The following is a 115,343-nucleotide window of genomic DNA, read 5'->3' on the forward strand; positions in this document are numbered from 1 at the left end:
TGAGAATCATCAAAAATAATTATACCAAAGCTCTGAAAGTAGATGACCGCCAGATCATCAATAAACTATCCGAAAAAATCAAAAGCATTCTGAAACTGGAAATAGATCCTACGAAAATGACGGAAAGGCAGTTTATCAATGTGATTATCAAAGACTACAACTATTATACGGGGAAAGATAATTAGGTAGATCTATGGTCAATTTTGCTTCGCAAGTGAATGGTTATCAATTTGAAAACATTTATTGCTTATTGCTTATTGCTTATTGCTTATTGCTTATTGCTTATTGCTTATGCAAAGCTCGGTGTAATTTTTGTATATAGAAGAATAAAGTCCTGAATCATGAAATTTGAAAACAATAAATCCGGAAATGGCGGTGTTCTTACTTTAAATAATGAAACAAAAGAAGTAGGAAGACTTACCTATACTATTTTCCCGGAAGACCATAAATTCATTATCTCTTTCGTATTGGTACATCCCGAATTTGAAGGCAGAGGAATGGGAAAATTTTTAGTGGAAGAAGCCATCAAATTTGCCAGAGAAAATAACTGGAAAGTATATCCGCACTGTTCCTATGCAAGATCTGTAATGATGAGAATGAGTGATGTGGATGATATCTTTTTAAAGAATTAAAACTTCATTAAGAAGGATGTCTTCAATATCATCCGGATAATCTACTCTGAGATGATGATCTGACGCTACCCACTCCATAATTTCCTGAAGATTTAAAACCTTGGAATTACGGATTCCCATTTTGTCAAGGGCACATGCATTGCATTCCTGCTCATATTGATTGTGGATGGGAATCACAAATAGTTTCTTATCCATAAATAATGCTTCTGCCGGAGTTTCAAAACCTGCATTGCACAAAATTCCGTCGCAGCCTTCAAAGTATTTCAGATACAGGCTTTCATCAATAGGAAATACTTCCACATTTTTTACCTTGACCTGTACTTTACTGTATTTTGAAAACACTTTCCACTCCACGGGAATTTTTCTTAAAACCTTAATGATATTCTCATCTGCAAAACTGGGAAGATAGACCAGATAATATCCCTGTTTATAAGGGTTCAGATTTCTGATCTTTCTCCTGATTACAGGTTTTTTGATCTGCGGATGATAATTTTCAAAATGAAAACCGATTTTTCTTTGGCTGGGAACGTAATATTTTAAAATCATTTCTCCCAGAAAATCTTTTTTTTCTGGTTTGGGTGTTTCCACAAAACTCATGGAAGCCTGATGGCTGAGTTCTATCATGGGAAATTTTTTCAGTTTGGAAGCCCAACCTGTCAAAGGTTCATAATCATTGATAATCAAATCATATTGTGACAGCTCCAGCTCTCTGATGGTTTTAACAGCTTCAAAGAATTTATTTTCTGTAAATGTTTTTCGGTAGGATAAACCGCCTGTTTTATTATAAAGAAGAGAAATACCTCTATGTTGAAAATTAATATTAAAATCAGCCTTTAATTGCGACTGGTGCCCACTGATCAAGGTATCAACAGACACATGTTTTTTGAGAAGAGGAATAATTTCCTGTGCTCGGGCAACATGTCCGTTTCCAGTACCCTGGAATGCATACAAAACCTTCATTTAGGAAAAGTTGGTTACAATTTTTAAAAGAGCAGAATTATCCATTTCCGGAATTTCTTCAGCTTCATCATCTTTCAGCAAATGCTTATGCTCATCGTAATAAAAAATCTTCCATTCTTTATCATGATATTCTAAAGCGGACAGATTTTCAATCCAGTCACCGGAATTCAGGTAAGTACAGGATCCTTTTTTATTAACAACCTCACGGATCTGCGGTTGGTGGATATGTCCGCAAACGACATAATCATAATGATTGTCAATGGCCAGCTCAGAAGCAGTAAGTTCAAAATCACCGATATATTTTACTGCTTTTTTCACATTGTTTTTGATCTTTTTGGAAAACGAGTATTTTTCTTTACCCATTTTTTCTAAGAACCAATTTACAACATTATTGATAATAATAAGGAGGTCGTAACCTTTTCCGCCGAGTTTGGCGATCCATTTGGAATGCTGGACGGATGCATCGAAAACATCACCGTGAAATATCCAGGTTTTTTTCTGATCTATGTTCAGACAGATTTTATTACAGACTTTAAGTTTTCCCAGCTCAAAATCTGTGAACTTACGGAACATTTCATCATGATTGCCTGTAATGTAATAAACATCTGTGTTTTTGGTAGCCAGTGAAATAATCTTTCTGATTACCTTCAAATGAGGTTTAGGGAAGTAAGACTTTTTAAACTGCCAGATATCAATAATATCACCGTTTAAAACTAATGTTTTAGGGTGGATAGAATTGAGGTATCTCAACAATTCTTTAGCCTTACATCCATAAGTTCCCAAATGAACATCCGATATAACAACTAATTCAACGTTTCTTTTCATAGTTTTGTACAAAGAAACTAATTGAAAATTAACTGTATATGAATGCTATGTTATTTTTTATAAAGAGTTCATCAGCTCTTCTGTGATTTCCATATTGTGGTAAACGTTTTGCACGTCATCATCTTCTTCGAAACGCTCAAGCATTTTCATATTAGCCTTGAACTGTTCTGCATTTACTTCTTTTGTATTGTTTGGAATTCTCTGAAGTTCTGCACTTTTTGCTTCAATTCCAAGCGCATCCAATTTGTGAGATAGAGAACCGAAATCTTCAAAAGCTGTAGTGATCATTACTTCCTCCTCATCCTTTTCCACATCTTCTGCACCTCCATCAATCATTTCCATTTCGAAATCATCCCAATCCATTTTAATCTGGGCTAAATCTATTGTGAAAATACCTTTTCTGTCGAAGATAAATGCCAGCTCACCATTTTTCCCAAGGTTACCATCAAACTTATTGAAAACAGCTCTTACATTAGCTACAGTTCTTGTAGTGTTGTTCGTAGTGCATTCTACAAAAAAAGCAACACCACCTTGCCCATAACCTTCATAAGTGATTTCTTCATAGTTTTCTGCATCTGCACCACTTGCTTTCTTAATTGCTCTTTCAACATTATCCTTAGGCATATTCGCCCCTTTTGCGTTTTGGATACATCTTCTCAATGCAGGATTGGATTCCGGATCTGTTCCGCCAGCTTTCACTGCTAAAGCAATATCTTTTCCAATTTTAGAGAATGTTTTGGCCATCTTGTCCCATCTGGCCATTTTAGAAGCTTTTCTATATTCAAATGCTCTTCCCATTTTAATTTTTATATTTCCAACAAAATTACTCAAAAGTCCACAAAAAAAAATACCCCCAATCAAATTGGAGGTATTCATTATTTAGAAAAATTAATTATTTTTTCTTTTTAGCAGCAGCTTTTTTCTTAGCTGGAGCTTTTTTAGTAGCTTTCTTAGTAGCTTTTTTCGCTGGAGCTACAACATCAGATTTCTGATATTTGTTCCACTCACTGTCATCACCAATGTATCTAACAGTTACTTTTCTATCAGCTTGTCTTTCAGCATCAGAAGCAGATTCTGCAACTTTAGCATTTTGCTCTCCAATACCTACTGATTTTAATGCGTTGATATCTACACCTCTCGCATCTAAAGCAGCAACTACAGAAGCAGCTCTTTCTTTAGATAATTTCAAGTTGTAAGCATCACTTCCTTTTTTGTCAGTTTCACCAACTAATAGGAATCTACCTCCATCTTTCTTAATGATTTCAGCAGCAGTATCTAAAGCTCCTTTAGATTCAGGCTTGATTGTAGCTTTGTTGAAATCGAAGTATACGCTCTTAAGGTTCTTTTCAACATCAGTAGCTGTTACTTCTTTCGGCTTAGGACATCCGTTGTATTCAGGAAGACCTGGAACAGTAGGACAAGCATCATCTTTATCTAAGATACCATCACCGTCAGTATCTGGCCAAGGACAACCGTTGTTTTCAGCAGGACCTGCTACTGTAGGACAAGCGTCATCTTTATCGATTACACCGTCACCGTCAGTATCTGGCCAAGGGCATCCGTTGTTTTCAACTGGACCAGCCACTTCTGGACATTGATCGTCTTTATCTGGAACTCCGTCACCGTCAGTATCAGGACATCCTTGGAATTCTGGTAAACCTGGAGTATCTGGACAAAGGTCATCTTTATCTAGGATACCATCCTTATCTCTATCTCTGTTTCCAAATCTGAATAAGATAGAAGCAGAAGCTTGCCAGAAGTTAGCAACAGTAGATTTATCACCTGGAGTTGATACATAATCTCCCTGAATACCAAGACCGAAGTTCTTAGTTACCCAGAAGTTAGCACCAGCACCTGTAGCTACAGTAAAGTGATTAGCTTTACCATTTTCGTTACCATCCTTACCGTTTGTTACAGTTTCGATTGCGTTACCGTTAGCGTCAACAGATGTTCTAGGGAAAGTAAGAGCTGTATAATCATGTCTTAAGTAGTTAGCACCAACTCTTAAATATGGATCAAACCAAGATTCTTCGTTCCATAAAAGACCTGCAGCGTGAGCCTGGAAACCAAGACCTGTCATTAGGAAAAATTCTTTCCCCATGTTGAATCTTTTGTTTTCAACATTTCCAACAGAAGTTTGCCAGTCAATTACTAAACCTTTTCCAACGTTTCTAGCAACTGTTAACTTAGATAGTGGAGGTGTAATAGAAAAGTTGTTCACATTGAACATACTTTTTGTCAAATTGTTAGCAGAGAACGTATTACTGAAGTTACCTCTTGCTGCTACGTGGTTTTCAGCATGAGCACCAACTCCGATTAACCACGGATTGTTGGTAGTCTGTGCGAAAACAGTAGAGGCAACAGTAAGCGCCAATGCTGAAATTCCTAATTTTAGATTTTTCATAGAATTAAATGATTAAATAATTGATAATGCAAAATAAATATAATTTTTCTTTATATACAAAGTTTTTCAAATGATTTTTAACTTTTCTTTAATATTCTGTCGAGGTTCCGTTTATTTTCTCTATCTTTTATCGCCTCTCTTTTATCGAAAAGTTTTTTCCCTCTACCAAGCGCTATCAGCACCTTTGCTTTCCCTCGGTCAGTGATATATAATTTTAAAGGTATTATGGTGTTCCCGGCATCCTTCAACTTTTTTTCAAGTTTTTGTAATTCTTTTTTGTGCAAGAGCAATTTCCGTTCCCTTTTTGTTTTATGATTGTAAAAAGTTCCCAATTTATACTCATCAATCATCATGTTGATGATGTACAATTCCCCATCAATAAACTGACAGAAGGATTCTGTAATGGATGCTTTGGATGAACGTAAAGATTTTATTTCCGTACCCGTCAAAACCATTCCGGCTTCGTATTCTTCGAGAATTTCATATTCAAAACGGGCTCTCTTATTTAATATGCTAACTGTTTTCTCAATCTTCATCATTTTAAAATTTCGTTAATGAAATATATAAAAAATACCATACATTTAAAAACTTGACTATTATATTATTACAAAATACCCAAATTCTTTTCGTATTTTTGCGCCAAATTTACAAAACTATATGTTAACAGTATCTAACTTATCTTTACAATTCGGGAAAAGAGTTCTTTTTGACGAGGTAAATATTATGTTTACCAAAGGAAACTGCTACGGGATCATCGGAGCAAACGGTGCGGGAAAGTCTACATTCCTGAAAATACTAACAGGAAAGCAGGATCCTACAACAGGGCATGTATCTCTGGAACCAGGGAAAAGAATGTCAGTTTTGGAGCAGGATCACTTTGCATACGATCAATTTACGGTTCTTGAAGCTGTTTTAAGAGGTAATAAGAAATTATTTGAGATAAAAGAGGAAATGGATGCGTTATACGCAAAGGAAGATTTCTCTGACGAAGACGGTATTAAAGCCGGAGAATTAGGTGTAATTTATGATGAGATGGGTGGCTGGACTGCCGAATCTGATGCTCAGACTATGCTTTCTAACGTAGGAATTACGGATGATATGCACTGGCAGCTGATGAGTGAACTTGAGAACAAAGACAAAGTAAAAGTACTTTTGGCTCAGGCACTTTTTGGAAACCCTGATGTATTGATTCTGGATGAGCCTACCAACGACCTTGACATTGACACCATCTCATGGCTGGAAGACTTCCTTGCTGATTATGAAAACACGGTAATTGTTGTATCTCACGACCGTCACTTCCTTGATACGGTTTGTACCCATATTGGTGACCTTGATTATTCTAAGCTTAACCTATATACAGGTAACTATTCTTTCTGGTACCAGGCTTCTCAATTGGCAACAAGACAAAGAGCTCAGGCCAACAAGAAAGCTGAAGAGAAGAAAAAAGAACTTCAGGATTTCATTGCACGTTTCAGCTCTAACGTTGCTAAGGCAAAACAGGCAACTGCAAGAAAGAAAATGATCGACAAATTAAATATTGACGATATTAAACCTTCTTCAAGAAGATATCCTGCTATTATTTTCGAAATGGAGAGAGAAGCAGGAGATCAGATCCTTGATGTAAAAGGTCTTGAGAAAACAAAAGACGGAGAATTATTATTCTCTAATGTTGATTTAAATCTTAAAAAAGGAGATAAAGTAGCTGTACTTTCCAAAAACTCTTTAGCCATTACAGAATTTTTCGAAATTCTGGCTGGAAATGTTGAAGCGGACAAAGGTACGGTTGCATGGGGAGTTACTACCAATCAGTCTCACATGCCTTTGGACAACACCAACTTCTTCCAGGAAGACCTAAGCCTGGTTGACTGGTTGAGACAGTTTACAAAGAACGATGAAGAGCGTCACGAAGAATTCGTAAGAGGATTCTTAGGAAGAATGCTGTTCTCAGGAGATGAGGCTTTGAAATCTTGTAAAGTACTTTCCGGAGGTGAAAAAATGAGATGTATGTTCAGTAGAATGATGCTTCAGAAAGCTAATGTTCTTTTATTGGATGAACCTACCAACCACTTAGACCTTGAGAGTATCACAACTTTGAACAACTCTTTATCTAACTTCAAAGGAAATCTTTTACTGGCATCTCATGACCACGAAATGCTTTCAACAGTCTGTAACAGAATCATTGAACTGACTCCTACCGGAATCATTGACAGAGAAATGACTTATGACGAATACCTTGCTGATAAAAAGGTAAAAGAATTAAGAGAAAAAATGTATTCTTAATCAGAACAACATTAAAATTTATATAAAAATACCTCAAAGCAATGCTTTGAGGTATTTTCGTTTAAACAATAAATAAAATAATTATTTCGTCAATTTAGCTGTGGGTAACGCTACAGTTCCCGGATCTTTCCATAAACCTTCTTTCTCTGCTTTCTTTTTGATAGATTCTGCTCTTTTGTTGCTGTCGGGGTGAGAGTTGAACATTTTTTCAAAATTAGTCTGTGTACTTCCTTCTGAAAGTAAAGCTAATTTTTTAAAAGCCGTATAAGCACTTACTACATCATATTTATTAGCTTTCATAAAGTCATATGAATAAGTATCTGCTTCAGACTCCTGCTTTTTACTATGCGAAGCATCTAAAAAGGCATTCGCCATCTTTCCTATCTGGCTTTCATTAAGGGTAGATACAGCTGACGAAGCTGATGATGCAGCATCTAATGCAGCCGCCTTCAGATAGGCTGATTTCATAGCATCTTTGGTATCCTGATTCTTTACATGGCCGATTTCGTGTCCGATTACAGCAAGCAATTCATTATCAGTCATAATATCCATTAATGAAGAGAATACGCGTACACTTCCGTCAGCACAGGCAAACGCATTGATATCTTTTACTTTATAAACTTTATAATTCAGGTTCAGAACATCCTGAGATTTATGTTTTCCAAACAGCTTGTTCAGTCTCACAGTATATGGATCTTTAGGTCCTGCTACAGGATTGTTTTTATCCATCCAGTCTACTGATTCTTTGGATAATTTAATAGCATCTTCGTTGGTAAATGTTAAGGCTTTTGCGCCATTTGAAACCATCCCGGCAGCTTTTCCAAGGTTAATCTTCTGTGCATTGATCGAATACATAGCCCCAAATGACATAAGGCTTAGCATAATTTTTTTCATAGTCATTTAAAATTTGGAGCACGAAGATAACATTTTTTAACAATTACTAAGTCAAAAATTCTCCTAATATCCGCATTGAATGTTATTTTTTTATTATTAGAAAGAAACCCGAAAGTTCTTACCGTTTATTTTAAACAAAACAATCATAGAAACGTGTGATACATATATTTTGAATGAATATAATTTTCCTACAGAGATCATTTTTAAAATGAATAAAAATATAATTATTCTGATCAATTTAACTAACAAGTATCAATTTTCTCATCCTTATGCCACCTATTTTAAAATCTAATTTGCTGATTTTTAAAGACGCTTTTAGAACTTTTTTCCTTATTTTTGTGAAATGAGTCAAAAATGGATTTACAAGCCTGAACCCGATGAGGAAGTTGTTGACAGACTAAGTTCGTCACTTGGTTTTGGTACTTTTGAATCTAAAATCCTCGTTCTAAGGGGAATTGACAATTATCAAAAGGCCAGAGAATTCTTCAAACCCAACCTTAACGATATACACAATCCGTTTTTAATGGCAGACATGCAAAAGGCTGTAGAGCGTATTGCCACCGCCATTGAAAATGGAGAAAAATATTGGTATATGGTGACTATGATGTGGACGGAACCACAGCTGTTGCTTTGATGTACCTTTATCTCAGCAAAATTGTTGAGAAAAAATATCTGGATTATTATATTCCGGATAGAAATTCTGAAGGATATGGAATTTCCACCGAAGGAATTGATTTTGCCAAAGAAAATGGTTTTTCATTAATCATTGCTCTGGACTGTGGAATCAAAGCCCTTGATATGATCAACTATGCCCGTAATCTGGACATCGATTTTATTATCTGTGACCATCACCTTCCGGGTGAAGAGATTCCTAATGCTGCGGCTGTACTTGATCCTAAAAGAAGTGACTGCAGATATCCTTTCAAGGAATTGTCAGGATGTGGCGTTGGTTTTAAACTTTGTCAGGGACTTAATACCATTTATAAATTACCGGAAGCAGAATTATTTGAGCTGACAGATCTTCTGGCAATCTCCATTGCTGCAGATATTGTTTCAATGACAGGAGAAAACAGGGTTCTGGCTAAAATGGGATTAAAAACCCTCAGAAAGACCAGAAATCTTGGTTTAAGATTATTGATTCCTGAGGATAAGCTTTCTCATTTTGAAATTTCCAATATTGTTTTTGAAATCGCTCCTAAAATTAATGCTGCCGGAAGAATTTCCCATGGTAAAGCAGCTGTAGAGCTTATGGTTTCTGATAATCTGAAACATGCCAATCAGATTGTGAATGATATCATGAACCTCAACGATGAAAGGCGTGAACTGGATATGAATTCCACTCTTTCTGCCCTGAATCAGATCATAGAATCCCAGCAGGAAACCAAGCATACTACTATTGTTTATCATCCGGAATGGAATAAAGGAGTGATTGGTATTGTAGCGTCAAGACTTATTGAAACGTATTATAAACCGACACTCGTATTTACCGATGGTAATAACGGAGAAATGGTAGCTTCCGCAAGATCTGTTTCTGATTTTGACGTACACGAAGCTCTTGATATGTGTTCTGAATATTTCCTTAAATTCGGGGGACACCATGCTGCGGCCGGACTTTCGATGGAGAAAGAGAAGTTTGCTGCCTTCAAAGAAAAATTTGAAAGAATTGTTTCGGAAAAAATCAAAGATCATCAGAAAGAACCTTCTATTACGATTGATACAGAGATTAAAGTAGATGAAATCAACAGAGAGTTTATCAATTTCCACCGAAAACTGGCTCCATTTGGACCGCATAATATGAAACCTATTTTTACACTAACGAATCAGAAACTTTCCGGCTATGTAAAAACAATGGGAAAAGATAATAATCATCTGAAGTTTTATATCAAACAGGAATCTACAGGACGAAATATTGAATGTGTCGGGTTCAAGCTGGGACAGTTTGTTGATGATTTTAAAAATAAAAACTTTGATCTTGCTTTTACCCTGGAAGAAAATCACTGGAAAGGCAATGTCACTCATTATCTTAATATCAAGGATGTAAAATTTAGAGAGTAAGAAATAGGGATTAGGATTTAGTAATCAACGAATAGGGAAATACATATGGGAAATTATATGGAATTAATTGTCTGGAACAAATCTGTAGATCTCGTTACTGAAATCTATTCAGTGACCACTATTTTTCCAAAAGAAGAACTATATGGACTTACTAGCCAGATTCGAAGAGCGTCAATTTCAGTTCCGTCCAATATTGCTGAAGGACATTCCAGAAGATCTACCAGCGATTATCTTCAGTTTTTGAAAATTGCAAGAGGTAGCTGTGCTGAGCTGGAAACCCAATTGATTATTTCAAAAAATTTAAGTTACCTTAGTTCTGAAAAATTTAAAATTCTAATTGAAAAAACCTCCGAAATATCAAAAATGTTGAATGCTATAATCACAAAACTTCAAACTCCCTAACCCCTAATTCCTACGACCTAGCTTCTTAATAGCACATGAAAAAAATCGGTTTATTTTTCGGATCATTCAATCCTATTCATATCGGGCATCTTATTCTGGCTAATTATATTCTGGAAAATTCTGATATGGATGAACTTTGGTTTGTAGTAAGTCCTCAAAATCCTTTTAAAGACAAAAAATCTTTACTCAATGACCATAACAGACTTGATATGGTACAGCTTGCGGTAAAGAATTATCCTAATATGAGAGCTTCCAATGTGGAGTTTTCTCTTCCGAAACCAAGTTATACTATTGATACCTTAACGTATCTGCATGAGAAATATCCTGATTATTCTTTCAGTCTGATCATGGGAGAAGATAATCTGAAAAGCCTTCACAAATGGAAAAATGCTGATATCCTGATCAAAAATCATCATATTATTGTTTACCCAAGAGTATTTGAAGGTGAGAAAAAAGATTCCGAATATTTACAGCATGAAAATATCTCTCTGGTAAAAGCACCCATAATAGAGCTTTCAGCTACAGAAATCCGTAATATGATAAAGGATGGTAAAAATGTAAGACCTATGCTGCCACCAGAAGTTTTTGACTATTTGGATGGTAGTAGTTTTTATCAATAAGCAATGAAGCTATATTTATTTTTATTCTTTGTTTTTTTGCAAAGTTGTTTATATGCCCAGGAATCAACAACTTTAAAAAGTGACTCTCTTAAAGAATTACAGAAAATTGCTATTGCTGAAAGAAAAAGCTATAATAAAAAGCATTGCAGCGAAGATTCAGTCAGGGCTGTAAAAAGTTCGGAAATTCAAAACAAATATTTTATCAATATTGCAGCTCCCGATGGTGATAAGTTTTTACCCGGAGAAGAGCTCAAAACAATTTTAAAAAAGCATAATATCATTTGGGGCGGAGAATGGATGGGCAGTGATATAGGTTGGTATTTTGATGAATGTTATTACTCGGTAATGACTAAATTGACTGAAAAAAAATTTGGTAAAGATTTTATGGATGGTCTCGTTAAAGAATCTGTAGCCATGTATGTAAAAAAACATCCTGGTAAAATCTTTGATAACGACGAACATTGTGAATGGACCTATAAAGGAGGCTATCTCAGGTATAGTGATGATAATGATCAGTTAAATAAAGATTTCTTCCGTAATTTTATTTATCCGGAAGGTTATGAAAATTACAATCCTTCTTTTCAAAAATACCGTTCAAGTACTGTGGTTACGCTCACATTAGATCAAAATGGAAAGGTTTTGAAGGATCAATTTAGTCATGATATTTATAATGATCACAATTTGAAATACATTCCATATTTTGAAAAAGAGATCAAAAAGTTTATAAAATACACTAAATTTGAGCCTGTAAAATACAGAGGATATCCCGTAAAAAGCAAAACATCCTTTTTTATCTATTATAAATAATTATTCATGGACTTCATCGAAAAAATATTCTCAAAATATTCTCAGGAAAAAATCATCAGATGGTTTAAGCAGATTTGTCTTGCAGAGGCCATTTCATGTCTTTTGTTGTATGGTGTTGCGATGATCTGGATCCGGTATGATGAAAATTTGTACTCTATCATCTTCATCAGTGTTATTGGTAGTTTACATGGTTTATTTTTTACCCTTTACCTTTTACTCTGCCTTCCTGCCAGAAAAATTTATAATTGGGATGATGAAGATTTTGTTTTTGCCTTATTATCTGCATTCTTCCCCTTTGCAACGGTTTGGGTAGATAAAAAGCTTGCCCGATTCGACAGAGAATAAACAATATAATGAAAGGACCTTTTCGGTCCTTTTTTATTTTTACAGTTATTACAACCCCGATTCACATATGTCTTTGTGTGAAGCATAACTCCGGAGCTAATGGGAATAAATTCCAGGTATTAATTAAAAATTTCTCATAATTTCTTTCATTGATGTAACATTTTGCATCATTTATTTGTCTTATTATACAGAAAGGGCAAGAAATCAATATTTTAATGTAAATTTTTATTAATTGATAATCAATTGATTATAATCGTTAAAAAATATTTTTAAGTACTTTGTATTGCATAATACTAAATTTATTATATATCTTTGTAATGTTAAATAACAAACCATACAAGCTATTAATTAAAAAAGAATAATCATGAAGACTCAAATTCTTATTGCAGCACTATTTTTCGGTGGACTTATCACTGCCCAGCAGAAAAAAGATAGTTTGAAAGTCAATGCTATTGATGCAGTGAATCTCAAGAAGCAGGTTTTCAAAAAGCAGGGTGACCGTTTGGTATACGATGTAGCTTCTTCATCTATCGCTAAAGGAACCAACACCTTTAATCTTTTGAAACAAACACCGATGATTTCCAGCATAGACGGAAAAACGCTGAAGATTTTGGGAAAAAATGATGCAGTCATTTATATCAACAATAAAAAAACCAATATGGATTCTGAGGCATTGATTGAAATGCTGAAGTCTACTCCGTCTGAAGATATCCAGAAAATTGAAGTCATTACAGTTCCGGGAAGTGAATTTCAGGTTGAATCCAAAGAAGGGGTCATCAATATTGTGATGAAAAAAAACAAAAACAACGGCTATAACGGAACGTTGAAAATGCAGAACGAGCAGGCTTATTACAATAATCCTAATGCGGGAGCTTCTTTTAATTTCAGACAGGGAAAATGGTCCGGTAATTCTAATTTCAGAATGGGAAGCTGGACAGACAGACAAAGATATACGCTGTCCAACGGTGATCCTACTTTCAGAAATGAGTCTTTTGGGTTTAATGATGATCCTAACAAAAATTTTGGTGGAGGATTCAATGTTGATTATGAAATCAATAAAAAACACAGTCTTGGATTTTCCTACAACATGAGATACAATAAAAGTTTCAATTCTGTACTGGATATTACCAACTGGCAAAACGGAGTATTAAATAACAGAACTGTCAACAACGAGGATGCACAAACAAGAAATCATTCTTTCAATTTGAATTATGAGATGAAAACAGATTCTCTGGGAAGTAAGCTTACATCCAACATTTCTTACTTATGGTTCAACAGGGATAAAGTAAGTTTCAATGAAAGTTTTCCTTTAACGAATGATACAATCAACAAATATTCAGCATTACATCAGGCAGTACCCCAAATCATCAACAACTACGCTGCCAATATTGATTATCTGAAAAAAACGGCTAAAGGAGCAACATGGTTAATGGGAATCAGTTATAACCACACCAATACAGATAACGACACCAAACAGGATAAATTAAAAAACGGACAATTTATCATCGATCCCAACCAGACCAATCACTTCATTTATAAAGAAAATATACTTGGGATTTACCTGAATTATGAAAGAAAATTAACGGAGAAGATATCCGGAAAAATAGGAGCCCGTTACGAAATGACCAGAAGTACAGGCGATATTGTGGATAAAACAGGATTTGAAAGAAATTACAACAACCTTCTGCCTTATCTGAATTTAAATTACGCCATCAATTCCGATCATAATCTGAGCTATACTTTCTCCAGCAGAATCAGAAGACCCAGATTCTGGGAACTGAATCCTTCAAGAACCTACTTTACTCCAACCAATTATACGCAGAACAATCCATTTATACTGGCTTCCAAATACTATAATCAGGAAATCAATTATATGTACAAAAATGCATTCTATGCCAATCTTAGTTTTAATATGGTGGAGGATGCAGCAGCCTCAGACCTGATTCCATTGCAAGGAACTGTAACAGCTCCTAAAAAAGATTCAGAGGGGAAAATCATAAAGGACATCAAAGGAAATCCTATTATGGAAACTACCAGATTCTTAAGATATATCAGAACCAATTATGGAAAAAACAGGGAGATTGCTCTAACTCTTGGAATGAACAAATCCTGGTTTAAAGATATATGGACAACCAACTATTCTGTCAATTTAGGTTATGTTACCTACAAAGGCGGAGTATTTGAAGACCCAACTTCTATGCCCGTTCCGGGAGAAACTGAAGTAGTAGATCCTTACATCATTGATATCAAAAACTACAATATGTCTGCAACCCTCAATAATATCATCAGACTTTCTTCTAAAAAAGACTGGTTCCTGGGAGTGAATTACTTCTTTGCCAGCCAGACTGCAATGGAAGGAGGAATGATAGGTGCAAGACAAAGCTTCGATCTCAGTCTGAAAAAAATCGCTGGAGACTGGACGATTGTAGCGGAAGTGAGTGACTTATTCAATCAAAGCTTCTACAGTATTAAAGGAGTACAGCCTAACGGAAAATATAATAATATCACCAACTTCAATTATCCAAGGTTAATGAGCATCGGAGTTACTTATAATTTCGGAAATCAGAAACTGAAAAAAGCAAGGGAAATGAAATCAGCTAACGATGCTGTGAAATCCAGAACCTAATTTATAAAACTTATACACTAAATCCACTCTTAAATAAAAACAACATGAAACGTATAATTTTGTCAATGGCCATTGTATTCAGTACTTGTGCATTTGCGCAGGAAAAGAAAGCTGATACGGCAAAAACAAAAAACATAGAAGGAGTTACCATCACAAAACAGGTTTTCAAAAAGCAAAGCGATCGTTTTGTATATGATGTAGCAGCATCTCCTGTTGCAAAAGGAAATACCACTTTTGATCTTTTGAAGCAGACCCCATTATTATCTTCAACGGATGATAAAACATTGAAAATAGCAGGGAAAAATAATGCCCTGATCTATATCAACGGAAGAAAAAGCAATATGGACGCTGAATCTTTAGTTCAGTTTCTGAAAAATACTCCAGCAGAAAATATCCAGAAAATTGAAGTGATTACCGTTCCGGGAAGTGAGTATCAGGTAGAATCATCTGATGGAATCATCAATATCGTTTTAAAGAAAAAAATGAGTGATGGTCTCAATGGAAATATGAGAATGTCTAACACTACCAATAAGTATAATGGGAGCCAGGCGAGTTTCTCGGCTAACTACAGAAAAAATAAACTGGGAGTAAGTGCCAGTCTTAGCGGGGGTGAAAATATTGAACCACAGACCTATACTTTAAGAAATGGTACTGCCAAAACTTCTAATGAATCCGTAGGAGATGTTGATGATCCGAATAAAAACATCGGTGGCTATCTGAATATTGATTATCAACTGAATGATAAAAGCAATCTCGCATTATCATGGAATACATGGGCTAATAAAAGTTATAATTCAACGGTAGATTTATTTAATACCATAAAAAAAACAAATACGGAATATACGTGGTCTAAAAACCGGGAAGATTCAAGATCTTATAACAATTCTGTGAATTTAAATTATGAATTAAAAACAGATTCATTGGGAAGTAAACTGAATGTAAATGCAGCCTACCTCAACTACAGAAGATTCCAGTCCACAGATAACCAGACCTTTGCTTCGGATATCAACAGAAAAGTAGGAAAAATAAAAACACAGGTATTCCAGGATCTTCCTCAGATTATTAATAATTTCTCCGGAATGGTGGATTATAATCAAAAGTTTAAAAATGATCTGACTGTATCTATAGGCGGAAATTATAATAAGACTAATACAGATAACGATTCTAAAAACATAACTTATTCTTTTAATCCTGTAAAAGCTCCGGATTCAAGACCTAACCATTTTATCTATGATGAAAACATCTACGGAATGTATCTTACCGTTGAGAAAAAGATTTCCGACAAACTTTCCGGAAAAATAGGTGCCCGATATGAGATCACCAACAGTCTTGGAACTTCTGACAACGCTCCCACAGAAGCTGTTAGAAGAATTGAAAGAAATTATAAAAACCTTCTTCCCTATCTAAGTCTGAATTATGCAATTAATGATAAAAACAATATCTCTTATTCCTTCTCCAGCAGAATGAGAAGACCTAGTTTCTGGGAACTTAATCCCGTAAGGAACATTCTTACAGATGATAATTATACTCAGAATGACCCGTTCGTAAAGGCATCTTCTACTTATAATCAGGAGCTTACTTATATGTTCAAAAATTCCTATTTCCTGATTTTAAACCATTCCTACATTCAGGATGTAATTACGCAGGTACCACTTCAGGGATATCCGGTATCACCGGCTGGAAAGGAAGGCGAAAACCCGGCATTAAGATATATCAGAACCAATTTTGGGAATAAACAGGAAATGTCCGCAATGGTAGGTGTTCAAAAGTCATTTTTCAAGCAATACTGGACAACCAATTTCAATATCGGTGTACAGCATAATATTAACAATGGAAGCCTTGATACTGATCCTACAACAGGAGACAGATTCAAAGATGAAAAAGGGCCCAGTGGAAAATTTATTACATACACCAATAAAACCAATTCTACCAGTCTTTTGATCCAAACCAACAACACCGTTCGTCTTGATAAAAAGAAAACATGGTTCTTCGGACTTAATTACTTCTTCGTAGATAAGCAACAGATTGAGCTTGGTTCATTGAAAAACCTGATGAGTCTAGATCTTAGCCTTAAGAAAATGTGGAACGACTGGACGTTTGCAGTGAATGTAAATGATGTATTGAATACCAACATTGTTAAAATTGAGGACTTTCAGGAAAACGGAAATTATAATTATGTCCACCAAAACCGCTACAACAGAAGCTTAATCGTAAGTCTTACCTATAATTTCGGAAATCAGAAAATCAAAAAGGTAAGAGATATCGAGGGTGCTTCAGATGCTATTAAAAGCAGAACCAGATAAAGAATTATCTTTCTTCATATTCAATTATTCTTACGATATCCGCGGATTTTTTTCAGCGGATTTTTTTATATTTAATAGCTATGAAAAAACACATACGAGTTATTTTAATTTGCCTTAGTTTTCTTTTTCTTTGGATAAGGTGTACAGAAAAAAAGATAAATCTGGGAAAAGATATCAGCTTTGATAAAGAAGAAAATGTTTACTATGGAAAGAGTTCTGAACAAATAATGGATCTTTATATTCCAAATATAGAAACGACAAAAGAAAAAAATGTTTTCATCATTATTCATGGAGGAGGATGGTGTAGTGGAAATAAATCCCAGCTTACTTTTTTCACTCTTTCTATGATGGAAAGATTTCCTGATCATATTTTTGTCAATATGAATTACAGACTGACATCAGAAACTCATTATGGCTTACCCAATCAAATAAATGATATTAAATATGTTTCCGCCTTCCTAGAAAAAAAGCTTGGGTACAGTCCCAAGCTGATATTATTGGGAAACAGTGCCGGAGCCCATTTATCCATGCTGTATGCTTATAAATTGGATACAGATAAAAAAATAAAGGCTGTAATTAATATTGTCGGTCCTGCAGACCTTTCAGATCCGGGTTTTAAAAACTATCAGGAATATTCCTTTGTGGAAAGAAGACTTGTAGATCCTCGTGTAGTGGATGCTGAAACTTCCAGAATAGATTTCGCAAGCCCTGTGAAATGGATCAATGAAAACTCTCCTCCTACTTTATCTTACTATGGAAATTCGGATCGTGTTATCCCGTCTTCACAAGAGAAAATCTTAGATTCTGTTTTAAATAAAAAACATATCTTCCATGAGTCTTATTCATTCAATGGCGGACATCTGGACTGGGATAAACACCCAAATGATCAATTTCTTATCAATAAAATAGAAACATTTCTCAAGAAAACAGACAAAAAATAACACGTCCTGATTTTTCAAAACGTGTCATTTTTTATATTTTACTTTGATCTATTCTGATTTTACAACAGTCGTTCTTTCAGAAACGCCATTCGCATTAAAAGCTTCAATCTGGAAATAGTATGCATCTGTTCTGTCTGCCCCTGTAAAGAAATACTCATTCTTTCCGTAGACCATAATACTTCCATACAATTTATCGGGAGTCTTTCCAAAATAGATTACATAGCCATCCGCTTCAGGGTTTTGCTGCCATTTCATCCAGATACTTCTTCTTTCACCGTATTTTTTAGGATCAGCTCTTAAAGGCACAAAACCTTCTACTTTTGCAGGCTGTTTCCCTGCTCCTTTTCCAAACACTCTGAAGCCGCTTAATGCAAATTTTCCTGTTGGCATCTTCAGATTTTCCATTTTAAGGAAACGGGCTTTTGCAGGTTGTTCAAGTTCTATATAATCGTGAGGAACATCTTTAGTGTTTTTGCTTTTATCCACAATCACACTCCATTTTTTCCCGTCATTGGAACCATAGATTTTGTACTGATGCATTTTCCCAAAGGTTTTCCCCATAAACTCGGCATCCTGATCTGCATAATTGATCTGAATGGCATTGATGGTAGAAACTTCTCCCAGGTCTGTCTGAAACCATTCTCCGGAATTTCCGGTTTTGGCACTCCAATACGTTTTGATATCTTCATCTACAGCATAGTTGGGCTGATACCCTCCCAAAGTAGATGAAACCTGAACCGGTTTATTATAATTCAACAGCATCCATCCAGCAAAAAGACCTTTCGTAAAATCTTTGCCCTGTGCATATTGCGGAAGGTAAGTAGGATAATCGCCATATGCCGTATTACAGTACATCACATCATCTTTATCAAAGCCGGCCGGCCATATTCCCAGCCTTCTTTCAAAATTATTTTTAGTAGAAATAAAAATTGTGGAAACGTGCCACCAGTTCTTGTAATTGTCCTCAAACGTAGCTCCATGGCCTGCTCCTCTGGCAAAACCTCCCGGTTTATAAGAGAATGGATTATGTTGTTGATACTCGAACCCTTCCAAAGGACTTTTGCTCACATACACTCCATCCGAGTATCCACTGAATTCTGTTGCCGGAGCGCCATACTGCATATAATATTTTCCGTTGTGTTTTGTCATCCATGCCCCTTCTACAAAAGGCTGAAGAAAAACGTTGTCATTGTATTCTCCGAAGCGTTCCCAGCCGTGATCTTCAGGTTTTAGTTTAATAATGGGCTTAACGAAACCTTCAGACTGAAGATTTTTTACTTTCACCTCTGTTCCAAGCAATGGCCATTCATTACTTGAACCCCAGTACAGATAGAGTTTATTTTTATCTTCATCATAATGGAACGCCGGATCCCAAGCTCCCACTTTTAAAGTATCCACTGCAATTTTCCAATCATCCTTGGTGGGGTTTGTACTTTTCCAAATCGGAAAATCCTGTTCCCAGGTGGAACCATATACATATAGAGTGTCTTTCATTGCCCATACCGCAGGAGCATTAAGGTCATGAATGTATTTATTATCTCTTAAAAATTTCCTTTTCACAAACTTCCAGTCCAGCATATCATCACTATACCAGTATCCTTCCTGGTTGGTAGAAAAAAGAAACAGTTTATTTTTAAAATTAACAATCACCGGATCTGCTGTAGCACGATGTTTCCCTTGTTTTGAAAAAACTTCAAACGGAGTATACCCATAATCAATATTGATGGGATTGCAGAATGTTTTCTGCTGAGCACCCACAATCATTCCTAGAAAAATTGCCAGTGACAGAAAATATTGTCTCATTTTTAGATTTTAAAGATTAAGACAAAGTTAGGCAACTTTTTTGGGTTTTCTCCAAATAAAGCCATCCAGAAGATAATGGGTAAGCTGCGGAACAACTAACAACGGAACAAGGAACTGTAATAATTTTTCTGAAATAATCACATTCAAGGAAAAATGTTCATTCCATACCAGAGTTTCCCACAAAAATTCTTCCATGAAAGCAAAGCTTAAAAGAACTCCTATAAACAAAAAGATTCCTGAAAAAGATTTAAAAATCTGCATCCTGTTCAGCTGATGATTTTCTTTTTGTTGTATTTCCCGGATGTAGATCAATGCGATATAGGGAATTCCGTGAGAAATCACATTCAGAAAAGTAAACAAAAGATCATTGTTAAAATAGACAATCCCAAAATACCAGGAAAGAAAAGTTCCGGTGATCAGTGCTGTTTTCGGAACGTTAATATTCTTTGTTTTAAAAGCTTCAATTACAGTTTTAATAATCCAGATGATCAGAATGGCAAAATAGGTTATTGTAATGAACGGAATATAATCCGGAAGATTTTGAAACCAGTCAAATTCGTTATCGACAAACCACGTAAAGGCACGAGGAGTTTTAAACCAGTACAACATCGGATAAATGGTAGCAGAATAAACAGCCACCTCATCTATTCTTTTACTCCAGTTATTCGGTTCAAAGCGGGCGTAAATTCTCATAAAACCATATTGCTGGCGTATAAAATGAAAAACGGCTACCAATGCCAGTACCGACCAGAATGTAAGACTTCCAAATTGAAAAAGGATAATCCCTAAAATCCAGCTTACCGCAGGAATTCCGAGATAAAGCCATTTATTTTTCTGTATTTCTCCCTTTACGAAATACGTTTTGAACAGCGTAGAATATACGTGAGCTACATCCACAAAAACGATCAGAAAAAGCCATGTGTAAAAGGAATAATGGTTTTCCAGCCCCTGAATCTGTTTCTGAAAAAGAAAAATAACAAGCAATACAAGGAAAGGTGGTGATAGAATAAACCACCAGTCTGTTTTTACATTATGTATCCACGGCTGTTTCATTGTATCATTGTATCATTTGTCCTGCAGTCCGGATTCCCTGATAAAAGGCTTCTTCAAAAATGGATATTCCGGAAAGATCAGAGTGGGCAAAGAAAATTTTCCCTTCTATGGACTCTTTCGCTTTTTGAGTTTCTTCACCAAAAATCTGATTGGGAACCGGAGCAATCATTGCATGTCCTATTTTATGAAACTGCATTTCCAGAATGAAATCTTCTATCAATGGATGGGCTTTCTTCAAATTATCCAAAACTAAAGTTTTAAGTTCAGATTCTTTCATGGCATACAGCTTTTTCCTCGCTTTTTTGCAATCTGCAGTTGAAAAACTCTTATAGTGGGTAATTACTTTTTCACCAATAATCTGGTTCAGATTCTGATGCTGGTCAAAAATATACCCCAATCCGGAAGTCCCGTAGATCACATTATCCCAGGCCAGCTCTTCATCTCCTCCAAATTCATTCTTTAACGTAATCGTTGTTAAAAGCCACGGAACATAATGAAATGATGATGCTCTTTTTTGATTAAAAATTCTTTCATTCACAAATTGCGGGGTTGCAAACAGTACTTTATCTGCAATGATCTTTTTAGTTTTCTTTTGAGCATTATCAAAACTCAATACTTCAACTCTATCATTGATTTTCACATCAAAAACTAAGTTTTCCGGCATGTGTTTTCCCTCTGTATATTTTGAAAAATGGTTTGCCAGTCTTGCATTTCCTTCCGGCCATGTGAATACCTGATCTTTATATTTCGTGCTCCAGTTGTTTTTTCTTCCGGCAAAGTAATGGATGCCTGCCCATGCTGAAACATAGTCAATTCCCAATCCGAAATCGTCTCTGCAGGAATAATCCAACAGCCAGAGAAGTTCCTCTGAATGATAGTTATTTTCTTTGAGCCAATCTTTGAATATTACTTTTTCAAGTTTTACCACCTCATCATCTCTACTGGAATCATGTACGGGAATGGCGAACCAATATCTTCCTTCAGTGTCTTTCTTTACACGAAGCTCATCCATCAGCTTAAAAAAACGGGTAAGCTCTTGTTGTGTTGTTTCTGAAATACCTCTCTGAGGCACAATATCATTCTGCCATGAGTTTTTATAGAAAAGTCTTTCCTGCTGTGGAAAAGTCATTTGGTATTCATCAAGAATGGGTTCTCCGTTTTGTTCTATTCCCAGACAGATTTTACATTCTTTCAGGAAATCTATTATTTCTACGTTTTCCTTATTAGGTAAAGGTAAATAATGGGCACCTAAAGGAAATTTTGAAAATGAATTCTGTCCGTTGGAAGAATTTCCTCCCAGATGGTTTTCCATTTCAAGGAGAAGATAATCCTGTTCATTATTCTGGTTAAAAAATCTACATGCAGAAAGTCCGGAAATCCCACCACCCACGATAAGATATTTTGTGTGGATAACTTCTGAAAACTGTGGAAAATTTTTTGCCCATAACTTGTGACCAAGAACATGGTTTGTCCCGGTAATTTTCAACAGCAAAACTTTTACTTTCTTTCCGCAATACTGCAAAAAGGGAAGCATAAGGCTACCTAAAAATATAGTTGTAAGAAAATCCTTTCTACTGTACTTTCCCCCACTCTTCATCGAAATAACGGACTAATATCTGGTTGTCCAGACGGTTAACTTCTACATCTTTCACTTTCATATCTTTATTAAAATAAGACATCTGTGAAAAGTTATAATCATAGTATTTTAAGCCGGGAAGCTTTCTGTAAACTCTGTTGTTGACGGGCTCAAATGAAGCCATCGAAAATCCCCATTCTCCAAAAGACGGAACATAGGTATGATACGCTGCTGTGAAAGGAAAAATCTGATTGATTGTTTTCTCAATACACCAGAAAGATTTCGGAGCAAAATATGGAGATGTGGTCTGAACCACAATTTTCGTATCAAGCGTTGTCAGCTTCTCCAGTTCTTTATAAAACTGCAGGGAATAGAGTTTTCCTAAGCTATAATTGGACGGATCAGGAAAGTCTATGATGATAACGTCAAATTTCTTTTTACTGTCTTTTACCCATATGTAAGCGTCTTTATTGATGATTTCTACTTTTGGATTGGAAAAAGAATTCTGGTTCAGCCTGCGCATGGTTTCATTGGTCTTGAAAAACTGAGTCATTTCACCATCAAGATCCACCAGGGTTACTTTTTTAACGTCTTTGTATTTCAATACTTCTCTGGCTGCGAAGCCGTCACCTCCTCCCAAAATCAGGACATTATCAATGTTTTTTGCCATCGACATAGCAGGATGTACTAAAGCTTCATGGTAACGGTATTCATCCGTTGAAGAAAACTGTAAGTTATTATTTAAATATAAACGGAATTCGTGTGTATTCCTCGTTAAAACGATTCTTTGATAAGGTGAACTTTTAGTATAAACCACATTTTCGCCATATAGTTTTTCTTCAGAATAAGACAGAATCGTATCTGAAAAAAAGAAAAGTCCCAGCAAGAATGCAAATGCCACGATAGATTTTACTTTGAGGGAAAGGGGTTTTGATAATTCCTTTGTAAGATAATAGCACAGGAATATCGCAATAGAGATATTGATCAATCCAAAAAACAAAGGTGTCTTTACAATTCCTAATTTCGGAATCAAAACCAATGGAAAAAGAATCGATGCCAATAAAGCTCCGATATAATCGAACGCAAAGACATTTGAAACTAAATCTTTAAACTGAACTCTGTCTTTCAAAATGTTCATCAAAAGCGGAATTTCTACTCCGACGAGACATCCCGTGAAAAAGACGAAAAGATATAAAACGCTTTCAAAGTGTGCGAGTGTATTAAATAAAATAAATAGCACTACAGAGCTGATTCCCCCTACGATTCCCACCAGGATTTCGATCTCAATGAATTTATCAATAAGATTTCCTTTGATGAATTTCGCAAGATAGGAACCTACTCCCATTGAAAAGAGATACACTCCGATAATGAAAGAAAACTGCTTTACAGAGTCTCCTAAAAGATAGCTCGCCAGGGCTCCGGCCACCAGCTCATAAATCAATCCACATGTAGCAATGACGAATACTGAAAACAATAAAAGCAGCTCAAGAGGAATCCTCTTCTTATCCATGAATTGCCGCGCTTATAATCATTGAAATTCCGATGATAAATGCTCCGAAAACAATAGCCAGTGCTATATTTTTATTCTGAGCGATCTCATGCCATGTTTTTTCCGGGGTAAGCTTTTCAATAACGAAATAGCACACCAGCAGAATAGCGATTCCTAAAAATGAGTAAAGAACCGAGTTTAGTATGGGTAAGAAATTGATGTTGTCCATAGTTTTTATATTTTTATTTGTGATAGTATCTGTAGAATCCTACTCTGGAATGACTTCTTGTAGTTCCGTCGCGGTATGTTTCTGTTTTGGCACAGTCGCAGACCTGATTTCCCTGATAGGTAAGGTATACAAACCAGGTCATGAAAAACCCTCCGATCAAGCAGAGTATCCAGTTTTGTCTTATGTAATTGGTAATATTAGTTATCATTTGCAGGATAAGGGGTGTTTGAACTATTCTTCCATTTATTCACATTAAAGAAATGTTTTCCTATCCACATGGCGACAAAGAGTGCAATCATTATGAATAAAATGAATCCGAAGTTCCAGAATGAAACAGGAAGCCAGGTCGCTTTGAGCTGTATATAGGTATTGTTTGAAATAGGATCTGTAGTGAGTCTTAACCCTTCTGTATTGATAAGAGAATCTATTTTTGAAGTTCCAAAGGAAGCTTTCACCAGTTTACCTAATTCTGTTGTATCTTTTTCTAAAGTCTTTCCGTCTATGAAAGTGATAGGTTGCCCTTTATAGATATCGGTTACCTCTACTGTTCCTGATTTATCCCTGGAGATTAATATCCTTGAATCCGGTGACTGAAGACCGGAAAATGCAGGTAATAAAGATCCTTCCTTTTCTGCTGAAATAAGAAAGTGATATTGTCCCGAGCTTACTCCACAAAGGTTAAATTCTTCAGACTGACTTCCTTCTGACCAGCTTTCTCCATCTTCGTACCCATGATATTGTTCGATATCTTTTGAGGTATAGACAATTTCATTAGTCTTTTCATTCACAAGACTCAACTGAACATTAGCCCAGGAATTATCAACACCTGAAAATGCATTCACTTTTAATGGTGCAGAACCTCCTGAAAGGGTAAAACTTTTGCTGACCATTTCTTTGTCTTTTACATCAGCAAAATTGATGGTCTCCGCAAAAACAGTTTCGTTAGTTCGTGAGATATACACGTAGAGCTGAAGCAGACATATCATTAATGCGCCCACGCAAAAAATGTTCACCGCCTGTTTCATATCAAAATAATAAGGCTGGACAATTCCGACTCCTGTATAATACGGCATGTGAGCTATTTTAAAAGCTCTTTTAACATCATGTTTTGAAATGTGAACTCCATAATAATACTGGCTTTTCTTAGCGGTCTTTTCCTGAGAGATCATACGGGTTCCGTTGACATATTCTTTGTAGGTCGCAACGCTGAAATCAATGTGTTCATCAAAAAAGCCGGCAGCAGCATAAATAGTGCATGGAGTATTTTCGTACCAGCGATAAGTTCGCCCGGCATAGGTAGGTAATTTAGAATCTTTGCCTTTAAAATCATCAGGATGCATAGAGATCAGGAAAACCCAATGTCCATCACTCTCACTCAGGAAAGCATCATTTCCTTTGCTGTCTTTTAAAGAATACTCCCGCCAGAAAATACTGTTTCCGTATTTTTTGACAGTAATTGCAACGACTGTATACTCTACTCCATCAATATTTCCTTTCTGTCCTACATCCAAGACAACATTTTCTGTAGGTACTTTCAAATGTTTAATCTTTTTATTTCCTGCTACATCAATGAGGTGAGAGCAGGTTTTACAAACATATTCCTCGATAGGAAAATTGAGATCTAATGTATTTTCTGATTCGCATGCTGGGCAGACATAGTGCATTTTATCTGTAAATTTTGTGTTTCTGAATGGTATTAGCTTTAAAATACTGAACTACTTCATCTGCAATCTGCTCTACTTTTTTGGTATTGTCCTGCGTATAATTACAAAGGAAAACATCAAAAGTAAGCTGTTTAAATTCCGGCCACGTGTGGATACAAAGGTGAGACTCTTTCAGGATTACTGCAGAAGTAAAACTCTCATTTTCAAAAATATGATTGGTTACTCCTACAATTTCTACATCTTTAGTTTTCAGAATATCTTCTGTAAACGTCAGAAAACCTTTGCTGTCTAATAACAAATCTTCTGACTCTGTTTCCAAAGTCAGAAGAATATGTAAACCTTTACTTGATAATGGGTTCAATTAATTTTTTTGGTAAATATATTATTTTTTTGGAAGAAAAACCTCAGCAAGCATACATCTTGCGCTTCCTCCACCATTTACTTCAATAGTATTCAGGTCTGAATAGATAATTTCGCAGTATTTTTCAATAGCGGCTACCTGTTCTGAAGATAAAGACTGATAGGCTGTCTGGCTCATCACCAGGAACTTCTCGCCTTCTTTGTTTTGAACCTGAAGCATATTTCCGGCAAACTGCTGCATCTGCTCTTCAGAAATTTCGATGATTTCTTTTCCTGAGCCTTTAATCGTTTCCACTACTTTTTCTCTTTCCAGCTCATCATCGATACAGTCAAGGCAGATTACCACAAATCGGTCTGCTACACACATCATTACATTGGTATGATAGATAGGAAGTCTTTCTGTTCCTACCGTCTGGAAAGAATGGAAAACAACGGGAGCAAATCCGTATTTGGTACAGAATTCTCTGAACAGTTTTTCATCCAGTCTCAAAGAAACAGAACCATATGCAATTTTATTATCATGATCGAAAATCATGCTTCCTGTTCCTTCCAGGAAATGTCCCTGAGTTTCAGAAAAAGACCAGTCATCCACCTCAACTACTTCAAATCCCTGCTCCTGGATACTTTCAATAATATCTTCTCTTCTTTCCACTCTTCTGTTGGAGGCGAACATCGGATATAAAACCACCTTCCCATCTTTATGGAAGCTTACCCAGTTGTTTGGGAATATAGAATCTGGAGTATGGGGATCTAATGTATCTTTTATGGTGATCACATTGATTCCTTTTTCTCTTAGTTTTCCAACAAAGGTGTTGAACTCAGCCAACGCTTTTGACTGGATATCAGAACCGGTCTGCTCAACCTGGAAATAATTATTTTTTGCTGTCTCAGCGTTGTAACCGAATGCAATCGGTTCTATCATTAATACGGTATCTGTTGTCTGCATTTTTTATAAGTTTGAGGGTATTAGCGTATAAGAGTTTGAGAGTCTGAACAGCGTTTTACAAATTATTATCTTCTTTATTCACCGAAGAAAATGAACACCACTTTTCTGACTGGCTCATCATTTTAACTAACATCCCTATTATTTGGTTATACTTGTTGTGCAAATTATTATATTGCTCTTCATTCATATAATGGCAGGCAAAGGCAAACTGAAGCCATGTTTGGGTTTCTCTCGCTTCTCCCTCCGAATCTGTAAGCTTAGCGATGAAGGATTTTTCATATTTTCTTTTCCCCCAAGCCTCACTAATATTTGCCGTTACAGATCTTGATGATCTTCTTATCTGATCTGTAAGTGAGTAAAGTTCTTCTTTTGGAAAGGATTTTGAGAGTTCATAAATCAACTGTGCTGTTTCAAATGATTGTTGATAAACTTTTAAGTCCTGATGAAATTTAATTGTCGACATCCCAAATATTTTTTTAAATTTAAACAAATATTCAAACCCACCAACACTCTAACGCTCAGACTCTAAAACTCCTCCACTCTCAAACACTAAAACTCTCCCACTCCATTATTCTCTCACAAGCGGCATTGTAGAGCATCTCAATAAACCTCCCATTTTGGAAATTTCTCTGTAAGGAATTTCTTCAACGGTCATTCCCCACTCGTTTCTTAAATGGTCATTCATTCTTGTGAATGCTTTGTCTGAAACTACTACATCGGGAGAAATAGAGAAAATATTCGGAAACATTTCAAACATTTCTTCATCATTGATGTGGAAGCAGTTTTCTTCTCCAAAAATATCGATGATTAAACGGTAATCACTTTCGTCTACGAAGCCGTTTTTATAAATGATACATTTGTCTTCTCCCACAGGGTTAAATGTGCAATCCAGATGCAGAATCCCTTCAAACGGAACTTTATCGTTTTTCTTCAATTCCAGATCGATAATTCTTTTCTTAGGAAAATATTCTTTTAAGATTTCTATGGCATACTCGTTGGTTCTTGCCGTTTTATAGTTTCTGTAATCTTCGCTGAAGCAGGTTCCGATGAAAATAAAGTCATTCCATACAATTACATCTCCGCCTTCAATATGCGCGGTTTCGGGAAGATTAATAATTTTTCTCCATGCTACTTTTTCAAAAACACTTTTGTAGGCTTCCTGTTCGTCTGCTCTGTCTGCAATCACATTGGAAATGATCATCTTGTCATCAATGACAAAGGCTACATCTCTTGAAAAAACCTGATTGTAGTCTTTGATGATACTAGGACGCAGAACTTCAACATCATACTTTTTTAAAACCGCTTCAAAAGCGTTCATTTCATTGATAATATCCTCTTCTTTAGGATAAATGTTGTGTTCGATTGAGTAATATGACTTTGCGTCATAACTTTCCTCTAGTGTGGGAACTGGTCCCAATGAATTAGGCTGGCCTAAAACTACTGACTTCAGCCTGCCCGTTTCGTTTTTAATATTTAGTCTCATAAAGATTTATGCAATACTACAAATATAAGTAAAGGTCTCTACCTGTAAAACTTTTGGATTATTTTATGTATTAAATTTGATTTCTAAAATCAACACCCTTCAACAAAATTTCCTTGTCAGTTCAGCCAACTGCAGTGAATAGTCCCAAAAACATCTACAACTTACTATTTTCCATCTACATAAGAACAAAAAATAGATAATTATATTATTTAATTTCCTATATTAGTGATATAATTTTCGCGAAATTATAGATCATAAAACTTAACTATTAACACCAAAAATCAAAGTCATGAACAAAAACAATCCGGTGCTGAAAAACGCACAAAAATTAGGAAGAGATCAACAAAAATCTGTAATGGGAGGCGCTCCGATTTCCACTGGCAGAAGATGCTGCGAATGGGATGATGCAGGAAACTGTTATATCTGGACATGTGACAGATGCCAATGTCCATAATAAAAAAACGAAAACCTGCTTTTGAAAGCAGGTTTTCTTCTCCTATTGTATAGACTTTTTCACCTGATGTTAAATCAAAAAAGCTAATATCAGGTATTGTTTCTCTCACTTTGTGACAAGTTTTCAAGCCTTCTCAATATCAATATCCGTAAGCGTTCTTCATGATCATCACCCCATTTCCCTAATGTGGCAATTACCGGAATCAACGTCTGTCCGAATTCCGTAAGCCTGTATTCTACTTTTGGCGGCACAACAGGATAAATTTTCTTAGTGACAAGATCATGTTCTTCAAGTTCTTTTAACTGAACATTCAATACTCTGCGGGAAGCATCAGGAATTTTCCGTTGTAATTCACTTGGCCTTTGAAATCCTTCATTGATAAACCACAGCAAACGAATCTTCCATTTGCCATAGAGCACTTCAGCAATCAGATCAAGACCGCAATTCAGATTGGGTAAGATTTTTCTTTCGTACATAAAACAAATGTAACACAATGAGATGAGATCTCAACAGGGGATTAATTTATCCCTATGTGATTCGTAAGACCGTACTTGTAAGAGCCGGTCATACTCCTGAAATTTGTACAAAAAAGAAATCATGACAGAATCATTTCATTTCAACAACGAATTATCAGGTAAAATTGCTTTGGTGACCGGAGGAACAAAAGGAACCGGAAAAGCTATTGCCGAAAGATTACTTACTGCTGGTGCTACTGTAATTGTCACTGCAAGAAATCAGCCTGAAGAGATGAATAATCAATTTCACTTTATTTCAGGAGATCTCAGCCTGGCAAAAGGTACTGAAAAGCTGGTAAGAGAAGTACTGTCTACTTTTGGCAAGCTTGATATTTTAATTAATACATTGGGTGGTTCAGAGACGCCTGGTGGCGGCTTCTCTGTTTTGAGTGATGAAGACTGGGAAAATACAATTCAGACCAATTTATTGGCACCCGTTCGTTTAGACAGAGGGTTTCTGCCGCAAATGCTGGAACGAAAAACGGGAGTGATTATTCATATTGCCTCCATTCAGGGAAGGCTGCCTTTATTTGATTCTACATTACCGTATGCTGCTGCCAAAGCCGGACTGATCAACTATAGTAAAGGTTTATCAAAAGAAGTTTCTCCAAAGGGAGTTCGTGTTCTTACTGTTTCTCCAGGTTGGATCATGACCTCATCTGCCATCCGAATGATGGAACGTATTGCTGAAAGTTCAAAAACGTCAATAGAAGAGGCTACTCAAAGTGTCATGGATGCGTTGGGTGGAATTCCCATTGGTAAACCCGCCCAGCCAGAAGATATTGCAGAGTTTGTTGGGTTTTTAGTTTCTCCACGGGCACAATATCTAACCGGAACCGAATATGTAATAGATGGCGGCACTATTCCAACTGTTTAATCATTTAAAAATAACAATATGAACTTACCTAACATTTTACAGGAATTCTTGAAGGCACAGGAACTTTTTGACAGTATTTCTTTCTCTAACTGTTTTTCTGAACAGGCATCCGTATTTGATGAAGGAAAAATATACACGGGAAAAGAAGAAATAAGACAATGGAATGAAAAATCCAATAGTGAATACAAAACCTTGTTTGAGCTAAAAGATTTTTCGGTGAATGATAATACAACTGTTTTAAGAATTAACATTTCAGGTTCTTTTGATGGAAGCCCGGTAATGCTGAATTTTCATTTCCGAACGAAGAATGATCTTATTACGGCTTTAGCTATTACTGAATAAGTTGTAAAAATAAAGAATCCCAAAGCAAGCTTTGGGATTCTTTTATATTGTAAGCAAATATTATCTGCTTGCGATGTCGATGTAGTTTCTTTCCTGAGCACCTTGGTAAACTTGTCTTGGTCTTCCAATCGGGTCTCCTTTCAGTCTCATTTCTTTCCACTGAGAAATCCATCCTGGAAGTCTTCCTAACGCAAACATTACAGTAAACATTTCTGTAGGAATTCCTAATGCTCTGTAGATGATACCTGAGTAGAAGTCTACGTTTGGATATAGTTTTCTTTCTACGAAGTACTCGTCTTCAAGGGCAACTCTTTCTAACTGCATTGCAATGTCAAGAGCTTTATCCTGAATACCTAATGCAGTAAGGATATCGTCAGCAGCTTTCTTGATGATTTTCGCTCTTGGGTCGAAGTTTTTGTAAACTCTGTGTCCGAATCCCATTAGACGGAAATTATCAGCCTTATCTTTAGCTTTAGCAACATATTTAGATACATCACCACCATCTTTTTCGATTAGTTCAAGCATTTCGATTACCGCCTGGTTAGCACCACCGTGAAGTGGGCCCCAAAGTGCAGATACCCCAGCAGAGATAGAAGCAAAAAGACCTGTGTGAGCAGAACCTACCATTCTTACTGTAGAAGTAGAACAGTTTTGTTCGTGGTCTGCGTGAAGGATTAATAATTTATCTAAAGCATTTACTACTACCGGATCGATTTCGAAATCAGCGTTTGGTAATCTGAATGCCATTTTGTAGAAGTTCTCTACGTAGTTCAGGTTGTTATCTCCGTGGTTTAATGGTAAGCCCTGAGTTTTTCTGTAAGTCCAGGCACAAAGATGAGAGAATTTAGCGATCATCAGCTCAGCTGCGTGATCCATTTCTTCTTTAGAGTTTACGTTCACTGCTTTCGGGTTGAAAGCTGTCAATGCAGAAGTTAAAGAAGATAAAACTCCCATAGGGTGAGCAGAACGAGGAAAAACATCAATGATCTTTTTCATTTCGTCTGCGATGAAGTTATATTTTTTAATATTGTTGTCGAATGAAGTAAACTGATCCTGAGTAGGTAATTCTCCATGTAATAAAAGATACATTACTTCAGTGAAGTTAGATTTCTCAGCAATCTGCTCGATTGGATAACCTCTGTAGAATAATTCTCCTTTATCTCCGTCTAAGTAAGTGATGTCGCTAATAGTAGCTCCTGTATTTTTGTAACCTAAATCCAGAGTGATTAAACCTGTCTGGTCTCTTAATTTTGAAATATCAATCCCTCTGTCTCCGATAGTACTATCCACGATTGGATATTCATATGAATTACCGTCGTAATTCAATATTACTTTGTTGTCTGACATTATTTATTTATTTTTTTTAAATATACCACTTTCCATAAAATACGGCAAACTAAAAATTTCGCTTGCCGTTATTTATAAATTCGATTAATTATCTTTTGATTTTAAAAGCTTCCAACCCTGGGAAAATTGCAGTTTCACCTAAAGCTTCTTCAATTCTCAATAGCTGGTTGTATTTTGCCATTCTATCTGATCTTGACGCTGAACCTGTTTTGATCTGTCCACAGTTCATTGCTACCGCCAAATCAGCAATTGTAGAATCTTCAGTTTCTCCTGATCTGTGAGACATTACTGAAGTGAATTTATTATTCTGAGCCATTTGTACAGCAGCCATTGTTTCAGAAAGAGAACCGATCTGGTTTACCTTTACAAGGATAGAGTTGGCAATACCTTCTTTTACTCCTCTTGATAATCTGTCTACGTTTGTTACGAATAAATCGTCACCTACCAACTGGACTCTGTCACCAATTTTATCTGTAAGCATTTTCCATCCTTCCCAGTCATCTTCCTGCATACCATCTTCGATAGAGATAATCGGATATTTAGCAGCCAATTCTGCAAGGTAAGAAACCTGCTCTTCTCTTGATCTGTGAGCGCCTTTGTCTCCTTCGAATTTTCTGTAATCGTATGTTCCGTCTTTGTAGAATTCTGAAGCGGCACAGTCTAATGCCAACATGATGTCGTCACCAGGCTTGTATCCAGCTTTTTCGATCGCCTGAAGTAATGTATCCAAAGCATCTTCTGTTCCGTTGAAAGTAGGAGCAAAACCTCCTTCGTCTCCTACTGCTGTAGAAAGACCTCTTCCTTTAAGGATCGATTTTAGGTTGTGGAAAATTTCAGTTCCTTTTCTCAAAGCGTGAGAGAAAGAATCTGCTTTTACCGGCATAATCATAAATTCCTGGAATGCGATAGGAGCATCTGAGTGAGAACCACCGTTAATTACATTCATCATTGGAACCGGAAGTGTATTGGCATTCACTCCACCAACATATTTATAAAGAGGCATTCCCAATTCAGCAGCAGCAGCTCTGGCTACCGCTAGAGAAACACCAAGAATAGCATTAGCACCAAGATTTCCTTTGTTAGGCGTTCCGTCAAGATCAATCATAATCTGATCGATATAGTTTTGTTCAAAAACCGGTTGTCCAACTAAATTCTCTGCAATTACTTCTTTTACATTTTCAACAGCTTTCAGAACTCCTTTCCCCTGATATTCTGAACCACCGTCACGTAATTCTACCGCTTCGTGTTCTCCTGTAGACGCTCCTGAAGGTACAGCTGCACGGCCCATTGCCCCGCTTTCTGTAAATACATCTACTTCAATGGTAGGATTTCCTCTGGAATCTAAAATCTGTCTTGCTTCTATGTAAGAAATTGCACTCATTTTTTATTTTTTTTAGTTTAGACAAATTTAATCAAAATTTAACTTTCAGGGGCATTTCACGGGATTTTTTTGAGATAAATCCGAGTTAAATTTTAGTTAATTTATATTATGATAATTCTACAAATTCTTTGTGAAGAATTGGAGGTTAAAATTTGAAAATAGCAATAAAAAAACTCACCTTACAATTTTTAAGATGAGTTTTGTATTTCTATTCTTTCTTAATCTATTCTTTTTTCATCGCATCAAAATTAAAACTGACATTTAAGAAACCAAAAAGATTATTGTTTTTAATATCATATTTTAAAATCAATGGCACCCAAAGGTTTTTTAAAATTCTTATCCTAAGATCTGCATTGGCTAAGAATTGGTCATTTTTTTCTTCATCCATCAATCCTGAAACAATCCTTTTATATTCAAAATTAGGTTTAAGCTCTACAATGGATTTATCTTTAGTTTCCCAAATTGAAATATTCAAACCAAGTTGTGATGAAAATTCTTTTCTTTTGATCACAGATGTTGTGATACTATCTTTTGCTTTAAACTGATTTCGGAAGTCTATTTCCAATTTACTCCCTTTCTTAGATTTCAATCCTTGCAGATAAACCAAATTGGCATCAAACTCATCTAAAAATTTTGCGTTTTTTTGAAAGTTACTATTAAAACCTATTTTCAATAATGGCTTTCTTTTAATAGAATCCAGTTCTTTTGCATACACTTCACCGAAGTATTTCCTAGTATCCTGATAATCAGAAGGCAGATATTTTATAAAATCTTTTGGAAACTCATCAAGTGGAATAATATATTCATCGGCATTCTTACTTATCGCCTCTTGGATCTGCTTTATTTTTGTTAATTTATCCGGATCTTTATTTTTGTCTAAATCTGCATTATATCTTTCTCTTGATTTCGTAAGTATTTCAAAATACTTCTCATAAAGTTTTGCTGTTTCACCATTCACTAATGTATTTACACTTAGATCTCTTTTGTTGATCAAAGCCCAATCAAAACCATATGAAAATCCTTTGAATTTATAATCATTGTCTAATTTCAGCCCCATATTTATTTGAAAATTTCTTGAAAAATTTTCTTTAACATAGTTTTCATCAATTAGCAATGTACTGTCTACCTCACTTTTTATAGCAAAGATTGTTGTCCTGTATTCAAAAGATTTATTATCACCTGCAAGGTTTTTGGCTGCAAGCTGCATAAAATTGGTAAAAACATCATTCCAGTTACCTGTTTTGCTGTTATTTACAGTTTTAAGGGCAATATTACTCTTTTGCTTTAAATCAATATTATTCTGACCATGAAGTGTCAATATATTGAAGAATATCAATATTAAAGTAAATAATAAAAGTCTGTTTGTTTTCATGGTTTTAAGCTTTAAAATAATATTCAGCATAAATATGCTTGCCTTTTTGGATTGATGGATTTGCGTAAGATAAATCCTTATCCAATGTAATCTCCTTATCATCAAAAACAAGACTTATAATTGCTCTTCTTTTATCAGAATCAGCATTACTCCCACCTATGTACAATGTGTAATCACCATTAAGATCATTAAACACTTCTTCAAAACTATGTTTTTTTTGTACAGGTTTTGAAGCATGCTCTTTTTTAACTAATTTATAATATATCCCTAATTGAGAAGAACCTCCTTCAATAGTCACTTTCAAGGTTAAAGTTTTCATGATGTTGTTTATTTTAAGTTTTTTATTATTTTCTCGGTGTAGGCGATAAAAGTCCGGCTAAGGCACCTATTGCACCAGAAGAAATAGTTGCAAAAATAGTAACCAACTGATTATCTTTAGCAGCACCATCATTCCAGTAAGCAATTAGAATAAGCCCTGCTATAATGGTAATGACTGCCAACCCGAGCATAAGTACAATAATTCTGTAGATCCAATAGTCTGTGTCTTTCGGGTTTTTTATTTCTACATTTTTAATAGCCTCTATCGGATTGGTTTTGAACTTCTCCTGAAGATCAGTGTTGTTTTTTAAAGCAGCTTCCAAATCTCCGATACTGTCGTTAATAAGAGTTTTCATGGCTTTTAATTTTATCTATCAAATTTCCCTCTAAAAAACGGACTAGTCAATTACACAAAAGGGTAATTTATTTATAATGCTATTTTAAACACCAGACAGGTTCCTGGGTTTTCGGGTATGATGGAACATTCACCAGACAACTCATTCATTCTTCGTTTCATATTTCTAAGGCCGTTACCTTCTTTCTGTCCATCCGAAATTCCGTTTCCGTTATCGGAAATTTTCATAGAGAAGTTATTGTCTTCCTGCGAGAATGAAAGTTTCACCGTATTTGCCTGACTGTGTTTATATACATTATTGACCGCTTCTTTTAAACAGAGAAAAAGATTGCGTCTCATTTCTGTGGAAATAGGTGTTTCTGCTATAATATCTTCACATTCTGAATACACCATTATTTTTGTTTTCTTCAAAAAGTTTCCGGTGTAAAGGATGGCATAATCGATAAAGCTTCCTAAGGTGTCATTTCCTGAATTCAGGCTCCACAGCATTTCTCTCATGGAGATGTTCATTTCTTCAGAGGTTTTCAGAAGTTCATCGATATCACTTTGCAGATCATCATTCTCAGCCTTCTGTTTCAGAAATTCTGCCTGAAGTTTCAGAGCAGATATTCCTGCTCCCAAGTCATCATGCATATCGTGGGAAATGCGCTCTCGCTCCTGTTCCAGCACTTTTTGTTTTTCGAGTTCTTTCTGAAGGAGCTGGTTTTGGTGTTCGGATTCTTTGAGTTGTTGTTCTTTAAGGTAAAGGAGCTGTTTTCGGTTGTATGTAAGAACAACAAGAATAATAAATAATACAAACAGCATTACTACAATGATTGCAGTTATATATACTATCTTTATTTCTAAGGGAAGATTCTTCATTGTCTACAAAATAAGCCTCGTAAGAATAATGAATACGTAATTATATTAACTATACTAAACACATTAGATATTTCTTTTAAAAACCCAGGATCTTTTTTATTAAAGAAATACATTGGAAACATTCTGAAAATATAAAATAGTGACCAGAATAATAGTGAACAACTAATCCAAAAAAAACATAAATTCAAAATATCCTGTGTTTGATCTTTGCTTGATATTTTCTTATAAAACCAAAACAGAGAAATGAAAAATAAAAAAATACAATATAGGTAACCAGTAATAATCGAATAATTAGTTTTGGAAATGAAAATAAAAATACCTCCTAATAAAAAAAATAAAATTGTGGTTATTTTAATAACATAGTTATCATGTAACTCTTTATTGTAGATGTATCCAAAATAAATTATACAGAACAAATCCAGATAATTATACATTCTTGCAGTTATAAAACCCGCTTTCGTTGTAAATAATATTTCTGTTATGATTGTAATTCCGAAATAAAACCAAAATAACTGCTTCCACAATTTCTTTTCAATTATGGAAACAGTAAAATTTGTAATGATTACAATATAATATATTAGATCAAGAATAATCATTTAGCATCCAGGAGGACAAAGACCATTTCTATCATATGCACCTATGTCAGGTATTGGAATAAATTTGGAACCTTGATAATATCCCAATATCATTATGAATGTTAGCCTATACTCATAACTAGCCTGAATAATAGTTCCATCATCTAATTCCACATCAAAAATATCCCCGGAAATATGTATTGCCGGATGAAAAGAAATAACAATATTAGGATATTTAGGTTTTAGGTTTTCAAGTTTAGCAAAGAAAGCTCTTGACAATGCAAACCTAACAGTATTTACCGTATTTGGAATATATTGTTGAATATAGGGATCCAATATTCTTTTTAATGCTCCATTTTCATATGCATCCTTATATCGACCAAAATTATATGCAGATATTTCTTCCTTTATTATTTTATTACTAATAATATAATATTTCTGGAGAAGTAAATCCTCAAATAAAAAAATGAGTCCATTATCAAGTTCTCCTAAAAAATTTTAACATTCCTAGCATTTTTTCCAAATAAATCTGCTGCTACTTCTCCAGAAACTTGTAATTTATTTCTATAAATATCTTTAATATTAGGGATGCTCTGGTAAGCATTTGTCATTTCTGTTGCTAATCCAGCATTAATCTCACCATCAGACTCAGTTTGTTCATAGATTATGTACTTGCTCCAATCTATGGATTCTCTTTCTATAAATTCTTCTGCAAGTAGTCTATCCATTTCCTGATTACAAAATGATTGTATTTCCTGTAATTTTTCAGTATTAATAATTCCATAGTCTACTAATTGATGGATCTTGCCCGTTAAATTTAATAAATCTTGATTTTCATTCATGTTTTCTAATTTTTAAAATTGTTAAATTTATTGACTGCCTCCACCTTATTGTTTACGTGGAGTTTTCTGTAGATATTTCCGACGTGTTTTTTCACGGTATCAATGCTGATGAATTTCTGATCTGCAATCTCTTTGTAGAGAAGTCCCTGGGAAAGAAGTTCAAGGATTTCCTTTTCGCGTTCTGTAAGTTCATCAAAGCCTTTTATTTCCGGAAGTTTTTTCTCGAAATGTTTCAATACCCTTCTTGCAATAGAAAAGCTCATAGGTGCACCGCCATTGTATACATCGCGGATGGAAGAAAGAATTTTATCCATGCTTTCTCCTTTTACAAGATATCCCATGGCCCCTGCCTTTAACGAATTAAAAATCTTTTCATCATCATCAAAGCTGGTACACATGATAAACTGTGTATTAGGCATTTCTTTTCGTAATTTTTCTATGATTTCAATTCCCAGCATATCCTGTAATTGGATATCCATCATCACAACGTCAGGAGAAATATCGGGTAGATTTGTTATGGCATCATTACCATCAAAGAACTGAGCAATCACTTTCATATCTTTCTGATAATCGATGACCTTCTTCAACGCATTGTTGTAGTTTTTCTCGTCTTCTACTATGGCTATGGAAATGCTCATGACTTTGTTTGTTTGAAGCAAATTTCAACAGAATACAATTTGAAATCAATTACACCTTTGTGTAATATTAATGTTTGAGTTTGAAGTTGTAATTCAGTCCTTTAGTTTTTATTAAATTTAATCAATTTTTGATTCCAAAAACAATATACGACTAAATATTTCACAATAAATTAAAATAAAAACAAATAAACAACAATAAATCATTTAAAATTAACAATTATTTCATAATCTAATTAAAAATCTACGGATCATTTCGGCGTACTGTAATATGGAATTTGATCCACTCAAAGATCTGAATCAGGTTCTTACCTTTCTAAAGCCATATTGCAGGAATGTAAAGTACCTGCTGATGACCTGCTACAATATTCCATTATATTCCGGAATTTTTTCATTTGACAAGAAGTGCTGCCTCTCTTTAATTTCAAAATTTTCTTTTTGCTAAGCCTAGTATTCAAAGAGAAAAACAATAGAAATATGCATGAATAATCGTCAAATTTTCTCATATTGTAAGGCATGATTTTTGTAAAATTAAATCATAAAATCATATTGAATATCAAATAATATAATCATGAAAAAAAGTCTTTTAGCACTAAGTGCTGTGCTTGCATTAACTGTAGTCAGCTGTAAAAAAGTGAAAGCGGAAACAAAATCGTTATCAAAACAGACAGTTCAGAAACTGTTGTTACAGACCATAATGGAAAAATAGATTCGGTGACACAAAGTTCTTCGACTGTAGATATCAACGGAAAGAAAATTGAGAAAACCGATTTTGTCTATAAAGCTACAGACGGAACATTAGTAAAAGTTGTATTTAAAAATGATCCGAAAGAAAGTACAGTAGCCATTACCAGCAATAAGAAAACATTTACGTTACCTAAATCGGAAACCAAAGGGGATGAAACAATTTACAAAAAAGATGATATGACGGCAAGGGTAAAAGGAGATAGTCTTCACCTTGAACAAGGGAATAATATTATTGAACTGAAAAGAACAAAGATTTAAATAAAAAATGTCCTTCAAAATTGAGGGACATTTTTTGGGTACTTTACCAATGCTTTTTCCATCATACCCTGGATAATCCAAGTATATTATGTAAATAAAAAACCATCCGAAAACGGATGGTTTTTATATATATCTGAATGAATATTATTCTTCAGTTTTTTCTTCAGTAGTATCAGCTTTAGCTTCTTCTACTTTTTCTTCTACTACAGGAGCATCAGCAACTACTGCTTCAGCTTTTTTAGTAGTAGCAGTTGATCTTCTGCTTCTTCTTGTAGCTTTTTTCTCTTCAGCATTAGGGTTGTAAAGCTCGTTGAAATCTACTAGTTCGATAAGAGCAGTATCAGCAGCATCACCTGGTCTGAATCCTGTCTTGATGATTCTTGTATAACCACCGTTTCTTTCAGCGATTTTAGGAGCTACAGTTCTGAATAATTCAGCAACCGCAAATTTATTTTGAAGGTAAGAGAATACTACTCTTCTGTTGTGTGTAGTATCTTCTTTTGCTTTTGTTAATAGAGGCTCAACATATACTCTTAAAGCTTTAGCTTTAGCTACAGTAGTGTTGATTCTTTTATGCTCAATTAGAGAACAAGCCATATTAGAAAGTAAAGCACTTCTGTGAGAAGCTGTTCTTCCTAAGTGATTGAATTTTTTACCGTGTCTCATTATTAATTATTTATCAGCGTCTAACTTATATTTTGCAACGTCGAAACCGAAGTTAAGACCTTTTGAATGCACTAATTCTTCTAGTTCTGTCAAAGATTTTTTACCAAAATTTCTGAATTTCATCAAATCAGACTTACTGTAAGAAACCAGTTCTCCAAGAGTTTCTACTTCAGCTGCTTTTAGACAGTTAAGGGCTCTTACAGAAAGATCCATATCTGCTAATTTAGACTTAAGAAGTTGTCTTGTATGAAGAGTTTCTTCATCGTACTGGATAGATGCTTTTACAGCTTCAGTTTCAAGAGTGATTCTCTCATCGGAGAATAACATGAAGTGATAAATTAATATCTTAGAAGCTTCAGTTAAAGCATTCTGAGGGCTGATAGACCCATCAGTTTCTATATCTAATACAAGTTTTTCGTAGTCTGTTTTTTGCTCTACACGATAATTTTCAATGCTGTATTGTACTTTCTTGATCGGCGTGAAAATAGAGTCAATAGCAATAGTTCCAATAGGAGCATTGTTTGACTTATTTTGTTCAGAAGGAACATACCCTCTTCCTTTTTCAATATTGAAAGTAATTTCGAAAGTTACATCACTGTTTAGGTTGCAGATCACTAAATCTGGGTTCAAAACCTCAAATCCGTTGATAGACTTTCCTAAATCACCAGCAGTAATAACCGTTTGACCTGAAACTTTAGCAACAACCTGCTCGTTAGCCTGGCCTTCTGCTGCAGCTTTTAATCTTACCTGCTTAAGGTTAAGAATAATTTCGGTAACGTCTTCGATTACTCCTGGAATAGTTGAAAATTCGTGCTCTACACCTTCTATTTTGATAGATGAAATAGCGTATCCTTCCAGAGAAGAAAGCAACACTCTTCTCAAAGCATTACCGATTGTAAGCCCGAAACCTGGTTCTAAAGGTCTGAATTCAAATTGACCTTTAAATTCATCAGAGTTAAGTAAAATTACTTTATCGGGTTTTATGAATTGTAAAATTGCCATATTATTGGGTTGAGCAAAAATTTGATTAAAAAATTATTTAGAGTAAAGTTCGACGATAAGGTTCTCCTTAATGTCCTCCGGAATCTGGATTCTTTCAGGAGCAGAAATGAAGGTACCTTCTTTCTTCTCATCGTTGAATTGTAACCACTCATAGTTTGACTTAGAAGCCAATGCATTGGTAACAACTTCAAGAGACTTAGACTTTTCTCTTACAGCGATTACATCACCAGCTTTTACCAAGTAAGAAGGGATATTAAGAATCTCTCCGTTCACAGTGATGTGTCTGTGAGAAACTAATTGTCTAGCTCCAGATCTTGTTTTAGCAAAACCTAATCTGAATACTACGTTATCCAATCTTGATTCACAAAGTTGTAATAGAACTTCCCCTGTTACACCTTTACTTCTGTGTGCTTTGTCAAATAAGTTAGCAAACTGTCTTTCTAAAATACCGTAAGTATATTTAGCTTTTTGTTTTTCAGCTAACTGAACTGCATATTCTGATTTTTTAGCACCTCTTCTTTTGTTAGGACCGTGTTGTCCTGGCGGTTGGTTTTTTCTCTTTTCGAAGTTTTTGTCATCTCCGTAGATTGCAGCACCAAACTTTCTAGCAATCTTAGTTTTAGGTCCAATATATCTTGCCATAATGGGTAAATTCTAAAAATTAAACTCTTCTTCTCTTTGGTGGTCTACATCCGTTGTGTGGCATTGGAGTCACATCAACGATCTCGCTAACTTCAATTCCTGAATTGTGAATAGATCTGATAGCAGATTCTCTACCTGCACCTGGACCTTTCACAAACACCTTTACTCTTCTTAAACCAGCTTCGTGAGCTACAGCAGAGCAATTTTCAGCTGCCATCTGAGCAGCAAATGGAGTATTCTTTTTAGAACCTCTGAAACCCATTTTACCGGCAGAAGCCCAAGAGATAACCTCTCCGTTTTTATTTGTTAAAGAAATGATGATGTTATTGAAAGAAGCCTGAATATGTGCTTCTCCAATAGCTTCAACTTTTACTTTTCTCTTCTTAACTACTTTAGTTTGTTTTGCCATAATTCCTAACGATTATTTACTAGCTTTTTTCTTGTTAGCAACAGTTTTTCTCTTTCCTTTTCTGGTTCTAGAGTTGTTTTTCGTTCTCTGGCCTCTTAAAGGTAATCCAAGTCTGTGACGTATTCCTCGTTGGCATCCTATGTCCATCAATCTCTTGATGTTCAATTGCACTTCAGATCTTAATTCTCCTTCAACTTTTACGTTTTCTAAGATATAAGTTCTGATGGCAGCCAATTCATCGTCATTCCATTCGTTGACTTTTTTGTCTTCGCTGATACCGGCAGCTTTAAGGATTTCAGAAGAAGTACTTCTTCCAACACCATAAATGTAAGTTAAACCGATAACTCCTCTTTTGTTTTTTGGTAAATCAATACCTGCAATTCTCGCCATAATTTAATTAACCTTGTCTTTGTTTAAATTTTGGGTTCTTCTTGTTGATTACGAACAGTACACCTTTTCTGCGTACGATTTTGCAATCAGCGCTTCTTTTTTTAATTGATGCTCTTACTTTCATTTTGATAGTATTTATTTTTTAACAAGAGCCAAATGGAGATCTAAAGATTCCATTTGGCGTTTGTTTAATATCTAAATGTGATTCTCCCTTTTGATAAATCATAAGGAGACATTTCTAGTTTTACCTTATCACCAGGTAAAAGTTTAATATAATGCATTCTCATTTTACCAGAAATATGAGCGATAAGAATATGCCCATTTTCTAGTTCTACACGGAACTGAGCGTTCGAAAGTGCTTCCGTTATAACGCCGTCTTGTTCAATATGTTTTTGTTTTGCCATAAATTAATATCCAGTCGTTCTTGATAATTTAGACTGCATTAAGCCATCATAATGATGGTTCAGCAGATATGTATTAATCTGTTGAACTGTATCTAAAATTACACCCACCATAATTAATAGGGACGTTCCCCCAAAAAATAGGGCAAACGCATCTGTCTGAACAAAGGTTCCATGCACAATTGCCGGAAGGATTGCAAAGATAGATAAAAATATTGCACCTGGCAAGGTAATTTTTGATAAAATATCATCTAAATAATCAGCGGTCTCTTTTCCTGGTCTTACTTTTGGTACTAAACCTCCATTTCTCTTCAAATCATCAGCCATCTGGTTTACCGGAATTGTAATCGCAGTATAGAAAAATGAGAAGATAATAATTAATAGCGCAAACAATACGTTGTACTGCCAGCTAAAAACATTCTTGAAACCTGCAAGAAAAGTATTAGACTCATCGAATTTTGTTAATAATCCTGGTACGAACATCAATGCCTGAGCAAAGATAATCGGCATTACACCAGCAGCATTTACTTTCAATGGAATCCATTGTCTTGCTCCCTGCATAAGATTTCTGTTTACACCTCCTCTTGCTTGAGCTCTGCTTACATACTGAATTGGAATTTTTCTAACAGCTACTGATAAGATTACTGCTAAAAGAACAACCAACATCCAGAATAATACTTCAATAAGGATCATGATAGATCCCATTCCTCCTTTTCCGTTCTGCACGGCCATCTCCTGTACGAATGCCTCAGGTAATCTTGAAAGGATCCCCACCATAATAAGGATAGAGATACCATTTCCGATTCCTTTATCGGTAATCTTTTCACCTAGCCACATTGCAAATACTGAACCGGCAACCAAAATAACAATACTTGGTAACCAGAACATAATTGAATTTGGCTCTACATAGTATGCAGACTGGAACTGAGCATATGGTAAGAATAATTGAGTAATAGAAGTTAAGTAAGAAGGTGCCTGTACCAGACAAACTCCAATCGTTAACCATCTTGTAATTTGGTTCAATGTATTTCTACCTGACTCTCCATCTTTCTGAAGCTTCTGAAGATAAGGAATAGCCATCCCCATCAACTGAACAATAATAGAAGCAGAAATATAAGGCATGATTCCTAACGCCATTACGGAAGCGTGGCTGAAAGCTCCCCCCGTAAACGACGAAAGCAAGCCAAGGAGACCTGCTCCTTGCTTGTTACCGCCTTGATTTTTATAATGCTCTAAGAGATCTCCCACCTCTGCAAGGTTAATCGCAGGAAGCGAGATATAAGATGCGAATCTATACACAAGGATAATACCTAAAGTAAAGAGAATTTTATCTCTAAGTTCTTTAAGACTCCAAATATTTTTAAGTGTTTGTATAAATTCTTTCATTAGTAAGTATTATAAGGTAATTGCTTTTCCACCTGCTTTAGCAATAAGCTCTTCAGCAGATTTAGTGAATTTGTCAGCAGAGATTGAAACCGCAGATTTCAATTCTCCTCTACCCATAATTTTCACTAATTCGTTTTTAGAAACTATCCCGTTTGCTACTAAAACTTCTTTCGTGATATCTCCAGTGATGGATTTGTTCTCGATTAAAGTTTGAATAGTATCAAGGTTAATTCCTCTAAACTCTTTTCTGTTTACGTTTTTGAATCCGAATTTAGGTAATCTTCTTTGTAAAGGCATCTGTCCACCTTCGAAACCGATTTTTTGAGAATAACCAGCTCTCGCTTTCTGACCTTTGTGACCTTTTGTTGAAGTACCTCCTTTTCCGCTACCTTGACCTCTACCAATTCTCTTTGAGTTGAAAGTAGATCCTGCAGCAGGTTTTATGTTATTTAAATTCATTTTAATTTCTCTTTTATAAAATTATTTTTGAACTTCAAGTAAGTGTCCTACAGCAGCGATCATTCCTAAGATGGAAGGAGTAGCTTCATGCTCTACAACTTGGTGAAGTTTTTTTAATCCTAATGCTTCAAGCGTTCTCTTTTGGGTTTTTGTTCTACCAATAGCGCTTCTTACTTGCTTTACTTTAATTGTTGCCATTGCTTTAATTATTAACCGTTAAACACTTTACTTAGAGAAATTCCTCTCATTCTAGCGATTTCTTCAGGTCTTCTGATGTCTAATAACGCTTTGAAAGTAGCTTTCACTACGTTGTGAGGGTTAGAAGATCCTTTAGATTTTGAAAGGATATCGTGAATACCAGCAGATTCCAATACCGCTCTTACCGCACCTCCGGCGATCAATCCTGTACCGTGAGAAGCAGGTCTTAAGAAGATATCTGCACCACCGTATCTAGCAGTAGTTTGGTGAGGGATAGTATGGTTCATTACAGGAACTTTCACAAGGTTTTTCTTAGCGTCTTCAACTGCTTTAGCAATTGCAGAAGCAACCTCTTTAGATTTTCCTAAACCGAAACCGATAACACCTTCTTCGTTACCTACTACAACAATAGCAGAAAATCCGAAAGCTCTACCTCCTTTTGTTACTTTTGTTACTCTGTTAACAGCTACGAGACGATCTTTTAATTCTAATCCTCCCGGTTTTACTCTTTCTATATTATCTAGTCCTAACATATTTTCCGAAATTTAATGATTAGAATTTAAGTCCACCTTCTCTTGCACCATCAGCTAGAGCTTTCACTCTACCGTGGTAAACGAATCCGTTTCTGTCAAATACAATACTTTCGATTCCTGCAGCGATAGCTTTAGCAGCGATAGCTTTACCAACAGCAGCAGAAACTTCAGTCTTAGTACCTTTAGCGTCTACACCTTTCTCTCTTGAAGAAGCTGATGCTAAAGTTTTACCATTTTTATCGTCGATTAACTGAGCGTAAATTTCCTTATTACTTTTGTATACAGATAATCTTGGCAATTCAGAAGATCCAGAGATTTTCCCTCTTACTCTTCTTTTGATTCTTATTCTTTTTTCTAATTTACTTAATGCCATAATACTTATAATTTATTAAGCAGATTTACCAGCTTTACGTCTAACAATTTCTCCTACGAATCTTACACCTTTTCCTTTGTATGGCTCAGGCTTTCTGAAAGAACGGATCTTTGCAGCTACCATTCCTAGAAGTTGGTTGTCGTGAGACGTTAAAGTAATAATTGGGTTTTTACCTTTTTCAGTCAATGTATCAACTTTTACTTCACCTGGAAGTTCTAATACGATACCGTGAGAGAATCCTAAAGCTAACTCAAGTTTTTGACCTGCGTGTGAAGCTCTATATCCTACCCCTACTAGTTCAAGTTTCTTTTCGAAACCTGCACTTACACCAACAATCATGTTGTTGATTAACGCTCTGTATAGACCGTGAAGTGCTTTGTGTTGTTTAGAATCAGATGGTCTGTTTACGTTAAGTTCACCATCTTTCTGTTCTATAGTAATTCCTGCCGTAAGCTCCTGAGAAAGTTCTCCTTTAGCTCCTTTTACAGTTACTACACCGTTATTTTCAGTGATTGTAACTCCAGCTGGAATTGTTATAATTGCTTTACCAATTCTTGACATTTTCCTCTGATTAAAAATTAATAAACATAGCAGATTACTTCACCGCCTACTTTCTCTTCTCTAGCTTTCTTGTCAGTCATTACTCCTTTAGAAGTAGAGATGATAGAAATACCCAAACCGTTTAGTACTCTTGGAAGCTCAGCTGAACCTTTGTACTGTCTCAAACCTGGTCTAGAAGCTCTTTGGATAGACTTGATAGCCGGTTTGTTAGTTTGCTTATCATACTTTAAAGCGATTTTGATCACTCCTTGAACAGCGTTATCTTCAAACTTGTAGTTTAAGATATACCCTTGATCAAATAAGATCTTAGTAATCTCCTTTTTGATTTTCGATGCAGGAATTTCCACCACTTTGTGGCCTGCGCTTTGTGCGTTCCTTACTCTAGTTAGGAAATCTGAAATTGGATCTGTTACCATTTTTCTTTTATAATTATTGGTTAAAGAACAATCAGTTTTGCAAAGACTTGAAGAGTAAAATATCAGACGTCAGAAATCTTCAGTCTGATATTTTTATCTTTAGTATCTGAACAACTTAATTGTTCCGATTTTTTATCTAGTGATTATTACCAGCTAGCTTTTCTTACTCCTGGGATAAGACCGTTGTTAGCCATTTCTCTGAAAGTTACTCTGGAAATACCAAACGTTCTCATGTATCCTCTTGGTCTACCTGTTAGTTTACATCTGTTGTGTAATCTTACAGGAGAAGCATTTTTTGGCAATTTTTGAAGTCCTTCGTAATCACCAGCTTCTTTAAGAGCTTGTCTTTTAGCAGCGTATTTAGCAACTAGTGCTTCTCTTTTGCGCTCACGCGCTTTCATTGATTCTTTAGCCATTTCTTAGTTCTTTTTAAATGGTAAACCGAAGTGAGTTAATAATGCTTTAGCTTCTTTATCTGTTTTCGCAGTAGTAACGAAAGTGATGTCCATCCCTTGGATTTTTTTCACTTTGTCAATTACGATTTCAGGGAAGATAATCTGCTCAGTAATACCTAAGTTGTAGTTACCTCTACCATCGAAACCATCAGCTTTGATTCCAGAGAAATCTCTGATACGAGGCAAAGCAGAAGCAGTAAGTCTGTCTAAGAATTCATACATTCTGTCAGCTCTCAATGTTACTTTAGCACCTACCGGCATTCCTTTTCTCAATTTGAAAGCAGCTTCGTCTTTTTTAGAGATTGTACCAACAGCCTTTTGACCAGTGATATTTGTAAGCTCTTCTACAGCATAATCAATGATTTTCTTGTCTGCAGTAGCATCACCTAAACCTTGTGATACAACGATTTTCTCTAATTTAGGTACTTGCATTACTGACTTATACCCGAATTCTTCCATCATTGCAGGAACAATTGTCTCTTTATATGCTTTTTTGGGTCTTGCTATATATTCCATGTGTTATTTAAAATTATAAAGTTTCACCCGTTTTTTTGTTGATTCTTACTTTCTTATCTCCTTCGATTTTGTAACCTACTTTGATAGCTTTTCCGTCTTTACCAACTAAAGCTACGTTTGAGATATGAATAGAAGCTTCCTTCTCAGTAATTCCTCCTTGAGGATTAGAAGCTGAAGGCTTAACGTGTTTTTTAACGATGTTAAGTCCTGCAACGATTACTCTTGGGTCTCTACCTTCTTTCTTGATCACTTCAATAACTTCACCAGTCTTACCCTTGATATCTTTCTTACCAGTAGTAATGATTACGTTATCTCCTCTTTTTATTTTTAACTTTGACATTTCTTTTAAAAATTTTTAAAATTAAAGTACTTCAGGAGCTAATGAAATGATTTTCATATATTCTTTGTCTCTCAACTCACGAGCAACTGGTCCGAAAACACGCGTTCCTCTCATTTCTCCCGCTGCGTTTAGTAATACACAAGCATTGTCGTCGAATTTGATGTATGAACCATCTTTTCTTCTTACTGCTTTTTTAGTTCTTACTACTACAGCTTTAGATACCTGACCTTTTTTAGCATTTCCGGATGGTGTAGAATCCTTGATCGTAACAACGATTTTATCACCAACTGAAGCATATCTTCTTCTGGTTCCTCCCAGAACTCTGATCACTAGTACTTCTTTAGCACCTGTGTTATCAGCAACTTTTAATCTTGATTCTGTTTGTAACATTATTACTTAGCTTTTTCAATGATTCTTACTAATCTCCATCTCTTGCTCTTGCTCAAAGGTCTAGTTTCTTGGATCAAAACTGTATCACCTTCTGTGCATTCGTTGTTCTCGTCGTGTGCAGTATATTTTTTCGTTTTCAAAACGAATTTACCGTACATCGGGTGCTTTACTCTTGTAGTTTCACTAACAACAATAGTTTTTTCCATTTTATTGCTGGAAACCACTCCGATTCTTTCTTTTCTTAAATTTCTATCCATTGTAAAATGAAATTATTGTTTGTTAGTTAACTCAGTGTTTAGTCTTGCGATTGTTTTTCTCAAATCTCTGATTTGAATCGGGTTTTCAATTGGGCTGATTGCATGAGCCAATTTCAATTTAGAATATTGAGCTTTTGCTTCAGTTAATTGAGCTTGAATATCACCCGCGCTTAAATTTTTAATATCAGCATTTTTCATTGTATTCAAAGATTATAGAGGTTTAACAAAATCGTTAGCAACGATGAATTTAGTAACTACTGGTAATTTTTGTGCAGCAAGTCTAAGAGCTTCTTTCGCAATTTCGTAAGGAACTCCTCCAACTTCGAACATAATTTTACCTGGTTTTACTACAGCTACCCAATATTCAACAGCACCCTTACCTTTACCCATACGTACTTCAGCTGGTTTCTTAGTAATTGGCTTATCTGGGAAGATTTTGATCCATAGTTGACCTTCTCTCTTCATATATCTTGTCGCAGCGATACGAGCCGCTTCAATCTGTCTTGCAGTGATCCAAGCTCCTTCCGTTGCTTTGATCCCAAAAGTTCCGTAAGCAAGTTGACTACCTCTCTGGGCATTCCCCTTCATCTTCATCTTGTGAACTCTACGGAATTTGGTTCTTTTTGGTTGTAACATAATTTCTAAATTTTAGATTTTAGATTTTAGATTTTAGATTTTTTTTAATTTTAAAAAAGTAACGGTAATTTAAAATTCAAAATTTCTAATCTAAAATTTTAATTATTATTGTTATTGTTGTTGTTTTTTCTAGGTCTTCTGTTGTCTCTGTCTCCTCCTCTGTTTCCTCTGTCTGACTGACCTCCTTTTTTCTGTTGTCCCACTAGTGGAGAAAGTTCTCTTTTACCGTAAACTTCACCTTTCATGATCCAAACTTTAACCCCTAGTCTACCGTAAGTAGTGTGAGCTTCTGCCCAGTGGTAATCGATATCAGCTCTGAAAGTTGACAATGGAATTCTTCCTTCTTTGAAAGATTCTGATCTTGCCATTTCAGCTCCGTTTAATCTACCAGAGATTTGAACTTTGATACCTTCAGCACCCATTCTCATAGTACTTGCCATTGCCATTTTAACAGCTCTTCTGTAAGAAATTCTGTTTTCAATTTGCTTAGAAATACTATCAGCAACTAGTACAGCATCTAATTCAGGTCTTTTGATTTCGAAAATGTTGATTTGAATATCCTTACCAGTCAATTTCTTCAACTCTTCTTTCAATTTATCAACTTCCTGACCTCCTTTACCGATAATAAGTCCCGGTCTAGCAGTAGTAATAGTTACTGTAACTAATTTTAAAGTTCTTTCAATATAAATTTTTGAAATACCACCTTTAGATAATCTAGCTTCAAGGTATCTTCTGATTTTGTAGTCTTCAGCGATTCTGTCTCCATAATCGTTTCCACCAAACCAGTTAGAATCCCATCCTCTGATGATACCTAATCTGTTACCAATTGGATTTGTCTTCTGTCCCATACCTTGATTAATTTTCTTTGTTACCTAAGATTAATGTAACGTGGTTAGATCTTTTTCTGATTCTATACCCTCTACCTTGTGGAGCTGGTCTTAGTCTCTTCAATTGTCTTGCACTATCCACAAATATTTCTTTAACGATAAGGTTTGCTTCCTCAATGTCAGCACCTTCGTTTTTCACTTGCCAGTTAGCCATAGCAGAAAGAAGTAATTTCTCTAACTTGTTAGAAGCATCCTTCTTAGAATATTTTAGGATATAAAGTGCTTTGTCTACCTGCTCTCCTCTAATGATATCAGCAACTAATCTCATTTTTCTTGGAGAAGACGGGCAATTATTTAATGAAGCTTTTACAACGTCTTTGTTAGCTTCTTTTCTTGCGATTGAACTATCTTGTTTTCTTGATCCCATGATTATCTGCTTCCTTTGTTTTTGTTACCACCATGACCTCTGAAAGATCTTGTTGGAGAAAATTCGCCTAACTTGTGACCAACCATGTTTTCTGTAACGTAAACAGGGATAAAAGATTTCCCGTTGTGTACAGCAATAGTTTGTCCTACGAAGTCCGGAGAGATCATAGATGCTCTAGACCAAGTTTTGATAACTGTCTTCTTACCAGACTCTATATTTGCCTGAACCTTCTTATCTAAAGTATGATGAATGAACGGTCCTTTTTTAAGTGATCTTGCCATAATTATTTTCTTTTAGATACGATGTAACGGTTAGACACTTTGTTTTTCTTTCTAGTTTTGTAACCTTTAGCCGGTTTACCGTTTCTAGATCTTGGGTGACCTCCTGAAGAACGTCCTTCACCACCACCCATTGGGTGATCTACTGGGTTCATTACAACCGCTCTTGTTCTTGGTCTTCTACCTAACCATCTGCTTCTACCAGCCTTACCTGATACAGTTAATTGGTGATCTGAGTTGGAAACAGAACCAATCATTGCCATACATTCAGTAAGGATCATTCTTGATTCTCCTGAAGGTAACTTGATGATTGCATATTTACCATCTCTGGAAGTTAATTGAGCTGAAGAACCAGCACTTCTTGCTAAAATTGCACCTTGTCCAGGCTTCATTTCAACACAAGAGATTACAGTACCCAATGGAATATTTTTCAATTTCATTGCGTTACCTACGTTTGGTTCAACGCTTTCTCCTGATACTACTTTCTGATCAACTTTGATACCGTTTGGAGCGATGATATATCTCTTCTCTCCGTCTGCGTACTCTAATAAAGCGATAAATGCAGTTCTGTTTGGATCGTATTCTACAGATTTTACAGTTGCTTCAACGTTTGCTTTGTTTCTTTTGAAGTCAATAATTCTGTATTTCTTTTTGTGTCCACCTCCGGTGTAACGCATGGTCATTTTACCTGTTTGGTTACGTCCACCTGACTTTTTAATACCAACTGTTAGAGATTTCTCTGGTTTGTTGGTAGTAATTTCCTCAAAATTGTTTACAATTCTGAATCTCTGTCCCGGGGTGATAGGTTTTAATTTTCTAACAGACATTACTATTATTTATAATTAATAATTAATTTACAGCAAAAATATCGATAACCTCACCTTCAGCAAGTTTGATTACCGCTTTTTTCAATTTATTTGTCTTTCCTACTTGAAGACCTTTTTTAGTGTATTTTGAAGAAACCTTCGGAGCATAAATCATTGTGTTAACGTCTGCTACTTTTACACCGTAAGCTGCTTCAACAGCTTTTTTGATCTCGATTTTATTCGCCTTAGGATTCACTAAGAAAGAATAAGAACCTCTTAAATCTGTAAGGTAATTAGCCTTTTCTGAAATAACTGGTTTAATAATAACTGACATGATTTATTTCTTTAAATTTTCCTGGAATTTTTCAACTGCACCTTCGAAGAAAATGATCTCACCAGCGTTTACTAAATCGTAAGAACTGATCTCGTTGAAGTTCATTACTTTAGTTTTAGGTAAGTTTCTTGAAGATAAATACACATTCTTGTTAGCTTCAGGAAGAACGAATAAAGATTTTTTACCGTTAAGTTCCAATGCATTTAATACATTGATGAAATCTTTAGTCTTAGGAGCATCAAAGCTCACATCTTCTAAAACTTTAATGCTGTTGTCTCTCATTTTCTGAGATAAAACAGATTTCTTAGCTAATCTCTTAAGAGCTTTGTTCAATTTGAATCTGTAGTCTCTTGGTTTTGGTCCGAATACTCTACCCCCACCTCTGAATACTGGAGATTTGATATCACCGTATCTAGCAGATCCTGATCCTTTTTGCTTCTTAAGCTTTTTAGTAGAAGCAGTAATTTCGCTTCTTTCTTTTGCTTTATGAGTACCTTGTCTTTGAGCAGCAAGATACTGCTTAACTTCTAAGTAAACCGCGTGCTGATTTGGCTCAATTCCGAATACTGTTTCGTCTAGAGTTACTTTTCTTCCGGTCTCTTTTCCTGATGTATTTAATACTACTAGTTCCATTTTCTGATAATTACATAAGAATTTTTAGCTCCCGGAACAGCACCTTTTACTACTAAAAGATTTTGTTCTTGATCAACTTTTAACACTTGAAGGTTTTGAACAGTTACCTGCTTACCTCCCATTCTTCCAGCCATTCTCATCCCTTTGAATACTCTTGAAGGGTCTGAACCAGCACCGATAGAACCTGGAGCTCTAAGTCTGTTGTGCTGACCATGAGTCGCCTGCATTACACCTCCAAATCCGTGTCTCTTAACAACACCCTGGAAGCCTTTACCTTTTGAAGTTCCTGTTACGTCAACATATTCACCTTCAGCGAATAGATCAACTTTTACTTCTTCTCCTACTTTTACTTCATCAACGAATTCTCTGTAGAATTCTACTAATTTAGCTTTAGGAGCAGAACCAGCCTTTTTAAAATGACCAGCTAACGCTTTACCAACGTTCTTCTCACTCTTGTCATCGAAACCTAACTGAACAGCTTTATAACCGTCTTTTTCTAAGGTTCTGACCTGTAAAACCGAGCATGGACCAGCTTGAATAACTGTACAAGGAATGTTTTTTCCTTCTTCGTTAAACAAAGACGTCATACCGATTTTTTTACCAATAATACCTGACATTGTTTATATTATAATAAAATTTATCCTTTTATTTATCACCATTTTTCGGAAGTCTGAAGTAATTTCTACTTTTGATATAGGCATACTACGCCCCTAAAATGAGTGTGCAAATTTATGAATAATTTTGTAACTGACAAATATTTAGACTAAAATATTTTGATTTTTAATCATTTAGCAGTTTCAGAAAAAAACTATCCAAAATTTTGAAAATATTCTTTGAAGTTTAAAAGAAAGTCGTTAATATATTTTTTTCCGGCATCCGATTTTCTTACCACCAGATAATGTTTTCTTTTCAAACCCTTACTTCCGATTTTTTTAAATTTCAGCTCATCAGACAGCCTGAATGAATGCAATGCCCATTTCGGCATACAGGTAATGCCCATATTGGCCTGCACCATTTCCAAAGTAACTTCTGTTAACGGAACTGCTGAAATCTTCACAGGCATCATTCCGCTGGGATTAAGGAACCGATCGTAAACAGAAACGGTTTCTAAAGGAAAAGAATGAATGATTAAATGAGCATCCCGAAAATCCTCAGCACTAAGATATTCAGAATCATTTAAAAGGTTTTCCTGATGAATTACTGCAAAAACTTCATCCTCAAAAATCTCAATGCAGATCAATTCATTATTACCGGCAGGTTTTGAAGTGACCACTGCAATATCAATTTCATTGGATATGATTTTTTCCACAGGCTTATGAGTCGCTTCCAATACCAGATCCACTTCAATCTCCGGATATAATACTTTCATTTTCTGAATAAATAACGGCAGTCCCTGATAGAATGAGTAACATTCTGTACTAATTTTTATGGTACCCGCTGCTCCTGCTCTTATCTGTTGAATCTCATTCAGACCATTCCCGATACTATCTATTACCGTACATGCAGTTTTGTAGAGCACACTTCCCTCCTCAGTAAGCTCCCATTTGTTCCTTGCCCTGTAAAACACTTTAAACCCAAGCTGGATTTCCAGATCTTTAAGCTGATGGCTTAAGGCTGACTGTGTCAAAAAAAGTTTTTCAGAAGAACCTGCAATACTCCCTTCCTCCGCAATTGTTTTAATAAGTTTTAAAAACTTGATTTCCATAGCGCAAAGTTAATCATATAACAAAAAACACTATCTGAAAATATTTCATTTAACACTGCAGAACATTCAATTTCAATCTTAGGAAAAGAATAAACCCGATCATAGCTTTGCACTACAAACAATTTAACATTATGCAAGAACAAATTGAATTCTACCAGAAAAAATTAATGTATGAAATGGATCCTTCAGATTTATATGATGGATTTCAAAACAGCACAGATTACATTGCAGTAGATACCAGAAGACCAAATGGCTATAGCAAAGAACACATCCCATCTGCAATTAATCTGCCCCATCGGGAAATGACAGAAGAAAGCACCCGGCACCTTGATAAGTCAAAAATATATGTCTGCTACTGCGACGGGATAGGCTGTAATGCTTCCACAAAAGGAGCTTTAAAAATGACCCAATTAGGATTTAAGGTGATGGAATTAATAGGAGGAATGGAATGGTGGAAATTTGATGGCTATGCCACAGAAGGAACAGATCCTACCAATGGTTCCGCTTTTGCATGCGCCTGCTAATTCAGCAACATAAAGATATGAAAATAAGATTCGCCGAAGAAAAAGACATAAGTTCCATTATTGAATTGTGTAAAGCCCATGCGCACTATGAAAGAAACTTTTTTAAGGAAGAAAACAAAAAGGAACAGCTCGCTAAACACCTCCTTGATCCGGTTTCCCATATAAAATGTCTGGTTGCAGAATCTGATACTGAAATAACAGGATATGCAACATTTTTCAAACAGTTCTCCACCTGGGATGTAGGTTACTATATGTATGTTGACTGCTTATTCTTAAAAGAGAATGCAAGGGGAAACGGAACAGGAAAACAAATAATGGAATTAATAAAAATCCACTCAAAAGAAGAAGGCTGCTCGATGATTCAATGGCAAACCCCGGATTTTAATACAAGAGCCATTAAGTTCTACACTGTACTTGGAGCGGAAAGAAAAAACAAAAAGAGATTTTTCTGGAAAGTATAAGTCAAATGATTTCTATTTTAAAATAGAGACCGCCTGAAGTCAGACGGTCTCTATTTTTAACTATTTAATTAAGCTGAATACAGCCTATTTTACAATAACCGTAACCCCTCTCTCTTCCAACGCAGACCGGTCTTCTTCACCGATACCATTATCTGTGATCAGATAATCCACTTCGTCCAATGAGGCAATTTTACCAAACCCCTTCTTATTCAGTTTGGACGAATCTGCCAAAACGACTGTCTTATCCGCACACTCAATCATTACCTGATTAAGATGTGCCTCCGCCGCATTGGAGGTACTGATTCCAAATTCAAGATCAATACCGTCTACCCCCAGAAAAAGTTTATTACAGGAAAACTGTTTGAGAATTCCTTCCGAAATGGATCCTACGATTGAAGTTGAACTTTTCCTCACCTCCCCTCCCAGTTGGATCACATTAATATTAGGATTGTTACAAAGCTCAATAGCCACCCTTAGTGAGGACGTTAAAACAGTAAGCGAATTGAAATTCACAAGCATTCTGGCAAGATAATGCATGGTTGTCCCGGATGCCAATATAATACAGTCGTTTTCGTGAATCAATGATAATGCAGCTTTGGCAATAACCTGCTTCGCTTCCACATTGATATTTTCTTTTTCACCCACATTTTTTTCATAAGCATATCTTACCTGCTTACTTGCTCCTCCATGATTTCTGAAAAGAAGCCCCAGGCTTTCGAGATAATTCAGATCCTTTCGGATCGTAACTGAAGAAACATTGAGCTTTTCACACAGATCCTGAACAAGTACATGCCCTTTCTCATCCAGCTCTTTAAGTATTTCATCCTGCCTTGGTAATAGCTTTTCCATTTTATTCGTTTCATCAAAATTACCGATTTTTTCCGATATTTTAAAATTTCATTTATTTTCTTTTTGCTTTCATTTTTAATTTATATATTTGAAAACGAAACATAAACGAAACATTTATGAAACGAAACGAAGAACTCAGTAAGTTAACCAATGTAAAAGAATGGGACTTTATTGTCATAGGAGGAGGAGCCAGTGGTTTAGGTTCAGCATTAGATGCGGTAAGCAGGGGATTCAAAACTTTATTGCTTGAATCTCATGACTTCGCAAAAGCAACATCCAGCAGAAGTACCAAATTGGTACACGGCGGAGTTAGATATCTCGCTCAGGGAGATGTCGGATTGGTAAAAGAAGCATTAAAAGAAAGAGGACTCTTAGCAAAGAACGCAGCACATATTGTAAAAAATCAGTCTTTTATTATTCCTAACTATACCTGGTGGGGAGGAATCTACTATAAGATAGGTTTATCTGTTTATGATTTCCTTGCGGGAAAACTAAGTTTGGGTAAAACGAAATACATCAGCAAAGCGAAAACCGTTGAAAAGCTTCCTACTATTGAACAAAATCACTTAATGAGTGGTGTTGTTTACCAGGATGGACAGTTTGACGACGCCAGACTTGCCATTAATCTTACCCAGACGATTATTGAAAAAGGAGGAAGTGCTGTTAACTATGTGAAAGTAATCAACCTTTTGAAAGATGCTTCTGATAAAGTAGTAGGCGTAGTTGCTGAAGACCAGTTTTCTAAACAGCAATATCAGATCCATGGTAAAGTAGTCATCAATGCCACTGGTGTATTTACGAATGACATTCTTAATATGAACAACCCTAAGCATGGTAAATTGGTGGTACCAAGCCAGGGAATTCACCTGGTACTGGATAAATCTTTCCTGAAAAGCGATGATGCCATCATGATTCCAAAAACATCAGACGGCAGGGTTTTATTTGTTGTGCCGTGGCACGACAGAGCCTTGGTGGGAACCACCGATACTCTTTTAAAGGATGAAAGCTTTGAGCCTCGTGCACTGGAAGAAGAAATCAGCTTTGTTTTAAATACAGCAAGACAATATCTGGCTAAAAAACCAACCCGTGAAGATGTGAAATCAGTTTTCGCAGGTCTTCGTCCGCTTGCCGCTCCTAAAGATGGAAGCAAAAGCACCAAAGAAGTTTCCCGTAGCCATAAAGTTATTACTTCAGAAACCGGATTAGTTTCTATTATCGGAGGAAAATGGACTACTTACCGTAAAATGGCAGAAGATACTGTAAACGAAGCCATGAAAGTTCACAGATTGGGAAATAGCCCATCTAAAACAGAACATCTTTCCATCCACGGAAATGTAAAACCAGAACAGGTAGACAGAACCAATCATCTGTATGTGTACGGATCTGATATTCCGGCAATCAAAAAATTACAGGAAAGTAATCCGCGCTATGCTCAAAAAATCCATCCTGATCATCCCTTCACCGTAGCAGAAGTGGTATGGGCCGTAAGAGCTGAAATGGCAGAAACCATTGAAGATATCCTGGCAAGAAGAGTACGTCTGCTTTTTCTGGATGCCAGAGCAGCGATAGACAGCGCTCATAACGTAGCAAGAATCCTTGCTGAAGAAAAAGGATATTCTGAAGAATGGGCGCAGCAGCAGGAAAATGAATTCATTGAACTGGCAAGAGGATATTTACTGACTCCTTATTCACCTAAAGTTATCAACCTAAATTAGCATTATATACATGAATGAAAAACTAATTCTCGCTCTAGACCAGGGAACAACTTCCTCCAGAGCGATTCTCTTCAATCACAGTGGAGAAATAGAATATGTATCTCAAAAAGATTTCAGACAAATATTTCCTACTCCGGGTTGGGTAGAACACGATCCAAACGAAATCTGGTCTTCACAGATCTCTGTAGCAGCTGAAGTTATTGCAAAAGCCGGAATCTCCGGATTGGAAGTTGCCGCTATCGGGATTACCAACCAACGTGAAACTACCATTGTCTGGGATAAGGAAACCGGCGAACCTATCTACAATGCTATTGTATGGCAGGACCGAAGAACTTCAAAATACTGCGACGAACTGAAAGATCAGGGACATGCAGAAACCATCAAGGAAAAAACAGGATTGGTTCTGGACGCTTACTTTTCAGCGACCAAGCTGAAATGGATTCTTGATAATGTAGAAGGAGCAAGACAGAAAGCCGAAGAGGGAAAATTATGTTTCGGAACTGTTGATACATGGCTTGTATGGAAACTGACTCGTGGAAAAATGTTTATCACAGATGTTTCCAATGCGAGCAGAACAATGCTTCTTAATATTCATACTTTAGAATGGGATAATGATTTATTAGAATTATTTGACATTCCTAAAAACATTCTCCCTGAAGTCAAGCAAAGCAGTGAAATATATGGAGAAACAGCAACTACCCTTTTCTCTACCAAAATTCCAATCGCGGGTATTGCCGGCGATCAGCAGGCTGCCTTATTCGGACAGATGTGTACCACTCCGGGAATGGTAAAAAATACTTACGGAACAGGATGCTTCTTATTAATGAACACAGGAACGGAAGCTGTTTCTTCTAAGAACAATCTTCTCACTACTGTGGCGTGGAAGATCAATGGAGAAGTAAATTATGCACTGGAAGGAAGTGTATTCGTAGGAGGCGCTGCTATTCAATGGCTAAGAGATGGTCTTAAGCTTATACGTTCTTCTGAAGAAGTAAACAAACTGGCAGCTTCTGTACCAGATAATGGTGGTGTTTACTTCGTACCTGCACTGACAGGTCTTGGCGCGCCTTACTGGGATCAGTATGCCCGCGGAACCATTGTAGGAATTACCAGAGGAACTACCGATGCACACATTGCAAGAGCAACATTGGAGGGGATTGCATTTCAGGTATATGAAATTGTAAAAGCAATGGAAGCAGATTCAGGAAGAGCAAGTCTTGAATTAAGAGTAGACGGTGGTGCTTCTGCAAGTGATCTTCTGATGCAGATCCAGTCTGACTTATTTGGATTTAAAATAACAAGACCAAAGACATTGGAAACTACCGCTCTTGGAGCAGCCTACCTTGCAGGACTTGCAGTAGGATACTGGAAAAGTATTGACGAAATCCAGGAGCAATGGATTGTAGACAAAGACTTCCACCCTCAATTAAACAGAGAACAAGTGGATAAAATGACCCACTTCTGGAAGAAAGCGGTAAAAAGCGCTCAAAGCTGGATAGAAGATTAATTCACCCATCAAAAAAAAACTTATATGACCCATTTATTGCAGAAGTTATCGGAACGATGCTTCTTATATTGTTAGGCAACGGTGTTGTAGCCAATGTTGTCTTAAAAGATACGAAAGGAAATAATTCCGGATGGATTGTTATTACTACCGCATGGGCACTGGCCGTATTTGTGGGAGTAACCGTTGCAGGGCCAATAAGTGGGGCCCATCTGAATCCGGCTGTAACCATTGGTCTTGCGACAGCAGGAAAGTTTTCGTGGGACCTGGTTCCCTCTTATATTGCAGCCCAAATGATTGGAGGAATGCTGGGTGCATTTTTAGTGTGGCTGTTTCATAAAGATCATTTTGCCATTACAGAAGATGAAGGTGCAAAACTGGCATGTTTCAGTACAGGTCCGGCCATCAGAAAAACATCTTCCAATCTTATCAGTGAGATCATCGGAACGTTTGTACTGGTATTCTGTGTCTTCTACTTTGCAGATCCAAGTATTTCTTTACAGGCAGACCCAACCGCTAAAGTAGGTCTGGGTTCTATCGGAGCAATTCCTGTTACGTTTGTAGTCTGGGCAATAGGTTTATCACTCGGAGGAACTACAGGATATGCCATTAACCCGGCAAGAGATCTTGCACCAAGAATCATGCATGCCATTTTACCTGTAAAAGGAAGCAGTGACTGGAGCTATGCGTGGATCCCTGTAGTAGGTCCGGTTACCGGAGCTATTATCGCAGCAATATTATATGGATTTTTAAAATAAAACACATGATGAGAAAAATCTTAAAAGGGATCTTCTTTCTTGTTTTAGGAACAGGAAAGCTACTTTCACAGGAAAGTGCTGAAGCCAAGGAATCCAAAGAAGGAAGACTTGATTTTACAGCCAACATTCAGAATAATCATTTATGGAGAGGTCTTATCATTACTGATAAACCTGTTGTAATGGGAAATCTGTCGTATGCCCTGGATGCAGAGAAAAAATGGAAGGTAGGAATCTGGGGAGCATCTGCACTGGCGGATGACAAAGACAACACTCATTATAAAGAGATCAATTATTATATTCAATATTCTGACGGACGTTTTTATATCGGGCTATGGGATCTTTACAACTCCCGAAACATCAATACTGCGGTGGCTGCTGATGATATCTTCAGCTATTCACAAAGAAGAACTGCTCATATTATTGATTTAAGGACCAACTATACTTTCGGACCATCATTCCCAATCAATATTGAGACTGATATCATGCTGTATGGAGGTGCCAATGCAGGAGAAGTAATTCTGGAAGCTGATGGAAGTTACAAAAAGAACAGATATTCTACTTATGTACAGGCAAGTTATCCTGTTATTAAGGGACAGAAAGTCAATCTGGATGCATTTGTAGGAGCCGGGTTTGCCCTCAACGACAAAACCTTTTTATATGGCAATGGCAAAAACAGCTTTGACATTGTAAACGTAGGCCTAAAGGCCGGAAAGGTTGTTAAGATTACCGATCATTACAGTCTTCCTGTAACCATGATGGCGATGTGGAATCCATCGAATAAGTTTGCAAGGATTCAGCTTGCGGCAACCGTTTTTTAATCTTATTTTAACTCATTATAGAAAGCCACTCCCAAAAGAAGTGGCTTTATTGTTATAAAAAACTTTCAGTGAAAGAGATTTTGTACAACACATCTTTTAAACAACCGTGTTTTTACGGTGAATGTTTTTGCTTAAAAATCTTTACTTTTGAAAAAAATATCTATGAAAAAGTTTTTCAGTATAATGATTCTGTGCATCAGTATTTTTACGTGGGCACAGCAGACAGAGCTTCCTTTTATTGGATACAGAGCTTTTGATATCATGAAAGGATATAGTGGCACAGGTACTCCTCATTATTATCTGGATCTCAAAAATAATGGTGATGTACATTTTGGATACGTTCAGGTGAATCAGGCCAGCGGAGAAGAAACAACGGAAGAAATCAATGTTGGTAAATACGCACCCAATAAGGTAATGAAAGTGGTTTTTAAAAAATATGAGGAAACGTTTTTCGTAAAGTTTGATAAAGAAAAAATTTACCTTACGGATGAAAAAGGAAATGTTAAAAACCTTGAAGGCTGCTGCTCATCTTCTGACAGCATCAATAAAGAAACCTGTACCTGCGAAAGCGAATTTTTTAAGTAGTACAATAATATATAGAGAGAAGCCACTCCATCAGGGGTGGTTTTCTTGTTGTTGGGAGACCACCACGTAATTGTAAAAAGGTACTACTGTAATTTGCCGTGAGCAAAAACTTTATACATTTGTAACACCTCACCTTCACATCATTGGCTTTCATTTGTTCAATCACCGGGATTTTACGGTTTATATTCTGCCAAAATATCTTTAATTTTGAAGGGTGATTTGCACCAATGAAACATTTAAAAATTTTATTTCTATTTCTTCTTTTCCTTATTGTATCATGCAGCAGGAAAGAGAATCATCCTTACACATTTTATTACTGGAAAACCAGACTGAATCTTGACAATACAGAAAAGAAAGCATTAGATAAAGCAACAGTTCCTTATTTGTACACCAGATTCTTTGATGTAGATAAGGTGAATGGGAAATTTCAACCTGTTGCAGTAATCACCAAAGCCCCAAGTTTTCAGACAAACAAACAGATTGTTCCTACGGTTTTCATTACCAACCAGACATTGCTGGGCATTTCTGCAGATGAGATCAGATTTCTGGCAGAAAGCATTTATCTTTTAATTCAGAAGAAAGCAGAAGAATATCAACTGAAAACCAACAATGAAATTCAAATTGACTGTGACTGGACCGCCGGTACACGAAATGATTATTTTAAATTTCTGAAAGAACTCAAAAGAATTTCCGGAAAAGAAATAACCTGTACGCTTCGCCTTCATCAGGTGAAAGATAAAAAGCAGACCGGAATTCCTCCTGTGGAAAAAGTATACCTGATGTGCTACTCTACTTCATCACCTCTGGAAAAGTCTGATAAGAATTCTATCCTGGATGTGAATATTCTGAAAAGCTATCTTTCAAAGATGGAAAACTATCCTATCAAAAAGATTGAGGTGGCACTTCCCATTTATTCATGGGGGATTGTTACCAATCACTTAGGAAAACACAGACTTATTAATGCCTTATCGAAAAGAGATCTGGAAAACGCCAATTTCAAAAAGATTTCAGATCACGAAGTTGAAGTCATGAAAGACGGATTCTACTTCGGAAGTTATTTAAATAAAGGTTTCAAAATAAAGGTAGAAGAAATCTCCGAAGAACAGCTTAACGATGTCATTGTATTTTTACAGAAAAAAATCCCGCATTTTAATATTATTTATTATCAATTAGATAGTAAATTTGTTTCAGACCGGAAATTTTAATCTCTTAGAGATAGAGGCATACTTGCCAGAACACTGCCATCATACAATATTAAAACTAAAAAAACACTACACACCCTATGAAAAAGTATATTCTTTCACTTGCGGTCGTATCACTTTTCTATACACAATCTGACGCCTGTGCGTGGTCAGATCCTGATTATGATTACTTCAACCTTTTTACGCAAACCATCATCAAAGACAAGGCTTATCTTCCCTTCCTGCACAATTATTCAAGCAGATTTTATGGAGGATATAACTCAGCATTGATTCCTGATGACAATGTGGAAACCTGGAAGAAGTTTTTCAACAATCAGCTGAGCTATTCTGAAACTCAGAATCTGGTGTATAAGATGAGTATGAACGACCTGAATGCTTTAAAGAACGGAAATCCAACCAACCCTCTTTTACAAAAACTAGGCACCGGATTTTACCAGAAATATAAGGAAGGTATTGATTATTTGATTGAAGCCAAATATCTTGAGCCTTATATGAGCATCAATTATATAGAAAGTGAAAACTCATTCTATTACGACAGGGATGCCAACAGAAAAAATGCTACTGCTCTTGATTACCATAAAACAATTGCAGCCTTAACCTCTCTGTACAATGCAGCAAGAAATCCGGAAATCAAACAGCGTTACGGATATCAGCTGGTACGTCTGAATCATTATACAAGAAATTACTATTCTGCAGTACAGGCTTTCAAAACGTATGTAGAGCCTATCAAATTAAAAGGAACGGTGTACTTCATGTCTCTGGACCAATTGGCAGGAGCACAAAGAGGACTGGAAATGAACAGTGATGCCAACTGGAACTTCTTCCAGGTATTCATGAACAGCAAAGACCGTAAGGAATCTGCATTTGTTTCGATGAAGCTTTCCGACACGGCCTCTTTCAGCAATATCATGAAAAGAGCCAACACGAATGAAGAAAAGAATATGGCTTACTTCCTTTTAGGCTATGAAGACTTCAACAATCCTATTCCGATGATGGAAAAGATGTATGAAATCAATCCAGATTCCGAGATTCTGAAGGTAATGGCTGCCAGAAGTATCAACGAGCTTGAAAGAAGCTATCTGCCTACCTATTACTACACTTCAGATGCTCAGAAAGCAGCAGAAAAAGAGAATTCAACGGATAACACCTCAAAAAGTACATCTGCAGATTCAACCAAAACTGAGGTGAAAGAAGAAAAGCTTTCTTTCTGGCAGAAAATTGTAAGGTTCTTCAAAAATCTTTTCGGTGGTTCCAAATCTGATAAAAAAGGTGACAATGCCAAGGCAGACCAAAGTGATGATGAGCTGTTCAGCAATCCGGACAGAATTCCATTCTATAACAGAACAGGGTATTATTACGATGAAAAAACACAGGACTTCCTTAACGACCTGGAAAAATTCACAAACAAAACAAAAGAAAAGTCTAAGGATGAATACTGGCAGATTGCAGATGCTTATCTTAAGTTTTTAAAGAAAGACTATAAAGAAAGTTCTGAAATTCTTAATGGCATCAAAACGGCCAATCCGGAATATCTGGAGGAAATCAAAAGGATGAAAGTTCTGAATGACATCGTTTCCCAGCCGAAAATTGATGCAGACTATGAAGACCATCTGATGAAAGATTATGCAGAATACTTTGTAGAGAAAAAGGTAGAGAAAGATACAGCCACTACAGATAATTTCGATTATTATGGTGAAGTACCTTCTACAGCAGATTTCCTTAAAGATGTCATTGCGAACCGTTATTTTCTCCAGGGAGAGGATGGAAAGTCATTCCTGATGAACAATAAACTTTCAGATCTGCAGTACAATCCGAATTCCAGTTTGGTAAAAAGCGTGGAAGAGTTTTACAGAAAGCCTGATAAAACCCAATTTGAGCAGCAGATTATTGCCAAAAATATGGACAGCGTAGGTAATATTGATGCCTTCTTTAATACCATTTATGGAGACAGAGCCATGAGACTTGCCGATTTTGAAAAAGCAAAAGCGTATTATGAAAAAGCAAAAAGTTTTGCGGGTATTCCAAGACAAAATTATGAATGGACAGAAAAGAATGGGCAAACCATCACTCCAAAACAATATGCTCCTTCAGAATATAATGGATTTAAAAATATTTCAAATCTCGTATTCGGACATAATGTGTGGGAAAGTTTCGGAAGTGCTGACACTGAAAGTATGAAAGCAGAAAACTATACTGATTTCCCTTTCATCAAAACAAGAATGGACAAACTTGAGCTGGCAGATGCATTGATTCAATTGAAAAAGATCGGAAACGGTACGGGTGAAAAAGCGGCAAAAGCCAATCAGCTTATCGGAAACTTATTGTACAATACTTCTATTTTAGGATATTATCGTCAATTATTTGTTATGGATATCGACAACAGCAACGGAGGTAAATATGATTTCTGGAATACAGACAGAAAGAATCCTTACAAGTATTACTACAAAAACTTCCTTGATACTTCTTATATTGAACCTGATAATTTTGACCTGTCAATAAACTATTATCAAAAAGCACTTAAGCTTTCCAGTAATAAAGAGGAAAAAGCAAGAATCTTATTCCAGATGGCAAGTGCTGAACAGGGCAAGTATTACCAGTATGAAGCGAAAGCACCAAAAGACTTTGATTATTCTGATCCAAAATGGTCTGAAAAAGAAGATGCCAGACAAAAGGAAATGGACAACCTTAAAAACCAAAAATACAGAACCTATTTTGCTCAGTTGAAAGCTCAGTATTCTGATACTGAAACGACGAAGAACTTAATGGGAAGCTGTAGTTATTTCAACTATTTTATGAGATAGTATAAACCATAAAAAAACCTCTGAGTGATCAGAGGTTTTTATTTGATTGTTAACCGGATTATTTTTTTACAAACTTAGTGGTACTCTTTTCTTCTTTATTGGTAATAGTAATAAAGTAGATTCCTTTCACAAGAGTTCTTACATTAATTTTGCCTTCTCCTATTGTTCCTTTTGCAATCAACTGGCCTGGAGCATTAAAAATTTCATAAGAAGCACTGGAAGAGACATTCATCACATTCAATACATCTTCTACAGGGTTTGGATAGATTTTAACAGATTTCACATTTTCTCCTTCAGAAACTGCCAGTAGACTGGACACGGTAGCCTGCTTCACGGCATAGAAAACATTTCCGATTGCTGAAACTCTCAAGTGAATTGTTTTTCCGGCTAAAGATGCAGGGATGAAAACGTTTGCCGATCCGCTATTCGGAACTGATGCAGCAAGGACATTCCAGGATGCTCCCGCATCTTCTGTATAATCAATTTTTACATTAGCTACATTATATGGAGCAGCTGTTGTTCCGGAAACAGTCCATGCAATTGCAGAGTTCACATTAGGTGTCAATGATGTTGTGTTTACAGTAAATGCCGCTGCAGAACCTACTACAACAGTTTGTGTAGCATAAGCAGTCTGAGCCTGTCCTCCTGGTTTGTTATCTCTTACTGTCACGCGGAAGTTAGTCGTTCTTGCTACCGTACTTGCAGCTTCAAAATCTGTTGTATTTTTTACAGCTCCTCCCAATACGGTTGCCAGCTTAGGGAAATATCTGGTAGGACTTGTGGTAGGCGCCCAGGATCTAAAGTTTGCTCCTGAACTTGTATTTCCGATATTGGTTTTAGTTACCCCTCCGGAAAGGCTACTTGAATTCACCTGTTCCCAGCAATAAGTCAGAGCATCACCATCTGGATCAGTTGCCGAAGCAGTCAGCACGAATGCTGTAGATTTCGGAATGGTATACGTCGTATTCATGGCCGTTACAACCGGCGGATTATTGGTGATTGGTGTTTCCACATCAACGGTTACCGCAGCAAGATTAGCCTGTACCTGATCAATACTTACACTATGAAAATAGGCATCTGAATGTGACTGAACAGACATACTTCCCCAAAGCCCCGCATATCCCATAATAGAACTTCCTGTACCTGGTTCTACATAAGTATTAGAACCCGTTCCTTCATCTCTGCTGAAAGTATGGTTATCTCCAAGCTGATGTCCCATCTCGTGTGCTACATAATCTATATCAAAGTTATCACCCTGTGGTATACTATTCGCAGGGGAAGTAAAACCGCTTCCTTTGTAGTTATTTGGAGAAGGTAAATTATCACAATCAGGATTAATAGTTGTAGATGTATCATTATTTCCTATACAGCCTATACAGCCTGCATTTCCTCCTCCTCCAGAAGCTCCGAACAAGTGACCTATATCAAAATTAGCATCTGTAACCCCATAAGCTCCTCCATGCAATGTATTCATCAGCTCATAATTCCATTTACACATCTGACTGGAATCACTGTAAGGATCGGTAGCTGCGTTAGTAAATATCAGGTTAGGAACATCAATTGCATTGACATGAAGATTAAATTCTTTTTCAAATACACCGTTTACTCTAGATAAAGTAGCATTGATCTGTGTCAGTGCGCCAGCAACACCGCCAAAATAGGCAGTATACTCACCTGTAACAGACATGGCTAATCTTAAGGTATGGAAGGTTTTATTATTTGATTTTGCTGCTGCTCCAGAATTCTTAAGCTTTTCAAGATTAGCCACAGCTTCTTTATCTTCTTTGGTAGAGCAGGCAAATGCATGTCCGCTTTTATTAGTCTTTCCATGTACGGAATAATAAGACTTATCAGATGTTGCAGGTTCTATAAATTCATATTGACCCTCAGCACCAATAATCATAGACTGAAAATCATGGGGAGCAACACTGAATCTAATATATTTAGTAGGATCATCAACGCCAATTCCAACATAGGATCCCAGCTGGTATTTGTTAGCCAAAGTTTCATCCATTACCGGAAAACTATTGACTGTAAATTTCTCAATTTTGCCTTCAAGAGTTGGAATATTAATAGTGATGGGAGAACCTTCACCTATTTTAGGAGCTCTTAGCAGCTGTGTTCTTATCTGGTCAATATCAAGCTTGTAATAAACAGAATGATCACTTTTTTTTATTATTTTCTGCTGAGGCAATCCTCTGCTCCATTGGGCATTCGCGGATATTGCTAACAGGAATATCGGCAAACAAAATAATTTTACTTTCATATGTTTTTTCAATAAAAGTAAATATTTATTAAAACAAACACTAAAAACAAGATTAAAAATTAAAAACAACCACTGAAATCCATAATAACACCAATAAGAGAATTAAAAAAACCATAATATTCAAAAATATTTAGAAAATTTTTAATTCTGTTTTTTATGTCCCTGTTTCTGTATCCATTCTTCATGTTTTCTTTTAAAGAACTCATATTTGTAATCATGGTTCCTCTGTGCTGCATCAATGGAATGAGACGTATGGATATCCGCATCTTTTTTGGCCAGCTCACCCAGTTTTTCATAGTAAACATGGAGCTGATCCAGCTCTGCTTCTGTAAGATCTTCAATATCCACAATGCGATTGCTTGCTTTTTCGTGAGCCGCAATAAGCTCATTGAGTTTAATCTGTATGGCTTTGGAGTCTTTGTTCTGAGCTTTCTGAATGAGGAATACCATCAGAAAAGTAATGATTGTAGTTCCGGTGTTGATTACCAGCTGCCAGGTTTCAGAATAATTAAAAAAAGGTCCTGTTACTGCCCATATTACTACAATAATAAAGGCTCCTATAAAAGCATATGGACTTCCTGTAAATTTTACAGCCCAATTTGAAAATTTCTCAAAAAAGCTATGGTTCATTTTTTCCATGGTGATCATTTTATAGATTGATTAAATGTATAAAATTAACAGGAATCAGGAATCAGGAATCATAAATACAAACAAAAACATTAAGACAATAGTACTGTCTTAATGTTTTCTAATTAAAATTGATATGAATGTTTGAAATATATTATTTGATTTTTCCTGAAAAACGGTTTTCAAGGTTTTGTTTTTCTTCCGCTATCATACTCTTTCCGATTTGAGCAGATGAAAATGATTTTGGATAAAATGTATTATTCCAATGATCCTTCCAGGGAGAAATATTACCCCATGAATATATACTTCTGGGATTTGTGTAATGTCTTTCTATATTTTCTCTTGCTGTTTTCAGTTCCTCTTCAGACAGATGCTCTTCGGAACATGAGCTTAAACCGGCAACGGCAATTAATAATAAGAATACTGTTCTGCTAATTTTCATAATTTTTGTGTTAGAATTTATAGTTTACCTGTACAGCAAAGTTTCTTGGCTGGATCTGATCAATATATCCGCCTCTGAAATAAGAGTTATATCCTACGGAATCAAAAATATTATTGAAGAATCCTCTTAATCCTAATCCATTTTTGAAGGAATATCCTATTTGGGCATCTACCGTAGTATACTGCGGCATGAAAAAAGGTTTTTCTCCAGGCTGGGTTCCGTTCACATGACCGTTTTCTGTATTGGTATATTTCTGTTTATAATCATCTACCGGTCTTTCTCCAACAAAATAAATTCCGGCTCCTACGTCAAGACCTGTAAGAATCCCCTTATCGAATTTATAATTCAACCATGCATTAGCAGAATGTTTAGGAGTATTAATAGGTGCTGAACCGTTCACAAATGAAGGACTGTCTTTATACTGTGCATCTACATAGGCCCATCCGGTCATTACCTGTAGGTTGGGAAGAATTTTACCTATCAACTCCACTTCTACACCTTGTCTTTTTAGGTTACCTGCAAGTGCATATTTCCCTGTAGGGTTTCCACCATCAAGAAGTTCATATGATAAATTATCCGTATTGATATCAAAAACGGTTACATTAAATCTCAATCTTTCATTCAGCCAGTCGGACTTAATTCCAGCCTCCCATTGTTTTGTAGTGGAAGCTCCAACAGTTCCACCGGTAAACAATACGTTATTGGAACTTCTCAACGCTGTAGTACTTGTATAGGAACCAAAGATGTTCATATTTTCAATCGGAGAAATCATAATTCCCAATGAAGGGTTCCATGCGTAGTCTTTTTCTTTATCCGAACCGATGAGTCTGCTATAACGAACTCCTAAATGAGCCTTTATATATTTGTTGAACGTAATAACATCCTGTGCCATTAATCCCATAGTAGGAGCTACCGTATTGATTGCATTAGCTGTTGATAAGTCTATATTAACTCCGGCAGGCAGGATATTGTTGATTTCATTCAGAACGTTGATCTGGTCAACATCTTTTGCTTTATATGAAGTTGTAGTAACGTTAGATTCTTTCCAGTCAAAACCTACCTGGAAAGTATGTTTCATGAACCCTGTCATTACATCAGTACCAATAAAATCAAATTGGAATACCTTATTTAAATCTTCCCTGTCAGATCTTGTTAATGTTCTGTTACGGAATTCTGTCGGATTATCTCTCTTTAGAGGTGCCAGTGCTGCACCTACAATTTCGGTCTGATAGGATGAGCTCATATAAGCCGCTCTTACCTTCAATTTTTCAGTCAGTTTTCGTGTAACAGTTGTTGAAAAGTTGAATGTTTCAGTCTTTGCTTTATCTGTAGAAAAACCAAGGAATTTTCTACCTGGCATTCTGTATATTGCTTCTGTATCTCCTTTAGCAAGGTTTACAGTTCCTCTATCTGGTGTTGTATTGTTATGCATATAATCCATTTCCACTACAATCTCCGTTTTATCATCCGGACGAATGGCAATAGATGGATTTACATAAATACGTTCTGTATTAATAAATCTTCTGAAGCTGTTATTATTTTGGTAAGCAGCATTTAGTCTCACTGCAACTTTCCCCTGAGAATCTAGTACTCTCTGAAAATCGACTGTTGGTCTATAGAAATCCCAGCTTCCATATCTGAAACCTACATTAGTCTGGTTGATAAATTTGGGTACTTTAGTTACCACATTTATCACTCCACCTGCAGAGCCTAAACCATCTCCTATTCCCTGTGTAACAGCAGCAGAACCTTTAATTATCTGAATACTTTCTATTCCCTGCATATCGGTAAGCATTCCTGCAGTACGAAAATCGGAATCCATTTGTACTCCATTTTTTAAAACGGGTACTCCTCTGTATCCTCTGATAGACATACTTTCTCTGGTCCCTCCATAGCTGCCGAACTGAGTTACTCCCGGAACATTCTTTGCTACATCAGTAACCGTCAGCCCTCCAAGGTCTTCAATTACTTTATGCGAGATTACGGAAATACTCTGAATCTGGTCTCTGGTTTTTAAAGGCAATCTTGTGATTGCTTCCAAACCTTGCGGTTGCTTTTTTCTTTCACCGAATAATTCTACTTCATCAATTTCTTTCGACTTTTTGATAGAATCGTTAACTTTCTGTGCATTTACAAAAACCCCACCCAATACAAGCAGAGAAAAGGATACTACTTTATTCATCTGATAATTTTTTGCAAAATTATTATTTTTATTAATTCTAAATAAATAAAGCAATGTGACATATGTCACCATGAAAAGCCCAGCCAATATCAGATTATTAACCTAGTTCACAGACTCTTTAAGATCCCCGAATGGATTATCTGTATTATTAAGACAAAACCCATGAAGATCTTTTATCATTATAGAAAGTACAATGCAAAAAAAAAAGCCGATTTGATAAATACAAACTGGCTCTTCTATTAATTGAGTTTTAAAAATCATAGTTAAAAAAAATCCGTCCCTGAAAAGGAACGGATTGTATAATCATTGCAAAGTATGCATTTATCACACTTTAATTTCAACGTCTACACCTGAAGGAAGTTCTAATTTCATTAGAGCATCAACAGTCTTAGAAGAAGAAGAGTAGATATCCATTAGTCTCTTGTGAGCTGATAATTGGAACTGCTCTCTTGCTTTCTTGTTTACGTGCGGAGATCTCAACACTGTGAAGATTCTCTTATTCGTTGGTAATGGAATAGGACCGTTTACAACAGCACCAGTAGCCTTTACCGTTTTTACGATTTTCTCAGCAGACTTGTCTACCAAGTTGTAATCGTAAGATTTTAGTTTTATTCTGATTCTTTGTGACATTTCTTTAATTTAAAAATTAACCTTTTGCTTTAGCTATGATTTCTTCAGCAACGTTTTGTGGAGTTGGTGCGTATTTCTCTAATTCCATAGAAGAAGTAGCTCTTCCTGATGAAAGTGTTCTTAGAGTTGTTACATATCCAAACATTTCAGAAAGTGGAACAGAACCTTTGATTACAACAGCTCCGTTTTTCTCTTCCTGGCCACTGATAGTACCTCTTCTCTTGTTAAGGTCACCAATGATGTTACCCATATATTCTTCCGGAGTTACAACTTCCAGTTTCATAATAGGCTCCATAATTACTGGTTTAGCAGCTTTACCAGCTTCTTTAAATCCTAGCTTAGCAGCCATTTCGAAAGAAAGAGCGTCAGAATCCACTGCGTGGAAAGATCCATCTTTAAGAGTAACTTTAATACCTTCAACTTCGAAACCAGCCAATGGACCGTTCTTCATTGCAGCTTTAAATCCTTTTTCAATTGCAGGAACGAATTCTCTAGGAACGTTACCACCTTTGATCTCATTGATGAATTCTAAACCAACTTTACCTTCGTCTGCAGGTCCTAGTTCAAATACAATGTCAGCAAATTTACCTTTACCTCCAGATTGCTTTTTGTAAACTTCTCTGTGGCTGGCAACTTTTGTTAAGTTTTCTTTGTACTCTACCTGAGGTTGTCCCTGGTTTACTTCAACCTTGAACTCTCTCTTCATACGGTCTACAATGATATCTAAGTGAAGCTCACCCATACCAGAGATGATCGTTTGTCCAGAAGCTTCGTCAGTTCTTACAGTAAACGTTGGATCTTCTTCAGCCAATTTAGCTAGAGCGTTACCCATTTTATCCTGGTCAGCTTTAGTTTTAGGCTCAACAGCGATACCGATTACCGGATCAGGGAAAACCATCGATTCAAGAACGATTGGGTTTTTCTCATCACACATCGTATCACCAGTTTTGATAGATTTGAATCCTACCGCTGCACCAATATCACCAGCTTCAATATATTCTACCGGGTTTTGTTTGTTAGCGTGCATCTGATAGATTCTTGAGATTCTTTCTTTATCTCCTGAACGAGAGTTCAAGATATAAGAACCAGCATCCAGTCTTCCAGAGTAAGCTCTGAAGAATGCTAATCTTCCCACGAACGGGTCAGTAGCAATCTTAAATGCTAAAGCTGCGAAAGGCTCATCTACAGATGGTTTTCTTGTAATTTCAGCGTCTGTTCTCGGATCAGTACCTTTGATATCATCTTTATCCAATGGAGAAGGCAAGTATTTACATACTGCATCCAACATAAACTGTACTCCTTTATTCTTGAATGAAGAACCACAAGTCATTGGGATAATAGATAAATCGATAGTAGCAGCTCTCAATGCAGCATTGATTTCTTCTTCTGTAATTGAATCCGGATCTTCGAAGAATTTCTCCATCAAAGTTTCGTCATATTCAGAAACAGCTTCTACTAGTTTCTCTCTATATTCAAGAACTTCATCTTTCATATCTTCAGGAATTGGCACTACTTCGAAAGTAGCTCCTTGTCCTGCTTCATCCCAGATGATCGCTCTGTTTTTAATTAAGTCAACAACTCCTTTGAAATCTTCTTCAGCACCGATTGGTAAAACGATTGGAACTGCGTTAGATCCTAACATTTCTTTAACCTGGTTTACCACGTTAAGGAAGTCAGCACCTTGTCTGTCCATTTTGTTTACGAATCCCATTCTTGCAACTTTGTAGTTGTCAGCAAGTCTCCAGTTTGTTTCAGACTGAGGCTCTACTCCATCTACTGCAGAGAATAAGAATACCAATCCATCCAATACTCTTAAAGATCTGTTTACCTCTACTGTGAAGTCAACGTGTCCCGGTGTATCAATGATGTTGAAGTGGTAAGGTTTAGTTTCTGGTAAAGCTTTTCCTTGATCTGTTGGAAAGTTCCAAGAACAAGTGGTAGCTGCAGAAGTAATAGTAATACCTCTTTCTGCTTCCTGCTCCATCCAGTCCATTGTAGAAGCACCATCGTGAACCTCTCCAATTTTGTGGTTTACCCCTGTATAGAATAGAATCCTTTCTGTAGTGGTAGTCTTACCTGCATCAATGTGAGCAGCGATACCAATATTTCTTGTAAATTTAAGATCTCTTCCCATTTCAGATTAGAATTTGAAGTGTGAGAAAGCCTTGTTAGCTTCCGCCATTTTGTGAGTATCAGATTTCTTTTTGAAAGCAGCACCTTCTTCTCTTGAAGCAGCTACAACTTCGTTAGCTAATTTCAAAGCCATAGACTTATCATTTCTAGCTTTAGAATACTTGATTAACCATTTCATTGCCATAGAAATCTTTCTATCAGCTCTGATTGGCATAGGGATCTGGAAGTTAGCTCCACCTACTCTTCTAGAACGTACTTCTACGTGAGGCATTACATTTGTAAGTGCATCTTTCCAGATTTCAAGTGCAGTTTTTTCGTTATCTCCTTTTTTAGTTTCTACGATATCTAATGCATCATAGAAAATTTTGAATGCGATTGACTTCTTACCGTCAAGCATTAAGTTGTTTACGAATCTCGTTACCAATTGATCATTAAATTTCGGATCTGGTAACAACGGTCTTTTTTTCGCTTTTGTCTTTCTCATTGCTTTTGTACCTTATTTAATGATTATTTTTTCTTTCCTTTTGCAGGAGCAGCAGCTGCTTGTCCTGGTTTAGGTCTCTTAGCTCCGTACTTAGATCTTCTCTGTGTTCTTCCATTTACACCAGCTGTGTCTAATGCACCTCTTACGATGTGGTAACGTACTCCCGGTAGGTCTTTCACCCTTCCGCCTCTAACCAATACTATCGAGTGCTCCTGAAGATTGTGTCCTTCGCCCGGGATATAGGCGTTAACTTCTTTACCGTTAGAAAGTCTTACCCTTGCAACTTTTCTAAGTGCAGAGTTTGGTTTCTTAGGTGTAGTTGTATATACTCTCGTACATACACCACGTCTTTGTGGACAAGAATCTAGGGCAGCCGATTTGCTCTTCTTGGCAAGCGTGGCTCTTCCTTTTCTTACTAATTGTTGAATAGTAGGCATTTAATTGCTTTTTATTTTAGGGTGCAAAAATAGTAATATTTTTTTAATCTACAAATACTTATATAAAAATTAAAATCAAATACTTACATCCGAAATGAAACACGTTTCATGAGTATCATTATAGAAGTACAATATACATGCGGAAAACAAGCAGGAAAAAATAGATTTTACAGTCTAAAAAATGAGTATTAAATAATTATGAAATCTATCGTTTCCTAGTTTTCAATATTTTTTTTTTAAAATAAATTCCGGAAATCGGATCCGATGTATTTAAAAATCTTCCTACACTTATGATGGTTGAACCCTTCAATTTTAATTCTATATAAGATAGTTTTGAATCCATTCAATCATGGTATCATGCTGAAGATGCAGGAGAACCAATAAATAAAAAACACCGGAAAAAATAAGATATGAAGATTTTATCGGGTTAGTATTGAATGATATACCTTCAGCATCATTTGTTTTTAACAGCGATGTAAAAACAACGAATAATAATGTGGAGTAAATATAATTCCATCTCATCCAGTCTATTCCAAGATAATATAAAGGAGCAACCCAAATAATGCAGATCATATTACAGAAAAGGTAATTATATAATGATTCTTTTTTAAACAGATAAATATAGAGACCCATTTGAAATATCATAACAAGGAGCTCAATAGCATGAACCAGAAACGATAATTTATACTGAATAACATAGTTAAAATCAAAATAATATTCCAGATCAAAAATATTCTCTTCCTGAAAAACCACTCCTCTGCTTTTCAGGATCGACAAACTTTCACCTTCGTTCACATTTCCACCCCAAAAGTATATAATACCAATACTGGTAAACGCTGCGGCTGTTATAGACAGGAAGTATTTAATATTAATTTTCTGCCATTTAGAATAATTAATCCATAATAAAAAGGGAAAGAAAAAAAATCCGGCCTCGTGTATGAAAAGAAAAATGATATAAAAAATCCATAATAGCGCATCATTAAGCTTAGATTTTTTTGAAAAAGAATACCACAGCATTATAAGAATCAATATGATTTCTCTTCTCCCGGCATTTCTCACAGTCAATGCAGGAAATAAAAGAATATAAGGTGAGGCCATGATGCTCATATAAAAAAGATCAACCTTATATTTTTTCAGGTATAAAAACGTCCCGTACAGAATTCCCGACAACCCCACGATCTGAAGAATAAAGATCTGAAATTGTAATTTCAATCCCGTCATATCCTGTATATAAAAAATACATCTCCCAAAAGACCTCTTCTTTTGAAACCGCCATCTGTATAATTGATCAGCCAGTCAGAAATTGTCCAGGCAGAAAATGGTTCTTCAGCTTTCAGATATAATGCGATAAAAACACCAATATAAATCAGTACAATTCCAATACTGAAATATTTCACCAGCGATCTTTCTTTATTTTCAGGGATATTAATAAGGGTATCAAAAAGCATAATAGTCTATAATTTCTGAGGTCTGTTTTAGATAAACACAATATTAATACTTCCAAACTATATTTAAAAACTTTCTTATAGTTATGATCTATTAATAATCAGTGGAGTTCGGCACGATATTTCGTAAATTTGGGATATACAAATGATAAACAAATCAGTCATCATAAAAAAGCTTCATACTCTACTGAACCGAAGTGGTGATTGTATCACATTTTAAAAATAAATATATACATATGAAAAACGCAAGTATTATCGGTCTTAAAGAAGCCGATTGTAAAAACATCTCAGAAAAATTAAATGTACTATTAGCTAACTATTCAGTATTCTACCAGAACACAAGAGGTTCTCACTGGAATATTAAAGGTGATCAGTTTTTCACCCTTCACCCAAAGTTTGAGGAATTATACAATAGCCTGGTCTTAAAGATTGATGAGATTGCAGAAAGAATCCTTACGTTAGGAGCTACACCTGCACATAACTATTCAGATTACTTAAAGGTAGCAACCATTAAGGAAAGCAAAGAAGTAACTGATGGTATCAAAAGTGTTGAGCAAATTCTAAGTTCATTCAAAGTGGTGATTGATCTGCAGAGAGAACTTTTAGATATCACAGATAAAGCAGGAGACGAAGGTACAAATTCGCAGATGAGCGACTATATCACCGAGCAGGAGAAAGAAGTTTGGATGTACAATTCTTATCTTGGAAAATAACTCCATCCATAAGCATGGAAATATTTCAAAAAAATCGCCTTACATTTAGGCGATTTTATTTTTTATTTTTATATTTGCGTTAAAATTACACATATTATGAGCGACGTCAGATTAAACTCTATCCTTGATAATGATTTCTATAAAATAACCATGCAGAATGCTGTGGTAAAGCTATTCCCGAGTTCTATCGTAAAATACGAATTTATCAACAGGGGAAAACACCACTTTCCGGAAGGGTTTGACGCTGCTTTAAGAGAAGCTGTCAATAAAATGGCTGAACTTAAACTTACAAAAGATGAAAAAAAGTTCATGGCAAGAACATGTCCTTATATAGATTTGCCCTATCTTGATTTTTTAGAAGGTTATCACTATGATCCTTCTGAAGTAAAAATCCATCAGGAAGGAGGTGATCTTTCTGTCATTGTTGAAGGGCTTTGGTACAGAACGATTCTTTGGGAAGTTCCACTGCTGGCATTGATCAGTGAACTGCATTATGAAATGAACCACATGGAAAGAGATTCCAACGAGGTGGTAATGAGCAAAACAATCGAAAAGGCTGACTCCTTGGGCAGACTTGGAGTAACATTTGCAGAATTTGGAACGAGAAGAAGACACTCTTATAAGGTACAAAATCTGGTGATGGAAGCTTTAACCCAGAAAAAAGAGTCTACTTTTATCGGAAGTTCAAACGTACATTTTGCGATGAAATACGGTGTAAAACCTATCGGAACGCATGCTCATGAATGGTTTATGTTCCACGCAGCTGAATATGGATTCAAGATGGCCAATGAATTGGCGCTGGAACACTGGGTAGATGTTTACAGGGGAGATCTTGGAGTAGCTTTATCTGATACTTATACCACAGATGTATTTTTCCAGCAGTTCGACAAAAAATTTGCAAAGCTTTTCGATGGCGTTCGCCATGACAGTGGAGATGCTCTGGAATTTGCAGATAAAACCATTGCCCACTATCAAAGAAATGGGATCAATCCTATGTTTAAATATATTATTTTTTCAGATGCATTAAATCTTGAAAAAGTAGAGGAAATTACCAATTATTGCAGAGGAAAAATTGGTATCTCATTCGGAATCGGCACCAACCTTACCAATGATGTGGGATTGAAACCCATGAATATTGTAATGAAACTTATTGGTGTACAGGCTCCTAATAAAGAATGGATTCCTACAGTAAAACTTTCCGATGAGCATGGTAAATATACCGGAGATCCAAAGATGATCGAACTGGCGAAAGAATTTTTAAGAATAAAAAATTAGTAACTCATCAGAACAATTAGATATAAGCCTCGAAATCATCGAGGTTTTTTTGTTTCATAGTGACATTTGAAATTCAGTTTTCGGAAATCTGTGAGGATTTATTATATTTATCAAAATAAAAACAAGATGAAATCAAGAATACTACTACTTGCAGGTCTCTTTCTTTCAGCATTTTCTTTTGCTCAGGAAAAGAAAGCAGAAAAATCTAAATATAATCAGGAATTGGCCACTTCTTTAGGAGCTGACAAATATGGGATGAAACCTTATACGATTGTTATGCTGACAACAGGTACTACTAAAATTGAAGACAAAGCTAAAATGGGTGAACTTATGAAAGGGCATATGTCTAATATCGGTAAACTTGCCAATGAAGGCAAAATTGTTGTTGCCGGACCTTTTCTTGAAAAGAATAAGGAAAACTACCGCGGTATGTTTATTTTCAACACCAAATCTACGGAAGAAGCCGAGCAGTGGGTAAAAACAGATCCTGCAGTTCAGGCTGGTGTATTCAGCTATGAAATTTTCCCTTGGTATGGTTCTGCAGCGCTGCCTTTGTATCTTAAACATCATGATGAAATTGCAAAAGAAAATCCTTAATAAATAAGAAATCCCTCAGTTGAGGGATTTTTTTTAATCGAAACAGATAAATGGTTTTCTTGGTGGATAACAGCAATAAGGGTTGCTGCAGAATGTGTACCCTGCCGGACATCCCCCATCTACAGGTGCTTCACAGGCTAATGCTGCACCTCCTAAAACAGTCTTTAACTCTTTTCTGTTTAAGCTTTTTAAATTTTTCATGATTAATTTAGTTTAATTTGATTTCCTACTCTTGAAGATTTTCGGATTCCTCTTTATTATTTCTCTTTACCTGGAAATAAATATACAATTTATTTTTTAATCCTACATTCAAATAATTATCCGCAAACATTTGAGAAATAAAAAGAGACTGTCTGGTGTGACAGTCTCTTTTTACAGTTATAATTTTAAATTAAAAAATATCGCTACCTATTGTATAACCACTAGTACCATTTATTTTTTTAACTGCATTGTTATTAAATCTATATTTATTATAAATACCAATATTTGGAATATATCTTAAAGTATTACCTTCTCTCATATAAATCTTATTGGTATAATTATCCTGTTTGAGATCATTATCAGGTGTTAAATCTGCTCCACGTTCCACTGTAGATAAATTGCTTGGGCTCATAGTAGCGATTTCACCACTGGTAATATTAAATAATCCATAAAGCGTCATAGGGCTTTGGATATATCTCAGTTTGTTTTCAAACATAAAAAAGATCTGGTTGGTCGCAGGATTTCTAACAAAATTACCATTGACAAGGTTTGCCGTATTGGTATAATCTAATTTCACCTGATTATCGATTAAATACTGATCGATGTAAGCTTTCAATTGAGCTTTCTTTACTGGATCTTTAATAAATTCATAAAGAGGGATCAAACCATTGCTTCCAAATTCTACCAATACCGCATTCGTTGGTGTTGAACTGTTCTGCCAGCTGGAAATATTAATTTTAGGATTCGCCTGATCAAGGTTTAACTCTCCTACCAAACTCTTAGACGGATCTCCTCCTCTTGTTTTAAAGGATAGTTTTCTGGAAAAGTTTTTATTGGATTCTGAAGTATCTACGTCATTATCAACATTGGCATCAAAAATACTTTTTACACCCACTTTAACCCCTACTCTGGCAGCCTTTTCACGGCTTTGATTCGTGGTTTCGGATTGAAACATTACATCTAGCTTAGCACCGGTATAAATATCTACCGCAACATGGGTTCCATAATCGTTTACAATCTGCGCAGGGCTGTTGTTCTGCAGATCACTGGAAAACTCCGGAGTCAAATAATCTGATAGTAAAACAGGGGTAGCATTAAATCTGAATCTTCTTTGTTTAATTAAAAGGTTATAGCTTCCATAAATATATTTAGCATCAAATTTATTGGTCGTCGTGTTACTCACAGAAGAACTAAAAGTAACCGAAATGAGCTTTTTAAATAAAGAGAATCCTGCTGTTGCTCCTACTTTCGTAGATACCATTTTTGAATACGCTTCTGCATTTTCACCATATTCTTCAAGATATTCCTGAGAAAAGACATTATCCGTAATCAATCTTCCGGCCTGTTCGTTTTTGAACTTTTCAAGATCAATTACCTGATATCCTGAGGAGTTCGAATTTGCATATTCTCCTGTTGCGTTATAACCATATCCTAAGATATCATAAGCGCCATCACCAGCAAATTTAGCAAAATTTCTCCCTGAACTTTTTTTTGAGTTTTCATTTTGGTTAGAATTTTCAAATTCTTCAGTAGAGCAAGATGTTAAAAACAGCAAAACAATACTGGTAAAAAAGAAACTTAGTTTTTTCATATTTTTATTTTAAGTGCACAAACTTAATTCTTTGCATTCAAAAGCAGAATGATATAAATCATGAATAAGGGAATTAATAAACAATTAACAATAGAAAACAACAATAATTTATATCTCTTGATATAGAAATAAGTAAATCATTTAAAACACAATCTGTTTTATTTCAAATGATTACCTATGAAATAAAATGAAAAATTCAAAACATATTACTTTTATCAATGAATTAATTTAATTATTTTAGCTAATCAGCAACTCAACTCACTCTATTAATGTTGAGCGGGTTACAACAAACCAATACCATAATTAAAAATTAAACTCATGAAAAAATTAAGCATCACAAAACTTTCGAGAACAGAACTGAAAGATGTATTTGGAGGAACCCTGTATCCGGCAGAATGTCCGGGCGGATGCCATGGTGAAGGCATGATCAGATGTCCTGACGGCACTACCACTATGACCAATTTTATATGCATGGGAGGAACCTGCCAACCGGCTGCCATGTGCAAGCCACTGATTCTTGAACCTTTTCCAGATCCGATTATCATCACCGATCCGGTTATCATCACCCCATAATCTGAATGAACAATATATAAAGTGAGCTTTCCGGCTCACTTTTTTAGTATCTTTAAATAACAAAAAACTATCATGAAAACCATTGAGGAAGTTCTGAAAAAACTGGATGAAATTATTATCTGGTGTAAAGAAAACAAGAGTCCGGCAGGATATTTTGCCTGTACCTACAGAATCATGACTGCACAGGTTCTGAAAGGAATTCAGCAGAAAAAATTTGAAGATAATCCCAGAATGACATTGCTTGATATTGCGTTTGCACAAAGATATCTTCAGGCGTGGGAAAGCTACAGTAAAAATGAAAGATGCACCAACTCATGGTACATCGCTTTTGAAGCTGCTAAAAACAGGAATCTTTTGATATTACAGCATATATTTCTTGGGATGAATGCACACATCAATCTGGATCTGGGTATTTCTGCAGCCACCATAATGCCTTACCGGAAAATAACCCCCTTGAAAAAGGATTTTGAGAACATTAATACTGTCATTGCTTCCATTAATCAGAACGTACAGGATTCTTTAAACAAAATATGTTATCCTGTGGATCTTGTGGACAAACTTTCTAATGGAAAAGATAATGCTGTCCTTGACTTTGCCATATCCAAAGCAAGAGATACTTCCTGGGCAACAGCAGTTATCGCTTCCAACACTCCAAATTTCCTAAGAGAATCTGTGATCGGTATTGTTGATTACGCAGCCGCTAAAGTTGCCACCCAAATTCTGAATCCGAAGATCCTCACTCCTGCTCTTTTAAAAGAATTAAAAAAATGTGAAAGCAGTGATGTGGTAAAAAATATTGAGATTTTAGAATCTACAAAAAACTCCTAATAAAAAGGCCGGGATCTTCCTCACGGATCCCGGCCTCATAATGAACAAAATAAAAGAAACTATATTGCTTCCTTATGCTTTTTACGGTAGGCATAATGGAAAATGATAGGTAGAATTGTAAATGACAGCAGCATACAGACGATCAATCCACCTACAATCATAATGGCTAAAGGCTTCTGAATTTCTGATCCCATTCCGTTTGACATAGCTGCCGGAAGAAGTCCCATAGATCCCATCAGGGCAATCATCACCACCGGACGGATTCTGCTTTTCACTCCCTGAGCTATGGATTCTTTGAGGGACATCCTGTTTTGTAGGTTTTCTTTCATAACCCCGATCAGAACAATACCGTCTATGGTTGCCACTCCGAAAAGGATAATGAAACCGATTCCCGCTGAAATTCCGAAGATGGTTCCCGTAAACCAAAGGGATAAGAATCCTCCGATAAATGCAAATGCGAGTGTAATGGATGAAATCAGCGTATCTTTTATATTTCCGAAATTAAAGTACAACAGCATCAGAATAAGAACTAAAGAAATCGGTACTACCATAGCCAGCTGTTTTGCGGCTCTTTCTTTACTTTCAAATTCTCCGGCCCACGTCATTTTATGCTTTTTCGGAAGCTTCACTTCTTGATCTACTTTCGCTTTGGCTTCTTTAATGGTACTTCCCAGATCGCGTCCTTCAATATTAAATCCAACTCCGATATATCTGCTGTTTCCTTCACGGTAAATAAATGATGGTCCGGTATGATAATCAATGGTTGCAATTTCTTTCAGCGGAACTTTTTTATTGTCCTGAGTCGGGATCAAAATATTTCCCATTTTTTCAGGCGTATCTCTGTAATCTTTTTCAAACCTGAGCATTACGTCAAACATTCTCTCCTGTTCATAAAACTTGGTAGCGGCCTGCCCTCCGATGGTCATTTCGATGACGGCCTGTGCATCTGCTGTGGAGACACCATATTTTGCCATTTTGGAATCGTGAAGCTGTATTCTCAATTCCGGAAGTCCGATATTTTTGAAAACATTGACGTCCGATATTCCCGGAACTGTTCTGATCGAATTAGCTACTTTATTGGCGTAATTTTCCAGCTCAAATAAGTCATTTCCAAAAATTTTAATGACCAACGGAGCTTTTACTCCTGCTACATATTCTTCCACATTATCCTGTATCGGCTGGCTGAATCCAAAATTGATACCCGGAAATTTCTCAAGGGAGATTCTCATTTCTTCAAGAAGTTCTTCTTTGGATATTTTTTTCTTCCATTCATTTTCTGGCTTCAGCTGAATATTAAATTCGATATTGAAAAATCCGGTGGGATCGGTTCCATCATTAGGACGACCTGTCTGGGTCATGACAAATTTTACTTCATCATACTTCATGAGAATCTCCTTCATCTCTTTAGTTAACCTTACAGATTCATCCAGATTGACACTGTTGGGAAGGGTCGCTCTTACATAAATTGCACCTTCATTCAGTTTGGGCAAAAACTCAGATCCATAATTGGAAAATCTCCATCCACACACGGCAAGCAAAGCAACGAAACCAACAATGAATCCTTTTTTGTGGCGGTCACTGAACTCGTAGATTCTGTAGATATTAACTCTGAAGAATCTTGAAATAAAGTTTTCTTTCTCTTCAATATTTTTTGTCAATAGCAGTTTACACATTGCCGGAACGTAGGTCAAACTTAAAATCAATGATCCTAATAATGCATACCCAAGAGTAAATGCTAATGGTGAGAACATTTTTCCTTCAACTTTCTGGAAAGAGAAAATCGGCATCAGCGCAACGATCAGAATCAACAGGGCAAAGAAAATATAACTTGCTACACTTCCTGCGCTTTTCTTGATGATTCCCAGTTTTGAAATTTTGTTAAATCTCCGCAGTCCAATCTTTTTCGCTTTAAGTTCAAGGGCGACAAAGACGTGTTCGACAATAACCAGTGTTCCTTCCAAAAGCAGCCCAAAGTCCAGTGCTCCCATGGAAATCAGGTTGGCCGGGAGACCCTGAATTTTCAACATAATAATAGCAAACAGGAAAGCCAGAGGAATAACTGATGCTACAATAAAGGTTGTTCTCCAGTTGTAAAGGAAAATGAATACAATAATGGAAACGAGAATAACTCCTTCAATAAGGTTTTTGGACACGGTATGAACCGTTGTATTTACAAGTTCTGTACGGTCAATGATGGGAACAATCTGAACATCACCTGGCAATTCTCCCCCATTCAGTTCTTCTATTCTGTCTTTCAGTCTTGCAATGACTTCACTTGGGTTTTCCCCTCGAAGCATGATCACAATTCCTTCTACAACATCATTGTCTTTGTTGTATCCTACCTGCCCTAATCTAGGTTTTGCAGAAACTTTTACTTCCGCTACGTGTTTCACCAAAATAGGGGTAGAACCTTTGACCTCGATCTGAATATTCTCAATATCTTCTTTTTTCTCCAAAAGACCGATCCCCCGCACTACATAAGCCTGATCACCTTTTGCCACTACATCTCCTCCTACATTGATATTACTCTTCGAAACCGCTTCATACACATCCAGGGGGGAAAGGTCGTAATTGTGTAATTCCGTAGGATTAATTTTTATTTCATAGGTTTTTTCTTCTCCACCAAAGCTTACCACATCTGCCACACCAGGGACGGCAAGCAATTCTCTTTCCACTACCCAATCCTGAATAGCGGTTACTTCTTTGATCGGCAGTTTACTCTTGATAATATATCTGTAAATTTCACCGGTAGCTCCTGAAGGAGGCTCAATACTATATTCTGCTCCGGTAGGCAGCTCTACATTTCCCAGTTTATTGGAAGCATACTGCTGGGCATAAAAATCATTCACATGATCATCAAAAATAACTGTCACCACAGACAATCCGAATAAAGAAATAGAACGCACCGAAGTTTTATTCGGGATAGCATTCATTTCTTTGGAAATGGGTAAGGTGACGAATTTTTCAATTTCCTCAGCACTTCTCCCCGGCCATTGGGTAATAACTCGTACCCTTGTATTGGTAACATCCGGAAATGCTTCAATAGGTGTATGCATATAGGAATAGATTCCTCCGGCCAGCAAAAGAAAAGTTCCCAAAAGAACAATCAGTGAGTTTTTTAATGAGAAGGAAACTATATTCTGTACAAATTTTCGCATTACTTCGTGGAATTATTTAATTGGTTTTTCAGGTTCTCATAAATCAATAGTCCGTTGGAAGCAATGACGTTTTCACCTGGTTTTAAATTTCCTTCTACATAAATATACTGGCTGTTGGAAGCAATCTCTGCTACGGGTCTGATCTCCAGTTCACAGTCTTTCTTGTAAACCACTACATAGCTTTGGTTATTATCGAAGATTAAAGCCTTTGCTGGAATAGCCAGTGCGCTTTTGTTTTGTGAATTAACTGGCAATACAACATCTGCAGACATTCCCGGTCTCAGTTTCATTCCATTATTATCCATGATGATCTTGGCTTTGAGTACCCTTTCGTTTTCATTGAAAACCTGGGAAATCGTATTGATCTTTCCGGAGAAACTGTCATCAGGATAGGCAAGCGTTTTTACCACTACCGGCTGATCCACATAAACATGCCTCATGTTGGTAGCATACACATTGGCCATTACCCATACTTTATCCAGATTGGAAATGGTAAACAGTTGATCTCCTCCCGCAGTAACAGGCATTCCTTTGGAAATATTCTTTGAAATCACATATCCATCTGCCGGAGCTTTTATCTGAATCGTATTTCCTCCTGCGGAATACAGCTGCATATTTTTCTGTGTTTTAGAAATATTGGATTGCAAGATGGCTACTTCGGAACGTGCTTCCTGCAAATCCTTCTGAGAGGCAATGTCATCTTTATACATGGCTTCTACAGAAGACAACTTTCTTTTCGCAACGGCCAGCTGAGCCTGTAAAGTTTGAGTATCATCCTGCATTTCATTCACAGCTGTACTCTTTACGCTTGCCAACGTTTGTCCTTTTTTTACATAATCACCAAGTGAGAAATAGGTATCCATCACGACTCCGTCTACAAGACTTACAAAAGGAACCGTTTTATCAGAATTGCTTTCCACTTCCCCGGTAAGCGTAATACTTTCTTCTATGGGAAGCAGTTCTGCTTTGGCCAGTTTAATATCTTTTTTAAGTTCTTTACTGATGCAATAACTTTTTTCAGCTTCTTTATTTTCCTGTTTTCCGGCACAGCCTGTAAAAATGATGAGGGCAGACAAATAAGCTGCAGCGGTGTATTTAGTAATATTTTTGTTCATATCTTATAAATCTTGTCCTACAACATACTGCAGGTTTTCGTAGTATTGGTTCAATTCTTTTTTAGTATCCAGGATGATCATTTTATTTCCGATGTAGGTATCCAGAAAATCCATATACTCAAGCATACTGATATTTCTTAGTCTGAAATTTTTCTCGTGGCTTACTAACAAACCGTCCAGAGTAGATTCATAATTGCCATCAATCTCTTCTGAAACCTGCTGTGTTCTGATATAATTTCTGAAAACAGAGACAATTTCATTCTCAGATTTCAGTATATTTTTACGGGTCTCCAGTTTGCTTTTCTCAATCTCAAGCCTTGCTTCCTGGATATTCCCTTTATTACGGTCGAAAATGGGAAGATCCATAGAAACCCCTAATCCTATAAAGTCTTTCATGATATTTCCTCCACGGTCGTATCCTATAGAAACAGCAACGTCAGGAGTTTTCATGGCATTTTGAAGTTCCAGGTTTTTTGCAGCATGTTTCTCTTTATTTTTCGAGATCATAATATCGGGGCGGTTTTCTTTTGCCTTGTCTATCCATTGGCTCACTTCCAACTCAGAAAGTTGTTTTTCAGGCATCACAAATGAATCTGTTATCACCAGGTAAGATTGAGAAGGCAGCATCAATAAGGCTTTAAGCTCTACCTGCTGATCTTCGATTTCCTGTTTTAATGAAATCAGCTTCTTCTTGAATTCAATTTCCTGTGCTTTTAAGCGGACATATTCAGCTTTACTGATATTCCCGAGGTTTAATTGATTATTGTAGGATTTCGTTAATTTCTCAATGGAAGTAATTTGCCCTTGATAGATTTTTTGCTGTTCCTGATTGTAAAGAATTTCGGTAATGGTATTTCTGAGTGTTTTTTTAAGTTCACGTAAAACTTCCTGTAACTCATACTTCTCTCCTTCCACTTCTATTTTCTGGAGCTCAATATTTTTTCGCCTTTTACCCGCAGTCTGAATCACCTGTTCTATTTCCGCAGAAATCTGAGTATTTTTTCCCCAGTTTCCGATCAATGCCGGCTGTTCTTCTATGTCATAAGTTCTCCATAGATTGACTTCACTGATACTCAATGTAGGGTTAGGCCAGTATTTAGCCTGAACAGCTCTTGCTTCTGCTTGTGAAATTTCAAGCTTCTGAGCAATAAGGTCAAGGTTTTTAGCCAAAAAGATAGTTTCAGCTTCCTTTCTTCCAACTTTCAGGGTATCTGAAATCTGTGCTGAAAAGAAACTGAAACAATGAATATAAAATAGGGTAAAAAATAGCTTCTTCAAAGTCTCTTATTTTAAGACCACAAAGCTATTTGTCTAAGATTAGAGGGAATTGTAAAGAAAATTAAAATTCGGTTAGTTCAACATTAGAGTTTGATTAGAACTTTTTTAAAACACGAAAAACACAAATCTTTTCACAAATAACACGATTATGAATGGGCAGGAAATTCCAGGAGAACATTGGTTCCCACATTGACCGTAGAATCAATTTTCATCACTATATGATGATGGTCAAAAATACTTTTTGAAAGCGATAAACCAATTCCGCTGCCTTTTACAGTATCTACATTTTTTCCTCTGTAGAAAGTCTCAGATATTTTCACAAGATCATCAGCCGGAATTCCTCTTCCTTCATCTCTGACCTCGATATATAACTGATTGCCCTTTTCTGATAAGGTAATCACTACAGGTTTATCAAAGGAATATTTGATCGCGTTTTCTACAATATTATATAATGCCAGATACAGCAGAGTTTCATTTCCGGGAAATTCCAGCAAAGCAGGTTTCGTTACCTGAAGCTGTATTTTAATGGATGAACGGCCTTCCTTTGCTTTGGGTTCTAATTTCTCATAAATCTTCCAGACCAGTTCATCCACTCTCATCGGTTTGTGAGAAGACTCAAGCTTTGTCATTCCGGACATCAGTAAAAGATTGTTGAGAATATTTTCAATCTCATATACATTTTCCAATGACTCTTTAGCCACTTCCCTGTATTCTTCCGGTGTACGGTCTTTTTGGGCAAACACCTCCAGATTTCCAGAAATCGCTGCTAAAGGTGTTTTGAATTCATGGGAAACATAATTGATAAAGTTCTGCTGCAAGAGTACATTTTCAGAGATTCTGCCCAACAGTTTATTATAGGACTTTATCAAATCTTCAATCTCGTCATTGGTATTGGTAGAAGTAATAATTGCCGTAGAAATGTTATTATACTCTACTTTATTGATCCGTTCTACTACATTGGAGATAGGTTTATAAACTACTTTAGAAAGGTATCTGCTCAGAAAATAGATTGCGAGAAGCCCGATCAACAATACAGAAAGCATGATAATAGCAAGCCTCAGAATCTGCGACTGGAAAGAATCGTTGGAAGACTTCACAAAAACCACAAAGTCACCTTGGTTATCAGGATAAAAAATTCCATAGTAGAATTGATTATCAGACATAAACTGTATTCCTTTGTTTTTTCGGACAGCCTGCAAATGGGAAAGCTTTATATTCTTATCGTTCAGGTTATGTCCAAAGGTAACTTCATTATTCTGATTATAAACCGCTACCCTGTTATTCTGAATCAGATGGTTGTATTCTTTTTTAATCTGGGCATGTCGGTCTTTCGGGAGTTCATCCTTTTCAAGATAATAAATAGCAGAGATAAGAGCCGTATTTCTGAGCTTTTCAAAATAGAAAATCTTGGTACTGTCATAATAGGCAAAAAATATCACCGCAGATGTGATGATAGAAACGATGCCAAATGAGAGGCTTGAAATAAGGGTAAATCTACTTCTTAGCGTCATCTTCAGTCTTTGATCAAATATCCGGTTCCTTTTACTGTATGAATAATTTTCTGTTCTGTCTCATCAATCTTATTACGGACATAGGAAATATAAACATCTACTACATTCGTTGTATTATCGAAATCAATTCCCCATACCTTATGTAAAATCTGGGTTCTGCTCAACACTTTATTTTTATTCTCCATCAGAAAAGTAAACAGTTTGTATTCCGTAGGGGAAAATTCTATTTCCTTATCATTCTGAGTTACTTTATGAAGATCTGTATCAATCACAATATTTCCGCATGATAAATATTGATCCTCCTTTTGGTAGCTCATTTTATTTCTTCTGGTTAAAGCTTTAATCCTTGAAATCAATTCTTCAAAATGGAAGGGTTTGGATAAATAATCATCAGCACCCATATCGAGCATTTTGATTTTATCATCAGGACTGTTCAGGGCACTTAAAACCAAAATCGGAGTATAGTTTCCTTTAAATCTGATGATCTGGGTAAGCTGCATTCCATCCAGTCCGGGAAGCATGATGTCCATTAAAATAATATCAAAATCATAGGTATGAAGAAGTTCGCGTGCCTTTTCCCCGGAATCTGCCAGGGTTGTATTATAGCCAGCCTCGGAAAGGCCTTTTATCAGGAAATTACTGATTCTTTGATCATCTTCTACCAGCAAAATATTCATAAGTCTCTGAAATTTCCCATAAATATAGGTATTCTAATTCAGAAAGAAAGCTGGGGGCCGGAAGCGAGAGGTAATGGAATTTTATAAAGCGATTGTTTCCATTTTATTTCCCTTTAAAAAACATTGAATTTAATTGTAAAAAAAATCAGTTCTTATCTGTCCAAAAGGAACTTCCAACATCCCGTTTCCAGCTTCCGACCTTTTTTCATAATTTTGGAAGATGGAGATGATATATTTAATTATTGGATTGATTGCCGGTGGTGTACTGGGCGCTGTTATACTATACTTTGTACTAAAATCGTCAATGGTTTCAAGAAGTTCTTATGATGCACTGAACACTTTATCCATTAAAACCCAATCTGATCTTGAAAATTCAAACCAGAAAATTCAGGAGCTTAATCAAATCATCAGTAAAGAGAAAGAAGCCAATATGCTGCAGCAGGATCTATTGGATGACCTTAAAAATGAATTTTCTAAAATCTCTGCCGAATATTCATCCTTAAATCTTCAGTTTCAGGAGTTAAAACAAATCAATCAGAGGCAGACTTCTCAGATAGAAACTCACATTCTTGAAAAACAGACTCTTTATGCTAAAAACTCTGAACTTTCTGCCAAAAATGAAGGTCTTCAACAATCTCTTGACACCCAGAAAGAAGAAATTGTTAAAATTCAGGAAGATTCTAAACTTCAGTTTGAAAATCTTGCCAATAAAATTTTAGAAGAAAAAACTGAAAAGTTTACTACCTTAAATCAAAATAACTTAAAAAATATCCTTGAACCTTTTCAGGAGAAAATCGCGGATTTAAAAAATAGAGTCAACGAAGCTTACGAAAAGGAAAATAAAGAACGTTTCTCCCTTGCAGAAAAGGTGAAAGAACTGGCAGAACTAAACCAGCAGATTTCCGAAGATGCCAAAAAATTAACCCGTGCCCTGAAAGGAGAAAGCAAAACTCAGGGAAACTGGGGCGAGATGATTCTGGAAAGTATTCTTGAAAAATCAGGATTGGTAAAAGGAAGAGAATATTTTCTCGAACATGAATTGCGCGATGAAGACAATAAAGCTTTATTTTCTGAATTCTCCGGAAAGAAAATGCGTCCTGATGCTGTTGTAAAATACCCGGATGAAAGAAATGTCATCATTGATTCTAAAGTATCTCTGACTGCTTTCACAGAATTGGTTGACGAAACTGATGCTGATGTTTACGCCATAAAACTGAGCCAGCACCTCGGATCTATCAAGAATCATATTAATCAACTCAGTCAAAAAGCATACGATGACTATGGAAAATCACTGGATTTCGTGATGATGTTTATTCCGAGTGAACCGGCTTATATTGCGGCAATGCAGGCAGACCAGAACCTTTGGAACTATGCCTATGAAAGAAGAATCCTTCTGCTTAATCCAAGCAATCTGATCACTTCTCTTAAGCTGATTGCCGATCTTTGGAAACGCGAATATCAAAACCGAAATTCTATTGAAATTGCTGATCGAGGAGCCAGACTTTATGACAAATTCGTAGGTTTTGTAGAAAACCTGGAAAAAGTAGGCAGAAATCTGGATCAGGCGAAAAATGTATTCAATGATGCTTACAAACAGCTTCATACCGGAAATGACAACCTGGTGATCCAGACTCAGAAATTAAAATCATTAGGCATTAAAAATAAAAAAGAGCTACCACAAAGTCTTATTGACAACGGCAATTTTATTGAAACATTAGAAAGCTAAATCTGGATTTATGTTTTCATTTACAGCACATCCATACCCCAAATCCGAATCTTTCAAAGAAATTTTTGTTTCTTCACTGGGAGCAGGAGCTGCTGTTTATTTATTTCTGATTATTTTTCAGCCTTTTGGTACGGAAAACTTTCAGCATCCCTATAAATTTGTATTACTTTTTCCCTATTGCATAATCTTTGGAACTGCATTTTTAATGGCCAATCTTATAACTTCCCGTTTCAGCAACTGGAATATTGGTTCGGAACTCTTAAAAATAACTTTCATTCTATGTACGGGTTCTATTCTATCCTACTTTTACAATTCATTATTCTTGAGCCATGTAAAACTGGATATAGTCAATTACTTTTATATGTTCCTGTATACTTTGGCTGTCGGAATTCCTATTTCTATCATCTATATTTTATCACGGTATATCTATTTAAAGACTATTCATGAAAAGAAAGCCCGCGACATTTCTCAACACCTTCCCGTTTCGCCTCCTGCAGAACGACAAAATCTGTTAAAAATATCAGCCCAGAATACCGAGCTTGTCATGAATAAAAAAGATTTTCTTTGCGTTCAGTCTATGGAAAACTATTGTACATTTTACTTTTTAGAAAACAACAGCTTAAAAAAAGCATTGATCAGAATAAGTTTAACCAATGTTTTACAACAAATCGAAACAAGTTCTGTCAAAAAATGCCACCGTTCTTATATTGTCAATCTTGGAAGGGTAAAGAAACTCAAAGGAAATGCTCAGGGTTATAAATTAGTTCTTCCGGAAATCGATTTTGAAATTCCTGTTTCAAGAAGTTTTATTCCTTCAGTTATTCCTCAATTGCAACAGCAGCATTCATAATTTTTGTCATTCGTCACTATTCTTTGTCATTGATCACATTAACTTGAAAGCATTGATTTAAAGCTACATTTTTGCTCAAAATTAACAGACATGAGTAAAAACATCCGCTTCTTTTCCATCTTTATTCTAGGGTTTACAGCCTATTATTTCTTCGATTTTCTCTTTTTTAAAACCATACAGACTTTCTCAAAAGATCTGTTTCACAGTAAAGCAATAGCCCATATAATTGCTTATTCGGTAACATTAATTCCATTGATAGTCACGTTAAAAATTCTGTTACCTCAAAGAAATATCCTTGATCTGTTCTCATTAAACAAACCCATTATCAAAGGATTTGTGTTAGCACTTACCGGAACTACTCCTATGCTCATTGGATACCTGATTCATTTTAAAACAATCTCAAAAATAAATTTTGAATCTCTGTATATCAATACTCTTTCATCAGCATTTTTTGAAGAAATTATTTTCAGAGCTTTTCTTATTGGAATACTATACAGATTTACACGACTTGGATTTTTATCATCCGCATTACCAGGATCTTTACTTTTTGCACAGGTACATTTGTATCAAAGCCAAAACTTAATAGAACTTACCGAAATATTTACCATTACATTTTTAGGGTCAATATTCTTTGCCTGGGCATATTTTGAATCAGAGTATAACTTATGGACCGCCATTTTCCTTCATTTTTTTATGAATTTGTACTGGGAAATTTTTAATATTTCGGAAAACGTTTCCGGAAATTTCTATGGAAACCTCTATAAATTGTTATCCATTGTCGTCTTGATCTTGGTCATTATCTATTATAAAAGAAAAAATAAAATTCCACTGGAGATGACATGGAAAAACCTTTTTATTAAAACCAGAGAAGTTCAATCATAAATTTTGCATAATTTTGCAGCATGTTGATAGAAAGTTTTCAAAACGATAAAATAAAAAATGTCACTAAGCTTCTTACTGACAACAGGTTTCGTAAAAAATCAAAAGTTTTTGTAGTAGAAGGACAGCAGGAAAATGAAAGAGCCATGCAGTATGATTTTGAGCCGCTGGAGTTCTTTATCTCTGAAAATATCTTTAAAGGAACTCTTCCCGATGGAAAAATCCATTATGTAAGTGAGAAGGTATATGAAAAAATCGCTTACAGAGGAAGTTCCGAAGGAATTATCGGCATTTACCATACCAAAGAAAATTCACTTTCATCATTTGTTCCTAAAGAAGATGCTACAATAATCATTGTAGAAGGCGTGGAAAAACCGGGAAATCTTGGCGCTATTTTAAGAAGCTGTGAGGCATTTGGTATTGATGCCCTGATTGTTGCTGACGGGAAAACCGATTTCTACAACCCTAATGTGATCAGATCCAGTGTAGGATGCCTGTTCGGAATGGAAGTCTATCAGGCTGAAAATACGGAAACATTGGAATTCCTGCAGAAAAACAGTTTCAACATCTACACTACGCTGATGGATGAAAGTGCTGAAGACATTTATAAGAGAGATTTCAGACAGCGTTCTGCCGTATTATTCGGGACGGAACATTCCGGATTGAGTGATTTCTGGATTGGAAAAGGAAAAAACACTTTAATTCCGATGGCAGGAAGTATTGATTCTTTAAACCTGAGTAATGCAGTAGCTATTACCTGCTATGAATCTTTGAAACAGAAGAAGGGATAAGCTATTCCTGATCTGATTTTGATATGAAAGAGATTGCTTCGCCTTTAGCTCGCTATGACTAAGCATAAAAGAACCGTTTCACTGGGTGAAACGGTTCTTTTATTGTTAAGCGTATGCTAGAATTATTTCTTAGCAGCATCTTTAGCAGCATCAGCAGCTCCTTTAGCAGCATCAGCAGCTCCTTTAGCAGCGTCAGCAGCACCTTTAGCAGCATCTTTAGCAACTTCAGCACCAGCAGCAGTAGTAGCAGCAGCAGCATCTTTAGTAGCTTCTACAGCAGTAGTTGCAGCAGAATCAACAACTTTAGCAGCTGAATCAGAAACTACAGCAGCAGAATCAGCTACAGTAGCAGCAGCAGAATCAGTTGTACCTTCAGTAGCAGTAGCTTCAGTTTTTTTACAAGCAACTAGAGAGATTGCAGCGATAGCAGCTACGAATAATGACTTTTTCATAATAAATTAAATTTAATTTTGTTAATATTGTTTTATAAAATTTTCTTCTGTTCTGTTATTTGAACAAGACAAAGGTAGAGCAGTTAGAAAATTTGTCTATGAAAATAATTGTAATACCTTTGTAAAATAGTTTTACAAAAAAACATAGCTGATAATCAACAATTTAATTATTTTTTGAAAAATTGACAGATTTAGATCTATTACACTTTGAACAGCTAAAAAAGGATGTTCAGGGTCAATACTTAAAAGAATATACCCCTTCGCAGGATGACATATCCAAGTGGAAGGGTATAGATATTATATATTTTCAGGAAGACCTTCGAAAAAAAGCGAAAGGAAACATCAGTGAAAAGTCATTTTACACTTATTTTAAAACTTCACCGGTTACTAAACTACCAAGAATAGACATGCTCAATTTATTGAGCATTTATGCGGGTTACAACTCATGGTACGATTTCAAGAAACAGCATCTTTTTGCGGGTGAATTACTTCAGGAAAATGAAAATTTTGAAGACGAAGATCTCGAAGAACTTGAAAAAACAGTTTCTGAAGCTCCTGAACTTCCAAAAATTGAACTTCAACCTAAAAAAGTTGAAATCAGGACCCCAGAAAATACTGATTTACAAAAATCGAATACTGAAAATCAACAAATTACACAAAACAAAACAATAACAAATGAGATAGAAATTTCAACTGTTCCGCCTAAGAAAAATTTCTTCAAAAAGAATGCCTGGGCACTTGTTACTTCAGTTTTGATTACGATTACCGGTCTTTTAGGTTTTAAAGATGTACTTTTTTCAAAAACTTATAAATATTGTTTCATTGATAAGGACAGAGGTGTTTCTGTGATCAATACTTTAGAAATAATGGTAGTGAAGGAAAATGAATCTCCGTTGATGTATAAAATAAAACCAGGCGAATGTTTTTATTATTCTACCAAGGATAAAAATTTAAAAATGCGAATCAGTGCTCCCTTCTATGAGCCTCTGGAAGTGAACAGAAATCTTGAAAATGCCCCTGAAGAAGAAAAAATAGAACTAAAGCCGGATGATTATAAGATGGCGGTTTATTATTTCTCTATAAAAGACATCAAAGGAGGAAATCCGGATGAGCAGGTTGCTCTTATCAAGCAAAAAAGAAATCAGCTTGAAAACCTGATCAGCAACAATGCAGTAATTTATCAGGTATATGATAATGATACTTATGGCATTGAAAGACTGGATAAGCAGAAGTATATCACGCTGGTAACGACTCCAACGACCTCTCTGAAAAACCTGAATGTAATAGAAATGAAAAAGGATACCAAAGGTAAAATTGTATCCATCAAATTTAAAATTGCTACCACAGATGAAAAGAATAAGTAATTTTTTAATTTTCACCGTGCTTCTGACTTTATTTATTGCATGTAATAATAAAACATCAGAGGTGAGCGACCTCGATAAACTACGAAACAGCAACAATGAAAAAAGCTATCCTGCCGTACAGATGGATAGTATGCAGGCGATTAATTCCATCACCAAGCAGAAAGTTCAGGAGCTTCTTGATCTGTCTACCTTATATCTCAGCGGAAACAGAAATACAGAAATAGATACCGTGATTTATTCACAAATGGAAAGCTATTTCCACAAACCGGATTCTCTGACGTTTAAAAGGCTGCTGAAAGAACTGGACAGCATGAAAGCAAAAACAGCTAAAGTGAGTAACCTGAATGTCTATAAAGAATTTTATAAAAAAGATACATTAGACTACGCCAAGTTCAATGTGGAATACTTTGATAATAAAAATAAGTCTTTAGGGAGCTTTGAAAAGAATGCACAGTATATTCTGCTTTCAACTTCCAAACTTAAAAAAGAATTTAAATTTTACTTTTTAGATTTTTATTCCAAACCGCTTAAGAAAGACAGCACTTCAGCAGCAGTAACCAAATAGTCCAGGGGAATATCGTTTTCCCAGACATCATCCACATATTCATCGGGGTCAAAGTAATTGACTCCGATTTTTTTGGTCTCCTCAGATATACTTTGAAACAAGCTATCATAAAATCCTTTACCATAGCCTACTCTATTCCCTTTTTTGTCGCAATACAACAAAGGCGTAATCACATAATGAAAGTATTTTTCGCCGGAATCTTCATTGGAAACAGGTTCTGAGATCCCCCAATTGTTGGTTTCAAAAACAGTATCTTCAGAAATCTCAATATTAATAAGCTTATCCCCAACAATTTTAGGAACATAAACACGGATGTTGTGCGCTAAAAAATATTGAATGAAGATTTGGGTATCAATTTCTTTCCTTGCCGGAATCGGGATAAAAACGTGTACTTTTTCTGATTCTTTTGGCTTAAAATATTGAATGAAATTTTCAAAAATCTTCTCAGATAACAGAAAAGTCTCATCTGGAGACAAGGCTTTCCTTTTTTGGGTATATTTTTTTCTAAGCTCAGCTTTCAGCATAATGATCAAGTAATTCTTACAGAAATAATTTTCACAGGACAGGCGTTGGCGGCTCTCTCCAAATATTCAAACGCTTCGTGGTCTGGTGTTTTAACGTGTAGAAGCCTTTTTATCAATCGTCTTAAGCAATACTGATTTACCATCTTTTTTAGACATTCTAAAATATTCCGGAGCGAATTCAACACAGTAATTACAACCAATACATTTATCTCTCTGAAGTGTAGCAATGACCATTACGCTTTAACAATTTTATATAATTTGTCACTTGGCCGTACACGGAACTTCGTAGGGAAAGTAATCACATCAGACTTTGTTGCCTTGTCTGCTCCTGTCTTCTGATCAACGATCATACTTTCAATGACCATTTCCTGTGATCCTGTAGTGGGTCCCTGTATAAGGACACTGTCTCCTACAGAAATATCATAGGCCTCAACCACAAATTCTGCGATATTGGATTTCGGGTAGAAATGCCTTCCTTTTCCAATATAGACTTTCTTTTGTGTTGCACTGGAACCGGAGTTTGAAGACCAGTCACCCAGCTCCTGCCCAAGATAATAACCACTCCAGAAGCCTCTGTTGTATACGGTCTCCAGAAGTTTCATCCATTCATCCACTTTTTCCTGAGAAAACGTTCCTTCGGCAATACTGTCAATTGCTTCTCTATAACATTTTGTAACTGTTGCTACATATTCAGGAGCCCTTCCTCTTCCTTCTATCTTCAAGACTTTCACACCGGCATCCACAATCTGATTCAGGAAACCAATAGTACAAAGGTCTTTGGGAGACATCATATATTCATTATCAAGTTCAATTTCAAAACCTGACTCCTGATCAATCACAGTATATTTTTTCCGGCAGTTCTGTTTACAGGCCCCTCTGTTTGCTGAAGAATTATGGGAATGCAGGCTCAGATAACATTTCCCGGATACTGCCATACATAAAGCACCATGCCCGAAAATCTCCACTTCAACAAGATGACCGGAAGGTCCTTTTACCTGATCTTTTTCAATCTGAGTACAGATTTTTTTGATCTGGCTGATACTTAATTCACGGCTCATCACCATGGTATCAGCAAAAAGAGCATAGAATTTTACGGTTTCAATATTGGTTATATTAATCTGGGTGGAAATATGCACCTCCATACCAATTTGCCTTGCATAAGAAATTACAGCCTGGTCCATTGCAATCACTGCTGTAAGACCGGCCTCCTTCGCTTTATCTAAAAGTGTTCTGACGATAGAAAGATCATGATCATAGATGATGGTGTTAAGGGTCAGATACGTTCTTACTCCTTTTTCAGCACATCTTCTGGCGATTTCCGGCAGATCATCAATGGTGAAGTTCATTGTTGCTCTTGCACGCATGTTGAGTTGTTCAACACCAAAATAGACAGAGTCTGCACCGTTATCTATAGCCGCCTGAAGTGATATGAAATCTCCTGCAGGAGACATCAGTTCTATTTTTCCGCTTTTTGTCATTTCAAGTCTGGGATTATTAAGTTGTTAAAACAGAAATAACTGTATTGACAGCTATGAATTATGCGTTTTGCACAATTCTGTACAATTTATCAGATAAACGAACTCTGAATGGCAGCGCAAAAGTAATCTGATCTCCAATGTTTGCCGTTTCACAAGGCCCTCCGTTAGCATAGATTTCAGTAATGGTGACTTCCTGCTCTCCCGTTGTAGGACCTGAGATCAATACTTTATCACCCACTGATAAATCCTTATGTTCAATTAAAAACTGTGCAATCTTTGATTTTGAGTAGTAATGTTCTGCCTTTCCAATCAATTCTTTTTAACAGCAATCTTCTGACGGATATTTTTTGTCTCAGCTTTTGCTAAAGGCTTATCAGTTAAATCTCCTGAGTTTTTAAATTTCAGGGCATCTGATTTTCCTTTTCTGAATACTTTATTTCCAACCTGTAATCCCTTTCTCAGTTTCACCTGTTCATCCCACGGCAAATGAATGGTCTCCAGACATTCCGTAGAACAGCAGTTTTCCATCGCAGCTTTACAGTCGTCGCATTGGATAAACAACAAATGACAGGCATCATTGGCACAATTGGTATGATTATCACAAGGTTTTCCACACTGGTGGCATTGTGCAATAATATCATCTGTAATTCTCTCCCCTAGTCGGTGGTCAAATACAAAGTTTTTACCAATGAATTTACTTTTTATTCCTTCTTCTTTGATCTGGCGTGTATATTCAATGATACCTCCTTCCAATTGATAAACATTTTTGAAACCCTGGTGTTTGAAGTACGCACTGGCTTTTTCACAACGGATTCCTCCGGTACAGTACATCAACAGGTTTTTATCTTCTTTAAAATCCTGTAGCTGTTCATTGATGATGGGTAAACTTTCTCTGAAATTTTCCACATCCGGAGTAATGGCACCTTCAAAATGCCCTACTTCACTTTCGTAGTGATTTCTGAAATCTACAACAATGGTATTGGGATCTTCCAGCATATTATTGAATTCCTGAGCTTTTAAGTGAATTCCTTTGTTGGTCACATCAAAAGTTTCGTCATTCAAACCGTCAGCAACAATTTTGTTTCTGACTTTTATGGTTAATTTTAAAAATGAGTAATTGTCCTGGTCTACCGCTACATTCAAACGGATTCCTTTCATGAAGTCATAAACTTCCAGCGTATCACGAAAAGCCTCAAACTGATCTGCAGGAACACTCATCTGAGCATTAATTCCTTCTGTAGCAACATAAATACGGCCAAGAGCATCAAGGGCATTCCAGGCTATAAATAGTTCGTCGCGAAATTTTTTGGGGTCTTCGATTTTGGCATACGCATAGAAAGACAAGGTAAGACGGTCTTTACCGGCTTCATCAATAAGTTGAGCTCTTTCTTCTGCGCTTAAGGTGTTATACAGTTGCATGCTATAAACGTTTTAAGTGAGAATAAAAATTTTTGCAAAGATAATCATTTTAGAATTAAGTATATTTATGACACCAATCACGAACAATAATCAGTAACCTGCCAGCAATGAAAATCAGATCACTATGTATGATAAGTCTGCCATATTTTCTTTAATTTTTTTTTAAGTTTTGTTAACTGTGACATTAACAATTATGACATAAGGCACAAAATCATATAATAGCCGTTAAATTTTAGTTAAAATTGAAACATAGCATACTAATTGCTTACTTATTTAACATTAAATTTGTTTACTCAAAAACATAAAAAGAAAATTAATTAATAAACAAGAAAGATATACAATGAAGAGTACTTTAAAAAAACTATTACCATTTGCAGTAGTTGGAGTCCTTTCCGGAGCTACTACCGTTGGAGCTTTACAATATTTCGGACACGGCTCCAACAATGGAGATCAATCTTATTTCACAACAGCAGCACCCAATACTTCATTCGCAGGAATGAATACGGGAGCAGTAGGTGATGATTTTGTAAAGGCGGCTAAAACAACCGTTCCCGCTGTAGTAACTATTAAAAATTATCAAAGTAGAACATCAAGCAGAGCTTCAGAGCAGGATTTGTTTGACTTTTTCTTCGGAGATCCTTTCGGTGGAAGAGGCCAGCAGAGACAAAAGCAGCAGGTTCCTGATAATATGCCATCGGGAATGGGTTCAGGGGTAATCATCTCTCCGGACGGTTATATCATTTCCAACAACCACGTGGTAGCAGGTGCCAATAAGCTGGAAGTTGTACTAAGCAACAAGAAATCATATATCGCAACATTGGTAGGAACAGACCCTAATACAGATATCTCTTTATTAAAGATTGAAGAAAAAGGGCTTCCTTATCTGAATTTTGCGAATTCTGACAATATTGATGTAGGACAATGGGTTCTTGCAGTAGGAAATCCATTAGGATTAAACTCTACGGTAACAGCAGGTATTGTTTCTGCTAAAGGAAGAGGTATCGGAATCCTGGGAAGCCAGGGAAAAGCCGCGAACCCTATTGAAAGCTTCATCCAGACGGATGCTGCTATTAACCCGGGTAACTCAGGAGGTGCTTTGGTAAATACCAATGGAGAACTTATCGGGATCAATTCTGCGATTCAGTCTACCACAGGATATTACCAGGGATACGGATTTGCCGTTCCTTCTAACCTGGCGAGAAAAATTGTTGAGGATATCAAGAAATTCGGAATTGTACAGAGAGGATTCCTTGGAGTTCAGTCTTTAGATCTTTCAAATGATCAGTTAGTAGCATCTTACAACAAGCAGTTTAAAACAAATCTGAAAGTAGGTTCAGGAATTTATGTTACAGGATTTGGTGAAAACAGTGGTGCTGAAGATGCAGGATTGAAAAAAGGAGATGTAATCACTAAAGTAGACAACTACGACATCACAGATTTTGCCGATCTTTCCATGTCTATCGGAAGCAAACGTCCTGGTGATAAAGTTCAGGTAACGTATTCAAGAAATGGTAAAGAAGGCACTACTACTGTCACACTGAGAGACCAAAAAGGAGGTACTTCTACCAGAACAAAAGCAGATCTTACCGTAACTGAAAAAATCGGAGCTGAATTTGACCCTCTTACAGAGCGTTTCAAAACAGAATACGGACTGAACAGTGGTGTAGTTGCTAAAAACGTATCTGAGGGCAGCGAAATGGCTAAAATCGGAATTGTAGATAACTACATCATCATTGAAGTCAATGGTAAACCTGTCAATTCACAGAAAGACGTAGAAAAGATCCTTGAGAAATATCAGGGGAATGTACAAGTGAAATTCGTGGATGATTACGGAAGAATTTATACCAAAGGATTCAAAATGCCTTAATTGAATTTCTTTGATTTCACATTAAAAATTTAACCATTCTTGCTTAAGAATGGTTTTTTTATGAAAAAAATAAGTTAACTAAGCTCAATGCAGAAACTAACACAAACCATATAAAACACTGATTAACACACTTCTATTTTTATATATTTGAAAAAACAAAAATGCATGAAAAAAGCTACCTATGAGGATAGAGAAAAAGTCGTTACTATTTTATGCCAGGCTTTCATAAATGTTCTTATTCCTAATTCTATCAATTTTGTCATAAAGAATTCTGGCAACAGATATAAGAGATTGAAAGCATTAATGGAATTTCAATTTGATTTATCAATGCTAAATGGAAGCATATTTCTCAGCGACGATCACAAAGCGTGCATTTTATACTTAGACAAATTCCCGATCAGTTTAAAAAAAATCTGGCTTGAAATAAAATTGCTGTTCAATTGTATTGGAATTGAAAATATCTTTAAAGTTTTACAACGAGAAAAACTCTTAGCAAAATTTCATCCGGAAGAAAAATTTGTTCATTTATGGTTAATGGCTGTAGTTCCTGGTGAACAGGGAAAAGGAATTGGAACAAAACTTTTAAAAGAATCTATGAGTAAATATGAGAACGAACTCATATATGTTGAAACAACAACATTAGAAAACAGAACCTTCTATCAACAAAATGGATTTACCATTTTCCATGAAACCTTTGAGCTGGATTATCCCCTTTATTTTTTGAAATATGTTTAATATGGAAATCTACTAACTCTTTTCAACAAAAAACGCTGCAGAATCTGCAGCGTTTTTTTATTATTTATTTAGACTTATTCATTTTGTCAGCGATACTTTTCTTTTTATTTCTTTCGTAGATAACTTCTACAATCTTACCTCCAATCCAGGAAAACGGAAAGAACGTAAGGAAAATGGAAATCTTATAAAACGTAGGATGATATGGAAAAATAATAACATCCAGCATAGCAATAAAAAGCATAATAAAGCCAATCAGAATAGCATAGGCTACTTTAGCATATTTAACAATGATAGCGGTTGCCACTCCCCCGATTGTAGTCCCTAATCCGGAAATAAACAAAAGGAAGCCGAAAAACGCCTTATCATCTTTCATGCTGAAAAGAAACCTTTGCCAATGCTCAAACGGAGCAAAAGCCTCAAAAGTTACCCATTGCGGAAAAGCCCTTATACCAAGAGTAATAATAAGTCCTGTAATACCAAGACCTATCAGAACCGCAATTGTATTTCTTATAAAGTTCATTAATCCTGATGTGCAATCATAGAAATTTCGATATCCACATTTTTAGGCAAACATGAAACCTGTACTGTTTCACGAGCTGGATAGCTTTCTGAATCTAAGTAAGATGCATAGATATCATTCATTACAGCAAAATCATCCATACTCTTAAGGAAGATGGTAGCTTTTACAACATTTTTGAAAGTCATGCCGGCTTCAGTAAGAATCGCTTCAAGGTTTTCATTACCTGGTGCGTTTCCTTTTCAATACCTTCTACCAATTTACCAGTTGCAGGATCTACAGGAATCTGTCCGGAGATATACAAAACTCCGTTGGCCATATTAGCTTGTGAATAAGGTCCGATAGCTGCAGGTGCATTAACTGTGTTGATTATTTGTTTCATAGCGGATATTTATTTTTTTCTATGGTTATATGCAATCACTATCTGCAATATTTGTTGGTATTTGAATTCTGCCAACAGTGATTTTCATTAGAATTTATTTTGCTTGCAAATATAAAATTTATATTCACAAATGCCAATCTGATATTAGAAAGGTGCATTAGGCTGGGTAAAGCTTCTGTCTTTGTACTTCAATGCATCACTTAAAATATTGGCTTTGATACCGATAAAGAAGTCATACACTTTATACTGACCAAACGGAACCCAGTTGAAATTGATGGTAAAACTTCGCTGATCTCTTGAAAAACCAATTCTTGTATATGCCAATTCTTTAGTCACCATGTCATAATGCGTACTTCCGTTGATATTCCAGTAAGGAGTTAGTTTGATACTTCCATCCAAACCTAGTGATGCAATTTTATTACCAAACCTGCTCAAGCCTTTAGAGTACGCATAATTGGCACTGATATTTAAAGTCCATGCCTGATCAAAATGAGCATAATGATCATCATCAAAATAGTAATTTTCATTTCGGACTTCTCCCTTCGAGGAATACTTTTTAGCATAATCTGTTTTTTCTCCAAAGATCTCGCTGCTTAAAGGATAAGATAACTGAACGTTGAACCCCTGTACACTGAAGTGTCCGAACTGCTCTGTTCTGATTCCTGTATCCTGTCCTGGTAAGAACTCAATTTTATAAGGTTCCAGTGCAAGGCTGGTATTTACTGTCAGTTTATTATTGAAAAATGAAGATTGTCCGTTGATTGAAAATACAGACCAGGGATGATCTTTAGCGGCAAAGTTGTAGCTTCCTGCAAGGTTTAAAGATTCAAAAATTTTGATTTTCTTTACCCCTGTAGAATCACTCTTAGACTTTACTTTCATCTCAATATTGTTACCGATATTGAAACCTAAGGCTCCCTGCATTCCACTTGACGGACTTCCGATAATTCCTTTTTCAAAAATAGAATATGGTGTCAACGCTCCGTTTGCATTATAATAGTTTCTGTAATATCCGAAGTTAGGACTTGAAAAGTCTGGTGAATAAGTAAAACTCAAACTTGGAGTCATCATATGTCTCACCGCTTCTACCGTAGATCCTTTTTTGAATTTCATCATTCCGAAAAGTGTGGTCTGAAGACTGGCAGAAGTAGAGAAAGTAGAGTATCCTGTAAAGTTTTTATTGATTTCATCAACCGTTACATTTTTTACCGGATCATAATATCTGTTCAACGTTTTTGTTGTCAAAGCATTGTCGATATTGGCACTTAAACTGAAAGTGAAATATTTTGCCAATGTTGTATTGGTTGCTAATGCGATATTGTTTTTAAGTCCTGTCTGCATTTTATCCCACATTTCTTTTTTAAACAACTCATTCTCCTGAGTGTTTACGAAATTGGTAAGGTTGAAGCCGGTATTTACCGTAATATTTTCAAGAAGCCCTTGTCTGATTCCTGTTTTTGATTTAAATAAATAGAACTGATTGATGGCTACGTTCATCTGTGGAAGACGAAGATCTGCCAATCCTGTGGCAAAGTTCTGGGAATAGGAAGCCGTTCCTGTAATAGTCATCGGAAGTTTCAGGAATCTTTTGGTAAGGGTTACCGTAGAGTTCTGCTGGGTATTCAATACATTCTGGTTGAAAATGTAATTGTTATTCAACGGGTTATTATAGAACTTGGTACTTACAATATCTACAGAAGCACTGAATGTAAGGAAAGGATTGGCTTTAGAATCCTGCGAGTGTGTCCAGTTGATTCTGTAGGTACTGTTTTTAGTATAATCATCCAAACCTTTAATTCCTCTTACCATGGTACCAATATCTGCAGTAAAGTTTCCTGAGTAACGGTATTTTTTCTGGTAATTCACCTGAGGGCGTAAGTTCCAGCTTCCTTTTGTATAAATATCTGCTAAAACTTTAAGGTCGAAGTGCTCTCCGATCGGTTGGTAATATCCTATCCCGTTCAGGAAGAAACCTACATCTTCCCTTTCCCCGAAACTTGGAATCAGAATACCTGCAGCTCTTTTATCTGAGAATGGTAAAATAGCGAATGGAAGATAAAGAGGTGTAGGAACCTGTTCGATAAACATCTGAATAGGACCTGTAACGATCTGGGATTTTGTTTTGGTTTTAATCAGCTTAATATTATAAGCTCTCATAAAATAATCTGCTGCCGTATCTTTTTTCTTGATAAAATAATCATCCGTTGTATAATCTGCTTTTCTCATTGCAAATACGGAATCATTATATTTTTTAGTCTTCTGAGCTATAATTACGCCTTCACTTTCTTCTGTTCTTGCATTGAAGGCAATGGCCTGTTTTGTTTTTGTATTATAGCTGAACTCATTGGTTTCGTATTTTTTCCCGGCCTGCGTCGTAATTACAGGTTCTACAATTTTCCCTAAAGAATCCTGTTTTCCTCGCGCATAGATCAGATTTTTGTTATCATCAATAGAGATATAATCTGCATCAATCTGCATATCCTGATATTTTACCTGAGCATTTTTGTTCAGGAATGTCATCTTTTTAGGGACATCTCTTCTCTGATCATCTGCTTTTGTACGAAGAACATCATTTAAAGGTTCTTTTTTTACAACTATGGTATCCTTTTTGGAAATAGTATCATTAACCGCATTTTTAGGCAATTTTTCAGGAGTTTTCTGTGCTAAAAAATTGTTAAAAATTAGGATAATTAAAATTTGTAATATATTTTTGAAGACGGTTTTGGCCAATTTTATACTATATAATTAAGGCCCAAAATTAATATAATTTTTATAACTGTAAGATGCACAAACAAAATTTTAAAATAATTTTATCATTTCTCCTTATCCTAACCAGCAACTTTATTTTCTCTCAAAAGAAGTTTACTATCGTTCTGGATGCGGGACACGGAGGAAGTGATCATGGAGCCAACAGGACCTATTCCGACATTGGAAGAGTCGCAGAAAAAGACATTACACTTGCCATTACCTTAAAAGTAGGTGCCATGTTAGAGAAAAACAGAGATTTCAAAGTAATATATACCCGTAAAATTGACGAATACCCTTCTCTGTCTGACAGAACCAATCTGGCTAACAGGAGCAAAGCAGATCTTTTTGTATCCATTCACTGTAATTCTTCCCAGAGACCTACCGCCTATGGAACAGAAACTTATGTACAGGGACCTAACCAGAATAACGAAAATCTTGAAGTAGCCAAAAGGGAAAATGATGTGATCTTCCTGGATGAAAAAGATAAGCAGATCTTTGGTTCTTATAATCCGGACTCACCGGAGTCATTAATTGCTCTGAAACTTCAGCAAAGTAAATATCTTGAATCAAGTCTTCTTTTGGGAGGATTGGTAGAAGATAATTTTGTGAATAAAGATAAAAGATCATCAAGAGGTGTATTTCAGAAAAACCTTCACGTTCTCCGTATGAATGCCATGCCATCCGTACTGATAGAAACAGGGTTCATCAATCACCCTGAGGAAAGCCACTACATCGCCTCAGACAAAGGACAGACTGAAATTGCAGAAAGTATCTACAATGCTATTATTGATTATAAAAAGGCGATTGACAGAAAATCCGGCGGTTCTATTGCAACAAGAAAGCCAGAGCCAGAAAAACCTGCAGAGGTTCCTTTGAAAAATGATTTCAGAATTCTATTAATGAGTTCTCCTACGAAATACAATGAAAATGATCCTGCCCTGAAAGGCCTGAACTATATTCTTACGCTTAAAGAAAACGGGCAGTACAAATATTACTATGCTGTAACCAATATGGCTTCGGTAAAAGATATTAATCTTAAAACAGCGAAAGATGCAGGTTTCAGAAATGCATTTGCTGTAGGATTTATGCCGAATCAGAGAATCAGCATGGGATATTATACGATTGAAGTATATGCAGGTGATAAACTGAATGGTAATTCTTATATTCTTCAGAATTTAAAAGATGTGGAACGAAATAAGGACAATGGTGTATTTTACTACACCTACGGAAAAGTATACACATTGGAAGATGCTGTAAAACTTCAAAAGGAACTTGAAGCTAAAGGTATCAAAAATACTGTGATACAAAAGGTCTACAAATAAATCAAAAAAAATAATTTTGAAGTTTAAAAGTTAATTCCTACTTTTGCAACCTCAAAATTTGGCCTATTCGTCTAGTGGTCAGGACTCAAGATTTTCATTCTTGCAACAGGGGTTCGATTCCCCTATAGGCTACCAAAAAATATAAACCTTTAACTACTCAGTTAAAGGTTTTTTTATAGGCAGTTTTATTTTCTCATTTGCAATTAAAATCTTCGCATAAATTTCAGATTGTATGGTTTTATTAAAAAAGATCTGTATTCATTATCATTTCATATTCATTATTTGTCTTTTAAAGCTTCCCTGCAAATTACCTGAATAATTTTTTCGATTCGTAATTATTAATCTTTTGGATGAGATTTTAAAAATATTTATGTATTAGCATTCACAATTTTAATGATTTAAAGCGTAAGCTGTTATTTAGGTATTAGAAAACCGGGAATTTTCCAAACAAACCTTAAAATGACGGGCTTACGCCTATGTACCTATAATTGTCATGGACGGGATCTTTCTGGTTTATTGGGTTCTTCGCGGTACCTCTAATAAGGATTGACTTCTGTTTCGTGCCTTTTGCATTTATATAATCCTTAACAGGTATTTTCTAAATAATGCGACAGGCTTTGTCGCTGGGTCATAATAGCTTTGCTTTATAAAACATAAGATTTAATAATGACAAGCTATGAAAATACGTGCCCCCCATCTATACTATAATTACCCCTCTCCGTAAAAACAGGGATATAAAATAGGGATTTTCCTATTTTCCAAAAGAAACAAAAAATATAAATTCACAAACTAAAAAACATATTATGATGAGAAAATTTAAATTCTTAATGCTACTGGCATTAACATTCTTTCTGTTTGGATGTAGAACAGAACTTTCTGATAATCTTGACTCCAATATTTCCCAATCTGATTACAGAAAAACAGTTAAACTTAAAGAAGCTTTAGCTTTCAAAAACTATCTTACTGAAACTAAAAGCAAGTCTTCACAAGCTTACAGTAAAAATGTAGATTTCTTTTCTGCCTTATCTGATGAAAGTACAGTAACTGTTATTGTACAGAATAATATCACCTCTTACAGTACCGTAATCAGACATTTAGACAAATCTTCAGATATTTTAGTGTATAGTATTGATAATGAAAATAAAAGCATTGGATTTACTGCAAAATACACTCCTGAAGACAGAACTAAGAACTATCAGATTGATAACTTTACGGGAACTGTAGAATTTACAGCAATGGATGGTGAACCAATGGGGATGAAAGAACTCTCTAACGGAACACCACTTCCTGATAAGGTAACCGCATCAAAGAATTCCATGAATAAAGCAGGTGATTGCTCCTTTAGCATCAGACTTATTGAGGTAGAATGCAATGGTGAACATCACAATCCGAGCCAAATAGCCCAATGTACAGCAAATCAAAAACCTTATTATGTTGTAGAAATTACAGAGGTTTGTCCAAGTGGAGGGCAGCCACCTAAGGGATTTCCAAATATGGGATTTTATGATGGTGGTGGTGACAGTGGTGGTAGCAGTACATCTAATGAAATGTCTATCCAGGACAGCTTTAATTATATGTTGAACGAAGCTGGATTTCCAGAACTATCTGCGGAAGAATATACTTATATCCAAAACAATCAGTATATTGGTGGGCAGTTACTTTCTTATTTCTATAATAATTTAAATCAGAATAATACACAATTGTTACATTGGGGTATTAGCTATTTTAATAGTTTGGGAAATTTAGGAACAAACACAAATACTATATGGAAAGAATTTGAATCAAAGCTAAATTTTGCTCAGTAATTTTTTGCAAATAATCCCAACACTTCTTGGGAACAGTTTGAAAATTGGTTTTTAGGGACTTCTGAAGGAAAAGCTGATGAATATTACGATACAGCATATTGGGACAATCCCACCCTCACCTTTCCCCCTCAGTCATTACTTAGTTGGCAAAACTATTATAATGCATTTCCTAAAGATGTGAATGGAAAAGGACTTTCAGGACCTGCTATATATGAAATTGTCAAGGGCACTCCAAAAGCATTGAGAGATGACGTTTTAAATGATTCAAACCCCAATAATGACCATGATTACGATAATGCATGTGTTTTAAGAGTTTCAATAGCATTAAATTATTCAGGGGTTAAAATTCCTAATATACCCAACCATACATTTAAAGGAGGAGATGGAAAATATTATTTTTTAAGTGCAAAGAAATTGAATGCATGGATGAGAAAAACTTTTGGAACCAATCCAGCAACTTCTACTACTCCATATAATTCAAATCACATTCATATAACAGGAAACCAAGCGGGAGTAAATGGTGTTAATCTGCCAGCTATATTAAAGGATAAAAAAGGAATTTATTCTTTAGTTTCTAGTAATTCTGCATGGGCCTCGGGACATGGTGATATATTACAACCTAATGGTACCTGTATTAATGGATGTCATTTTTTTGATGCCCCAATAGATTACATAGATGTTTGGATATTACAATAAATATTTATAAATTAATGACGAAATATAAATTTATGCCTAAAATAAAATTTATCATACCTATCATTTCCTTTTTATTAATTTATTCATGTTCAATAAATGAAAGACCACAATTCAGATATCGAAGTGATAGAAAACAAAAAACAATGAAAAGGAATTTTATACCAAAAGATTTAGAGATGCTGTCTTTTATAAATGTTTACAACATGGATATGGGGAGGATACTAATTTTAAAATAGGAAAATTAATGGCAGATAAAGATTTATTTACTCCTTCTGATGAGCCATTTATTATTGAAGATAGAATACAAGATAGCCTAGCAAAGAAAATAATATCTAATCTTCCTCCTGTATATATACTTAATGAAAATGAGAATGAAATAAAGGGTAAAAATTTCATTATTTCTACTTGTTTAAGTTTTTATGAGAGTAAAGAACTCAATAAAATAACTCAAAAATATTATAAAATAAAGTTAAAAGAAGAAAGGAATTAGAATATTAAAGAATGCTTTAATTGTAGCTATTACATCTAAAAATTAGAAACAAGCTCAAACAAGCCTGTTTTTTTATTGTCTTTGATTGGTTTTTCATTATATACATTATTGAATAATCGATCATTTATACTACCCTTCATCTGTATATTAGTCTAACAAAGCAATTGATAAGATTAGAATAGAAGCGGTTGCTCCATTAGTGAACTTTAATGAAGATACTATGGGATGGGGTGACCTGTTTAACATCTGGCTTTTTGAACTTACTCCAAATCATTATACAAACAACACTATAAATTTTACAGGAGTGTCTAATATTGTAAATGGAAATAATATTTATAATCCAATAACAAATGCTGTTAAGAACTTCCCTAGAGGGAATGGGAATAAAGTACTTAACATTTCTTCCTATCTAGCAAATGGTTTACCACAAGGAGGAATCAAATCAGGTTATTTCACATACGATGTAAATGCTTTTTACTCTACTCTCTCTAATGCAAATCTAGGAATTGAAATGTTGGGTTCTTTTCCGATTACTGCATATATTTTATCCAAAACAACTAAAGGTGCTGTGGTAAAATTTACAATTAATAATGATTTAGGTTGGGAATCTGGAACAAGATTTATTAAAGGACAACCAGGAAAAGGTAATGAAGGAGTTATTCCTAATAAACCAGTGGGGAGTGGCCTTCACTTTGGTGGTACAATAACAAATGTTTTTACATGGACAGAGACTATAAATTTTTAAAATTCCTATTCATAGGTGTAGCTATTTGTACACTAATGAATTGTTTTGGTAATAAAGAAAAAGAAGAGGAAGAAAACCCTTTAGATTTACCAGATTACAATCCAACGCTAAATGAAGCAATTGGGAAATATTATTTTATCCCAATTAAAGACGATTTTAGAGATGATTATAAATATTTTAATCTGAATAAAGGAGACACATTATTTTTAGAAATCAAGAAAGATTCAACTTACTTATTTAATAAGTTTTATTTCAATCAGGGAGAGCATACTGATAATCTGAATGGAAAATTAACCATTAATAAAGATCAAATTGCTCTTTCTCCTAATTTGGATGTTAATAATGCTACTATCTATTTATTAGGATTCAAAAAATCGAAAAAGACAGGACTGTACTATTATTATGGTATCAATAGTCCAACAGATCGAACGGAATTTGAATATTACATTATGTATAAAAAAATGGAATAGCATCATAAATCAACAAATCAAAAATCCGCACAATTAAAGAAGCCGTCTCACAATTCGTGAAAACGGCTTTTTTATGAATTTATCCTGTAGTACTATACGAGAAAGGTATTCAACCACATTGTTTGCGATTATTATTTTCTATATTTTATAAAACATCTTACAGACATGGAGACTTAAAAAGTATTTTAATAAAAGAAACATTAAATAACAGCTACATTTAAATATATGGAAAAACTCCCTATATCTTTTGAAGAAAATCAGTCTACTAAATTAAAAAAACTAAAACAACATTATTTGTCGGAAAATTTCACATTAAGATCATTTATACCTCTTTGCGGCTCTAAAAACATTTCCTTTACATTCTGTCCTGAAATTCATCAGCATCAATTTCTTTAGTATTAATAATACACGCAAACTCCTAAACCTTAACAATATCAGTTAAAAAAATATCATAGGTTCAGGGATTTTTTATTCCAAAATTCAACGGAATCTCCACCAATTTTAAAAGGACTCTTGTACCCACTTTGTACAGGGCGAATTCCATAATCTTTCTTCATCTCTTTCAAAGATTCTTTAGGGTAATAGTTTCATTTTTTTTCAATATCCACAAAAGCAAACTTTGATGGCCCCATATTACATTTCTCATTTCAAAAACCATTTTGAGCAAATAAAACTCAATCTCAAAATCACGAAAAAGGGTAATTGAAATGATTCTGATTATAACTGAAATTTGTACTCATGCATAATCTAAGTATTGTACAAACTGAACACCGTTGTAAAAAATTGAGCATCAAATTAAAGTATAGGAGTAGAGAATTGACATTCATATATACAGTCGTAAAAACTAATTAAAACATATGAAACTATCCAATCTAAAATTCATAGCAGAGACTGAAAAAAGATTTTCAAAATTGAGTCTTCCTCATGCTAAAGCAGCAATTGAATCACCAACATGGTTAAGTGAGAAAGTTATTATTAACGAAAGATTAGATCATCTTGTTTCAAATCGCTTTGAACCTTTCAATCTTGCAAGGGAAAGAATCTTGAAGAAAAATGATTTAATGAGTATAAATTATTTACAATTGGGTTTTTTAGCATCAAATCCTGTATGCAGAATTCACATAAAGAATATAAGTGGTGATAACATAGGTTTTGGAACTGGTTTTTTAATATCTCCCAATCTCTTGCTCACAAACAATCATGTATTTGCCAACGAGCACGATGCTCAAAATAGTCTGGCTGAATTCAATTTTCAATACGACCAGTTTGGCGAGCCTACAGTAAGCCAGATATTCACTTTTAATGTGAGTAAATTCTTTTATACAAATGAAAGATTAGACTTTACAATTGTCTATGTAAATCCCGATTCTAAAAGCAAGATTAAACCGCTCTATCATTTTGGATTTTTAAAGCTTAGTGAAGACCCGAATAAAGCACTCGTTTCAGAATACGTGTCAATTATACAACATCCTTCAGGACAATATAAACAGATTGCTATTAGGGAAAACCAGTTAATTGCTAAAACAGAAGACTTTATAACCTATTTTACAGACACGGCACCGGGCTCTTCCGGCGCACCTGTTTATAATGATCAGTGGCAGGTTGTTGCACTGCATCATAGCGGAGTCCCCCGAAAGGACGAGCAAGGTAATTATTTATGTAAGGACGGAACCGTATTTCAAGAAAACATGGATGAGAATCTTATAGACTGGATTGCCAATGAAGGCGTCAGAATTAGTTCTATTCTGCAAAATATTAAAAGCAACATAAACAGTATACGGGCAAAATTCCCCAATAATCTGGTTGAAGAAATATTCAATAATTCAAATTCAAATTCTGATGTACAGATCTCAACAGAACAAAATCTCCATCAACCTCTATCTGACAATAAAAAATTAAATGAAATGAACAACAAAATTACATTTAACGTACCAGTTGAAATTACTATAGGTATAGGCCTTACAGACAACTTGGCTTTACAAAATACAACAGACAGTATTCCCACTAACCAGGATACTAAGGAGCAATCTTTCTTCATAGAAAAAGCAAAAAATCCAAATTACAAGGGTCGAAACGGATATGACGCAAACTTTGTAAGCTCAGATAATTTCAAAATTGACATCGAGGACTTACTAAAATCTCAAGGTAAAAATTTAGCACCATTATTAAACCCTACAGAGACCAATAAAAGTCTTCTGCATTATTTTAATTTTTCGATAGCCATCCATAAGAGCCGAAAGCTATGTATGATGACAGCAGTCAATATCGATGGGAATAGACTTGATCCTATAAAAAGAGAAAATACAAAATGGATAATTGATCCAAGAATGGACGAGAAATATCAAACAGGTCCAGCCGTGTATGCAGATAATGATCTGGATCGCGGACATATGGTTAGGAGATTGGATCCTGTTTGGGGGCCAAATGCAGCTGCTGCAAATGATGATACTTTTCATTTTTCAAATTCTACTCCGCAACATAAAGACCTGAACCAAAAGACCTGGTTAAGTCTTGAAAACTATATATTGGATAGTGCAGGACGGGAAGATATTAAAGTTTCTGTTTTTACAGGTCCTGTATTTAGTGAAGATGACATTCCATACAGAGGTGTTTTGCTGCCATTACAATTTTGGAAAGTGGCCGTGATGATAAAAGCAGATGGAACACCTTCCGTAAGTGGTTATATGTTAAAACAGCCAGATAACATTGAAGATTTTAGGAATAAAGAAGGAATCAGAGAAGATGGTTTTGGGCAATTTAAGACTTATCAGGTTCCATTACAAAAAATTGCAGATCTTACGGGTATTGCTTTTAATGATTACAATGAATTTGATCCTTTAAACAGAGTTGATCTGCGCGAGACTCTACAAATTATTGAAATTACAGGGAAAGATGATATAAAATTATAAATTCCCTTTAATGGCTTAAAAATGCTACTTTTAATGTGAAAATTTTGAACATCAAACTTTTTTGGAGAACAATAAAGAAGGACAATTAATAGCCCTTCTTTATTATTTAAAATAAATTTCAGGGTATTGATTTTCAACACCAAGCCATCGTTCAGAAATATTTATAATCATTAATAGCGATGAAAAACTTTTCAAATTTTGATACTTATATTCATGAAGGAACACCAAAATTTCAGAACACTGAAAGTCTGATAATTACTGTCATTATCCTGAAAAGACCGGGACTTTTATTTGAAAAAAGCATTCCATTTATGTTATATGTCACAAAAGCATTATATTTGCAAAAAATTTATCCATAGTTGGTTCTACCAATATGGTAACACTGATGAAAAATATTATTGATAAATCATTGTTTGTAGTTTTCTACAGACTATCAAATTTTATATCATGCCGGATTTAAAAATACAAGAAGCGAAATTGCTTTTTAAGAAAATCCACTCTAACCCAAAAAGTTATGATTTACAAATCAATGAAGGCGGGATTACAGGCAGAGATGATAAAATCAGTTTCAGACTTTACAGGACTGGAGAAAGGGTTGCTTTTGAAGTAACAA

124 protein-coding genes, 1 tRNA gene and 4 pseudogenes (2 of these 129 cut by a window edge) are annotated in these 115,343 nt (G+C 35.7%); 46 read left to right on the top strand and 83 right to left on the bottom strand.

All coding sequences use genetic code 11. The features are described 5' to 3' along the window. Window positions 1-185, top strand: the final stretch of a protein-coding gene (locus tag KBP46_RS12285) for an RDD family protein (protein ID WP_216443371.1). Its footprint begins 565 nt before the window's first position; only the last 185 of its 750 coding nucleotides appear in the window; its start codon lies beyond the left edge, outside the window; its stop codon occupies window positions 183-185. A 156-nt stretch (window positions 186-341) separates the two neighbouring features. After that, the gene (locus KBP46_RS12290; RefSeq protein ID WP_062673684.1) at window positions 342-632 is read left to right on the top strand and encodes a GNAT family N-acetyltransferase; all 291 of its coding nucleotides are present in this window, start codon (window positions 342-344) and stop codon (window positions 630-632) included. Here the strand turns inward: KBP46_RS12290 and KBP46_RS12295 are convergent. From KBP46_RS12295 to smpB, 5 genes are all read right to left on the bottom strand, one after another. Further along, window positions 621-1,592: a glycosyltransferase family protein gene (locus tag KBP46_RS12295; RefSeq protein ID WP_216443372.1), complete on the bottom strand. Its 972-nt coding sequence runs from the start codon at window positions 1,590-1,592 to the stop codon at window positions 621-623. The genes KBP46_RS12290 and KBP46_RS12295 overlap by 12 nt on opposite strands. Then, a complete protein-coding gene (locus KBP46_RS12300; protein WP_216443373.1) occupies window positions 1,593-2,417 on the bottom strand; it encodes a UDP-2,3-diacylglucosamine diphosphatase in 825 nt (274 codons plus the stop codon). 57 nt (window positions 2,418-2,474) lie between these two features. Next, window positions 2,475-3,215 carry a YebC/PmpR family DNA-binding transcriptional regulator gene (locus KBP46_RS12305; protein ID WP_034694756.1) on the bottom strand — a complete coding sequence of 247 codons (741 nt, stop codon included), beginning with the start codon at window positions 3,213-3,215 and terminating at the stop codon, window positions 2,475-2,477. 94 nt (window positions 3,216-3,309) lie between these two features. Further along, window positions 3,310-4,821 (bottom strand): OmpA family protein, encoded by a 1,512-nt coding sequence (locus KBP46_RS12310; protein ID WP_120232616.1) that lies wholly within the window; start codon window positions 4,819-4,821, stop codon window positions 3,310-3,312. A 77-nt stretch (window positions 4,822-4,898) separates the two neighbouring features. Further along, window positions 4,899-5,357, bottom strand: a complete 459-nt coding sequence (gene smpB, locus KBP46_RS12315) for an SsrA-binding protein SmpB (RefSeq protein WP_034694839.1) — start codon at window positions 5,355-5,357, stop codon at window positions 4,899-4,901. 121 nt (window positions 5,358-5,478) lie between these two features. On the opposite strand from smpB, the gene KBP46_RS12320 reads away from it, so the two are divergent. Further along, window positions 5,479-7,101 (top strand): ABC-F family ATP-binding cassette domain-containing protein, encoded by a 1,623-nt coding sequence (locus KBP46_RS12320; protein WP_034694751.1) that lies wholly within the window; start codon window positions 5,479-5,481, stop codon window positions 7,099-7,101. 81 nt (window positions 7,102-7,182) lie between these two features. Here KBP46_RS12320 and KBP46_RS12325 read toward each other — a convergent pair whose 3' ends face one another. Beyond that, window positions 7,183-7,995 carry a M48 family metalloprotease gene (locus tag KBP46_RS12325; RefSeq protein ID WP_216443374.1) on the bottom strand — a complete coding sequence of 271 codons (813 nt, stop codon included), beginning with the start codon at window positions 7,993-7,995 and terminating at the stop codon, window positions 7,183-7,185. 343 nt (window positions 7,996-8,338) lie between these two features. Here KBP46_RS12325 and recJ point away from each other — a divergent pair. From recJ to KBP46_RS12365, 8 genes and pseudogenes are all read left to right on the top strand, one after another. Continuing rightward, window positions 8,339-10,050: pseudogene (gene recJ, locus KBP46_RS12330) on the top strand (single-stranded-DNA-specific exonuclease RecJ). Window positions 10,051-10,107: 57 nt separating this feature from the next. Next, window positions 10,108-10,452 (top strand): four helix bundle protein, encoded by a 345-nt coding sequence (locus tag KBP46_RS12335; protein WP_253297030.1) that lies wholly within the window; start codon window positions 10,108-10,110, stop codon window positions 10,450-10,452. A gap of 35 nt (window positions 10,453-10,487) precedes the next feature. After that, window positions 10,488-11,072: a nicotinate (nicotinamide) nucleotide adenylyltransferase gene (gene nadD / locus KBP46_RS12340; RefSeq protein ID WP_216443375.1), complete on the top strand. Its 585-nt coding sequence runs from the start codon at window positions 10,488-10,490 to the stop codon at window positions 11,070-11,072. A 36-nt stretch (window positions 11,073-11,108) separates the two neighbouring features. Continuing rightward, window positions 11,109-11,879 carry a hypothetical protein gene (locus tag KBP46_RS12345; RefSeq protein WP_216443376.1) on the top strand — a complete coding sequence of 257 codons (771 nt, stop codon included), beginning with the start codon at window positions 11,109-11,111 and terminating at the stop codon, window positions 11,877-11,879. Window positions 11,880-11,885: 6 nt separating this feature from the next. Then, a complete protein-coding gene (locus KBP46_RS12350; protein WP_062673669.1) occupies window positions 11,886-12,224 on the top strand; it encodes a DUF3817 domain-containing protein in 339 nt (112 codons plus the stop codon). A gap of 364 nt (window positions 12,225-12,588) precedes the next feature. Beyond that, window positions 12,589-14,850 (top strand): outer membrane beta-barrel family protein, encoded by a 2,262-nt coding sequence (locus KBP46_RS12355; protein WP_216443377.1) that lies wholly within the window; start codon window positions 12,589-12,591, stop codon window positions 14,848-14,850. Window positions 14,851-14,894: 44 nt separating this feature from the next. Next, window positions 14,895-17,153 carry a TonB-dependent receptor gene (locus KBP46_RS12360; protein ID WP_216443378.1) on the top strand — a complete coding sequence of 753 codons (2,259 nt, stop codon included), beginning with the start codon at window positions 14,895-14,897 and terminating at the stop codon, window positions 17,151-17,153. A gap of 80 nt (window positions 17,154-17,233) precedes the next feature. Beyond that, on the top strand, window positions 17,234-18,094 hold the full coding sequence (locus KBP46_RS12365) for an alpha/beta hydrolase (protein ID WP_216443379.1): 861 nt from the start codon (window positions 17,234-17,236) through the stop codon (window positions 18,092-18,094). 48 nt (window positions 18,095-18,142) lie between these two features. Here the strand turns inward: KBP46_RS12365 and KBP46_RS12370 are convergent, their stop codons facing one another. The 11 genes from KBP46_RS12370 to KBP46_RS12420 all read right to left on the bottom strand — a co-directional run bounded on the left by KBP46_RS12370 (window position 18,143) and on the right by KBP46_RS12420 (window position 28,697). Further along, complete coding sequence (locus tag KBP46_RS12370; protein ID WP_216443380.1) at window positions 18,143-19,897, bottom strand: discoidin domain-containing protein; 1,755 nt, start codon at window positions 19,895-19,897, stop codon at window positions 18,143-18,145. 27 nt (window positions 19,898-19,924) lie between these two features. Beyond that, window positions 19,925-20,950, bottom strand: coding sequence for a hypothetical protein (locus KBP46_RS12375; RefSeq protein WP_216443381.1), 1,026 nt, complete (start codon window positions 20,948-20,950; stop codon window positions 19,925-19,927). A 4-nt stretch (window positions 20,951-20,954) separates the two neighbouring features. Then, a complete protein-coding gene (locus tag KBP46_RS12380; RefSeq protein WP_253297031.1) occupies window positions 20,955-22,484 on the bottom strand; it encodes an NAD(P)/FAD-dependent oxidoreductase in 1,530 nt (509 codons plus the stop codon). A gap of 37 nt (window positions 22,485-22,521) precedes the next feature. After that, on the bottom strand, window positions 22,522-24,036 hold the full coding sequence (locus tag KBP46_RS12385) for a polyamine aminopropyltransferase (protein ID WP_216443383.1): 1,515 nt from the start codon (window positions 24,034-24,036) through the stop codon (window positions 22,522-22,524). Next, a complete protein-coding gene (locus KBP46_RS12390) occupies window positions 24,029-24,244 on the bottom strand; it encodes a DUF350 domain-containing protein (protein ID WP_062673653.1) in 216 nt (71 codons plus the stop codon). Before KBP46_RS12390 ends, KBP46_RS12385 begins: the two co-directional genes overlap by 8 nt. A 13-nt stretch (window positions 24,245-24,257) precedes the next feature. Further along, window positions 24,258-24,452, bottom strand: coding sequence for a hypothetical protein (locus KBP46_RS12395; RefSeq protein WP_062673651.1), 195 nt, complete (start codon window positions 24,450-24,452; stop codon window positions 24,258-24,260). Next, window positions 24,442-25,908: a DUF4178 domain-containing protein gene (locus KBP46_RS12400; RefSeq protein ID WP_216443384.1), complete on the bottom strand. Its 1,467-nt coding sequence runs from the start codon at window positions 25,906-25,908 to the stop codon at window positions 24,442-24,444. The genes KBP46_RS12395 and KBP46_RS12400 overlap by 11 nt, the downstream gene beginning before the upstream one ends. Before the next feature lies 1 nt (window position 25,909). Next, complete coding sequence (locus tag KBP46_RS12405) at window positions 25,910-26,269, bottom strand: S-adenosylmethionine decarboxylase family protein (protein ID WP_062673647.1); 360 nt, start codon at window positions 26,267-26,269, stop codon at window positions 25,910-25,912. A 21-nt stretch (window positions 26,270-26,290) separates the two neighbouring features. Then, on the bottom strand, window positions 26,291-27,214 hold the full coding sequence (gene ctlX / locus KBP46_RS12410; protein ID WP_062673645.1) for a citrulline utilization hydrolase CtlX: 924 nt from the start codon (window positions 27,212-27,214) through the stop codon (window positions 26,291-26,293). Window positions 27,215-27,269: 55 nt separating this feature from the next. Beyond that, entirely contained in the window at window positions 27,270-27,677 is a 408-nt protein-coding gene (locus KBP46_RS12415; protein ID WP_062673643.1) for a four helix bundle protein, read from the bottom strand. Window positions 27,678-27,782: 105 nt separating this feature from the next. After that, on the bottom strand, window positions 27,783-28,697 hold the full coding sequence (locus KBP46_RS12420; protein WP_062673641.1) for a dimethylarginine dimethylaminohydrolase family protein: 915 nt from the start codon (window positions 28,695-28,697) through the stop codon (window positions 27,783-27,785). Between the two features lie 289 nt (window positions 28,698-28,986). Here KBP46_RS12420 and KBP46_RS12425 point away from each other — a divergent pair, with 289 nt between their 5' ends. Next, window positions 28,987-29,151 carry a hypothetical protein gene (locus KBP46_RS12425; protein WP_156121335.1) on the top strand — a complete coding sequence of 55 codons (165 nt, stop codon included), beginning with the start codon at window positions 28,987-28,989 and terminating at the stop codon, window positions 29,149-29,151. 89 nt (window positions 29,152-29,240) lie between these two features. Here the strand turns inward: KBP46_RS12425 and KBP46_RS12430 are convergent, their stop codons facing one another. Continuing rightward, on the bottom strand, window positions 29,241-29,627 hold the full coding sequence (locus tag KBP46_RS12430) for a helix-turn-helix domain-containing protein (protein ID WP_062673639.1): 387 nt from the start codon (window positions 29,625-29,627) through the stop codon (window positions 29,241-29,243). Between the two features lie 121 nt (window positions 29,628-29,748). Here KBP46_RS12430 and KBP46_RS12435 point away from each other — a divergent pair, with 121 nt between their 5' ends. Both KBP46_RS12435 and KBP46_RS12440 read left to right on the top strand, forming a co-directional pair. Next, a complete protein-coding gene (locus tag KBP46_RS12435; RefSeq protein ID WP_216443385.1) occupies window positions 29,749-30,543 on the top strand; it encodes an SDR family oxidoreductase in 795 nt (264 codons plus the stop codon). Window positions 30,544-30,561: 18 nt separating this feature from the next. Next, window positions 30,562-30,885 (top strand): nuclear transport factor 2 family protein, encoded by a 324-nt coding sequence (locus KBP46_RS12440; protein ID WP_216443386.1) that lies wholly within the window; start codon window positions 30,562-30,564, stop codon window positions 30,883-30,885. Between the two features lie 60 nt (window positions 30,886-30,945). On the opposite strand, the gene KBP46_RS12445 is transcribed toward KBP46_RS12440, so the two are convergent. From KBP46_RS12445 to KBP46_RS12485, 9 genes are all read right to left on the bottom strand, one after another. Next, window positions 30,946-32,232, bottom strand: a complete 1,287-nt coding sequence (locus KBP46_RS12445; RefSeq protein ID WP_047427632.1) for a citrate synthase — start codon at window positions 32,230-32,232, stop codon at window positions 30,946-30,948. Between the two features lie 88 nt (window positions 32,233-32,320). Continuing rightward, window positions 32,321-33,613: a phosphopyruvate hydratase gene (eno, locus tag KBP46_RS12450; protein ID WP_034694712.1), complete on the bottom strand. Its 1,293-nt coding sequence runs from the start codon at window positions 33,611-33,613 to the stop codon at window positions 32,321-32,323. Between the two features lie 223 nt (window positions 33,614-33,836). Beyond that, complete coding sequence (locus tag KBP46_RS12455; protein ID WP_216443387.1) at window positions 33,837-34,985, bottom strand: hypothetical protein; 1,149 nt, start codon at window positions 34,983-34,985, stop codon at window positions 33,837-33,839. Between the two features lie 4 nt (window positions 34,986-34,989). Further along, complete coding sequence (locus KBP46_RS12460; RefSeq protein WP_062673631.1) at window positions 34,990-35,304, bottom strand: hypothetical protein; 315 nt, start codon at window positions 35,302-35,304, stop codon at window positions 34,990-34,992. Window positions 35,305-35,329: 25 nt separating this feature from the next. Then, window positions 35,330-35,659 (bottom strand): hypothetical protein, encoded by a 330-nt coding sequence (locus KBP46_RS12465; RefSeq protein WP_114819956.1) that lies wholly within the window; start codon window positions 35,657-35,659, stop codon window positions 35,330-35,332. A 71-nt stretch (window positions 35,660-35,730) separates the two neighbouring features. Beyond that, window positions 35,731-36,519 carry a sensor histidine kinase gene (locus KBP46_RS12470; RefSeq protein ID WP_216443388.1) on the bottom strand — a complete coding sequence of 263 codons (789 nt, stop codon included), beginning with the start codon at window positions 36,517-36,519 and terminating at the stop codon, window positions 35,731-35,733. 596 nt (window positions 36,520-37,115) lie between these two features. Further along, a complete protein-coding gene (locus KBP46_RS12475) occupies window positions 37,116-37,430 on the bottom strand; it encodes a hypothetical protein (RefSeq protein ID WP_216443389.1) in 315 nt (104 codons plus the stop codon). A 152-nt stretch (window positions 37,431-37,582) separates the two neighbouring features. Next, entirely contained in the window at window positions 37,583-37,936 is a 354-nt protein-coding gene (locus KBP46_RS12480; RefSeq protein WP_216443390.1) for a hypothetical protein, read from the bottom strand. A gap of 5 nt (window positions 37,937-37,941) precedes the next feature. Then, window positions 37,942-38,574 (bottom strand): response regulator transcription factor, encoded by a 633-nt coding sequence (locus tag KBP46_RS12485; RefSeq protein ID WP_062673622.1) that lies wholly within the window; start codon window positions 38,572-38,574, stop codon window positions 37,942-37,944. Between the two features lie 568 nt (window positions 38,575-39,142). Here KBP46_RS12485 and KBP46_RS23750 point away from each other — a divergent pair. After that, entirely contained in the window at window positions 39,143-39,280 is a 138-nt protein-coding gene (locus KBP46_RS23750) for a hypothetical protein (protein WP_253297032.1), read from the top strand. A gap of 5 nt (window positions 39,281-39,285) precedes the next feature. After that, complete coding sequence (locus KBP46_RS12490) at window positions 39,286-39,576, top strand: hypothetical protein (RefSeq protein WP_253297033.1); 291 nt, start codon at window positions 39,286-39,288, stop codon at window positions 39,574-39,576. A 144-nt stretch (window positions 39,577-39,720) separates the two neighbouring features. Here the strand turns inward: KBP46_RS12490 and rplQ are convergent, their stop codons facing one another. The 29 genes from rplQ to KBP46_RS12635 form a co-directional block, all read right to left on the bottom strand. Continuing rightward, window positions 39,721-40,242, bottom strand: a complete 522-nt coding sequence (rplQ, locus tag KBP46_RS12495; protein ID WP_062673619.1) for a 50S ribosomal protein L17 — start codon at window positions 40,240-40,242, stop codon at window positions 39,721-39,723. 6 nt (window positions 40,243-40,248) lie between these two features. Continuing rightward, a complete protein-coding gene (locus KBP46_RS12500) occupies window positions 40,249-41,244 on the bottom strand; it encodes a DNA-directed RNA polymerase subunit alpha (protein WP_062673617.1) in 996 nt (331 codons plus the stop codon). A 33-nt stretch (window positions 41,245-41,277) separates the two neighbouring features. After that, window positions 41,278-41,886 (bottom strand): 30S ribosomal protein S4, encoded by a 609-nt coding sequence (rpsD, locus tag KBP46_RS12505; protein WP_062673615.1) that lies wholly within the window; start codon window positions 41,884-41,886, stop codon window positions 41,278-41,280. Between the two features lie 19 nt (window positions 41,887-41,905). Next, on the bottom strand, window positions 41,906-42,295 hold the full coding sequence (rpsK, locus tag KBP46_RS12510) for a 30S ribosomal protein S11 (protein WP_034694697.1): 390 nt from the start codon (window positions 42,293-42,295) through the stop codon (window positions 41,906-41,908). 12 nt (window positions 42,296-42,307) lie between these two features. Continuing rightward, on the bottom strand, window positions 42,308-42,685 hold the full coding sequence (gene rpsM, locus KBP46_RS12515; RefSeq protein ID WP_034694696.1) for a 30S ribosomal protein S13: 378 nt from the start codon (window positions 42,683-42,685) through the stop codon (window positions 42,308-42,310). A 7-nt stretch (window positions 42,686-42,692) separates the two neighbouring features. Then, window positions 42,693-42,809, bottom strand: coding sequence for a 50S ribosomal protein L36 (gene rpmJ / locus KBP46_RS12520; RefSeq protein WP_007839480.1), 117 nt, complete (start codon window positions 42,807-42,809; stop codon window positions 42,693-42,695). 64 nt (window positions 42,810-42,873) lie between these two features. After that, window positions 42,874-43,089 carry a translation initiation factor IF-1 gene (infA, locus tag KBP46_RS12525; RefSeq protein ID WP_027381317.1) on the bottom strand — a complete coding sequence of 72 codons (216 nt, stop codon included), beginning with the start codon at window positions 43,087-43,089 and terminating at the stop codon, window positions 42,874-42,876. 3 nt (window positions 43,090-43,092) lie between these two features. Next, window positions 43,093-44,472, bottom strand: coding sequence for a preprotein translocase subunit SecY (gene secY, locus KBP46_RS12530; protein ID WP_062673613.1), 1,380 nt, complete (start codon window positions 44,470-44,472; stop codon window positions 43,093-43,095). 9 nt (window positions 44,473-44,481) lie between these two features. After that, window positions 44,482-44,931, bottom strand: coding sequence for a 50S ribosomal protein L15 (gene rplO / locus KBP46_RS12535; protein WP_062673611.1), 450 nt, complete (start codon window positions 44,929-44,931; stop codon window positions 44,482-44,484). 21 nt (window positions 44,932-44,952) lie between these two features. Beyond that, a complete protein-coding gene (rpmD, locus tag KBP46_RS12540; protein ID WP_027371710.1) occupies window positions 44,953-45,129 on the bottom strand; it encodes a 50S ribosomal protein L30 in 177 nt (58 codons plus the stop codon). 11 nt (window positions 45,130-45,140) lie between these two features. After that, entirely contained in the window at window positions 45,141-45,662 is a 522-nt protein-coding gene (gene rpsE, locus KBP46_RS12545; protein ID WP_002983245.1) for a 30S ribosomal protein S5, read from the bottom strand. A 19-nt stretch (window positions 45,663-45,681) separates the two neighbouring features. Further along, the gene (gene rplR, locus KBP46_RS12550) at window positions 45,682-46,035 is read right to left on the bottom strand and encodes a 50S ribosomal protein L18 (protein WP_034694689.1); all 354 of its coding nucleotides are present in this window, start codon (window positions 46,033-46,035) and stop codon (window positions 45,682-45,684) included. Window positions 46,036-46,050: 15 nt separating this feature from the next. Beyond that, window positions 46,051-46,596 (bottom strand): 50S ribosomal protein L6, encoded by a 546-nt coding sequence (gene rplF, locus KBP46_RS12555; protein WP_034694687.1) that lies wholly within the window; start codon window positions 46,594-46,596, stop codon window positions 46,051-46,053. A 17-nt stretch (window positions 46,597-46,613) separates the two neighbouring features. Then, a complete protein-coding gene (rpsH, locus tag KBP46_RS12560) occupies window positions 46,614-47,012 on the bottom strand; it encodes a 30S ribosomal protein S8 (RefSeq protein WP_002983236.1) in 399 nt (132 codons plus the stop codon). 146 nt (window positions 47,013-47,158) lie between these two features. Beyond that, entirely contained in the window at window positions 47,159-47,428 is a 270-nt protein-coding gene (gene rpsN, locus KBP46_RS12565) for a 30S ribosomal protein S14 (protein ID WP_002983233.1), read from the bottom strand. 3 nt (window positions 47,429-47,431) lie between these two features. Further along, a complete protein-coding gene (gene rplE, locus KBP46_RS12570; RefSeq protein WP_062673609.1) occupies window positions 47,432-47,983 on the bottom strand; it encodes a 50S ribosomal protein L5 in 552 nt (183 codons plus the stop codon). Window positions 47,984-47,996: 13 nt separating this feature from the next. Next, complete coding sequence (gene rplX / locus KBP46_RS12575) at window positions 47,997-48,323, bottom strand: 50S ribosomal protein L24 (RefSeq protein ID WP_029297774.1); 327 nt, start codon at window positions 48,321-48,323, stop codon at window positions 47,997-47,999. 21 nt (window positions 48,324-48,344) lie between these two features. Next, window positions 48,345-48,713, bottom strand: a complete 369-nt coding sequence (rplN, locus tag KBP46_RS12580) for a 50S ribosomal protein L14 (RefSeq protein ID WP_002983226.1) — start codon at window positions 48,711-48,713, stop codon at window positions 48,345-48,347. Window positions 48,714-48,715: 2 nt separating this feature from the next. Then, on the bottom strand, window positions 48,716-48,970 hold the full coding sequence (gene rpsQ, locus KBP46_RS12585) for a 30S ribosomal protein S17 (RefSeq protein ID WP_027371715.1): 255 nt from the start codon (window positions 48,968-48,970) through the stop codon (window positions 48,716-48,718). Between the two features lie 12 nt (window positions 48,971-48,982). Next, complete coding sequence (rpmC, locus tag KBP46_RS12590) at window positions 48,983-49,168, bottom strand: 50S ribosomal protein L29 (RefSeq protein WP_034694678.1); 186 nt, start codon at window positions 49,166-49,168, stop codon at window positions 48,983-48,985. A gap of 12 nt (window positions 49,169-49,180) precedes the next feature. After that, complete coding sequence (gene rplP / locus KBP46_RS12595; RefSeq protein ID WP_034694677.1) at window positions 49,181-49,606, bottom strand: 50S ribosomal protein L16; 426 nt, start codon at window positions 49,604-49,606, stop codon at window positions 49,181-49,183. 98 nt (window positions 49,607-49,704) lie between these two features. Beyond that, on the bottom strand, window positions 49,705-50,454 hold the full coding sequence (gene rpsC / locus KBP46_RS12600) for a 30S ribosomal protein S3 (protein ID WP_034694675.1): 750 nt from the start codon (window positions 50,452-50,454) through the stop codon (window positions 49,705-49,707). A 7-nt stretch (window positions 50,455-50,461) separates the two neighbouring features. Continuing rightward, on the bottom strand, window positions 50,462-50,860 hold the full coding sequence (gene rplV / locus KBP46_RS12605) for a 50S ribosomal protein L22 (protein WP_002983214.1): 399 nt from the start codon (window positions 50,858-50,860) through the stop codon (window positions 50,462-50,464). A gap of 2 nt (window positions 50,861-50,862) precedes the next feature. Further along, window positions 50,863-51,141: a 30S ribosomal protein S19 gene (rpsS, locus tag KBP46_RS12610; RefSeq protein WP_002983209.1), complete on the bottom strand. Its 279-nt coding sequence runs from the start codon at window positions 51,139-51,141 to the stop codon at window positions 50,863-50,865. A gap of 2 nt (window positions 51,142-51,143) precedes the next feature. Next, a complete protein-coding gene (gene rplB, locus KBP46_RS12615; protein WP_027381305.1) occupies window positions 51,144-51,965 on the bottom strand; it encodes a 50S ribosomal protein L2 in 822 nt (273 codons plus the stop codon). 22 nt (window positions 51,966-51,987) lie between these two features. Then, a complete protein-coding gene (rplW, locus tag KBP46_RS12620; RefSeq protein WP_002983204.1) occupies window positions 51,988-52,278 on the bottom strand; it encodes a 50S ribosomal protein L23 in 291 nt (96 codons plus the stop codon). A gap of 3 nt (window positions 52,279-52,281) precedes the next feature. Beyond that, window positions 52,282-52,911, bottom strand: a complete 630-nt coding sequence (gene rplD, locus KBP46_RS12625; RefSeq protein WP_034694672.1) for a 50S ribosomal protein L4 — start codon at window positions 52,909-52,911, stop codon at window positions 52,282-52,284. Then, window positions 52,902-53,528, bottom strand: coding sequence for a 50S ribosomal protein L3 (gene rplC, locus KBP46_RS12630; protein WP_002983195.1), 627 nt, complete (start codon window positions 53,526-53,528; stop codon window positions 52,902-52,904). The genes rplD and rplC overlap by 10 nt, the downstream gene beginning before the upstream one ends. 191 nt (window positions 53,529-53,719) lie before the next feature. Then, a complete protein-coding gene (locus KBP46_RS12635) occupies window positions 53,720-54,616 on the bottom strand; it encodes a LysR family transcriptional regulator (RefSeq protein ID WP_216443391.1) in 897 nt (298 codons plus the stop codon). Window positions 54,617-54,747: 131 nt separating this feature from the next. Here KBP46_RS12635 and KBP46_RS12640 point away from each other — a divergent pair, with 131 nt between their 5' ends. Both KBP46_RS12640 and KBP46_RS12645 read left to right on the top strand, forming a co-directional pair. Next, window positions 54,748-55,140, top strand: a complete 393-nt coding sequence (locus KBP46_RS12640; protein ID WP_216443392.1) for a rhodanese-like domain-containing protein — start codon at window positions 54,748-54,750, stop codon at window positions 55,138-55,140. A 17-nt stretch (window positions 55,141-55,157) separates the two neighbouring features. Then, the gene (locus KBP46_RS12645; protein WP_216443393.1) at window positions 55,158-55,601 is read left to right on the top strand and encodes a GNAT family N-acetyltransferase; all 444 of its coding nucleotides are present in this window, start codon (window positions 55,158-55,160) and stop codon (window positions 55,599-55,601) included. 84 nt (window positions 55,602-55,685) lie between these two features. Here KBP46_RS12645 and KBP46_RS12650 read toward each other — a convergent pair whose 3' ends face one another. Beyond that, window positions 55,686-56,450: a DeoR/GlpR family DNA-binding transcription regulator gene (locus tag KBP46_RS12650; protein ID WP_202840850.1), complete on the bottom strand. Its 765-nt coding sequence runs from the start codon at window positions 56,448-56,450 to the stop codon at window positions 55,686-55,688. A gap of 116 nt (window positions 56,451-56,566) precedes the next feature. Here KBP46_RS12650 and KBP46_RS12655 point away from each other — a divergent pair, with 116 nt between their 5' ends. From KBP46_RS12655 to KBP46_RS12680, 6 genes are all read left to right on the top strand, one after another. After that, window positions 56,567-58,165 (top strand): glycerol-3-phosphate dehydrogenase/oxidase, encoded by a 1,599-nt coding sequence (locus KBP46_RS12655; RefSeq protein ID WP_202840851.1) that lies wholly within the window; start codon window positions 56,567-56,569, stop codon window positions 58,163-58,165. Between the two features lie 10 nt (window positions 58,166-58,175). Next, complete coding sequence (glpK, locus tag KBP46_RS12660) at window positions 58,176-59,672, top strand: glycerol kinase GlpK (protein WP_216443394.1); 1,497 nt, start codon at window positions 58,176-58,178, stop codon at window positions 59,670-59,672. Further along, complete coding sequence (locus KBP46_RS12665; RefSeq protein WP_301285856.1) at window positions 59,672-60,427, top strand: MIP/aquaporin family protein; 756 nt, start codon at window positions 59,672-59,674, stop codon at window positions 60,425-60,427. Before glpK ends, KBP46_RS12665 begins: the two co-directional genes overlap by 1 nt. Before the next feature lie 5 nt (window positions 60,428-60,432). Next, the gene (locus tag KBP46_RS12670; protein ID WP_216443396.1) at window positions 60,433-61,245 is read left to right on the top strand and encodes a hypothetical protein; all 813 of its coding nucleotides are present in this window, start codon (window positions 60,433-60,435) and stop codon (window positions 61,243-61,245) included. A 162-nt stretch (window positions 61,246-61,407) separates the two neighbouring features. After that, window positions 61,408-61,830: a hypothetical protein gene (locus KBP46_RS12675; protein ID WP_216443397.1), complete on the top strand. Its 423-nt coding sequence runs from the start codon at window positions 61,408-61,410 to the stop codon at window positions 61,828-61,830. Between the two features lie 227 nt (window positions 61,831-62,057). Beyond that, the gene (locus KBP46_RS12680) at window positions 62,058-63,035 is read left to right on the top strand and encodes a hypothetical protein (protein ID WP_216443398.1); all 978 of its coding nucleotides are present in this window, start codon (window positions 62,058-62,060) and stop codon (window positions 63,033-63,035) included. Between the two features lie 2,361 nt (window positions 63,036-65,396). Here the strand turns inward: KBP46_RS12680 and KBP46_RS24125 are convergent. From KBP46_RS24125 to KBP46_RS12735, 11 genes are all read right to left on the bottom strand, one after another. Further along, entirely contained in the window at window positions 65,397-65,549 is a 153-nt protein-coding gene (locus tag KBP46_RS24125; protein ID WP_082798777.1) for a hypothetical protein, read from the bottom strand. Between the two features lie 342 nt (window positions 65,550-65,891). Next, entirely contained in the window at window positions 65,892-68,099 is a 2,208-nt protein-coding gene (locus tag KBP46_RS12690) for a zinc-dependent metalloprotease (protein WP_216443399.1), read from the bottom strand. Window positions 68,100-68,240: 141 nt separating this feature from the next. Next, window positions 68,241-68,738, bottom strand: coding sequence for a low affinity iron permease family protein (locus KBP46_RS12695; RefSeq protein ID WP_062673805.1), 498 nt, complete (start codon window positions 68,736-68,738; stop codon window positions 68,241-68,243). A gap of 142 nt (window positions 68,739-68,880) precedes the next feature. Further along, the gene (locus KBP46_RS12700; protein WP_216443400.1) at window positions 68,881-69,168 is read right to left on the bottom strand and encodes a hypothetical protein; all 288 of its coding nucleotides are present in this window, start codon (window positions 69,166-69,168) and stop codon (window positions 68,881-68,883) included. 10 nt (window positions 69,169-69,178) lie between these two features. Further along, the gene (locus KBP46_RS12705) at window positions 69,179-71,350 is read right to left on the bottom strand and encodes a TonB-dependent siderophore receptor (protein WP_216443401.1); all 2,172 of its coding nucleotides are present in this window, start codon (window positions 71,348-71,350) and stop codon (window positions 69,179-69,181) included. Window positions 71,351-71,674: 324 nt separating this feature from the next. Next, window positions 71,675-71,980: a 30S ribosomal protein S10 gene (gene rpsJ, locus KBP46_RS12710; protein WP_002661363.1), complete on the bottom strand. Its 306-nt coding sequence runs from the start codon at window positions 71,978-71,980 to the stop codon at window positions 71,675-71,677. Between the two features lie 16 nt (window positions 71,981-71,996). Continuing rightward, window positions 71,997-74,114 carry an elongation factor G gene (fusA, locus tag KBP46_RS12715; protein ID WP_062673585.1) on the bottom strand — a complete coding sequence of 706 codons (2,118 nt, stop codon included), beginning with the start codon at window positions 74,112-74,114 and terminating at the stop codon, window positions 71,997-71,999. Window positions 74,115-74,120: 6 nt separating this feature from the next. Then, window positions 74,121-74,597, bottom strand: coding sequence for a 30S ribosomal protein S7 (gene rpsG / locus KBP46_RS12720; RefSeq protein ID WP_062673583.1), 477 nt, complete (start codon window positions 74,595-74,597; stop codon window positions 74,121-74,123). A gap of 23 nt (window positions 74,598-74,620) precedes the next feature. Next, a complete protein-coding gene (gene rpsL, locus KBP46_RS12725) occupies window positions 74,621-75,034 on the bottom strand; it encodes a 30S ribosomal protein S12 (RefSeq protein WP_002983146.1) in 414 nt (137 codons plus the stop codon). Window positions 75,035-75,352: 318 nt separating this feature from the next. Next, entirely contained in the window at window positions 75,353-76,255 is a 903-nt protein-coding gene (locus tag KBP46_RS12730) for a hypothetical protein (RefSeq protein WP_216443402.1), read from the bottom strand. Next, entirely contained in the window at window positions 76,252-76,482 is a 231-nt protein-coding gene (locus tag KBP46_RS12735) for a hypothetical protein (protein ID WP_216443403.1), read from the bottom strand. Before KBP46_RS12735 ends, KBP46_RS12730 begins: the two co-directional genes overlap by 4 nt. A 233-nt stretch (window positions 76,483-76,715) precedes the next feature. Here KBP46_RS12735 and KBP46_RS12740 point away from each other — a divergent pair, with 233 nt between their 5' ends. The 3 genes from KBP46_RS12740 (at window position 76,716) to KBP46_RS12750 (ending at window position 79,064) form a co-directional block, all read left to right on the top strand. After that, window positions 76,716-77,192 carry a Dps family protein gene (locus tag KBP46_RS12740; RefSeq protein WP_216443404.1) on the top strand — a complete coding sequence of 159 codons (477 nt, stop codon included), beginning with the start codon at window positions 76,716-76,718 and terminating at the stop codon, window positions 77,190-77,192. Window positions 77,193-77,288: 96 nt separating this feature from the next. Then, window positions 77,289-78,467, top strand: a complete 1,179-nt coding sequence (pncB, locus tag KBP46_RS12745; protein ID WP_216443405.1) for a nicotinate phosphoribosyltransferase — start codon at window positions 77,289-77,291, stop codon at window positions 78,465-78,467. Between the two features lie 126 nt (window positions 78,468-78,593). Continuing rightward, the gene (locus KBP46_RS12750) at window positions 78,594-79,064 is read left to right on the top strand and encodes a YciI family protein (RefSeq protein WP_120232582.1); all 471 of its coding nucleotides are present in this window, start codon (window positions 78,594-78,596) and stop codon (window positions 79,062-79,064) included. A 33-nt stretch (window positions 79,065-79,097) separates the two neighbouring features. Here KBP46_RS12750 and KBP46_RS12755 read toward each other — a convergent pair whose 3' ends face one another. Beyond that, the gene (locus tag KBP46_RS12755; protein ID WP_157885768.1) at window positions 79,098-79,265 is read right to left on the bottom strand and encodes a hypothetical protein; all 168 of its coding nucleotides are present in this window, start codon (window positions 79,263-79,265) and stop codon (window positions 79,098-79,100) included. Between the two features lie 190 nt (window positions 79,266-79,455). Then, window positions 79,456-80,856, bottom strand: coding sequence for an MAC/perforin domain-containing protein (locus KBP46_RS12760; protein WP_216443406.1), 1,401 nt, complete (start codon window positions 80,854-80,856; stop codon window positions 79,456-79,458). Between the two features lie 318 nt (window positions 80,857-81,174). Here KBP46_RS12760 and KBP46_RS12765 point away from each other — a divergent pair, with 318 nt between their 5' ends. Both KBP46_RS12765 and KBP46_RS12770 read left to right on the top strand, forming a co-directional pair. Next, window positions 81,175-81,429, top strand: a complete 255-nt coding sequence (locus KBP46_RS12765; RefSeq protein ID WP_062673570.1) for a hypothetical protein — start codon at window positions 81,175-81,177, stop codon at window positions 81,427-81,429. A 72-nt stretch (window positions 81,430-81,501) separates the two neighbouring features. Further along, window positions 81,502-82,257 (top strand): DUF5995 family protein, encoded by a 756-nt coding sequence (locus KBP46_RS12770; protein ID WP_216443407.1) that lies wholly within the window; start codon window positions 81,502-81,504, stop codon window positions 82,255-82,257. Between the two features lie 59 nt (window positions 82,258-82,316). Here the strand turns inward: KBP46_RS12770 and KBP46_RS12775 are convergent, their stop codons facing one another. From KBP46_RS12775 to KBP46_RS12795, 5 genes are all read right to left on the bottom strand, one after another. Beyond that, the gene (locus KBP46_RS12775) at window positions 82,317-85,415 is read right to left on the bottom strand and encodes an efflux RND transporter permease subunit (RefSeq protein ID WP_216443408.1); all 3,099 of its coding nucleotides are present in this window, start codon (window positions 85,413-85,415) and stop codon (window positions 82,317-82,319) included. Next, a complete protein-coding gene (locus KBP46_RS12780) occupies window positions 85,415-86,530 on the bottom strand; it encodes an efflux RND transporter periplasmic adaptor subunit (protein WP_216443409.1) in 1,116 nt (371 codons plus the stop codon). The genes KBP46_RS12775 and KBP46_RS12780 overlap by 1 nt, the downstream gene beginning before the upstream one ends. A gap of 3 nt (window positions 86,531-86,533) precedes the next feature. After that, window positions 86,534-87,808 carry a TolC family protein gene (locus tag KBP46_RS12785; RefSeq protein WP_216443410.1) on the bottom strand — a complete coding sequence of 425 codons (1,275 nt, stop codon included), beginning with the start codon at window positions 87,806-87,808 and terminating at the stop codon, window positions 86,534-86,536. A 146-nt stretch (window positions 87,809-87,954) separates the two neighbouring features. After that, window positions 87,955-89,319 (bottom strand): HAMP domain-containing sensor histidine kinase, encoded by a 1,365-nt coding sequence (locus KBP46_RS12790; protein ID WP_216443411.1) that lies wholly within the window; start codon window positions 89,317-89,319, stop codon window positions 87,955-87,957. 2 nt (window positions 89,320-89,321) lie between these two features. Next, window positions 89,322-89,996 carry a response regulator transcription factor gene (locus KBP46_RS12795; RefSeq protein WP_062673551.1) on the bottom strand — a complete coding sequence of 225 codons (675 nt, stop codon included), beginning with the start codon at window positions 89,994-89,996 and terminating at the stop codon, window positions 89,322-89,324. 220 nt (window positions 89,997-90,216) lie between these two features. Here KBP46_RS12795 and rmuC point away from each other — a divergent pair, with 220 nt between their 5' ends. The 4 genes from rmuC to KBP46_RS12815 all read left to right on the top strand — a co-directional run bounded on the left by rmuC (window position 90,217) and on the right by KBP46_RS12815 (window position 94,242). Then, entirely contained in the window at window positions 90,217-91,722 is a 1,506-nt protein-coding gene (gene rmuC / locus KBP46_RS12800) for a DNA recombination protein RmuC (RefSeq protein ID WP_216443412.1), read from the top strand. A 10-nt stretch (window positions 91,723-91,732) separates the two neighbouring features. Continuing rightward, window positions 91,733-92,572 carry a LytTR family DNA-binding domain-containing protein gene (locus tag KBP46_RS12805; RefSeq protein WP_216443413.1) on the top strand — a complete coding sequence of 280 codons (840 nt, stop codon included), beginning with the start codon at window positions 91,733-91,735 and terminating at the stop codon, window positions 92,570-92,572. A 90-nt stretch (window positions 92,573-92,662) separates the two neighbouring features. Then, window positions 92,663-93,454 carry a CPBP family intramembrane glutamic endopeptidase gene (locus tag KBP46_RS12810; RefSeq protein WP_216443414.1) on the top strand — a complete coding sequence of 264 codons (792 nt, stop codon included), beginning with the start codon at window positions 92,663-92,665 and terminating at the stop codon, window positions 93,452-93,454. A gap of 20 nt (window positions 93,455-93,474) precedes the next feature. Beyond that, window positions 93,475-94,242, top strand: a complete 768-nt coding sequence (locus tag KBP46_RS12815) for an RNA methyltransferase (protein ID WP_216443415.1) — start codon at window positions 93,475-93,477, stop codon at window positions 94,240-94,242. 122 nt (window positions 94,243-94,364) lie between these two features. On the opposite strand, the gene KBP46_RS12820 is transcribed toward KBP46_RS12815, so the two are convergent. Next, window positions 94,365-94,694: a hypothetical protein gene (locus KBP46_RS12820; RefSeq protein ID WP_034694620.1), complete on the bottom strand. Its 330-nt coding sequence runs from the start codon at window positions 94,692-94,694 to the stop codon at window positions 94,365-94,367. Between the two features lie 182 nt (window positions 94,695-94,876). Here KBP46_RS12820 and KBP46_RS12825 point away from each other — a divergent pair, with 182 nt between their 5' ends. Further along, complete coding sequence (locus tag KBP46_RS12825) at window positions 94,877-96,058, top strand: hypothetical protein (protein WP_216443416.1); 1,182 nt, start codon at window positions 94,877-94,879, stop codon at window positions 96,056-96,058. Then, window positions 96,042-96,623: a hypothetical protein gene (locus KBP46_RS12830; RefSeq protein WP_216443417.1), complete on the top strand. Its 582-nt coding sequence runs from the start codon at window positions 96,042-96,044 to the stop codon at window positions 96,621-96,623. The genes KBP46_RS12825 and KBP46_RS12830 overlap by 17 nt, the downstream gene beginning before the upstream one ends. On the opposite strand, the gene KBP46_RS12835 is transcribed toward KBP46_RS12830, so the two are convergent. The 4 genes and pseudogenes from KBP46_RS12835 to KBP46_RS12850 all read right to left on the bottom strand — a co-directional run bounded on the left by KBP46_RS12835 (window position 96,572) and on the right by KBP46_RS12850 (window position 100,044). Then, window positions 96,572-97,099 (bottom strand): 5-formyltetrahydrofolate cyclo-ligase, encoded by a 528-nt coding sequence (locus tag KBP46_RS12835; RefSeq protein ID WP_253297035.1) that lies wholly within the window; start codon window positions 97,097-97,099, stop codon window positions 96,572-96,574. The genes KBP46_RS12830 and KBP46_RS12835 overlap by 52 nt on opposite strands. 53 nt (window positions 97,100-97,152) lie before the next feature. Continuing rightward, window positions 97,153-97,381 (bottom strand): annotated as a pseudogene (locus KBP46_RS12840) (ferredoxin). Then, entirely contained in the window at window positions 97,381-98,625 is a 1,245-nt protein-coding gene (locus tag KBP46_RS12845) for a peptidase U32 family protein (protein ID WP_216443419.1), read from the bottom strand. The pseudogene KBP46_RS12840 and the gene KBP46_RS12845 overlap by 1 nt, the downstream one beginning before the upstream one ends. Window positions 98,626-98,683: 58 nt before the next feature. After that, window positions 98,684-100,044 (bottom strand): annotated as a pseudogene (locus KBP46_RS12850) (rhodanese-related sulfurtransferase). A 340-nt stretch (window positions 100,045-100,384) separates the two neighbouring features. On the opposite strand from KBP46_RS12850, the gene KBP46_RS12855 reads away from it, so the two are divergent. Further along, a complete protein-coding gene (locus KBP46_RS12855; RefSeq protein ID WP_062673528.1) occupies window positions 100,385-101,911 on the top strand; it encodes a trypsin-like peptidase domain-containing protein in 1,527 nt (508 codons plus the stop codon). 165 nt (window positions 101,912-102,076) lie between these two features. Continuing rightward, on the top strand, window positions 102,077-102,646 hold the full coding sequence (locus tag KBP46_RS12860) for an N-acetyltransferase (protein WP_216443420.1): 570 nt from the start codon (window positions 102,077-102,079) through the stop codon (window positions 102,644-102,646). Window positions 102,647-102,710: 64 nt separating this feature from the next. Here the strand turns inward: KBP46_RS12860 and KBP46_RS12865 are convergent, their stop codons facing one another. The 3 genes and pseudogenes from KBP46_RS12865 to KBP46_RS12875 all read right to left on the bottom strand — a co-directional run bounded on the left by KBP46_RS12865 (window position 102,711) and on the right by KBP46_RS12875 (window position 106,275). Beyond that, window positions 102,711-103,166, bottom strand: a complete 456-nt coding sequence (locus tag KBP46_RS12865; RefSeq protein ID WP_062673523.1) for a hypothetical protein — start codon at window positions 103,164-103,166, stop codon at window positions 102,711-102,713. Continuing rightward, a pseudogene (locus KBP46_RS12870) lies at window positions 103,166-103,545 on the bottom strand (RidA family protein). The gene KBP46_RS12865 and the pseudogene KBP46_RS12870 overlap by 1 nt, the downstream one beginning before the upstream one ends. A gap of 144 nt (window positions 103,546-103,689) precedes the next feature. After that, window positions 103,690-106,275: a putative LPS assembly protein LptD gene (locus KBP46_RS12875; protein ID WP_062673519.1), complete on the bottom strand. Its 2,586-nt coding sequence runs from the start codon at window positions 106,273-106,275 to the stop codon at window positions 103,690-103,692. A 53-nt stretch (window positions 106,276-106,328) separates the two neighbouring features. On the opposite strand from KBP46_RS12875, the gene KBP46_RS12880 reads away from it, so the two are divergent. The 9 genes from KBP46_RS12880 to KBP46_RS12920 form a co-directional block, all read left to right on the top strand. Further along, a complete protein-coding gene (locus KBP46_RS12880) occupies window positions 106,329-107,615 on the top strand; it encodes an N-acetylmuramoyl-L-alanine amidase (protein WP_174525196.1) in 1,287 nt (428 codons plus the stop codon). A 60-nt stretch (window positions 107,616-107,675) separates the two neighbouring features. Further along, window positions 107,676-107,750 (top strand) — tRNA-Glu (locus tag KBP46_RS12885). Between the two features lie 668 nt (window positions 107,751-108,418). Beyond that, window positions 108,419-109,420, top strand: a complete 1,002-nt coding sequence (locus KBP46_RS12890) for a hypothetical protein (RefSeq protein ID WP_216443421.1) — start codon at window positions 108,419-108,421, stop codon at window positions 109,418-109,420. A 177-nt stretch (window positions 109,421-109,597) separates the two neighbouring features. After that, window positions 109,598-110,116, top strand: a complete 519-nt coding sequence (locus tag KBP46_RS12895) for a T6SS effector amidase Tae4 family protein (protein ID WP_216443422.1) — start codon at window positions 109,598-109,600, stop codon at window positions 110,114-110,116. Between the two features lie 244 nt (window positions 110,117-110,360). Then, complete coding sequence (locus KBP46_RS12900; protein WP_216443423.1) at window positions 110,361-110,606, top strand: hypothetical protein; 246 nt, start codon at window positions 110,361-110,363, stop codon at window positions 110,604-110,606. A 199-nt stretch (window positions 110,607-110,805) separates the two neighbouring features. Next, window positions 110,806-111,351 (top strand): hypothetical protein, encoded by a 546-nt coding sequence (locus tag KBP46_RS12905; RefSeq protein WP_216443424.1) that lies wholly within the window; start codon window positions 110,806-110,808, stop codon window positions 111,349-111,351. Further along, window positions 111,327-111,821, top strand: a complete 495-nt coding sequence (locus tag KBP46_RS12910) for a hypothetical protein (protein ID WP_216443425.1) — start codon at window positions 111,327-111,329, stop codon at window positions 111,819-111,821. The genes KBP46_RS12905 and KBP46_RS12910 overlap by 25 nt, the downstream gene beginning before the upstream one ends. Before the next feature lie 857 nt (window positions 111,822-112,678). Then, window positions 112,679-114,730, top strand: a complete 2,052-nt coding sequence (locus tag KBP46_RS12915; RefSeq protein ID WP_216443426.1) for a DNA/RNA non-specific endonuclease — start codon at window positions 112,679-112,681, stop codon at window positions 114,728-114,730. 447 nt (window positions 114,731-115,177) lie between these two features. Beyond that, on the top strand, window positions 115,178-115,343 hold the 5' portion of the coding sequence (locus KBP46_RS12920) for a hypothetical protein (protein ID WP_034694584.1). The gene runs 155 nt beyond the window's last position; the window shows 166 of its 321 coding nt (coding positions 1-166); its start codon is at window positions 115,178-115,180; its stop codon lies beyond the right edge, outside the window.

This window comes from Chryseobacterium sp. PCH239 (assembly GCF_018924625.1).
GTDB classification, from domain to species: domain Bacteria; phylum Bacteroidota; class Bacteroidia; order Flavobacteriales; family Weeksellaceae; genus Chryseobacterium; species Chryseobacterium cucumeris.

Excerpts from the sequence above, each read along its gene's own strand:
- KBP46_RS12290 (WP_062673684.1), top strand. The coding sequence starts at position 342 with ATGAAATTTGAAAACAATAAATCCGGAAATGGCGGTGTTCTTACTTTA.
- KBP46_RS12295 (WP_216443372.1), bottom strand. The coding sequence starts at position 1,592 with ATGAAGGTTTTGTATGCATTCCAGGGTACTGGAAACGGACATGTTGCC.
- KBP46_RS12300 (WP_216443373.1), bottom strand. The coding sequence starts at position 2,417 with ATGAAAAGAAACGTTGAATTAGTTGTTATATCGGATGTTCATTTGGGA.
- KBP46_RS12305 (WP_034694756.1), bottom strand. The coding sequence starts at position 3,215 with ATGGGAAGAGCATTTGAATATAGAAAAGCTTCTAAAATGGCCAGATGG.
- KBP46_RS12310 (WP_120232616.1), bottom strand. The coding sequence starts at position 4,821 with ATGAAAAATCTAAAATTAGGAATTTCAGCATTGGCGCTTACTGTTGCC.
- smpB (WP_034694839.1), bottom strand. The coding sequence starts at position 5,357 with ATGAAGATTGAGAAAACAGTTAGCATATTAAATAAGAGAGCCCGTTTT.
- KBP46_RS12320 (WP_034694751.1), top strand. The coding sequence starts at position 5,479 with ATGTTAACAGTATCTAACTTATCTTTACAATTCGGGAAAAGAGTTCTT.
- KBP46_RS12325 (WP_216443374.1), bottom strand. The coding sequence starts at position 7,995 with ATGAAAAAAATTATGCTAAGCCTTATGTCATTTGGGGCTATGTATTCG.
- KBP46_RS12335 (WP_253297030.1), top strand. The coding sequence starts at position 10,108 with ATGGAATTAATTGTCTGGAACAAATCTGTAGATCTCGTTACTGAAATC.
- nadD (WP_216443375.1), top strand. The coding sequence starts at position 10,488 with ATGAAAAAAATCGGTTTATTTTTCGGATCATTCAATCCTATTCATATC.
- KBP46_RS12350 (WP_062673669.1), top strand. The coding sequence starts at position 11,886 with ATGGACTTCATCGAAAAAATATTCTCAAAATATTCTCAGGAAAAAATC.
- KBP46_RS12355 (WP_216443377.1), top strand. The coding sequence starts at position 12,589 with ATGAAGACTCAAATTCTTATTGCAGCACTATTTTTCGGTGGACTTATC.
- KBP46_RS12360 (WP_216443378.1), top strand. The coding sequence starts at position 14,895 with ATGAAACGTATAATTTTGTCAATGGCCATTGTATTCAGTACTTGTGCA.
- KBP46_RS12365 (WP_216443379.1), top strand. The coding sequence starts at position 17,234 with ATGAAAAAACACATACGAGTTATTTTAATTTGCCTTAGTTTTCTTTTT.
- KBP46_RS12370 (WP_216443380.1), bottom strand. The coding sequence starts at position 19,897 with ATGAGACAATATTTTCTGTCACTGGCAATTTTTCTAGGAATGATTGTG.
- KBP46_RS12375 (WP_216443381.1), bottom strand. The coding sequence starts at position 20,950 with ATGAAACAGCCGTGGATACATAATGTAAAAACAGACTGGTGGTTTATT.
- KBP46_RS12380 (WP_253297031.1), bottom strand. The coding sequence starts at position 22,484 with ATGCTTCCCTTTTTGCAGTATTGCGGAAAGAAAGTAAAAGTTTTGCTG.
- KBP46_RS12385 (WP_216443383.1), bottom strand. The coding sequence starts at position 24,036 with ATGGATAAGAAGAGGATTCCTCTTGAGCTGCTTTTATTGTTTTCAGTA.
- KBP46_RS12390 (WP_062673653.1), bottom strand. The coding sequence starts at position 24,244 with ATGGACAACATCAATTTCTTACCCATACTAAACTCGGTTCTTTACTCA.
- KBP46_RS12395 (WP_062673651.1), bottom strand. The coding sequence starts at position 24,452 with ATGATAACTAATATTACCAATTACATAAGACAAAACTGGATACTCTGC.
- KBP46_RS12400 (WP_216443384.1), bottom strand. The coding sequence starts at position 25,908 with ATGCACTATGTCTGCCCAGCATGCGAATCAGAAAATACATTAGATCTC.
- ctlX (WP_062673645.1), bottom strand. The coding sequence starts at position 27,214 with ATGCAGACAACAGATACCGTATTAATGATAGAACCGATTGCATTCGGT.
- KBP46_RS12415 (WP_062673643.1), bottom strand. The coding sequence starts at position 27,677 with ATGTCGACAATTAAATTTCATCAGGACTTAAAAGTTTATCAACAATCA.
- KBP46_RS12420 (WP_062673641.1), bottom strand. The coding sequence starts at position 28,697 with ATGAGACTAAATATTAAAAACGAAACGGGCAGGCTGAAGTCAGTAGTT.
- KBP46_RS12425 (WP_156121335.1), top strand. The coding sequence starts at position 28,987 with ATGAACAAAAACAATCCGGTGCTGAAAAACGCACAAAAATTAGGAAGA.
- KBP46_RS12430 (WP_062673639.1), bottom strand. The coding sequence starts at position 29,627 with ATGTACGAAAGAAAAATCTTACCCAATCTGAATTGCGGTCTTGATCTG.
- KBP46_RS12435 (WP_216443385.1), top strand. The coding sequence starts at position 29,749 with ATGACAGAATCATTTCATTTCAACAACGAATTATCAGGTAAAATTGCT.
- KBP46_RS12440 (WP_216443386.1), top strand. The coding sequence starts at position 30,562 with ATGAACTTACCTAACATTTTACAGGAATTCTTGAAGGCACAGGAACTT.
- KBP46_RS12445 (WP_047427632.1), bottom strand. The coding sequence starts at position 32,232 with ATGTCAGACAACAAAGTAATATTGAATTACGACGGTAATTCATATGAA.
- eno (WP_034694712.1), bottom strand. The coding sequence starts at position 33,613 with ATGAGTGCAATTTCTTACATAGAAGCAAGACAGATTTTAGATTCCAGA.
- KBP46_RS12455 (WP_216443387.1), bottom strand. The coding sequence starts at position 34,985 with ATGAAAACAAACAGACTTTTATTATTTACTTTAATATTGATATTCTTC.
- KBP46_RS12460 (WP_062673631.1), bottom strand. The coding sequence starts at position 35,304 with ATGAAAACTTTAACCTTGAAAGTGACTATTGAAGGAGGTTCTTCTCAA.
- KBP46_RS12465 (WP_114819956.1), bottom strand. The coding sequence starts at position 35,659 with ATGAAAACTCTTATTAACGACAGTATCGGAGATTTGGAAGCTGCTTTA.
- KBP46_RS12470 (WP_216443388.1), bottom strand. The coding sequence starts at position 36,519 with ATGAAGAATCTTCCCTTAGAAATAAAGATAGTATATATAACTGCAATC.
- KBP46_RS12480 (WP_216443390.1), bottom strand. The coding sequence starts at position 37,936 with ATGAATGAAAATCAAGATTTATTAAATTTAACGGGCAAGATCCATCAA.
- KBP46_RS12485 (WP_062673622.1), bottom strand. The coding sequence starts at position 38,574 with ATGAGCATTTCCATAGCCATAGTAGAAGACGAGAAAAACTACAACAAT.
- KBP46_RS23750 (WP_253297032.1), top strand. The coding sequence starts at position 39,143 with ATGAAAAAAAGTCTTTTAGCACTAAGTGCTGTGCTTGCATTAACTGTA.
- rplQ (WP_062673619.1), bottom strand. The coding sequence starts at position 40,242 with ATGAGACACGGTAAAAAATTCAATCACTTAGGAAGAACAGCTTCTCAC.
- KBP46_RS12500 (WP_062673617.1), bottom strand. The coding sequence starts at position 41,244 with ATGGCAATTTTACAATTCATAAAACCCGATAAAGTAATTTTACTTAAC.
- rpsD (WP_062673615.1), bottom strand. The coding sequence starts at position 41,886 with ATGGCAAGATATATTGGACCTAAAACTAAGATTGCTAGAAAGTTTGGT.
- rpsK (WP_034694697.1), bottom strand. The coding sequence starts at position 42,295 with ATGGCAAAACAAACTAAAGTAGTTAAGAAGAGAAAAGTAAAAGTTGAA.
- rpsM (WP_034694696.1), bottom strand. The coding sequence starts at position 42,685 with ATGGCGAGAATTGCAGGTATTGATTTACCAAAAAACAAAAGAGGAGTT.
- rpmJ (WP_007839480.1), bottom strand. The coding sequence starts at position 42,809 with ATGAAAGTAAGAGCATCAATTAAAAAAAGAAGCGCTGATTGCAAAATC.
- infA (WP_027381317.1), bottom strand. The coding sequence starts at position 43,089 with ATGGCAAAACAAAAACATATTGAACAAGACGGCGTTATAACGGAAGCA.
- secY (WP_062673613.1), bottom strand. The coding sequence starts at position 44,472 with ATGAAAGAATTTATACAAACACTTAAAAATATTTGGAGTCTTAAAGAA.
- rplO (WP_062673611.1), bottom strand. The coding sequence starts at position 44,931 with ATGAATTTAAATAACATAAAACCTGCTGCAGGATCTACTTTCAACTCA.
- rpmD (WP_027371710.1), bottom strand. The coding sequence starts at position 45,129 with ATGGCAACAATTAAAGTAAAGCAAGTAAGAAGCGCTATTGGTAGAACA.
- rpsE (WP_002983245.1), bottom strand. The coding sequence starts at position 45,662 with ATGTTAGGACTAGATAATATAGAAAGAGTAAAACCGGGAGGATTAGAA.
- rplR (WP_034694689.1), bottom strand. The coding sequence starts at position 46,035 with ATGGCATTAAGTAAATTAGAAAAAAGAATAAGAATCAAAAGAAGAGTA.
- rplF (WP_034694687.1), bottom strand. The coding sequence starts at position 46,596 with ATGTCAAGAATTGGTAAAGCAATTATAACAATTCCAGCTGGAGTTACA.
- rpsH (WP_002983236.1), bottom strand. The coding sequence starts at position 47,012 with ATGGTAACAGATCCAATTTCAGATTTCCTAACTAGAGTAAGGAACGCA.
- rpsN (WP_002983233.1), bottom strand. The coding sequence starts at position 47,428 with ATGGCTAAAGAATCAATGAAAGCGCGTGAGCGCAAAAGAGAAGCACTA.
- rplE (WP_062673609.1), bottom strand. The coding sequence starts at position 47,983 with ATGGAATATATAGCAAGACCCAAAAAAGCATATAAAGAGACAATTGTT.
- rplX (WP_029297774.1), bottom strand. The coding sequence starts at position 48,323 with ATGTCAAAGTTAAAAATAAAAAGAGGAGATAACGTAATCATTACTACT.
- rplN (WP_002983226.1), bottom strand. The coding sequence starts at position 48,713 with ATGTTACAAACAGAATCAAGATTAAAAGTTGCTGATAACACAGGTGCT.
- rpsQ (WP_027371715.1), bottom strand. The coding sequence starts at position 48,970 with ATGGATAGAAATTTAAGAAAAGAAAGAATCGGAGTGGTTTCCAGCAAT.
- rpmC (WP_034694678.1), bottom strand. The coding sequence starts at position 49,168 with ATGAAAAATGCTGATATTAAAAATTTAAGCGCGGGTGATATTCAAGCT.
- rplP (WP_034694677.1), bottom strand. The coding sequence starts at position 49,606 with ATGTTACAACCAAAAAGAACCAAATTCCGTAGAGTTCACAAGATGAAG.
- rpsC (WP_034694675.1), bottom strand. The coding sequence starts at position 50,454 with ATGGGACAGAAGACAAATCCAATTGGTAACAGATTAGGTATCATCAGA.
- rplV (WP_002983214.1), bottom strand. The coding sequence starts at position 50,860 with ATGGGATCAAGAAAACAAGATAGTTCAATCGCAAGAAAAGAAGCTAAC.
- rpsS (WP_002983209.1), bottom strand. The coding sequence starts at position 51,141 with ATGGCAAGATCACTTAAAAAAGGACCGTTCATTCATCATACTTTAGAT.
- rplB (WP_027381305.1), bottom strand. The coding sequence starts at position 51,965 with ATGTCTGTTAGAAAATTAAAACCTATCACCCCGGGACAGAGATTCAGA.
- rplW (WP_002983204.1), bottom strand. The coding sequence starts at position 52,278 with ATGTCAGTTATTATTAAACCAGTTATTTCAGAAAAGGCTAATTACCTT.
- rplD (WP_034694672.1), bottom strand. The coding sequence starts at position 52,911 with ATGGAACTAGTAGTATTAAATACATCAGGAAAAGAGACCGGAAGAAAA.
- rplC (WP_002983195.1), bottom strand. The coding sequence starts at position 53,528 with ATGTCAGGTATTATTGGTAAAAAAATCGGTATGACGTCTTTGTTTAAC.
- KBP46_RS12635 (WP_216443391.1), bottom strand. The coding sequence starts at position 54,616 with ATGGAAATCAAGTTTTTAAAACTTATTAAAACAATTGCGGAGGAAGGG.
- KBP46_RS12640 (WP_216443392.1), top strand. The coding sequence starts at position 54,748 with ATGCAAGAACAAATTGAATTCTACCAGAAAAAATTAATGTATGAAATG.
- KBP46_RS12645 (WP_216443393.1), top strand. The coding sequence starts at position 55,158 with ATGAAAATAAGATTCGCCGAAGAAAAAGACATAAGTTCCATTATTGAA.
- KBP46_RS12650 (WP_202840850.1), bottom strand. The coding sequence starts at position 56,450 with ATGGAAAAGCTATTACCAAGGCAGGATGAAATACTTAAAGAGCTGGAT.
- KBP46_RS12655 (WP_202840851.1), top strand. The coding sequence starts at position 56,567 with ATGAAACGAAACGAAGAACTCAGTAAGTTAACCAATGTAAAAGAATGG.
- glpK (WP_216443394.1), top strand. The coding sequence starts at position 58,176 with ATGAATGAAAAACTAATTCTCGCTCTAGACCAGGGAACAACTTCCTCC.
- KBP46_RS12670 (WP_216443396.1), top strand. The coding sequence starts at position 60,433 with ATGATGAGAAAAATCTTAAAAGGGATCTTCTTTCTTGTTTTAGGAACA.
- KBP46_RS12675 (WP_216443397.1), top strand. The coding sequence starts at position 61,408 with ATGAAAAAGTTTTTCAGTATAATGATTCTGTGCATCAGTATTTTTACG.
- KBP46_RS12680 (WP_216443398.1), top strand. The coding sequence starts at position 62,058 with ATGAAACATTTAAAAATTTTATTTCTATTTCTTCTTTTCCTTATTGTA.
- KBP46_RS12690 (WP_216443399.1), bottom strand. The coding sequence starts at position 68,099 with ATGAAAGTAAAATTATTTTGTTTGCCGATATTCCTGTTAGCAATATCC.
- KBP46_RS12695 (WP_062673805.1), bottom strand. The coding sequence starts at position 68,738 with ATGGAAAAAATGAACCATAGCTTTTTTGAGAAATTTTCAAATTGGGCT.
- KBP46_RS12700 (WP_216443400.1), bottom strand. The coding sequence starts at position 69,168 with ATGAAAATTAGCAGAACAGTATTCTTATTATTAATTGCCGTTGCCGGT.
- KBP46_RS12705 (WP_216443401.1), bottom strand. The coding sequence starts at position 71,350 with ATGAATAAAGTAGTATCCTTTTCTCTGCTTGTATTGGGTGGGGTTTTT.
- rpsJ (WP_002661363.1), bottom strand. The coding sequence starts at position 71,980 with ATGTCACAAAGAATCAGAATAAAACTAAAATCTTACGATTACAACTTG.
- fusA (WP_062673585.1), bottom strand. The coding sequence starts at position 74,114 with ATGGGAAGAGATCTTAAATTTACAAGAAATATTGGTATCGCTGCTCAC.
- rpsG (WP_062673583.1), bottom strand. The coding sequence starts at position 74,597 with ATGAGAAAGACAAAAGCGAAAAAAAGACCGTTGTTACCAGATCCGAAA.
- rpsL (WP_002983146.1), bottom strand. The coding sequence starts at position 75,034 with ATGCCTACTATTCAACAATTAGTAAGAAAAGGAAGAGCCACGCTTGCC.
- KBP46_RS12730 (WP_216443402.1), bottom strand. The coding sequence starts at position 76,255 with ATGACGGGATTGAAATTACAATTTCAGATCTTTATTCTTCAGATCGTG.
- KBP46_RS12735 (WP_216443403.1), bottom strand. The coding sequence starts at position 76,482 with ATGCTTTTTGATACCCTTATTAATATCCCTGAAAATAAAGAAAGATCG.
- KBP46_RS12740 (WP_216443404.1), top strand. The coding sequence starts at position 76,716 with ATGAAAAACGCAAGTATTATCGGTCTTAAAGAAGCCGATTGTAAAAAC.
- pncB (WP_216443405.1), top strand. The coding sequence starts at position 77,289 with ATGAGCGACGTCAGATTAAACTCTATCCTTGATAATGATTTCTATAAA.
- KBP46_RS12750 (WP_120232582.1), top strand. The coding sequence starts at position 78,594 with ATGAAATCAAGAATACTACTACTTGCAGGTCTCTTTCTTTCAGCATTT.
- KBP46_RS12755 (WP_157885768.1), bottom strand. The coding sequence starts at position 79,265 with ATGAAAAATTTAAAAAGCTTAAACAGAAAAGAGTTAAAGACTGTTTTA.
- KBP46_RS12760 (WP_216443406.1), bottom strand. The coding sequence starts at position 80,856 with ATGAAAAAACTAAGTTTCTTTTTTACCAGTATTGTTTTGCTGTTTTTA.
- KBP46_RS12765 (WP_062673570.1), top strand. The coding sequence starts at position 81,175 with ATGAAAAAATTAAGCATCACAAAACTTTCGAGAACAGAACTGAAAGAT.
- KBP46_RS12770 (WP_216443407.1), top strand. The coding sequence starts at position 81,502 with ATGAAAACCATTGAGGAAGTTCTGAAAAAACTGGATGAAATTATTATC.
- KBP46_RS12775 (WP_216443408.1), bottom strand. The coding sequence starts at position 85,415 with ATGCGAAAATTTGTACAGAATATAGTTTCCTTCTCATTAAAAAACTCA.
- KBP46_RS12780 (WP_216443409.1), bottom strand. The coding sequence starts at position 86,530 with ATGAACAAAAATATTACTAAATACACCGCTGCAGCTTATTTGTCTGCC.
- KBP46_RS12790 (WP_216443411.1), bottom strand. The coding sequence starts at position 89,319 with ATGACGCTAAGAAGTAGATTTACCCTTATTTCAAGCCTCTCATTTGGC.
- KBP46_RS12795 (WP_062673551.1), bottom strand. The coding sequence starts at position 89,996 with ATGAATATTTTGCTGGTAGAAGATGATCAAAGAATCAGTAATTTCCTG.
- rmuC (WP_216443412.1), top strand. The coding sequence starts at position 90,217 with ATGGAGATGATATATTTAATTATTGGATTGATTGCCGGTGGTGTACTG.
- KBP46_RS12805 (WP_216443413.1), top strand. The coding sequence starts at position 91,733 with ATGTTTTCATTTACAGCACATCCATACCCCAAATCCGAATCTTTCAAA.
- KBP46_RS12810 (WP_216443414.1), top strand. The coding sequence starts at position 92,663 with ATGAGTAAAAACATCCGCTTCTTTTCCATCTTTATTCTAGGGTTTACA.
- KBP46_RS12815 (WP_216443415.1), top strand. The coding sequence starts at position 93,475 with ATGTTGATAGAAAGTTTTCAAAACGATAAAATAAAAAATGTCACTAAG.
- KBP46_RS12820 (WP_034694620.1), bottom strand. The coding sequence starts at position 94,694 with ATGAAAAAGTCATTATTCGTAGCTGCTATCGCTGCAATCTCTCTAGTT.
- KBP46_RS12830 (WP_216443417.1), top strand. The coding sequence starts at position 96,042 with ATGAAAAGAATAAGTAATTTTTTAATTTTCACCGTGCTTCTGACTTTA.
- KBP46_RS12845 (WP_216443419.1), bottom strand. The coding sequence starts at position 98,625 with ATGACAAAAAGCGGAAAAATAGAACTGATGTCTCCTGCAGGAGATTTC.
- KBP46_RS12855 (WP_062673528.1), top strand. The coding sequence starts at position 100,385 with ATGAAGAGTACTTTAAAAAAACTATTACCATTTGCAGTAGTTGGAGTC.
- KBP46_RS12860 (WP_216443420.1), top strand. The coding sequence starts at position 102,077 with ATGAAAAAAGCTACCTATGAGGATAGAGAAAAAGTCGTTACTATTTTA.
- KBP46_RS12865 (WP_062673523.1), bottom strand. The coding sequence starts at position 103,166 with ATGAACTTTATAAGAAATACAATTGCGGTTCTGATAGGTCTTGGTATT.
- KBP46_RS12880 (WP_174525196.1), top strand. The coding sequence starts at position 106,329 with ATGCACAAACAAAATTTTAAAATAATTTTATCATTTCTCCTTATCCTA.
- KBP46_RS12890 (WP_216443421.1), top strand. The coding sequence starts at position 108,419 with ATGATGAGAAAATTTAAATTCTTAATGCTACTGGCATTAACATTCTTT.
- KBP46_RS12900 (WP_216443423.1), top strand. The coding sequence starts at position 110,361 with ATGGCAGATAAAGATTTATTTACTCCTTCTGATGAGCCATTTATTATT.
- KBP46_RS12910 (WP_216443425.1), top strand. The coding sequence starts at position 111,327 with ATGGACAGAGACTATAAATTTTTAAAATTCCTATTCATAGGTGTAGCT.
- KBP46_RS12915 (WP_216443426.1), top strand. The coding sequence starts at position 112,679 with ATGAAACTATCCAATCTAAAATTCATAGCAGAGACTGAAAAAAGATTT.